Origin of the sequence: Paenibacillus sp. D9 (genome assembly GCF_001188365.1) — a bacterium.
GTDB lineage: Bacteria > Bacillota > Bacilli > Paenibacillales > Paenibacillaceae > Paenibacillus_O > Paenibacillus_O humicus.
Genome location: NZ_JZEJ01000001.1, coordinates 5,440,367 through 5,539,054, shown reverse-complemented (window position 1 = coordinate 5,539,054; position 98,688 = coordinate 5,440,367). Strand labels below are relative to the sequence as shown.

Here is a 98,688-nt window from a genome sequence, read left to right as displayed (position 1 = left end):
CATCAGCCCACATCATAGCATATGCCGGCGGTTTGGAAAATCGGAGGAAGGCGAAAAAGCGCGGCCCGTCTCCTTCTTCCGGAATGTATTCCGGCTGATGCGCCCATTTCCGCAATCAGCCGCACCCTGCAGGGCGGTTGTTCATAAGATAAGTTGACTGTATCCCTTAACCTTGTTGTATCCCACAAAAACCCGAGCAAGGAGGGGTGGCATTTTGAAGGGCACCGATCACAAAAACAAATTTCTGCTGACTCACCGGGAACGCGAAGTATTCGAACTACTGGTCCAGGACAAGACGACAAGGGATATCGCGCAGCTGCTGTTCATCAGCGAAAAGACTGTGAGGAACCATATCTCCAACGTGATGCAGAAGCTGAACGTGAAAGGCCGTTCGCAAGCGGTTGTCGAGTTGATCAAGCTTGGGGAACTTACGATCTGACCTTCGTCAGGCCGGAGAGTTCTCTTGCCGAACCTTCCATGCCGAATGCGTTTTCGCATTCGGCGGGAAGGTTTTTTAAGTGCAGGAGAACCCCCGTCGCTTCGAGTTTGTCGGCAAGCCCTTCAAGTCTCCTGGGATGTCGGCAGCAAAAAAAGGCGGCAGCTCCGCAGGAATGCGGAAGCGGCCGCAAGAAGACCTTTCGGTCGGGGGCAACTAGGATGTGGCTGGGATGCCGGAATGAAACCGGGCGGGAGGAACGAGGCTGGCGTCCTTCATGATCGTCTTGGCCGCTTCCGGCGGACTTCCGTCCGAAGGATGCAAATAAACGATTTTTCCATTCAACAGTCCCATGTCCATCGGTGTAGGAAAATCGGGATGGTTGAATCGGCGAATCAACAGATCCAGCATAAGGAACCCTCCCATTGGTTATGTAAACTTACCTCACACGATATAGTTGATTATACTCCCTCCTTTCTTTGGTGTCAATTAATCTATCATATAAACCGGCTGTGAAAACCGGCCAAAAAAACGACCTTGAACCCTCCGCCCCGGCGCTTCGCCGACTGCGGCATGATTCAAGGTCTTTCCGTTCTTTAAAGTCTTATCGTCCTTCACCTTCTTTAATGAAGCTATTTCACCGCGCCAGCCACAAGGCCCGAGACGATATGGCGCTGCGCCATGATATACACGACCAGGACGGGCACGATCGTGAACAGCAGCCCCGCGAACAAAGGTCCCCATTCGGTTTTGTACTGCATTTCGACCTGCATGGCGGCGAGGCCGATCGGCAGCGTGTACTTCGTCGGATCGATGACGAGAATCGTGCCGACGATATACTCGTTCCAGATTTCAAGCACATTGATGATGCCGACGCTGATGATGCCCGATCGCGACAGCGGCAGCATGATGCGGAAGAACGTTCCGAAATAGCCGGCTCCGTCGATGGCTCCCGCCTCCTCCAGCTCCTTGGGGAGCGTCCGGAAGAAGCCGATCAGGACGAAGATGCCGAAGGCGAGCGTATTCGACGCATAGACGAGAATCAGTCCGAAACGGTTGTTGGCAAGGCCCAGATCGTTCACCAGGAAAAACAGCGGAATCAAGGCAAGCGCAAACGGCACCATCATGGAGGAGATATAGACGGTATACAGCACCTTGCTGCCGAAAAACTTGTAGCGGGCAAGCGTGTAAGCGGTCATGGCCGCAAGGACGAGTCCGAGCACGGTCGCCCCGGCGGTGACGGCAATGGAATTGATGAAGTATTTGCCGAAGTTGTAATTGGTCCATACATACTCGAAGTTCGACCACAGCAGCGGGAACTTCGGCAGCGACCATGGCATGTTGAAGTAGAACTGCTGGTTGTTCTTGAGGGAGTCGGTGAAGGTCCAGAACAGCGGATAGATGACCGATATTCCCCACAGGACGAGGAAAGCATAAAAGATTGATTTGAACACCGGATGAACGGTTCTTTGCAGCATGTAGTCCCTCTCCTTCCATATGATCGGATGTTAGCTGACTTCCACCTGTTCCTTGCGCAGAAGCCATTGCAGGAGAAGGGTCGTGATGAGCGATGTGATGAGGATGACCGTGCCGATCGCGGCTCCGTATCCGAAATGGGCCTGCTTGAAAGCCTGCTGATACAGGTAGGAGCCCATGACCTGGGTCGAGTTGTCGGGACCGCCGGCCGTCATGATCGTCACGATGACGAAGGAGCCGTTGAGCGTCGTCATCATGATGTTGATGACGGAGATTTTCATCTGCTCCCAGATGAGGGGAAGCGTAATATGCCGGAACTGATGCCACTGCCCGGCACCTTCTATATCAGCAGCCTCGTACAGAGAAGCCGGAATGCTCGTGATCGCGGCAATCAGCAGGATCATGTAGAACCCGATGCCCGCCCATACGGCAGGCGGCAGCAGCATCCAGATCGTGTGGCTTTCGAAGCCGAGCCAGTTGATCTCCACCTTGCTGCTGGTGAACAGGGACAGGAAGCCGTTCAAAAAGCCGATTTGAGGATTGTAGATGAAGTTCCACAAAATGCCGACGACGACGGCGGACAACACGTTCGGAATGAAGAAGATGGAGCGGAAAAAGGCGGTTCCCTTCAGGCGCAGGCGGGTCAGCGCCACGGCGAAGAAGGTTGCGATCGCCATGATGCCGATGATTTTGCCGATGACGAGGAAATAGTCGTTGCCGATCGCCGTAAGCATGATGGGATCGTCGAAAATGTCTTTGAAATTTTGCAGTCCGACGTAATCCTTGTGCTGCGACATTCCGGACCAGTCAAAGAAAGAATTGTAGAGCGCCTGGATCAGCGGATAAATCGTAAACACGCAGAAGAACAGAAATGTCGGGATGATGAACGCCGCGATAAAGAGGTTTCTCTGCAGCTTGGCTTTTCCGATATTCATCTCAAACTCACCGCCCCTTAAATCGGAGCATCCCCGAGACAGCTGTCCCGAGGATGGTCCTCAATCTGACTTGCCTTGACCTCGCAAATGATGGACGTGGAATGTCGCCTCTGCCGGCGGATAATCGTTCCGATCGCTGTTGAAGCCGGGTTTCCCTGAACTGGACTCATCGGAAGGAAACCCGTCTTCAAAGGCGAACACTATCGTTTCTTCACGATTATTCCGCAAGCTTGGGCAAGTGCGTCCTTGTTTTGCTCGGTTATTTTTTTACTTTTTCCACGACTTTCACAACGCGGTCGACCCAGCCTTGAGGATCGATCTTGCCGATCGTGAGGGCGTCGGTCGCATCCTGCATCGCCTTGTCGACGTCGGCGTTGAACGTGACCGTCGGCACGACGACCGTGTTGTCGCTCGTCAGGTAAGCCGCCGCTTGCTTGACGAAGTCAGGAGCGTTGGAAGCGCTGATGTCGCCCTTGATGTTGGAAGGAGCGCCGCTCAGCTCGGCGAACTTGGATGCTTGGGATTGCGAGAAGATGAACTGCAGGAACGCTTTTGCCGCTTCCTTGTTTTTGCCGTTTTTGGAGATGGCGACGGTGGACGTGGACGTGTTGGCCACGACTTTTCCGCCGGCTTTTTGCGTTACGGAAGGAATGAAGCCGAATTTGAAGTCGGCCGGAACGTCCTTGGACATTTCGTTAGGCAGCCAGAGGCCGTTCGGAATGAAGGCGTCCTTGTTTTGCAGGAACAGCATTTGCGAATCCGTATGGTTGATGGAGATGGACGTTTTGTCGATGAAGCCCTTGTCGCGCAGCTCGACGATTTTGTTCAGAGCTTCCAGGACGGCCGGGCTCTTGAACGCTTCGACCTTGCTGTCGCCCATATCCTGGAGCAGCTTGTAGTCGTCGTTGTTCGCCGATACGATGGCCGGGTACAGGATGGCGCCGTTGATGTAGTAAGGGTATTTGCCCGTATGGATAAACGGCGTCGTGCCGGCAGCCTTGATCTTCTCGGAAGTGGCGATGAAGGAATCCCAGTCCGTAGGCTCCGTCCAGCTGTTCTTCTCGAACAGGGCTTTGTTGTAGAACACGCCCCATGAGTTCAGGACGAGCGGAATGTTGTACGTCTTGCCGTCGTAGGAAGGAGGCTGCTGCGCGAGCAGGTCGAGGATTTTGACGCCGTCGACGTTTTTGGCGTCCTTGATCCAGTCGGTGAGATCCTCGAGCTGCCCGTCTTCCGCCAGCTGGCGGTCGTTGAGCTCAGGTCCGTCGATGTAGACGAAGTCCGGAGGCGTGCCCGCGATCCACTTCGGCTTGTTCTGCGTATTGATTTGCGGGCCTGCGTCTTCGACGATTTTCAGGTCCGGGTTCGCTTTCTGGAAATCGGCGATGACTTGCTTCCACCACTTGTCGCCGTAACCGCCGACGAAGTACTGAATCTCGAACGTGCCCTTCAGACCGGTCGTCGCGGGGGCGTCGCCGCCTGTGTTGCCCGCTGCATTGGCGGCCGAATTGTCGGCCGGCGCGCTTGCCGTCGGCTCAGGAGAAGCGCTTGACGCCGTGTTGCCGTTGTTGTTGTTGCTGCCGCAGCCGGCCAGTACGGCCAGGGACATCGCGACTGCCATTGCGGTTGCCGCCGTTTTCTTTACCGTGAAAGTCATCTAGCATAACCCCTCCCAAATTGGAACGTTCCCCGCACCCGGATCTCGGTGCCATCTTCCTTTGCTTCAGGTGCTTATCTGTATACTAACGGGAACAGGGCTTCCTCTCCATTGAATATCTTCCGTAAATCCATTAGTATTTTATGATTTTTTCATTCAAAATTTTGATGGAAAAATGAATATTGATTCTGAAAACGAAAAAAAGCCCCTTTTGAGGGGCTTGATTCCAGGTATGGTTGGAGCTTGATCCAGCTAACATTGAAATTATCGGCCGAATCGCTATCCGGTTTCCCGATCCGCTTCCAGCGCGACTCTCTGCAGCTCGTCGAGAGCGGCTTTGGGCGTATAACGGCCCGACAGGACGGCGCTGCCGAGCTTGCGCGCCGTATCCATCACCCTCGCCCAAGCCGGCTTTTCGATCGGGATGAACTGCGCGCTGGCCAGAGCATGCAGATCCGCTCTCATGGCGGCATCGGCTGCCGACATCGCATCGCCGGCCGAGCGTGTGACCGGAACGAAGCCCTCCTGCTCCACCATGCTGACGTACTGCTCGTCGCCGTAGAGGAATTGGATGAATTGAGAGAGCGCCTGCTTGTCCGTATGGGCGGTCTTGAAGGAGATCAGCACGTCGTGGACGCCGAAGGTCATCGGAGGCTGTCCCTCCTTGACCGGAATCGGACCCGATCCCCACTGCAGTCCGGGGAACTCCTTGGGCACGACGGAGCTGAAGTAGTTGCCCGATATCATCATGGCGAGTCCGTCGTCCCCGAGAATGCGCTGCTTCTCGTCGCGGGTCGTCACCGTCGGCTCCTCGTCCGTCAAGCCTTCGTCATAGATCTTCTTGAGGAATTCCAGCCCCTCCACGTTGGCCGGCTGATTGATCGCCCACTTGCCGTCCTTCAGCCAGCCGCCTCCCGCGCCTATGAAAAAATAGGACAGATTGGCATGGATCTCGTTGTCGGTCATGTCGATCCCGAATCCTCGGGCCGGAGTATATTGGCGGATCTTCCGGGCGTCATCCGCAAGCTGCTCCCACGTATGCGGCGGCCCCGAAATGCCGGCCTGCGAGAACAAAGCCTTGTTGTAATATAGGCTTCTCACGGAAGCGACATAAGGAATCGCGTATTGAACGCCGTTGTAGCGGTCCTTCTCCAGCAGGAAGGGATACAGATTCGACCGGAAGGATTCCGGCAGAATATCGGCCATGTCATTGAGCAAGCCCCGCTTGGCGAAGTGCGAGTAGAAATTCGTATTCAGCAGGTCCGGAGGCTCGTTCTGGGCCAGCATATTTGTGTAGACCCCGTCCAGGATGTCCCAATTGACGACCTGGAGCTCGACGTCGATATCGGGATGCTCCGATTCGAACCGGCTGACGATGCCGTCGAGAATCGGCTTGGTCGACGTGCTGTATTCGGAGGTGACGAATTTGATCAAAGCCCGCTTCTCTTCAGGCTCCTTCACCTCGGACGCATTCTGCTTTCCGGAGCAGCCGGAAGCGAGAAGCAGCGCGGAGGCCGCGCAGGCCGCGGCTGCCCGGAAGCAGCTGCGGCGCCATTGGGGCGTCTTCATCTCGGTTCAACTCGTTTCGGACTATTCTTAATAGACGAAAGGAAACAACAGCTTCTGGTTTTCCGGCGCATACATGTTGGCCCGGGTAATCGTGGCGGAAGGAATGTCGACTGTCGCGCTTCCGCCGGAAGAATCAAGCGCCGCCTGCACGCCGAGAAATCCCATGTTGAATGGGTTTTGTACGATCAGGGCATGCATGGCTCCCTGCTCGAGCAGCTGGATCTCGGGAACGGAGCTGTCGAACCCGATAAGCTTGACGCTGCCGCTGAGACCGGTTTCCTTCAATGCCTTGGCCGCGCCGGCCACGCCGATGTCGGTAAGCGCGATAATGCCGTTCATCCCCGGATAGGCGACCGTCAGCGACTTCACGGTCCGGTACGCCTGTTCCTCGGATTTGCCGACATTGATCATGCCGAGGTTGTAGGCCGAGCCGGCCGGAAGTGCTTCCAGAACCCCGTTCCTGCGCTGCATGGCTACCGGGGACTTCTCGTCGCTGGTCAAAAAGGCGTAGACCGGCCTTGTTTTGCGTCCGGGAGCGAGGATGCCCGCCGCTTCCCTGCCCTCCTCGACATGGTCGCTGGATACATAGCTGTCCGCCCGGTGATGCAGGAGAGGCGTATCCATGATGATGAGCCTGATGCCCAGACGGGAGATCTCCTCCAGCTGAGGCGCCAGCGCATCCTCGTCGATCGGAGCGAGCACAATGGCCCGCGGCCGCTGCTCAATCGCTTTTTCCAGCAGCCGCGCCTGCTCGTCGGAGTCGATGCTGCGCAGCGGTCCGGACAGCTCCAGCGCAACCTCCAGCTCCTTGGCTGCGGCCAAAGCTCCCGAGCGCACCGTCTGCCAATAATGGGAGTTGGCGTCGGTCGTCTTCATAATGATTGCAATCCGGTTGTCCTGCGGAGACGCCTCGCCCCGGCCCAGCCCCGTCCAGACGACCAGGACGACGAATCCGAGCAGCAGAAGCGGCAGCCACAGCCGTTTGGTTCTCATGATTGCCTCCTCCTCAGCGCACTTGCGGAATCTTGATCGCGACGGTCGTGCCTTCGCCCGGCTCGCTTTCGATGGAGACGCCGTAGTCGGAGCCGAAGGCGAGCTCGATCCGTTCGTTGACGTTGCTCACCCCGATATGATCCCGGTCCGAATCCCTGCGGACGGCGCCCATGATCAGCTTGATCGTTTCCTCGGACATGCCCTGGCCGTTGTCGGACACCCGGAATTCGATGCCGTTGTCCGCCTGCCGGGCGGAGATGGCGATCATGCCTCCCTCCGGCAAATTTTTGATTCCATGATAAATCGCGTTCTCCACGAACGGCTGCAGCAGGATTCTCGGCGTTTTGAAGGCATGGAGCTCCCTCGGAACGTCGATGGCATAATCGAGCTTGTCGCGGTAGCGCATCTTCTGGATCTGGAGATAGCTGTCGATATGCTCCACCTCCACCCGGATCGGGACCAGCTCGTCGTCCTTGGCGATGCTGGCCCGGAACAGCTTGGCCAGAGCCGATGTCATCAACACCACTTCCTCGTTCTTCCGCTGCTCGGCCATCCATATGATCGAGTCCAGCGTGTTGTACAGGAAATGCGGATTGATCTGGGACTGAAGAAGCCTGAGCTCCGTCCGCCGTTTGATCTTCTCGGTCTGGACCCTCTCGTCCAGCAGCCTGCGGGTCTGGCCGACCATCATGTTGAAGGCGCGGCCGAGCTGGCCGACCTCGCCCGCCTGCCCGACCTCCGCCCGCACGTCGAAGTCTCCCCGCTCCACCTGCCTCATGACGGCTTGCAGCCGCCGGATCGGGCGGGTGATCCGATGCGAGATGATGAAGGAAATGATGAGGGTGACGGCCAGGCCGGCAGCCGCCCACAGCAGGAATGAATTCCGCATCGCGGACGGATTGGAAATCAGCTCGTCCTGATAGGCCACGCCGACGATCTTCCAGCCGAAGCTCGTATCGTGGATCGTATAGATGCGGCCGCTGTCCTTGTCCACGAAGCTTCCTTGCTCGGAGGCCATGACGCGGCCGATCTGCTCCGTGCGGAGCTTGCTGTAGATGAGCTGCTGCTGCGGATGATAGACGATGTTCCCGCTGCTGTCGACGATGAAGACGTAGCCGCGCTGGCCGAGCTTCACGTTGCGGCAGATGTCGTTGATGACGTTCAGCTTGAGATCGACCAACGCGACGCCCTGGCCGGTCATGCCGTTGATGCTTTTGAGCTCCCGGCTCAAGGAGACGACCCAGCTGTATTCCCCTTGCAGGACATTCTGGACATGGGGCGGAGAAATGACGGACCTTCCGCCTTCCTTCACCGCCTGCTTGTACCAGTCCTGGTCCTGGGGCGGCACGTTCGGATTGAGCTGGGTCAGCCTCCGGTCGGACACCACCCTGCCGTTGTACCCGAATACCATGATCGAGGCGATATCCTTGCGGGTGTACAGCAAGGACTGGAACAGGTCCGAAATGTTCTTCTGATAGGAGCGCACCTCTTCGCGGCTGATGAACGGATTGCTCGAAATATAATACTTGACGTCCTTGTTGGTGAAAATAATGAGGGAGATGTTCTCCATATTGTCGATATAGGACTGGATGTTGTTGTTGACCTGGGTAATGATCTCTCCCATGTAGGCTTCCGAATTGCTGATGACCGCATCCTCCGAGACGTTGTAGCTGATCAGGCTGGTGACGGCGATGGCCGCCAGGATAAGCAGGGAGAATGCCGTCGAGATGGCGGCATGGATCGTCTTGGGATAATAATCCAGAAAGCGCCTGCCTCTCATGGCTGCTCCCTTGATTTCTCCCGGTATTCGCGCGGCGTAAGGCCGGTATGCTTCTTGAAGGAGATGCTGAAGTAGTTCGGATCGGCGTAACCGACCTTGGCAGCGATTTCATACAGCTTGAGAGGAGTGTTGCATACAAGCTCCTTGGCCTTGCCGATGCGGATCCGGGTCAGGTATTCCACGAATGTTTCGCCCGTCTGCTGCTTGAACACCGTGCTGAAATAACTCGTGCTCATCAAGACATGCCGGCATATGTCCTGCAGCGTGATGCGCTCGTCGGCGTAATGCTCCTCGATATACGCGATCGCCTGTCCGATCTGATTGCGCATCGTCTGGCTCCGGTTGTCGGATACGGTCTCGATCGCTCCGACCGCGATTTCCTCGAGCCATTGGCCGACCTCGTCCAAGGTGCCGAGCCTGTACAGCTCCGAGAACAGCATCCGGTGCCTGCTGACGATGCGCGTCTCGTCGATGCCCATCTCCTGCATCGTGTTCATGAGCAGGACGATGACCTTCTGGATCTGCAGGTAGCATACGTCCAGCGGCGCATGGGATTGCTTCAGTCCCGCGATGAACGGCCCGATGAGGCTGCGGATCTCGGCCGCGGAACCGGTGCGGATCGTCCCGGCAAGCAGGCGGCTCCACTCGAGGCTGACCGATGCGGGCGCCGTTTCCTTGCCTTCCAGGTCAAGAATGCTGAGCACCCGGTTTTTGCCGTATTGAAACCGGTAATCAAGCGCGGCCGAGGCGCTTTTGTACGAATCGGGAAGATCTTGCGGTCCTGCGGCGGCTCGCCCGATGGCAGCCGTGACCGTATAGCCCAGATACCGCTCGATATGATGGCGCGCCTCCTCGGCGGTCCGCAGCGCCAGCTCATGCAGCAGGCTTTCCGGCTGGCCTCCGATCAGGGCGGCGATCCGGTCCTCGCGAGTCCGGAAGACGACTCCGCCCTCCCTGGAGATGATTTCTTCGATGATGTTGAAGCCGGCGAAATGAAGCAGCTCCACATCCTGCTCGGAAGCATCGGAATGCCTCGAGGCTCCATCGTAGTCGTACAAGGTGATCAGATAGGGAGGCTGGAGAGCCGGTATGCCGAAGTAGGCCAGGCGCTCGGCCATGTTCCGCGCTCCCGCCCCCGTGGCGGCCAGCCGCTCCAGAAACCGCTCCCGCAGCAGCGGCAGGCTCTGGTTGAGCTGGCTGTACAGCCTGCCGACATCCTCGCCCCTGCGCTTCTCCTCCTCCATCTCCGCATGGACCTTGTCCAGCAGCGCTCTCGTCTCGCTGGCCGTGATCGGCTTGAGGATGAAGTCGTGGACCTTGAGGCGGAGAGCCTGCTGCGCATATTCGAACTGATCGTATCCGGTAAGGATAATGATCTTGATATAGGGATAACGCTGCAGAATGTTCTCGCTCAGCTCGAGGCCGTTCATGAACGGCATGTTGATATCCGTCAAAACCAGGTCGGGCCTCAGGGTCTCGATGGCTTCAAGCGCATCCCGTCCGTTGGTGAAATCGCCCGCCAGCTCGAACCCGTGGCGGGGCCAATCGATGATGTTCCTTAAGCCTTCCCGGACGACGGCTTCGTCATCCACCAGCATGACTTTGTACATGGACGCCTCCTGCAGGACTGCTAGAAAAATGGGTAGTATGTACCTCCATACTGATCACCGCAGCGAAATTTGTCAATTGCTAGGACTGGCGCCCGGTCCGTTCAGCCAAGTCAAAAGGCCGCCTTGCGGCGGCCTTCGGACGTTATTGGAACAGATGCTCGTTTTTGCTTCCGCGCGTTCCATTATTCATGTTGGTGTTCGTGCTCATGCCCTTGTAGGAGGAGTTGCTGGCCGATTCGGCCGGGAACACCCGCTCCACCATGGCATTGAACTCGGCCACGAAGCCCTTGATCGGATGGCCTTGCTTCACGTCGTTGGCGTAGCCTTGCATCCGGCTGAAGAAGTCCGGATTCGCAGATACGTATACATTCTGGATGCCCGGATGGTTCTTGTGCACGATATCGGCGACCTTCGCCTTGAACTCGCTCGTCAGCTCCCGGTCCATGTACCGGTTGTTGTTGTCGGACAGGCCGTTCATCATATGGCCGCGGTTGTTCGTGGATGCTCCCGTGCCGTAGGCGTTGAAGCCGTTCGTATACGAGCTGTACCCGTTGGATCCGGGGCGGTCCATGAATGTGCCGTAATTGGACTGGCCGATGACGCCTCCGGTCAAATCCCGGGCGCCGCGCTTGACGTCGTTCGTCAGCGTACGGGCTCCCATGCCGACGTCGTTCGTCAGCGCACGGGCTCCCATGCCGACGTCGTTCGCGAGGCTGCGGACGCCGCTTCCGATATCGGCTCCCATCCGTTCCATCCCGCCGACGATGCCTTTGCCGTCGCTGTAGCCTTGGGCCGTACGGCCCGTCGAGGTCAAGCCGGTCACGCTGTGCCCGTCAAGCCCGATGGCGACATAAGCGTTCTTGTCCGTCGTGAAGACGTGGGCCGTCCGCACGCCCGGCAATTTATTCAGCTCATCCGACAGCTTCTTGTTCGTGGACAAATGATAATTTTGATGATTGCCGACGATGTTGTTCCCGTTTTGCTGGTAGCCCTTCACGCGGTTCATTTCGTTCATGCCGTCATCGGCAAAGCGCTTGCTGAGCAGATTGTAGTTGCCGGCCGCATTGTTGCGGATGTTTTTGTTGCCGAGCTCACCATGGTGCGTTCCGCATCCGGCCAAAGCCGTACTGATTACGATACCGGCAGCAAGCACTTTCCAGGGCTTTTTCATTCGGTTTCCTCCAGTATAGTCCAATGGTGTCCGCAGCCTTGTTCAGGTACGGCCCGATTAGTTTCTCCCGACAAGGAGAGGCTATCCCGCTCAATGGTTCCCATCCAGGGCGGATGCCGGGTCCCGCTCCTGTAAAGCCCCGGCATGCGGAAAAGCCGCAAGCTCCCGACTTAGGGCGGCTTGCGGCTTCCAGAATCTCTATATTCAAGGCTTGGCGGCTTCGACCCCGTTCAGCACAAGCTTGTAGCTGATGTCGGCCTTGAGCGAGTCGGACACCGCGCAATACTTCTTGCTGCCCATCTCGATCGCTTTCCACACCCGGACGGCCGATATGTCTCCGTCCACGCGGAAGGTAAGCTCGATTGCGGTGAAGCCGGTCGGAGCTTCCTCCTTGCGGGCTCCATCGGCCTCGATCTCCATTCGCTGGATGGAATCGAGGTAATGGTTGAGGATCATCGTGACGTCGATGCCGATGCATCCGGCGAGGCCGGCCAGCAGCAGCTCCATCGGCGTAGCGCCCTTGCCCTCGCCGCCATACAGCGGCGTCGCGTCCATTCCGACCGGATAACCGGAATCTCCGACGGAAGTAAACGCCCGCCGGCCGTTCCAAGTGGTCATGACTTTCATTTCACATACCCGCTTTCTCGTGAAAGTAGTGGTGTTGCCCCTTAATGCTCGCTGAGCTGATTCAGGAATTTACGAGCCCGATCGGACTCTGGACTGCGGAAGAACGACTCCGGCTCCTGTTCCTCGACAATGATGCCTCCGTCCATGAATACAACCCGGTTGGCCACCTGCCGGGCGAACTTCATCTCGTGGGTGACGACGACCATCGTCATCCCCTCCTGAGCCAGCTGCCGCATCACTTCCAGCACTTCGCCGACCAGCTCCGGATCGAGCGCCGATGTCGGCTCGTCGAACAGCATGACGGACGGCTCCATCGCAAGCGCGCGGGCGATGGCGACGCGCTGCTGCTGTCCGCCCGACAGCCGGGAAGGGTATTCGTCTTTTTTGGCCGCCAGGCCTACCCGCTCCAGCAGCCGATAGCCGATGCGCTCGGCTTCCGCCCGCGGCAGCTTCTTGACGGTAAGCAGCGACTCGATGACATTGCCCAAAGCCGTCTTATGGGGATACAGATTGAACTGCTGAAAAACCATTCCTGCGTTGCGCCGGATCTCCCGGAAGCCCGCGCTCTTCTTCCTCGCCGGCATATCCGAAGCCACGCGGACGCCGTTCACTTCCACCGAACCGCCGCTGAGCTCCTCGAGCCCGTTGAGACAGCGCAGCAGCGTGCTTTTGCCGGAGCCGCTCGGTCCGAGAAGGACGACGATTTCCTTCGCCGCAACCTGAAGATCGATGGTTTTCAACACTTCCGTTCCGCCAAAGGATTTCGACAGCCCGTTCGTCTGAATCATCATTCGGTTCGCTCCTCCTCTCTCAATAGACTTTGGACAGCCGCTTCTCGATCGCTTCGAGAATGGCCGAGAACAGAGTGCTCATCACCCAGTACATCGCCGCTACGCCCAGGTAAAACGGCATGTACACATAATACTGGGCGACCAGCAGTTGAGCGGAACGCAGCAGCTCGGTTACGGTAATGACGGAGACGAGCGACGTTTCCTTGAGCATGCCGATGAACGTGTTGCCCATCGGGGCGATCGCCACCCGGGCCGCTTGCGGAAATATGATTCTTCTCAAAGCTTGCCAGGGGGTCATGCCCGTCGCATAGGCTGCTTCGGTCTGCCCCTTCGGTATGGCCAGAATCGCCCCCCGGAACGTCTCCGACAAATAGGCGCCGACATTGATGCTTAACGCCACATAGGCGGCTGTCAGCGGTCCAAGCGTAATGCCGTAATCAACAAGCCCATAATAAACGATAAGAATTTGAACGAATGCGGGCGTGCCGCGAACGACGGAGACGTATGCTCGCGCCAGCCAGCGGACCGGCAAATTCCCCTTCAGCCGGGCAAGCGCAACGACGATGCCGATCAGCAGGCCGAAAAACATCGCTACGACGGTAATCAGCAGCGTATAATAGGCGCCCTTCAACAAGAAGAGGCCGTTATCCCATAGCAGATTCATGAACGCTCGAAGCTCCTTTTGATCCGTTGGATATCGCATAGGGCCATGACGCTCATGCGCCACAGCCCTCAGCAACCCTGCTTCTTATTTGGAGGCAGGCTCCTCGCCGAACCATTTCTTGAAGATGGTCGTGTACGTTCCGTCGGACTTCATATCCGTCAGAGCTTGATCCAGCGCCGCCAGAAATTCCGGATTGTTCTTGCGTACGGCGATCCCGGCGGAATCGGATTTGATCGCTTCTCCGACCGCCTTCACCTTGTACCCGTTCTTGTCCACGATCGGCTTCAAGGCGTACAGATTGTTGATCGTGGCGTCGATCCGGCCGGCATTGAGGTCCTGGAGGGAGGTGATGACATCGTCGTAGGTTTTGATATTGAACTTGCCTACTTGGGGCAGCACTTCATTGCGCAGGTAGGCTTCATCGTTCGTACCGAGGCCGACGCCGATATTTTTGCCTTTGAAATCCTCCAGCTTCGTAATGGAGTCGTTGCTTTCGCGGACGATGATCTTCACTTGGTTCGTAATGTAAGGCTGAGTGAAGTCGATCTGCTGCTTGCGCTCGTCGGTTATGGTCACCTGGCTGATGATGACATCGATCTTGCTTGCCTGCAGGCTCGGAATCAGGCCGGAGAAGTCTTGAGGCGCGAATTCCGCCTTCACTCCAAGGCGCTTGGCGACATCCTTGGCGATGTCTGCGTCGAAGCCGTCGATTTCCTTGTTCTCGTTCAGGAAATTATAAGGCGCGTAGGTGCCCATGAGCCCTACTTTCAGCACGCCGGCCGCCTTCACTTGAGCGAGGAGGTTGTCGTCTCCTTCCGCTGGCGCGTTGCTTCCGGATTCGCCGGCAGGAGCCGGGCTTGCGGTATTCTGGGCTTTGTCGTTCGTTTTCGCTCCGCATCCGGCCAGCGCAAAGGCGAGCAGCATGAGGATGGATACAGCGAGGTAAAGCGATTTCTTCCGCATTGGATTTCTCTCCCTATCCTTTTTTTATTATGGTGTCCGGCTCTGACCGGATCATTCCGCTGCCGGCCCGTTAAATGCCGAGCAGCCCGAAAAATTCGAATCTGGCCGTCTCGGACGCCAGCTGCTCCGCTGTCCTGGAGCCGATCCCGCTCCCCGGCGCGTTCAAGCCGAACAGCCAGCGCGCAATGACGCCTTCGATCAAGCTCATGATGAGGGCGGCCCGCACTTCGGCATCGATTGCGGCAGGCAGCATTCCAAGCTCGATCGCCCGGCGGATATTTTGCAGGAAGGCCCTCTCCATCGCAGCCCGCGTCTCCGCGATCTCTTGACGGATCGGTTCAATGGCGCCGCTGCCGCCGAGCAGCATCTCCATAAGGTCCCGGTTGGATTCCGCAAACAGGAACAGCCTGGCAAGCAGAGCTTCCGATACTTGCACCATGTCCTGCACCGTGCCCGCCTCCCGGCGGTAGCCTTGCGCGATGACTTCCAGCAGCTGGCGGCGTCCGTCTTGCACGATCTCCAGCGCAATCGCTTCCTTGCTCTTGAAATGCCAGTAGAAGGTTCCTTGCGCCACGCCGGCTTCGGCAACGATATCGGAAATTTTCGTGACATGGTAACCGTCCTTCGCGAACCGTCTCAAGGCGATTTCCATGAAGCGCCTGCGCCGCTCGCTGCCGGCCTGCGAATCCTTGTCTTCGTTCAAGATGTTTCTTCACCTCACCCGATTGACTAGTCAGTCAGTTATGTTTTAAATCCTATTGGATTGCTGAGGTATTGTCAAGCGATTCCACGATCCAGATTGAAATCGCATCAAAGCAAACCTCCCGTCCACTTTCGGACAGGAGGCTTGCTGAGAAAGCTTGGCGGGTATATAGGCATGGGGCGGAATCATTGAGACAACCGGGCGGCATCCTATTCTGGCTCCGGCAACCGTTTCCGCCTCTGTTTAGAAAAGGGTCATTCCAGTTCCTTTTTGATGACATTCCATATTCCGCTGTCCATGAACGAGCGGCTCCAGGTAGCAACGCCTGCCAGCCCGTATTCTTTCGCTATCGCAACTCTTGCTTTGATGGAAGTGCTGTCTTCCAGCCAAATCCGTTTCAATTGCCCGTCCTCCCGATACTCCACGTAATTCTGCCCGGTTTTCCGGTCATACGCGGGAGTCAGCTTGCGGGCGGCCACCAGCTCGGCCGCCTTTTTCATTCCAAGCGCTTTGGAAGTGACCTTGCTCCCTCCCGAGCTCTTCGGCGTCTCCGTCCAGATTCGAGTATATAGAGGCATGCTGAGAACGATTTTAGACGGCGGAATCCCATCTTCGTCCAGCAGCCCTTCGACCGACCTCCTCACCCAGGGGAGGGAAGACACCGAACCGGATTTCGGGCTGGAAGCCCAATGCTCGTCATAGGCCATCAGCATCATGAAATCCACATAGGGAACCAAGGCCGGCCGGTCGAGGAACAAGGACCAGTATTCGCTGTCCGACTTCGGGGTGACGTCGACAGATACGACGAGGTTCCGTTCGTGAAGAAGCGGCGCCGCTTCCTTGATGAACTGAACGAAGTTTTTCCCATCCTCCGTTTTCACGTTTTCAAAATCAAAGTTGATTCCTTGCAGGTCATACGATTCCGCGTATTGAAGCAGCTGCTTGATCATATGTTCCCGCGACTTTTTCGTCGACAACGCCTTTGACGTCCGGATCGGCTCGAATCCGTTGCTGAACATCGCCCAGATCTGGAGGCTGCGCTCCTTCGCCCACCGGACATAGTCCAGATCCGCTTTGCTGCTTATATCCCCGGCTCCGTTGGCGAGCTCGAACCAGGTCGGACTCACCACATTGACCCCGTCCAGCTCCGGAAGCCGCTCCGGATCGGGAGATTTGCCGTAGACGGCTTCCCAGGTCATATTGACTTTGACATTCCCGGAGCTGAGCGCTTGTCTGTTGGGGACCATGTCGTCCACATGATCGATCGCGCCTCCGGCAAGCGGGCCGACAGGAAAGATATCGTCGCCTTCCGAAGCGGAAGCTTGCGCAGGCGACCGGGATGGAAGCTCTCTTCCGCCGCCAGTTGCCGCAAGGCTTGTCCGATTGCCGGCAAGAGCCTGTTCGGACGCCGTGCGCTTCCCAAGCAAGGCCGGCATTTGCTTGAACGGCATGACCGGCAGGGCAAGAAGATGGAACAAGATGATGGTGCATGTGGAAGAAAAGATGAAATACACGAGAAATAGACGGCCCAGCCTGCGCTTGGCCACATGGTGATGGTCCATCCAGCATCCCTCTCTAACTCTCTGATCCTTTCTTCCATTCTATGAACCTATCCCGGTTCTCATGACGCTAGAGGCGCAGGAAGAATCCTCAGCATACAAAAAAAGACTTTTCCCTTTCGATGCAAGAAAGGGAAAGTCTTTACGTTCGCCGGCATGGCCTGACAGGCAGCTTCAGCCGGCTGCTTGTTCGTCTGCTTCCTTACCGCGTCTCCCGGTGAAGCGTCACCTTCTTCAGACGCGGACAGTATTTGCGGAGCTCGATCCGTTCCGGGTTGTTCCTTTTGTTTTTGGTCGTCGTATAATTGCGGTCCCCGGATTCCGTGCAGGCAAGCGTAACTGTGACTCTCATTTCCCTTTTCCTCCTTGTGCTTTACGATCACTGAAAGTGTTCCATGCTCGCTTAGAATACAAGTAATATTTACTATTTGAAGCCGTTCCAAAGAGACTCATTCACCCCAAAACAATCCATGCCGGTCGAGCTCCACCTGTTCGAGCTGATGCTCGAAATCGCCGTGCAGAGGAATCATCGGGACTTCGCTCCAAGCTCCTTTTCTTTTCATGCATACCGCCCATTTGCCGTTGTTCAGCCGAAAATGGACGATATCCTTGCTATGCCATCCCGATTCAGGGAGGGCGGGCCTCAGCTCGCTGAGCGTTAGACCGTTCTCTTCCCAGCAGTAGGCCAGCCGGATGTCTCGGCGCATGCTGCCGGGAACTTTGAGCTGGATGTATCCGTCCAGCAGCCTGCCGATCCGATACCGGCTGAATTCATCCCGTTCAATGGCCACCATGGCGCGGAATTACCAGCTGGCCTTTTTGACGCCTGGAATATGCCCCTTGTAAGCCAGCTCCCTGAAGGCGATCCGGGATACTTTGAACTTCCTCAGATAGGCATGCGGCCTGCCGGTCATGGCACAGCGGTTATGCAGCCGGGTTGGGGAAGAATCGCGCGGCAGCTTGGCCAGAGCTTCGTAATTGCCCTCTTCTTTCAGCTTTTTCCGAAGCTCGGCATATTTTGCAACCAAAGCCTGTCGCTTTAGCTCTTTTAAGACCTTGGATTTCTTCGCCATGATCATTCTCCTTTAATCGTAATTTTTACTTTTTAAGTATATCAGACGATCATCTCGAAGAAAAGACGATCATCCTGCCCTGCGAAAGCGGGCTGGTCTCCCCTCAAGCCGTGTGATGCCTTTCATCTCCATCCCCCCGCGCGAAGCGAACGCTCCTGTCCGGCTTCAAGCCGCTCAAGCAGCCTCGGCTTATATTCCGAATAGGAATCCTCAAGCATCGGCAGGGAGATCGATGCCTCCTCAATGATCGCCTTGCGCTTGGCTTTGAGCACGATCTGCTCCATATCGGCAAAGCTGCATCCTTCCAGCATCTGCGAGGCTGGCTCCAGAAGCTCTTCCCCTCCGGGGAAATCGCCCAGCAGCTGGCTCAAATACGCCTCCCGCGAAGCTCGGTTCGGGCTGTCGTACCTCATCTTCGTATCGAAGCGGCGCCAGATGGCGCGGTCCAGATCCTTCTCCAGATTGGTTGCCGCCATGAATACGCTGCTTCCGTCGAACTCATCCAGACACTGGAGGAGAGTGTTGACGACACGGGTCATCTCTTTCACTTCATCATTGTTTTCCCGGGTCCGGGCTATGGCATCGAACTCATCTAGAAACAGCACACATGGGCTGGACCGCGCATGATCGAATATTTTACGGAGATTCGTCGCCGTCTCGCCCAGATGGCTGTGGATGACGGAATCCAGCCGGACCAGAAGCAGGGGAACGTTCAGCCTTTGCGCCATATAGAAGGCGGTCAGCGTCTTGCCCGTTCCCGGCGGGCCGAACATGACGATCTTGTTGGGAATAGGCACGTCATGCTCCTCGAATTTCTCCTTCATGTCCAGAATCCGGATGAATTCCTCGACAATGCGGTTGTTTTCGGGCTGTAGCACGATGCGCCTCACTTTGCGGCCGCAATCCTTCGGTGAATAATAGGAAGCGATGTCTGTCCCTTTGGAGCGGGGGAGCCTGCTCGCTGCTGCTGACTTGCTCATGAGATGAACTCCTCTGACTGTAGGATTAGGCTCTGCTTCATACGGCCTGGAATGCCGGCAATGGGTCTTTGAAATGACGCCATACGCTTTTCATTTCTTCTCCCGTGAGAAGCGCCCGGTCCAAGGAGCCGCTGATCCGCTCTTTGTCGAGGCCGATGCCGATGAATACGAGCTTGGTTACCCGATCTCCCCATTGCTCGTCCCAATCCGGCGATTTGGGGAAATCGCTGCCGAAATAGGCGAACCTCTCTTCCTCCGACAACGCGGCTACCCACAGCCCCGCAGGGGACAGCTGCCGGGATACGCCGGCCTGGCTGAAGGATACAGCGGTATGGTTGCGAGTGGCGATCCACATGACGCCTTTAGAGCGGATTACTTCCTGAGGCCAGCTGGCGAGCTGCTGAAGCAGCCGCTCCGGATGGAAGGGGATTTTCCGGGTGTAGACGAACGAGCCGATTCCATACTCCTCCGTCTCCGGCTTATGCTCCTCCTTCAACAGCTCCTGAATCCAGCCCGCGGATTGGCTCGCTTTGTCAAAATCGAATAGATGCGTATTCAGGATGGCCTTCGGATCTACGTTTCCATAGCTCGTCCGAATGATTTTCGCCGCAGGCTGCAGGCCTCGCAGCGCCTTCTCCAGCTTGTCGAGCTCCTCCGCGCCGACCATATCGCATTTGTTCAAAATCAGGACATCGCAAAATTCGATCTGGTCGGTCAGCAGGTGGACCACTCCCCGAGTATCGTCGTCGCCCGCTTCCTGGCTGCGGTCCTTCAGCGATTCCCGGGTATTGAAATCCTGCCAGAAATGATAGGCGTCCACGACCGTCACCATGCAGTCCAGACGGGTAAGCTTGGACAAGTCGATATTCTGGTCCTCATCGACATACGTAAAGGTTTGGGCGACCGGAAGCGGCTCCCCGATCCCCGTCGACTCAATCAAGATATAATCAAATCTCTGCTCCTTGGCAAGGCGCTCGACCTCCTGCAGCAGATCGTCGCGCAGCGTGCAGCAGATGCAGCCGTTGGACATCTCCACGAGCTTTTCTTCCGTGCGGCTCAGCCCTGCGCCGTCCCGGACCAGCTCCGCGTCGATGTTCACCTCGCTCAAATCGTTGACGATCACGGCGACCCTAAGGCCCTCCCGGTTGTTGAGCACATGATTCAATACGGTCGTTTTTCCTGCGCCCAGATAACCGCTGAGCACGGTCACCGGAATTTTCTCCGCCATCTCCTGTATCATTCCTTCAACTCCTTTATGGCTCCTCCATGGGTTCATAGGTTCATAATTTCATTCGAATACCTGCGAGTCTGATCTTACCCGCATAATATAATAGTAATTATTACGATTAAAACCATCTTACCTTCCGCTCACAAACCTGTCAAGTCAATCATGGCACTCATCCGATCAATAATCTGCGTACGGACTGTGAAAGACAGCGCGCCTCGATCGAAACCGTCCATGGAATGAAAGGAGGAAAGAAAGCCTCCTGTCCGGCGGATGTCAGCCAGGTTATGCCTGTTCAAGGAATTCAGAGGAGCCGCAAAGCGCCCATGCAAAAAAGCCGGAATCATCCGGCTTTCCGTTTAAGCGATTCACGTTTTATAGTCGTACAAGCGGCTGAAGGCACGCTCAGGCTCAATTTATTCAAGACAGCCTCACGACAGTTCATATTCCTTTCGCATTTACATGATCCTATTGTTGCAGCGCTAGAGGACGGTCGTACGGTTTCTCCCGCCGGCTTTGGATTGATACAGCGCCATATCCGCCCTATGAATGAATTCCTTTGCCGAACCCCATTCCGGGCTGCAATGAGCGACCCCGACGGACACCGTCAGACGGCCTACAGGGTCAAACGCCGCTGCGGCAATCTCTTCGCGGATCCGCTCGGCCAGCAGCTCGGCCAGATGGACATCCGCGGTTCTGACAAGCACGCCGTATTCTTCGCCGCCATATCGGAAGGCAACATCGCGAACACCGGCAAGCGCGCGAATCTGGGATGCCAGCTCGATAAGCACCCGATCGCCCATGACATGTCCGTATGTATCGTTGATCCGCTTGAAATGATCGACATCAAGCAGAATCAACGAGAATTGAGTCCCCTCGTCGATCCATTCCGCGATCGTAAGATCGAACATTTTACGGTTCCAGAGCCGCGTCAGTCCGTCCAGGTGGGCTTCGTCGGATAAGACCTTGACATAATTGTCAAAGCTTTGAGCAAGCTGCTGAACCTCGTAGATGTACGTTCCGCGCAGCCTGGTGTTCACGGAAAGGACATGCCGCGAGGAGACGGCCGCTTCCTCCGAAATTCTGGCGAGCTTATAGAGCGGAGATGAAATTTGTCTGGAAATCCACAACGCCGCGATCAGGATAAGAATGAACAACGGCAGCGCTTGGAGGATCATGGATTTTTCAAGCGTTCGAATAGGCTCGTCCAATATGGTCTTTGGAGTTTGGGAAACAATTCCCCAACCGCTGTCGGGCTCATAGGCATACCCGGCAAAATAGCTTTGGCCATCGGAATTTTCGATCGTTTTGTAGCCGCTGTTTCCTGACTTGACCCGTTCGATGACTTCATTGCCTTTCACGAATTCATTGATCCGAATGGGATTCGGGTGGAAAATCAATCTGCCGTGCTTGTCCACGACGTATACGTACGAGCCGTTGCCGTAGTAGTGCTCGCTCAGCTGCCGGCTGAGCACATTATCCTCTTGAAGATAGATGGTGCCTCCGATAAACCCTTCATACTCCCCGTCCTTGTCGAATACAGGCGTCGAGATCAGCACAAGAAGACGGCCGGAGGCGCCTACATACGGATCGGAGATGAACGCCGTCCGCTCCGAAGCAGCCTGTCCGGAGGCGCTCGACGTCAGCTTCGTGCCGGCTCCGATGCCCACATTCGTCGGGCTGATGGCTTGGATCGTCCGGTTGGCGTCGGCAAAAAACACGGAGTTGAAGTAGCGCTGATTGGTTTGGAACCAAGTATCCAGCTCATTTTGATTGATCTTGTTCCGCCAGGATACCGCTGCCAGCGACACCAGGTTGCTGTGCATCAGATCAAGCAGCTCCTCGGTATTGGAAGCAAGCTTCTTGGCATATTGAGCGTTGTTTTGCAGGTAGCTCGAAGAAAGGGAGGCGCTGCTCGCGCGCACAGCCGCATAAACGCCGACGGACGCGGTAAGGAACATCGCACTGATTACCAGAAGGCTGAGTATGTGGCGGAGCTTGATTTTTTTGTAGGATCGCATAACCTTCACTCTAAGCCTCTTTGCTGTCTGATTTAGATGGCGCAAAACCATACGGATAAGCTCTGCAATTATACCACGATCTCGGAAATTACAACTAAGGCAACCACGGATGGACATTCCTTGGCGACAGCCTGCACAGGTTCAACGGATTCAGGCGGAGATTTGCGCAAAAGCCATCTTTAGAAAGAATGCCTTCCATCAACTCCTATGTTATCGGCAATTTCACATTTATGTTTACATGTAGCTTTCCCCAAGATTGACATAGAGCATTTCCGTTAGGGCTTTTTTTCGTCCCTCTATTCCAATGAAAATAAAAGCCGCCCAACTACCCATCAGGTAGTTAGGCGGCCTATTGAACGATAGCTGCATTAATTGCGGATAAGATAGTCAAACGCGCCTAATGCGGCATTTGCGCCCGATCCCATCGAAATGATGATCTGCTTGAAAGGACTGTTCGTGCAGTCGCCGGCAGCGTATACACCCGGCAAGCTCGTCGCGCCGTGGTTGTTGACGACAATCTCGCCCATGCGTGTGCGCTCGACGGCATCGCCAAGCCAGTCCGTGTTCGGTACGAGTCCGATCTGGACGAATACGCCCTGCAGCTCAATATGCTTGACTTCGCCTGTTTCGCGTTCGATATACGAAACGCCGTTCAGCTTGTCCGTTCCGGTGAACTCTTTGGTCTGAACGTTCTTCAGCACCGTAACGTTAGGCAGGCTGTACAGGCGGTCCTGCAGCACGGCGTCCGCCTTCAGCTCCGAATTGTATTCGAGAACCGTCACATGGCTGACGATGCCGGCAAGGTCGATCGCCGCTTCGATGCCGGAGTTGCCTCCTCCGATGACCGCTACATGCTTGCCTGCGAAGAGAGGACCGTCGCAGTGAGGGCAGTAGGCTACGCCTTTGTTCTTGAACTCTTCCTCGCCCGGCACGCCGACATTGCGCCAGCGGGCGCCCGTCGACAGGATGACGGTCTTGCTCTTCAGAACGGCGCCGTTTTCGAGCTCAAGCTCGATGTAGTCGCGCTTCTCCAGACGTTTGGCCCGTTGAAGCTTCATCACATCGACCTGGTACTCTTTGACATGTTCTTCAAGGCTTGCGGCGAGCTTCGGACCTTCGGTATATTTCACGCTGATGAAGTTCTCGATGCCTACCGTGTCCATCACTTGGCCGCCGAAGCGCTCCGCGACAATGCCGGTACGGATGCCCTTGCGCGCCGCATAGATGGCGGCGCTGGCGCCGGCAGGACCGCCGCCGACGACAAGCACGTCGAACGGCTCCTTGTTGTCGAATTCAGAGGCGTCCGGAGCTTCGACAACCTTGGAGAGGATCTCCTCGATCGTCATCCGTCCGCTTCCGAAAAATTCTCCATTCAAGAATACGGAAGGAACAGCCATGACATCTCTGCTTTCCGCTTCTTCCTTGAAGGCGGAGCCGTCGATCATCGTATGCGAAATGCCCGGATTAAGGATGCTCATCAGGTTCAGCGCCTGAACGACGTCAGGGCAATTGTGGCAGCTGAGGCTGATGAACGACTCGAATCGGTAGTCGCCTTTGATGCCTTTGATTTGGTCGATCACGCTTTGATCGACTTTCGGGGCTCGTCCGCTCACTTGCAGCAAAGCCAATACGAAGGAGGTGAATTCGTGGCCCAAAGGAATGCCGGCAAACGTAACGCCGGTTTCCTCGCCGATGCGGTTGACGCTGAAGCTCGGCGTTCTGGGCAATTCGGCTTTTTCCACCGTAATTCTGGACGTCATGCCGACGATTTCATCCATAAGCTCCAGCATCTCTTTTGAGACGGGATCGGATGCCGCGCTGACCTTGATCAGCACATCGCCTTCCATAAGCTGAAGGTATTGGTTCAATTGTGACTTGATATCTTCGGATAATACCATTGGAACAGCTCCTTAGATTTTGCCGACCAGATCAAGGCTAGGCTTGAGCGTCGCGCCGCCTTCTTGCCATTTTGCCGGGCATACTTCGCCTGGATTGTTGCGCACATATTGAGCGGCTTTGATCTTGTTGATCAGGGTGCTCGCATCGCGGCCAATGCCGCCGGCGTTGATTTCAACCGTCTGAATGACGCCGTCCGGATCGATGATGAACGTGCCGCGGTCAGCAAGGCCGTCCGCTTCGATCAATACGTCGAAGTTGCGGGAGATCGTATGGGAAGGATCGCCGATCATGATGTACTCGATCTTGCCGATCGTATCGGTCGTATCATGCCATGCTTTATGGGTGAAGTGAGTGTCCGTGGATACCGAGTATACTTCAACGCCAAGCGATTTCAGCGTCTCGTATTGGTCCTGCAGATCGCCGAGCTCAGTCGGGCATACGAACGTGAAGTCGGCAGGGTAGAAGCATACGACGCTCCATTTGCCTTTGAAGTCGGCATCGGAAACCTCGATGAACTTTCCTTTTTGAAAAGCGGATGCATTGAACGGCTTTACTACGGTTCCAATTAGAGACATGAATGGTTCCTCCTGAGGATGATTATTTATTTGTAATAACTCTAAACTAATACTAATTAACCGGAAATGACATGTCAAGTGTTTTGATGACTTTGTTCGACATATTCTTCATTGTCGTGGCTGTCCCTCTATGATTGAATGCAATATGAAGGCTATATTTACGGCAAATCCAAATAATTTCCGGTCAAATCCAACCTGCAGCCGCCTGCCTTCCGGCCCCACCCTACCGTCTTCGATCCTTGCCGACCCCCATTTGCGACGGAACCAACCTTGCCGTCAGGCTTGCTCTATCCGTTTCTTCTAACGGAGGTCAGAATGGCTGGATATGTCGGAATGGCTGGACGCGGCCAGGCTGCTATAAGTCTATCGAGTCGCAGAAGCTCATGGTTACGCCGGAGTAACTATCCCACTTCAAAGTGCCTACTTACAAAAAGTGCGTTAAAATCCTAGAATGAAGGACATGCGGGAGCGGGCAGCCTGATTCGGCTTATCGCCTAAAACCGACATTTCATTCCGAAGGAGTGTTGAAATAGATGGAACTTCAACTTGCACTGGATCTCGTCGATATTCCTGAAGCGATAAAAGTCGTCGCCGAGGTGGCGGACTCGATCGATATTGTCGAAATAGGTACTCCGATCGTCATCAATGAAGGCCTTCATGCCGTCAAAGCGATGAAGGAAGCCTTTCCGCAGCTGCGGGTGCTTGCCGATCTGAAGGTCATGGATGCAGGCGGCTACGAGGTCATGAAGGCTTCCGAGGCGGGAGCGGACATCGTGACGATTCTAGGCGTATCCGACGACGCCACGATTCGAGGCGCTGTCGAGGAAGGCCGCAAGCAAGGCAGGCAGATCATGGTCGACATGATCAACGTAAAGAATCTGGAGGAGCGGGCTCGCGAAGTGGATGCCATGGGCGTCGACTACATCTGCGTGCACGCAGGCTACGACCATCAGGCCGAGGGCAAAAACTCCTTCGAGCAGCTGCGCACGATCAAGAGCGTCGTGAAAAACGCGCGCACGGCCGTAGCCGGCGGAATCAAGCTGGCCACTCTGCCGGAGGTCGTGGCTGCCGGTCCTGACCTGCTCATCGTCGGCGGCGGCATTACGGGCCAGGACGACAAAAAAGCGGCGGCGGCGCAAATGCGCGAGCTCATCGCTGCCGGAGCCTAAAGCCGCCATGAACACGACGGCTTATGCGAACACTGTCGCCGCCGAGCTGGCCATGTCGGCGGCCGGCATCGACGAAGCCGCTGCGGCGGCCTTCGCCGATGCGGTGCTGCGCGCCGGTCGCGAGGGCGGCGTGTTCGTCGCCGGGGCCGGACGCTCCGGGCTGATGGGCCGCGCCTTCGCCATGCGGCTGGTGCATCTCGGGCTGACCGCCTATGTGGTCGGCGAGACGGTCACTCCGGGCATCGGGCCCGGCGGGCTGCTCGTCATCGGCTCGGGCTCCGGCTCTACCGCAAGCTTGCTGGCCATGGCCGCCCGCGCCGGCGAGCTTGGCGCCTCCGTTGCGCTTGTGACGACCAAGCCCGAATCTCCGATCGGAGCCTCCGCCGATCTGCTCGTCCGGCTGCCCGGAGCCGCCAAGGACGAGCAAGGGGCATCCACCATTCAGCCGATGGGAGCCCTTTTCGAGCAAGGACTGCTGCTGTTCTACGACTCCGTCGTGCTCCGGCTGATGGAGCTTCAAGAGCAGGACGGACGTCAGCTGTACGGCCGCCATGCGAACCTCGAATAGCCCATTTGCAGCTGCCCGCGCGGCGCCCCAGGCGCTGTGCGGGCTTTTTGGCATGCGGAGGCCGCGATTAGGCCCGAAGGGACAGTTGTAGTATGATTGGGGCATAGAGACGAACAGACTGGAGGCCGGTGCAATGGCCCATGAAGTGAAGGATCGCATCAACCTGAAGGAAATCAACTGCGAGAAGGAACTGACGCTCGCCGTCATCGGCGGCAAGTGGAAGCTGATCATTCTCTGGCATCTCGGCACGGACGGGACGAAGCGCTTCAGCGAGCTGAAAAAGCTGATCCCCGCCATAACGCAGAAAATGCTGACCAATCAGCTCCGCGAGCTGGAAGAGGACCGTCTGGTCGCCCGCAAAATCTATCCCGAGGTGCCGCCGCGGGTGGAATACTCCCTGACCGGCTACGGAGAAAGCCTCATGCCGGTGCTGCGCCTCATGTACGACTGGGGCCGAAAGTACGGCGACGAAGTCATCGGGAACGGCCGGGGCTGGCCGGTCGAGGCTGCCGCATCGCAGCCGGCTTCGAGCCTGGACTAGACTCTGCGGGCAGGAGCGGCGGCCTGCCGCCGAGGCTGCAATGCAACCCCGGTTCGCATGATCGATGGCCAATAAGGGGACTCTATTCAACGCCAATCCTTTGAAACGTCCCGCTTGCGAACAGAGCTGCTTGTCATCCGCCCATTCAAAGGTTTCTCCAAAGAATAGGCTTTGCATGAGCTGCTTGGCCTATTGGCCATATGATGTGCCCGTAAATTCGACACCTTTTACTGGAAATTTTCTTTTTCAAAAAGGCTATGTCAACTTCTATTGTTGATTTGTGACCATAAGAAAACCGCCTTTGTGAAAAGGCGGTTAATTGGACTATCGTCTCTCGATGGCTTAATCACCTTAAGCGGCAAGGTCATCTTGCCGTCTGATATACGAGACCTATTGCTCCAGAATCGAAGGTCTTGTTTTCAATTAGCCTAAGATTGATCTTTTCCTTGAGACCTTGGAATAACGGCAATCCCTTGCCGATCAGGACAGGAGAAACCGTAATTTTATACTCATCAATCAAATCAAGCTGCATCAGGTGGTGTGCGAGCCTAGGACTGCCGAGGATGACCATATCCTTGCCTGGCTGCTGCTTGAGGGTTTTGATTTCTTCCTCGACATCTTCGTTCACGAGTCTGGAATTATTCCATTCGACCTTCTCCAGCGTCGTGGAAAAAACAATTTTAGCTGTCTTTTCAATCCACTCGGCATGATCCCGTTCATGCTGCGAAGCTGATGGGTTGGAAGGCACAGATGGCCAATAATTGTGCATCATCTCGTAAGTCCCGCGCCCCCAAACGACCGTATCGGCAGTACTCAGAATTTCTTTCGCGTGTTTCTCCAAATCAGCATCGTAGGAAATCCAGCCAATGTCCATTTCGCCATTGGGCCCTTCTACAAAACCGTCCAGCGATGCGTGAAGAAAAAGAACAAGTTTTCTCATTTTCAGTTCTCCTTTGTCCAAGAGGGATATCTACAATGACTAAATTTTAACATATCCAACTTGGGTTGTTTCTTATGGATTGCCAACCTCCCATTCGTAAAGATCCACGATCAGAATTAAGGTTTAACAAAGCCTGCAGAAAACCTTTCCATTGCCAGGTGAAGTTAATTCTAAAAGGGTACAGCATTAGAATACGCAGAAATTGCGGACCAATCAGCTCCGCGAGCTGGAATGTCTCGACAGCCTGACAGGCCCATATCCAACATTCCTACACCAATTAATTTGCCTTGTCCGTATGCCAGAGCAAAAATAGATCTGCCACTAGGAATCATTCTTCGATTTCAATGACGGCCATCGACAGAAGAAATGATCGAGTTTGTTCCAATGAAATAGAACTTATGATTTAAAACATAACCCTTTCTAAAAGAGTCTTTCCCCCTTAAAGCATCGTGAAGGCGCACACAAGACTACAATGTGGAATAGGCTAGAGCAAATGCGAGGAGGTTCTGGCAACTATGCATCCAACCTATCCCTATCCAATGTATGATCCCTACTGGGGACAGCGATATCTTCATCATCAGCCTTATGCGCACAGGCACGTCTATGGCCGCGACGGCTATTATCAAAGTCAAGGTCCGCACCATTACGAGAGCCAGGGCGCCCAAAGCTACAACGAACAGGGACCGCACAGCTACCAAGGCCATGTAGGCGCCTATACAGGAGGCTACGGCATCGGCGGCCATGCGGGCGGCTTTTTTGGCGGACCCGAGCACTTCGGCCTCAAGACAGGCGTTGATGTCGGCGGTCCCGCAGCCGGATTCAATTTAGGCAGCCATCTGGGCGGGCACGGGGCAGGCGTGCAGGCGTACGGTCATCTGGGCCCTTACAAATCCGGCCTGCAGTCTGGCCTCCAATGGGGACCGCACGGCGCCTACCATCAGGCGAGCGGCCATATCGGCTCCTATGAAGCTGGTCTAAACACCGGCCTGGACTGGCAGAAATATGGACTGAACGCTCATACGACCGGGCATGTCGGTCCCTATGAGGCAGGCCTGCAGGCCGGAGCCTCTGCAGGTGGAAACGGCCATCTCGGCTACGGCATGAATGTGAACGCCGGCGGCCATGTCGGCAACCTGCAGGTTGGACTCGGCGGCGGCGCTCATGTCGATTCGCAGAGCATCGGCATCGATGCCGAGTCCAGCTTGGGCAAGCACAAGCTCCACACGGGTTTCGGCTTCAATTGGGATTGACCGAGCTTGAGGCCCTTGCCATCGGCGACAAGGGCCGTTTATTTTCGTAGACAGCGGCTTCCGAGGAAGCCGGTTTGTTCTCCTTGGCAGCGGACAGCTGGCTGACCAGCCAGCCCAGATTCCCGCTGCCGGACAACGCGATCATCATCGAGAACGACGTCCCAAATCGCGAACGAGCCCGCACCATGATGAACGGAAAAAATAGGGCCAGCCCGATAGCAAGCAACATGCCGCCAGGCCGGCTCTTAGTTTGGCTGCAGGGCCTGCTACGACTGCCTGGCGCCGTCATTCTCGGGAATGTATCTAAGTTCTTTGTCAACCATAGGGATAAAACAAATAGCCTCTTAATGTTGCTATGTTCTTATCTCCTTACCATCCAATCTTGTGCCAGCCGATCTTCGCGATCCGCTCCTTCTGACAGGCTATGGCTTGATCCGCATCCGGTCCGCTTGCCGCTCCCGTCAGAAGCGCCTGGGCTTCGCCTTCAAGATCGGCTCCAAGCACAATCGTCCAGGCCGCATCGTCTCCATTTGCCAATCCATTTTAATCGGAAAGACTCCGCCGTCGGAATTTCCAATCGACGAACCCCGCATGAAGTAAGCTGCGCGAGCAAAACTTATCGACTTGTCTCCCGGTTCGGCTCTGGCGACGTCGATGAACGAAACGACTGTGTCCTCCAGTTGGACAGCGATATCTGAAACGATTCAGGGGTATTCCATTCGTTCATCACCGTTGCTAAAGAAATTAAGTATAGGGCGTTGTACTTAGAATGAATTTCGTCGTCATTGGTGAAGCGATGCCCGTCAAGATGACTATTTCGATTTGCAAACGCCTCAACCGCATCTCCCGTAGCTGGGGGTAAGGGCAGTCAGCGCTACCGTAAAAGCAGAGCCAGCAAGTATCGACCCATCATCCACCAGCCCTCCGAGCAGGAAGCGATCATCAACGCCTAATGCTATCCTAATTCCCATCAGACCGGCCAGTGCGCTTGAGAAGGAATTGATTCGGATCAGCGCCTTGAGGGTCGTTACCCGGCGATAAAAGAGAAAATGCAAGCGCCCGCCATGAACTCGAAGGAGGAATCCGATTGAGCCGTTGGCTCTTCTCGATAGTCACGTAGATAAAATCCTTCATGACCTTCTGGATGACATTGGGCCGCTGCTCCTTGACGGTAAACAGGGCTGCGAGCTTTTGTTAAATCCGTAACTATGGTATCATCATTATTAGTACCTGATACTAATACTTGATACCATACCGGGAGGTTGATTGCTTATGTCTAGCAAGGCCCCGATTACGACCGGCTACCGTACATCCGCCCGCATCACCGCAGTAGGCTCCTATTTGCCGAAGCGAGTGTTGAGCAATGACGATCTGGAAAAAATGGTCGACACCAACGATGAATGGATCGTTCAGAGGACGGGAATCCGGGAACGCCGTATCGCAGCTGACGACGAATATACGAGCGGCCTGTGCTTCCATGCCGTGCGCGACCTGATCGAGCGCTACCCGGAAAAGAGCCTCGAGGATGTAGACTACATTCTTGTCGCAACGGCAACGCCTGATACTTTCTTCCCCCAGACGGCAGCTCGCGTACAAGCCGAGTTCGGCATCAAGGCAGCCGGAGCTGCGGACGTCGCGGCCGCCTGCGCAGGCTTCGTCTCCGCGTTGCAGCTCGCCGGCGGCCTTATCGCCTCCGGACTGCATCGCAAGATCCTTGTCATCGGCGCGGAAACGCTGTCGCGAATTACCGATTACACCGACCGCACGACCTGCATCCTGTTCGGAGACGGCGCGGGAGCCGTGCTTGTCGAAGCCGGAGCTTCGGACAGCAAGCCCTCCTGGCTGCACTCCTTTGCCCGCACGGATGGAGAGGACGGCCATCACTTGTACCGGTCCAGCCTGTCCCCGTCTATTGGCGAGCATTCGCTCCAGCAGTCGGGCAAAATCGTCCAGAACGGACGTGCCGTGTTCCGCTGGGCGATCAGCCGTGTTCCGGAAAGCATTCTCGAAATGCTGAATGAAGCCGGAACGGCTCCGGAAGATGTCGACTGGTTCGTGCCGCATAATCCCAATATGCGGATTCTCGATGTCGTGAGCGAGAAGACGGGCATTCCTCTCGATAAAACCATTACGACTCTGGAGCATACCGGCAATACGTCGGCTGCCTCCATCCCGCTCGCTTTAAGCGAAGGAGTCCGCAGCGGCCGCATCCGCGAAGGACAGTTGCTGCTTCTGTACGGCTTCGGCGGCGGTCTATCGCAGTCCGGCCTGCTCATCCGCTGGATGGCTTGAGCCGGAGCCAGTCCTAAAACAAGGCCACCCTTTGGGGATGGCCTTGTTTTAGTTGATCAGGATATCCCTGCAAGGGGCAGGGATATCCTTTTGTCACCCCTCGATTGGGCCGAGGATTTTAAGTAATGCAGGAGGAGCCAGACAACCTGCAAGCCTAAGTCTGCCGACCCGTTCCCTACGGTCACTTAAGGCTTTCGGGCTTGTGGGCACAACAACGACGGCTCAAGAACAAAGACAGATTGTGCGGCTGCCGCCGGGTACATGCCCTTCCCCCTCCTTATGCTTCGCCATACACTGCCTCAAAGAGCCAAATGAGGGAGTGAAAGGCCCGTGCTGCCTTCCGTTACGGTTGTGATTCCGTTTTACAATTGTCCTTATATCGGCCAGGCAGTTGCCAGCGTGCTGGGACAAAGCTACACCAACATCGAGGTCATTGTCGTTGATGACGGCTCCACGATGCATCAGCATCTGCTGGACCCCTACCGTTCCCGGATCGTCTACTTGCAGAAGAGCAACGGAGGAACCGCCAGCGCGCTGAATTACGGCATGCAGCGAGCGGCAGGACGCTACGTTGCATGGCTAAGCTCGGATGACGTGTTCGTCCGCGACAAGATCGTGAATCAGGTTTCCTTCATGGAAGAGAAACGAGCGCAATTCAGCTTCACCGACTACCACACCATCAACGCAGCCAACCAGATTACGCAATACTGCTCCACGATGAAGTTTCCCACGGAAAAGGCGTTCGTCTCCGCCCTGCTCGACTATTGCCCGATCAACGGCTGCACGGTCATGATGCTCCGAAACCTGGCCGAAGCGGTCGGCTGGTTCAATCCGGGCCTGCCCTACACGCATGACTACGACATGTGGGTCCGCATCGCGCTCAACGGCGTCGGCATGCACTTCCTGAACGAACCGCTCACCTTGTACCGGCGGCATTCAGCTATGGGAACCATCCAACGCGGCAGCCAGGTCGCAGCCGAATTCGAGTCCATGAGAGCCTATTACGCTCCCATGCTGAGACAGCGCCTTGCCGGCATGCCAGGTTAAGACTCGGCAGTTCAATTGGGAAATTGAAGCCTTATACAAACAAGAGCCTTACGCATCCCTTCAGGATTAGCGAAAGGCTTTTTTCTTCTTTAGGGATGGGAGTTCTGTTCTTTCGCCAAAAGAAAGAGCTCATCCAAAAATTGGTTGAAAATCCACGGCTCATTCCCCACTTCATGTTGACATGTTTACATCATTTGTTAATCTAAAGTTACTGGTAAAATCTGAGAAAAGATCGCTCATGTCAAAACGTTCAAAGGCAACCGCGGCATTTTTATTCATGGCTATTCTCCTAATGGCTTGCAGCGCCATTCAAACTCAGAACAATCGGAGGCGGAATCGCTGGCAAAGGATTTTGTCGGCAAGAGTATGAGAACACAATGTCGAATAAGAAAAAATGTTGGTTTCCTCATGCCTGTTTTCTGTGAAGGATACGAATTCGAAACTCCGGAGAATGGCTTATTATTGAGCTCGTTTGAACTATCATAGATGGGAGGTGATTATTTATTAATGGCACAGATGCTATTAGCTTCGAAAGGTTTTAACCAAGATATGAAAAAGACATTCCTGTCCTTGCTTGATGAAGATATTGAGAACTCCCGCGCCACAATAATAACTACTGCATCGCCTCACAAGGAAAACAACAAGCACGCTCAAGCAGCAAAAAAAGAGCTGAGTCAGATGGGTTTTCATGTTACTTTTACTGATGTAGAGTATAACAATCCTATCTGTTTGGAAGGCAATAAAGTCATCTATATAAATGGCGGAAACCCATTTACCTTGCTGTTTCATTTGAGAACAAGTGGCGCGGGGGAAATAATAAAAGCACTATCATCCGAAAAAGTTATATTTATAGGCGTAAGTGCAGGAGCACTGGTACTTGGACCTGACATTAAAATTGTTAGCCTCTTCACTCCTCAGTTAAATACTGTCGGCATAGAAGATTTAACTTCACTGAAACTTACCGAGCAGTACCTTTTCCCACATTATGATAGGGACGACTTGTTCCTTGAACAGCAAAACAGAACAATAGAAGACAGAATACGAGAATTTGAAATTATAAATAATTGCTCTGTGAGACGAATGACGGATGAACAATACGTGTTGCTTGAAAGCCGTTAGAACATAGAAACTGGATAAATCGACCGCATAATAATCGGTTTCTTATTCATCCAATATCAACATAAGAGATAACACAACCTTCAATTAAGAAAGAGCCGTTCTCATTGGAAGAGAACGGCTCTTTTTCACATCAGTTTGAAAACATCGAAGCTTGCGAGGCTGCCCTCCAAACTCAGACGCATCTCAGGCATCACGCTTGACCGGCCAGCTCCTCCAGACGCTTGAACGCCTGATCCAGCTTCTCCGCCGGGATGCGGGCGTAGCGGTCGCCGATATGAATCTCTCCGGCACAGGAGTCCGGAGAAGTCTCCTTCAGGTAGGGCAGGAAGCCGACTCCAGTATCCTTCGCCGTCTGCTCCAGCAGAGCCGATGCCCGCTCCACAGGAAGGTCCAGATGCAGATGGAACATATTGGACACCGGCTGCTCCGGCACTGTGCGCATGCGGCTGCAGCGGTTGAAGCGGGAGCTGAGATCGCGGGCGCCGTCCAGATACGACTCCATCAGCGGCAGACGCTTGTCCAGATAATGCTCCGAGCTGACAATGTACGGGTAGAGGCTGATCAGATCCCCGCCATGGCGTCTTTTCCACACCTTCGATTGCTGCGCCAGATCGGCATCCCCCGCCAGAATGGCGCCGGCGATGCCGCCGATTCCCTTGTAGAAGGATACATAGACGCTGTCGAAAAGGCTGCTGATCTCGGCTTCCGAGCGGCCGTAGTAAGGAACGATCTCGAACAGGCGCGCTCCGTCCAGATGGATCGGGATGCCCTGCTCCCTGCACCAGGCGGATATGGCTTCCAGCTCCTCATAAGCAGGCAGCTGGCCCCCGATCTCGCGTTGCGGCAGCTCCAGGAGCAAGCAGCCGATTGGCTCCCCGACCGCCTGGATGTCCTCCAGCGTAATCAGACGATCCTCGCCGCCCAGAAGGATGGACCGGATTCCATGCAGCTCGTGCAGTCCCCTCTCCTCGTGGATTTCGAGGTGGCATAGCGGATGATAGGCCGCCGTGCGGTAGCCGCGGCGGTCGCACCAGATCCGAAGGGCGATCTGCTGGGCCATCGTGCCGCTCGGGAAAAATACGGCCGCTTCCTTGCCCAGCAGCTTCGCCATCTTCGCCTCGAACGCTTCGATGATTTCTCCTTTTCCATACATATCGCTGAACTGCGATCCATCTGCCTGCTTGAAAGCATCGAGCAGCACCTGCATGGAGCGCGGACCATGCCCGATGATCGGATAGTCGGCATCCTGATAGCTTTGCGACAAAGCGGAATCTTTTTTCATCCTGCAGTCTCCCCTTCCGTGTACCTTCTATGCTTGTATATCAGAAAGGGGAGGTTCGGCGCAAGAGAAGAAACAGGTGTAGAAAATGTTGCCGCGCTGCTTCTATTGGCCTAGCAGCCCCGTTCCCGCCAGCAGACGGAACAGGGCTGTCGCCGTTTCGGCTCGGCTGGCCGCTTGGCCGGGAGCGAAGTGCCCGTCCGGCAAGCCGTTCATGACTCCGCTCGCCGCCGCTTGCCGAACGTAATCGGCCGCCCATCCCGAAATGGAGCCTTCGTCGGCAAATTCGGACGCTTGCCCTGCCGCATCCCCTTGTTGAAGATGAGCAAGCGCTCTAGCCAGCACCACGGCCAGTTCTTCCCTCGTCACCCTAGCCGTCGGATGGAACGATGAATCGGCGTAGCCCTGCATGAGTCCAGCCTCGGCTGCGGCCGCAACCGCTCCTGTGTACCAGCTTCCGGCGGACACATCCTTGAACGCCGCCTTCTGTTCCGGCAGGTTCAAATCCAATGCCCGGAGAAGCATCGCCGCGAGTTCTGCGCGTGTGACCGGCTTGTCCGGAGCGAAGCCGACTCCCGGAATACCGCTTACGATTCCTTTGGAAGCCAGGCTCCTAACCGCAAGCGCGCTCCAATGTCCGTCAAGGCCGGACAATCCGGAAGGACGGACGGCGAGCATGAAGATGCCGCTGCGGCTTGTTCTTGCCGTCAACTGCGTTTCCAGTTGATGGGATGCCGTGAGATTCGCAGGGACATAACCAGCGGAATTCAGACGTTCGTCATAACGGATGACGGCTGAATCGGTTATATTCACGATCCCTGCCTGCGAGAATGAATAGGCGAATCGGATCCAGCTGCTCGGCTCCGCTTCCTTGCGGCTGCTCGGAGTGGTCAGGAAAACCCCGAATTCGACCGGCGTTCCTTGCGGTTTCCAGCCCTTGGCCAGCGAGGCCTGCATCGCCAGCCGCGCCTGGGGTTCATCCGGCTTGCGCAGCAGGAATTCAAGCGCGGTTCCCGGCGCAAGCGTGCCCGGTTGGGCGTGCAGGAATTCCGCAGCCTCTCTCGCCTTGAGCGTGACGGAGACAGCTCCATTCACGAGGTGCAGCACGAGCTCCGGCTGTCTCATTGCTGCTTCCTCCAGCGCGCCGGCGCTGAACGAAACCTTGCCATCGCTTCCCGCAGGGACTTCCACGATGAAGAGCTTATCCGTCCATGCCTTTTGCAACGCTCCGTCTTGGCTGCCCGTGCCCGGAGAAGCGGATGGCGCTGCGGTCGGAGCCAATGAAGGCGATGGAGTCCCTATCGGGCCTGTTGATGGGTTTGATGTCGGTACCGGCGTTCCCGTCGGCGTCGGGGTCGGGACTACCGTCGGTGTCGGCGTTGGCGTCGGGCTTCCCGTCGGCGTCGGCGTCGGCTCTGTCGTCACGGAATCGACGACCTGCACCGTATACGCACGTCGAATATCGCCTACCCGGACTTCGAGATCGGCGCGGCCTGCGGCGACAGCGGCAAGCTTGCCCTCCTTGAACGAAGCTACGGCTTGCGGCGAGACGGCGATCTTGGCTTGGCCCGTCACATCCGCTCCGTCCTTGTCCAGCACCTGCAGAGTTATCGCCAAGCCCGACTCCAGGCGGAACGGACCGGTCTGTCCATCCGACAGCCGAACTTCAAACGGCTTCGGATCGGATGCGAAGCCGGCATTCACTTCACGGAACGTGAAGTTCGGCGCGGCCGGATTGCTCACCCGGTCGATCCGCTCGCCGCGGATGATGAGATTATCCACCAGCAAGGAGCCCTTCATGTCCGAGGTGATTTCCACTCCGCTCGTCCCGGCTCCGTCCAGGACGTTGTCCGTTAGCTCGACACCCTGCACGTTCTTGCCGCCATGGACGATCAAGCCGGAGTAGGTGCTGTCGTAAGCGTTGTTGCCGCGAACGACAATGCGGCTGTCTCCGCCGATATCGTTCTCGCCCGCATACAGCCACAGTGCGCCGAGATTGACTCCGTACCCGGAGTCGACGCTGCCCGTGCGGATCAGCGTGTTGCGCTCCACGACGGTCGTGCCTTGGAAAGGCTCCGCCGAGAAACGGGTCGAGACGGCGATGCCGGCTCCATTCGCGATCGTATCCTTGGCGATGTTGTCCTGAATCACGTTGTCCCGGCCGCCGAACACGACGATGTTGTCGGCCAGCCAAGGCAGCGCGACCGTATTGAAGCGGGCCGTGTTGTTCACGCTCGGCGTTCTCTCCGCTCCGTTGACATCCGCAAGCTTGGCGTCGGTGAACGACCACATCGCGATGCCGTCGTCTCCCGGATACCGGATATCGCTCTGCTCCATCATGCTGTGCGATGTTCCGACGGCGAAGTTGATGCCGTCCGCCATCAGGTTGCGGATGCGCAGTCCGGCCATGTACAGGCCGTCCGTGCGCTTCTTCTCGCCGATCGGCTGCGTCAGCCACAGCCCGGCCTTCGTATGCTCGATCCAGATGTTCTGCAGCACCGAGCCCGGCCCGAACGCCCCGTGGAAAGCATTGTCGAACGCTTCGTCATCCCGGACGCTGATGCCTCCGTCGATGAGAAGGTCGTACACCTTGACCTTGCCGCCGTGGCCGTAGAATCTCGCCCCGTCAAGCTCGGTATGCCATCTGCCGGCTCCGCGGATCACGGCATCCTGAAGGTCGATGACTTTATCCGAGAACGTGAATACTCCCGCCGGGAACCACACGCCCCTGCCCTGCTTGCCCGCTTCCGCAAGGGCTGCCGTCAATGCGGCCGTGTCGTCCAAGCCGTCGTTCGCGGCAGCGCCGAAGTCGGTGACGGCGAGGAAGCCTTCCGGCATGGAGTAGGCCGCATCGACTTTCTCCAGGTCGACCAGGTCGATCGTATAGGAAGCCGCTTCATCGCCCTCGGCTTTTTCCAGCCGAACCGTCGATCCGGCCGGAACGTCTCCGATCCGGGCATGGATGTCGTCGTAGAACCGGTGCGCGCTGCCCTGCCTCGGGTCGTTGGACCAAGGATAGCTGCCGTACTCCCACGCATACTTGCTGGTCAGCTCAAGCTTCTGGCGGAAGACGCCGTCGACATACAGCGAGAGCGTACGCTCGTCTCCGCTGCCGTCCTTGCTGTCCGGAATCGAATAACGGACAACGAGAGAATCGGCTTCCGCCGCCGTCTTGAATTCGATGTAATCGCCTTGCTTGTTCAGCTTGACGGCCTTTCGTCCCGAAGCTTCCGATGCCAGCTCCTTGTATTTGCGCGAAGGCCCGATGAGCTGTCCGTTCGTCTCCGCATCCTCGGCTTCGTAGCTGATGTAGTTCACCGTTGCTCCCCGGTAGGCGGGAGCCGCGCTGTCTTCAACCGTCAGGCTGTCGATCGAGGCGCCGCTTGGAAGCCCTTCGGCCGACACCGTATTGATGCCTGCGCGCAGCTTCAGCTCGAACGCGGCTTCCGCGCTGCCCGCCTGGCTCGTCAGTCGGAATGGCTGAACATCCAGTCCGTTGGCATCGATGCCGGCTGCGGCCGCTACGCTGCCGTTGTAACGGTAGCGGACCACGACCGTGTAGCTTCCGCCAGCAGGCGCGTTGACCGCGAAGCGGTAAGCTCCATCGCCATGGAAAGCATCGCTTCCCCTGTATTCGACGCTGCTCCGAACCGGCTCCAGCCGCCAGCCGGCTCCTGCCTCCGTGCCCAGCTTCAATTCCTGCTCCAGGTACATGCCCGTATCCGCGTTCCGGAGCTGCATGTAACCGAGCTTCTCATCCAGATGCCACTGCGCGCCCGGAAGGCGCATATCCGTCGCCAAAGTCAGGCTGCCGTCCGTTCCGGCGGCCAAGTACTTGCCCGCAGCCGCATTGCGGATGAGCTTGCGGCCGTTGAAATCCTGGACGAGCCAGCGGGTCGACGCTTGTCCGGCTCCGGCCGGAACATACGCTGCGGCTCCCTCGGCATCGGCCAGCAGCTTGGAGACGTCGCCGGCGGGAGAGATTTCAACCGGACCGCCGTTGTTCTGGACCGGCGTCGACGTGTTTTTGTTCACAGGAACATCAATGGATGGAATTTCGCCGGACTCTGGATATTCGAATATCCAGCGGGACGTGCCGAAGCTGTCCGCCACCAGCCCATGCTCCGCATAACCGGCGCCGCTGGCCGAGTTGACGAGCTCGTCGCTGTAGCTGCCGTACAGGTTGCGGATGAGCCAGGCTCCTCCATCCGCCGTCCGGGAGACATCCCAGCTTGACGCTTCAGGCGCTTCTGCGCTTCCCGCCGCCTTGCTCTCGAGGAAGCTGTAGTCGCCGTTCAGCGTAAGGAAATGACCGGTTGCGGCATTTCGGATTTTCACTCCGTCCTCTTCCTTGACGATGACCCATTGAGAGTAAGAGTTGGTTTCTTCCGGGCTGCCGTACAGCACGACGCCTCCGGCATTTTCGTACAAGTACCCTTTGCCGCCGGCAGACTTGATGCGCAGCAAGCGTCCCGCTGGAGCTTCTGCAGGCGGCAGGGCGACCGGCTCCGCCGTGAACAGCGCTTCCGGCCGCTCTCCGGCTCCAGCCGCCTTGCTCAGCCTAATAGCCGGACTTGCGCCGTCGGCGCTTTGCCCCGCAAGCAGGTAGTGGCCGGCCCAGCCGCTCTTGAACGCCGTATAGACCTGATCTCCTACCGTCACATCCTGCAGGCTCCATTTGACGCTGTCCCAAGACGCATTGATGTTCGCCCGGGTTTCCGGCGATTCGGCCGGATCATCCTCCGATTCATGCCCGGCGATGTTCTCCAGGGCGACATAACGTCCGCTTCCCTGGTTTTTCAGCAGCATCTTGCCGGGGGCGCCGGAATCCTCCACATACCAGACCGCCGAGTAATCGCCGGCGTCCGCTTCCCCGTACGTGACCATGCCAACGGTCGCGCCGTTCTCCTGCGTTTCCTTCAGATACAAGCCGTCCGATCCGTTCACCTTGTACCTGAACAGCCGCTGCCGGTCCTCGGTCACCGTCAGGAATTTCCATTTCGGGCTTCCCCAGCCCGGGTTGATGACGCCGTATTCCGCATATTTGGTCAGGTTCTGGAGAGAGACGAACTTCTCCGGCTGCTTGCCGGGCTCCTTGTCCGTCACGCTGCTGATGAGGTTGGAGTTGCCTCCCGTATCCCGCACCGTCCACACGAAGCTGCGGTCCGCGTTGCTCAGGTCCGAGAGAGGACTGACCTGAATATGGCCGTCCGGCATGTCCGAAATGTTGATATAATGGCCGGTCAGCCTGTTCTGGAACAGCTTGCGGCCCTCATGCTTGCGGATCAGCCACTGGTCGCTGGTGTCGTCCTTGGCGTTGCCGTATTTGAGCAGGCCGTCTGCCGTCTCATAGAGATAGAAGGGCTGCCAGCCGTTCTGGATGCGCACATAATGATCGGCTCCGTCGGCCGGCAAGGATGGATCGACGAGCTGCCACTGGGCGCCCAGAGAAGAAGCGTCGGCAGCGGCCTGGACCGTGCCGTCCGAGCGGCCCGTGACGAAGACGTCCCCGCCGCCTGCGGCTCCGATCGTCTGATAGTCGTCGTAGTCATCGGACAGCGTAAGCGTCCACTGGCTCTCCGGCGTGCCGAATCCGGCGTCCAGAGCAGACAGCGTGCCGCCGCTCCTCGTCAAATAGTGGCCGGTCGCCGAATTGCGGATCCGCTTCGTTCCGTCGAAATCCTCGACAAACCATAGATAATCGGCCGCCTTCGCGGGATCTGAAGCCAGCGCGCCGTGTTTCAGAGCGCCCGCTTCCTCATAGAGATAATCCGTCGGCGAGTTCGCGTCCGTGTACGAAGCGATGCGGACCGGCTGCAGGGCCGAAGGCGAAACGATGCGCCATTGGGCCGATGGATTGCTCTTCGATCCCGGCCAGCTGTTGGACCGCGCGTCCCGGTCGTCCGGAAACTGCGCATTGATCAGATACGAATCGAACTTGCCGTTGGCGAACGTCGCATAGCCGAGCCCGTCCGACGAGCTTTCCTGCAGCCAATCGGTGAGTCCGGGCTCGCTCGGGTCGGGATCTCCGGCTGGCATCGCCGCCCACTCCAGAGGCCCCTGCTTGATCAGATGCCCGGTCCCGCGATTTCGGATCTGGACTTTGCCCGGCACGCTGCCGGGCTCGATGTACCACTGGGCATTGAAGTCCTTGTCGCTTTTGACGCCGAAGCCGACGACGGAAGCGTCTTGGCCCGCAATCTGCCCTTCATATTCGTACAGCACCATGCCCGGGTGGAATCGCGACTCGATCTGGACCGCGTCGACAGGCACGAGCATCCATTTGGGGCTTTCGAATTCCAGGTTGATATCCGAGCTCAGCTCGGCGAAGCCCAGCTGATCCTCCTCGTGGATCGCCCGCTTGCCGCTCGAGTCCGCGGCGCTCACGATGTTCATGAACCCGCTCGTCGCGGTCGGGTTGATGTGCCACTGCTCGGATTCGGAAGGATTCGCCACTTGCCGGGCCTTCAAGGCATCCCTGCGCTGCGGCGTCTCCGAAGCCGTGATGTAGTGCCCCGTCTTGCTGTTCCGGATCAAATAGGAGCCTCCAGCCGCCTCCACCTCCCAATGAGAGGATTCATCTCCCGGACTGGTCATCCCGTACCGCACGGTGCCGTCGCTTGCCTCGTACAGATAGTTGTTCTGCCACATGTTCTTGATCCGCATCTTGCCGGCAGGAATATCACCCGCCCCATTGCCGCCTTGCGCCGCCGCTCCTGCCCCGTAAGCCGGCAGGCTGGCCAGCAGCAGCATCACTGCCATCAGCGCCGCGGCCGCAGCCCGGAATCGCTTCATTTCCGAAGACCTCCCCATCGTTTCGCTTTCTCTCTCATTGTAAGATGCAACCGTTTTCATAGACGATGTGCGTTATTAGGGGAACAAGGTGCGATTCTACGAAAAGAGGAATAAATGGCTATCTCCGCCATAGGAAGAGAAGCGGCATGGTATAATGGGGACTCTATCGGATTGCGCGATCCGTTCGTTTTCATTCGGCTTCAGGAAAGGATGGCGGCTTCAATGGTTGAGATTTCAGTCTGTCATTACGAGGCGTTCAGCACGATCCCGGGCAAGGGAAATCCGGCTGGTGTCGTGCTTGAAGGAGAGGGCTTGTCCGAGCATCAAATGCTGGCGGTCGCCTCCAGGGTCGGCTTCAACGAGACCGCGTTTGTGCTGCCGTCCGACCGGGCCGATATGCGGATCCGGTACTTCACGCCAGGACATGAGGTGAATCTGTGCGGGCACGCGACGATGGCGACGCTGTGCGCGCTGACGGAGCAGGGGCGGATCGCGCCCGGCCGTTCCTTCGCCGTGGAGACCAAGGCAGGCATTCTCCCCATCCGGATCGAGCGAAGGAGCGACGGGTTTCTGGACATGACGATGAGGCAGGCCGAGCCGCGCTTCGTCCCTTTTGCAGGCTCCAGGGCCGATCTGGCGAAATCGATCGGGCTTGAGGAGTCGGATCTGGACGACGAGCTGCCCGTCGTGTTCGGGAACACCGGAATCTGGACGCTCATCGTGCCGGTCAAGCAGCTGGACGCCTTTCCCCGCATGGTTCCGCGAAACGAATGGTTCCCGGACATCCTGAAGGAAATGCCCCGTGCTTCCGTGCATCCCATCTGCTTGCAGACGTTCGGCTCCGGTGCGGATCTGCATGCCCGCCATTTCTCCTCCCCTTACTCCGGCACGGTCGAGGATCCCGTCACCGGCACGGCCTCGGGAGTCATGGGGGCATACTATGACGCGTATATCCGGCCCGGCGGACCGCTTCCGCTGCAGCTGGTCGTCGAGCAGGGACAGGAGATCGGACGCGACGGACGCGTGAACGTCGAGATCGGGGAAGAGGGCGTCAGCCGTTCCGTCCGCATCACCGGCACAGCCGTATTCGTCAAGGAATGGACGTTGAGCATCTGACAGCAAAAACCACCCTGGGAGTGATTAGAAATGGATACAAGCCTGTTCGACCAGCTCGACTTCGTGCGGAATCAGACGCTGGGTCGGCTGCAAGGAATCGACGAACAGTCGGCGGATGCGATTCCTCAAGGCTTCCGCAATTCCATCCGGTGGAATTCGGGCCATCTGTATGTTGTGCTGGAGCGGCTCGCGTTCCAGGCGATCGGCCTGCCCCAGCAGCTGCCGGACGGGTTCGTGGAGCAATACGAATATGGGACTTCGCCGTCGTCGATGCCGGAGTCCGCACAGGCTGCCACGATGGAGGAGCTCATTCGGCTTCTGCAGGACCAGCCAGACCGAGTCCGTGCCGGCCTTTCCGGCCGACTGCAGGAAAACGCGGCTCCTTACACCACCTCGACGGGATTCACCTTGTCCACCCCCGAGCAGTTCATCCGGCTAGCGTTGTATCATGAAGGCATGCATTTCGGCATCATCAAATCGTACCGGACTCTTCTCGGCCTGACTTGATTACCGGTCCAGCGGGAGCAGAAATGAACAGGCTGCGGGCCCCATAACCCGTTATGCTGGAAATGAAGGAGAGATCGGTTTGGATTGGCTGACGAGAATGAATCGGGCGCTGGACATCATTGAGAATAACCTCGGCGGGGAGCTGGAGCTTGGCGGACTGGCCAAGGAGGCTTGCTCCTCCCCCTTTCATTTCCAGAGAATGTTCAGCGCTCTGACGGGCTTCACGCTGGCGGAGTACATCCGCAGGCGCCGGCTGACGCTTGCCGCGCAGGAGCTTGCCCTGACGGACATCAAGGTCGTCGATGCCGCCTTGAAATACGGCTACGGAACGCCCGAAGCGTTCGCCAAGGCTTTTCGCAAAACCCACGGCGTCACGCCTTCCATGGCAAGACTGCCGGGCTCGCCGCTCGTCGCCTTTCCCAAGCTGAGCTTTCATCTATCGCTGAAGGGAGATGTGAAAATGAATTATCGCATCGAAAAGAAAGAAGCGTTCCATATTGCAGGAGCATCCATCGAGGTCGGCTGCGTCGACGGGGAGAACTTCCGCCGCATTCCGCTGTTCTGGCAGGAAAGCGCCTCCAACGGCACGATCCGCAAGATCGCTTCGCTCCAGCCTGACCGTCCCATTATGGGCGCATGCGTCGACTTCCGTGCGGACACCGATCGGTTCCGCTACATGATCGCGGTCGAAGTTCCCGCAGGAACGCTGGAGGCCGACAAGACGATCGACGGCGTGGACTTTGTGGAAAGAGAAGTTCCCGCCTCCACCTGGGCCGTCTTCACCGCCGTCGGACAGCTGCCGGATTCGATCCAGTCCGTCACCAAGCGGATCTACTCCGACTGGTTCCCTTCCTCCGGTTATGAACATGCGGGCACGGCTGATCTGGAGATCTACCTGGAAGACGGCGCGCCGGGCAAGGATTCCGTCAGCGAGATATGGGTTCCGCTTAAAAAAGCGGCGGACTGAAAGGGAAAGAACCCTTTCTCCTGAAATCCGGGAGAGAGGGTTCTTTTGTCATGCATCCGCACAGCGCTTTCGAATCTATTCGTCTTCCGGCAACGAAACGATGCCATCCGGCTGCGAAGCCAGCAGCCTCGCTTTGGATGGCCGCAGCAAATAGAAGCCGAGCGACAAACCGAACACGCTCATGACGAGCACCCCGGCAATGACCGTTGCCTGTACGGTGTACCCGTCGGCAGCCAAGCCGAACCCCGCTGTCGCCAGCATGACAAGGATCGCCTCGAAAAACCCGTTGACGCTTCCGACCCTCCCCATCATCGCGACTGGAATATGGTTCTGGTAGAACGTCGCAAAGCCCGTATTGGCGAACGCGAGAAAAAATGCCAGGATGAAGAAACCCGCAGCAGCGCCGGCAAAACCCGCCGAAAAAGCGTAGACGAGGTAGCCGAAGCTGACGCCGATCGCGCCGAAGCCGATCTGGGCGGAAGCCGCCAGCCTCTTGACGACGACGGCGTTGACGGACGCCCCGGCGATGATTCCGGCTCCCGCAATGCTGACCAGCAGGCCGTACCCGCTGTCGGATAATCCGAGCACCTTCTGCGCGAAGGCGGCCTCCAGCGAATCGACGGCCGTCGCCATGACGACCATGACAGCGCTGAACAGCAGGCAGACAATCAGGATGGCGGTGCGGCTTCGGTAAAATCCGAGGACATCCGACCAATCCTGCCTGATCATGTTCCGGTTCATGCGTACAGGCTGATCCGCAAACAACCCCTTCTCCAGATCGGGCATCAGCATCGTGACGACTGCCGAGAACAGCAATGCGGCGGCGTTGATGTAGATGGCCGACGTCGGCGAACCGGCGAGGAACAGCAGGCCGGCTGCCGCCGGACCGATCAGGAAAGCCCCCGATCCGATCAATCCGTTCAGCGAATTGAAGCGGGGCCTCTGCTCCGGCGGGATCAGCTTGGCGATGTAAGTCCCGGAGGCCGGCCCGAACAGAGAGCCTGCCATATGGATGAGAAATACGAGCCCGTAAATGTACGCGATGGAGTCGAGCAACGGCAGCAGGAAAATGAGGAAAGCCCTGACCCCATCAAGGCCGATCATCAGGCTTCGCTTGTTCATCCGGTCTATCAGGCTGCCGGACCAGGAGCTTACCGCCATGGCGGCGAGAGGACGAAGCAGGTACAGGATCGATACCGCCATAGCGGACTTCGTTGCATTCAGTACGATTACATTGAGGGCAATGAAATAAATCCAGCCGCTGATGTTCGCCACGCCGATGCCAAGCAGCAGGATGGCGGGATACTTCCATGCTTCCATACCTTTCATGCGGTTCAAGGCCGCATCTCCTCCTCGTTGTTGAATGGTTCCTTCCTTTTCTATCGTGCGAAAGCAAACAAAAAAATCCCACCCCCAAGACCTAGGTCTTGGGGGCGAGACTTGTCGTCGCGGTGCCACCCCAGTTGTGCCTCCATGTCGCCATGCAGGCCTCGTCGAGTACGGCAATCCCGGTAGGAAGGCTTATACTCCAGCTCTGTAACAGGAGCTCCCGTCACACCATCGCCCGCCGGGCAGGTTCCGATGTGAAGCTCGGAGGCTTGTTTCGGCAAATCGCTATCTGCTCCTTCTCAGCTGCCGGAGCTCTCTGACCGGGCTGCGCCGCCTCTTCCTACCGGCTGCGCCTGCACGCGGGCCGCAAGGAAAGCAGCATGCTTTCTTGCGGAGATAACGGATCTGCTTACTCTTCTCTTCATCGCATTTGAGCCATTTTACCAGAAACAGGAGAGAATTGTAAACACCCTGTCACCGCGGCATGACCCGCTTGACGAATGGCAGGCCTATGTATGCTTCCGGCATGAAAATCGGTCTATTCTACAGCTGAAATACAGCTCAGCCCGAGCGGCGCTAAAGAGCGTTTCCCCAGAACTAGGCTCCCCCTGCCTGAATATATTAGCATGATCCGCTAAGGAAACGAACTATTGACCGCTGAGGGAGGTTTACGCCTGTGCCTATTAAAAATGGACTTCAATATAAAGAACGCCTGGATCGGAATCGGCCTGATATCCGGATCGCCGGACAGCAGGTACAAGGGAAAGTATCCGAGCATGCTGCGTTCAAAGGATTGATGGCGACCCAAGCCTCGATGTACGATATGCAGGCTGACGAATCGGCGAAGGCGAGAATGACGTTCGAGTCCCCCCTTTCGGGAGAACGCGTAGGACTTTCTTTCCTGCAGCCGAAAACAAAAAAAGACCTCGCCGCCCGAAGAGAAATGATGCAGGCTTGGGCTTATGCCCATAACGGCTTCCTCGGCAGAGCCCCCGATTATATGAACACCGCACTGATGGCCTACTCGTCCGCTGCCGGAATTTTGGAGAAGGATTATCCTCAGTTCGCAGCCAACCTTAGAAATTACTACGTATATTGCCGGGAAAACGATATTACCCTATCCCATGTCTTCATCCAGCCCAAAGCCGCCCGCCTGTCCAATTTCCTCCTTGCACTGGAAGATCCTCCGGCAGCCAGAGTCATGGAGAAAAACAAGGACGGCATCATCGTCAGGGGAGCTTTCATGCTGGATACCCAGGGAGCGACCTCGGATGAAATTCTTGTCTATCCGGCCCCTTTCCCTACCTTCCATGAAGGAGAAAGCCCTTATTCCTTTTTCTTTGCCGTGCCAAGTTGCCTGCCGGGCATCCGCTTCGTGTGCCGGGAGAGCTTCGTGGGAGGAGAATCCGCCTACGACTATCCCCTCAGTTCCAGATATGAAGAAATGGATACCCTTGTTCTTTTCGAGGATGTTCTCGTTCCGTGGGACCGCGTCTTTCTATGCGGCGACGTGAGCATGGCTAACCGCCTTTCTGAGGAAAGCCGTTTTCACACTCATGCCGCCACCCAGGTCATGTGCAAGAACATCGCCAAGACGGAGTTCTTTCTCGGGGTGGCGGAAACGATGGCGGAGACGTCGGGCATCGACCAGAACGCCCACGTGGTGGAAATGGTGAGCGAGCTCCTCGTGATTTTGGAGACGCTCAAGTCGCTTCAGCTTGCTGCCGAGAACGGTGCCAAGCGCGACAAGTGGGGAAGCATGGTGCCGGACCCCAAGCCGCTGCTTGCCGCGAATGTTTATTTTCCCAAGGTGTATCCCCGCATGATCGAGATCATCCACCTGATCGGCTCGAGCAGCGTCATCATGATTCCCTCGGAAAAGGATTTTGACGGCAAGCTGGGCGATCCATTGCAGCGTTACCTCAAAGGCGTCGGATTGGATGCCAAAAATAATGTGCAGCTGTCCAGACTGGCCTGGGAGCTGAGCGTCAGCGCATTCGGGGGCAGACAGAGCGTTTATGAGAAGTTTTTCTTCGGAAATGCCGCTACGGTGACAAACCGTCTTTACAACGGATATGAAGGAAGAGAGAAATACAAGCAGCGCATCCTAGATTTCCTGTCGGAAAAATAGCGCCATGGCTTGCCCGCAAAAAAGTCCCGCCTCAAGACGGCCGTCTTGAGGCGGGACTTTTGATTCGCGAAGCTTTACAGGCAAGGCTTCACTCCTTGATGCGGATTCAGCGCGCCATGGCTTGCCCGCTGCCGGGTGGCGGGCCGCTTAGAAGAACGTCCAGCTGCCGAACCACTTCAGGAAATGAACGGCATAATCCCGGCTGATCGTCTGTCCCGTCAGCACCGGATAGAACATCGCCATCAGCGCGGCGGCAGCGCCAAGGTAAGTCCATGTCGCGGCTTTGCCTTGCTTGGCGCCGATACGCTGCGGCAGCTGCAGCAGCACGTAGACGACACAGAGCAGCAGGAACGGCACGGTAGCGTAATAGTGATAGATGAAGGTCAGGCGCGGAATGCCGACCCACGGAAGATATTGGGACAGGAGCCCGATCGTGACGACCTGCATCGCCCGTTCTTTTCTTTTCCAGGCGGCGATGAAGGCGGCGACGGCACAAGGAATGCCGGCCCACCAGAGCAGCGGATTGCCGAGCGACACGATGCTCGCGATCTGGCCCGGTTCCAGTCCGGAACCGGAATAATACCAGATCGGCCGGCGGATGATCGGCCACTCCCACCAGGTCGAGGCGAACGGATGGGTCGCCACCAGCTTGGAATGGTAATCGTACATGAACTTCTGGAACTCAATGACGTTTTTCAGGCCATGGCCCGGCCCGGGAACCCTCATGAACGGAATATACGTGAGGATGTAGATGACCCCGGGAATTAGGACGAAGAACAGCAGCCCCGCTCCGATCATGCCGGCGATGAAGCTCTTCTCGCTTGCGCGGCTCGGCGCGGCGTCTTCGCCCTTGCCGCCTGCCTGCTTCGCTTTTTTCTCCCTGCCGGGAACAGCTGCGGCACGGGAAGCCGCGAGATACCTTCTAACGAGCGAATAGAAGAAGATGGCCGCAAGGCCCGCTCCCGAATAGACGCCGACCCATTTGACCGAGGCTCCCAGCCCGAAGAAGATGCCGGCCAGGGCAAACGGCAGGAGCAGGCGGCGGAGCGGCGTTCCCGGCTCATTGCGCTGGAAGAACCGGTTCATGAAGTGGTAGCTCATGATGATGAACAAGACCGCATACGTATCGACGGTGCCGATTCTCGACTGCACGAGCGGCATGAAATCAAGGAAGATGAGCGCCGCCGCCAGCAGGCCGCCCTTGCGGGAGCGGAACAAGCCGCGTCCGAAAACGTACATGGCCGGGATCAGGAGCAGGCCGGCGATGCCGCCCATGACCCTCCAGCCGAACGGATTCATGCCGAACAGCGCGATGCCCGCGGAAATGATGACTTTGCCGAGCGGCGGATGAGTCGTCTCGTACGGCTCGATCCGGTGCAGATGCTCATAGGCGGTACGCGAGTGATAGATTTCATCGAAGTACATGCTGTTGCGGTAGGAAGGCTTGTCCGGCACGAGCGCCTGCTCGTCGAACAGCGGCGAGCCGCCATCCGCAGCGAGAGCCAGCCTGGCGCCGTCCGGTCCGAACAATCCCGCCTCATAGACGACGGCGGTTCCGGTTCCGGTGATTCGTACGGCCTGAGCCGTTTGCCCCGCCAGCGGCACCGACTTCCACTGGAATACGGTGCCTCCGTCGAGCTTCTGCTCCACGGGAGCGTTCCAGGTCATGCCGTCGGGGGATACCGATACCTGAACGGTGCCGTCCCCGATGCCCGCATAGAGCAGCAGATGATCGACGGCCTGCGGGCCGCCCTGCACTTGCGCCGTGACATCGGATGCCGGCTGCCACGCCGTTTTGGGAGCTTTGGCATCGCCAAGCTGCCAGAACATCATGACCGCGTATACGGCGACGATGGCGAGCACAGGCCACCATTCCTTGCGCCATGGCAGAGAGGTTCTGTCCTCATACGGCTGCGGCCTGCGCTCCGCGCCTGAGATGCCGCTGCCCGCATGCGCCGCTTCCGGAAGGACGAAGGAGCCGCTTCCGGAAGCCGCAACGAGCGAACCGAGTCTCTTGCCCTGCCATGCCTGGACCGTCAAATACAGGAGGTAAGCACCTGCTGCCGTCTGGACGAGCGACACGAGCACCATGACGCCGTTGCCGTTGGCGATATAATAGTTCTCCTGCAGCGCGTCCCGGAGCACGTAAGCGATATTGGCCAGTACCGCCACAGCAAGCGTGCCGTACAGCAGCAGCAGGCGGCGGCTTCCCGAGACGAGAAACGCGGCCAAGCCGAATGCCAGCGCCGGATAGAGATACCGCTCATGCATGCCGGTCTTCAGCAGGAACACGAGGAGCGATCCGGCAAAGGCGGCCAGATAAAGGCCGCTGCGGCCTTTTTTGAAGAAGATGGCCCCCATGACGACAAGCGCCAGCGCCGCTCCGGCGTTGCCCCAAACCGACAGCGGCAGCCCGAGCCAATGCTTGGCCGCATCGATTCCGTTCAGGCCGAGCAGACCATAGATGTTGAAGGCATTGAGCGTCGCGTACGGGTAGGAAGCGAACATCGCTTTGTAGTGATCCACAATCCAGAGCGGCTCCCTGCCGACGGCAAACGGAAGCAGCAGCAAGAGAGCGGCGGCGATGCCGGCTCCGGCAGCCTTCAGCCACTCCTTCCCGCTTCGGCTGGCAATCAGGGCGAACAGCAGCAGCGGCAGGAAAATGACCGCTTGCGGCTTGACGAGAACCGCCGCCGCAAGCCAAGCCGCTCCTGCGGCATGGCGGCTGCGGGACAGAGCCCGTACCGCGAGAAGGACAAGCAGCGTCATGACGGAATCCGCCTGCGCCCACAGCGCAGAGTCAAACCACACGGCCGGATTGAAGATGTATAGTCCGGCCGCCATCAGGCTGACGCGCTTGCCGAACCGCTCGCGGGCAATGCCGTAAAGCAGCCAGCCGGCAGCAAGATCGGCCAGGATAGCCGGCAGCTTGACCAGCAGGATGACGCCGCCGCCGGCTCCGCTCAAGCCGAACAGATGCTTGAGCATGCCCACTACGTAGAGGACGTAAATATAACCCGGCGGGTAGTCGGCGAACACGTCGTCGCTGAAAAATCCGTTCAGGCCGACCGAGTAGGCCCGGTCCGCCCAGATCGAAAAGTCGGGGAAGTCGATCGGATGTCCCTGCATCGTCGGCGCGAGCAGCAGGCGCAGCAGCAGGCCGCCTCCGAGCAGCAGCCACAGCGCCCTGCTTCCGGCAGTATCACGTCCTTCCTTGCGGAGCCAGTCGATGGATGCTGTCGCTTCCTTCCTGGAAAAGAGAGCCCGATAAGCGATTGAAAAGGCGTACAGAAACGCCGCTCCGCCCAGAAACGCAAGAGGGATCAAATAGCCGGGAGCTTTATGCGCGGCAGCGGCCGGTTCCGCGGGTGCCGGAGCCGGGGCCGAGGAAGGGTCCAGGGAAATAACCGTCGCGCCGGCGGGAGCTTCGGCCGCCTCGGTGACGGAGACAGCCGAGAAATCGGCGGTGCCGACATTCTCGCTTCCGTAGCCGCCGAGGCGGAGCAGCACGTCCATCGTGTCCTGGGACGGCCCGGTGCGCCCGTACACCTCCAGCGGCTGCCAGGCTCCCGCCGTATCGTAGAGGGAAACCGACGTATCCACGGGACCGAGCACGGATAGATTCGCCCCGGTCTTGCCGGCTTCGGCGCCGGCAGCTCTGACATTGGCGGAGATCCGGTACAGCGTATCCGGCTTCACCGTCACGCGCTGCAGCCAGCGCGCGTCGTTCGGCTGAAGGTTCTGCACCCTCAAATAACGGGCAGGCTCACCTCCCGTTCCCTGCTGCAGCGACCAGGAGGTGACCGAGTCATCGAGCTTGTAGCCATCCTTGCTCCAGCCTTGCGGCATGCTGTCCGCTCCCGCCTCGAAGCCGGGATTGGCCAGCAGCTCGTCCGCCGCATAGGCGGTCATGCGGCCTCCAAGCAGAATGGCCGCTGCAGCCAGCAGCAGAAGAATCGGCCTTATGTACGTAGGCTTCAATCGTCCAACCTTCCTCTCTCAAGCTCTGCATAAGTATGTTTTTAGAGTAGCATAGATAGGGTGCCGCTGGCACGCCAAAATAAGACAAGCCCAGCCCCCTTGGACCGCAGATTACCTCGCGATTATCAAGGAGCGCCGACGCCGCGAATCAACCAGAGCGGCCCGTATCTTTTCAACCGGTATCCGTTCAAGGGGTTTCCTGTCCCCAGATCGATGCCTTTGCTGATGGAGAAAAATCGATCGCCTCCCAGATTTCCTGCTGGCATGCCGGAGATAGAAGCGCTAAAGGCTGCAGCCGGCTGAAACTTGAACAACAGATCGCGTCTTATAGCCGTTTGCGGTGAAAGCGTTGTAAGAGCAAGCAAAAGCGGAATCATGGAAAGCGTGATCCAAATATTCCGGGTTGTCAGCTGAGGACGTTTCATTGAATGCCTACGCTCCTTTTCCAAGACATCCGACTAGCCGTAAGATCTCTCATCAAATCACGGAGACGATCCATCCGATCCACAAGGCGGCCGGAACGAGCAGCAGCTGAGCCAACACCGTTCCCATAAGGCGGGAGAGCATCAGAACGCCGAAAACCCGGCTCATCTCCCCGTTCGACCGGGCTCCACGCATGACCTGGTCGGTCAGCAAGCCGATCTTCGGATCGATCAGAAGGGCGAGCATGATCGTCGCCATGCCGTTGATCAGTCCCGAGGCCTGCGAAGCCGAGGTCGAATAGGCCGTTGCATAGGTGGATGCCAGCAGCGCCGCGAGCACCCCCGATCGTGTAAATGGCGGTGACGAGTCCGTTCAGCAGGACAAGCCGGTAAGGAACGCCCCCTTTTCGGATATGAGAAAACATAGAAAAACGAGGCAGCCTTAGATAATAACGGATGTTCCGCATCTTAGTCGGACTTAAAAGAACCGGCAGCAGGCGGGGAATGGAGCCTGCCTGCTCCATATGGGCGATCAGGCGAGCGGACAGCCTTACCGCGGTGGGGAACAGCACGATGGCCAGCAGCGTTCCGGCCGTCGCCGCCGCCAGAATGAATCTCATCTGGCCGGCCAGATGGAAGTCAGGATGAAGCCGCGCCCCGTCAATGATCTTGCCGGTCATCGGCGCCTGAATCATGTTGGAGGTGCGGGAAATCAGCAGCACGATACCGGAGAGGGACATGGCGACAGCGAGCTTGCGCAGCCTCACTCCAGCGAGCCTCAGCGAATAGGTCAGCGTTTCTGCCAAATGGATCAGCATCGTGAAGAAGGATACGGCGGCCACTTGGGCAATCAATAGAAGCACCTCCGGCAGATCATCTCTATCCTTTACTTGACGATATCCGGAAGCAATCTGTTGCTGCATGGACGACAAAAAGAAAGAGGAGACTACCCATCTCCTCCTTCTCAGATGCTGACGGTTGGGCGTCTTGTCAAGGATGATTGAAGCCTGTTTTCCGCTTAACGGTCTCCACGACAAGCCTCCCTATCCCTGCTTCTCTGCCTCATAAACCAGATGGAACCGGTAGCCCTCCAGAATGAAGCTTCCGCCGCCGTTTCCGTCCTCCTTGTAAGGAATGCCGGAGGCGTACAGCCTGGAAGTGATCTCGCTCCAGTCGGCGGCGCGGTTGAAGCCGAGCGTCACGCCCACACGCGGTGGAAGCGCGATCATGCCGATCGGAATCCAGCGGCGCTTCTTCGAGACGACGACCGCGTAGGCGGTCCCGCCGACCGCGAAGGTGAACGTGTCGGTAGGCTCCCCTCGCAGCTCGAAGCCCAGGAGATGCACCAGCTTCTGCCTGAACTCCGGGACGGATTCGACCGGAAATCCGACCTCCCGGATGAAAAGAACCGGAAAATCCGCCGAAAAAGGGCTCGCAGAGCCTGCATCCCCTTCCCTGTCGGTGATGATTTCCAGCAGATGGCCGTCGCCGTCGCGGAAGTAGATGTTCTTGCCCGTCTCGTAATCATCGATGGCGCGGCCATCCTCCCATTTCAAAAAGGTCAGCTGCCGGGATTCGGCCCATTCGACTACCCGTTCGAACCGGGAATAGGGAATCGCGAAAGCAAGATGGGCGGGTGAGATCGGCTCGAACGTCTCCACAAAGGAAAGGATGCTTCGATCGGCGACCCGGAAACGGATCTCGCTGTCCGACCGGTAGACGACCGGAAGCTGCAGAAGCTCCCCGTAGAACTGCCTGACGCCCTCCAGAGACACCGTATGAAGCTGCACATTCGCATAATGAGTAATCATGGCAAAACCCTCTTCCTTTGTCGTCTTTTTCTAAAGATTTTTATTTAGTATATGGTTATCTTTAGAAAGTCGCAAATGAAGATTTCATGTTCATGTCCCTTTGATCTCAAAGAGCGCTGCAGGCTGCTGCGGCCGGCCCGGCCCGACAGGAAAAAGCCGGATCTGCGCTTGGCAGATCCGGCTTCTTTCTACATTAAAGTGGAAAGCATTATTGGACTTTGATCGCGTCGTAGTACTTGGATTGCATCGTCTTGGCAGCCGCATCCAGCTTGGCTTTGAAGTCGACATCCTTCTTGGAGAATACTTCCTGGATGATGTTGGTCATCTCGGCGTAGTATTCCTGCGTGTTGTACTGGGCTTCCGGGTTGCCGTCGAGCAGCTTGTTGGATTCGGGATCGTACTTGTACACGTTGGTGTACTTGTCGTAGATCGCTTGAAGCTTCTTGCCGTATTCCGAATCCTCTTTGTAGTAGCTCATTTGCGGCGGGATATAGTACTTTTTGTCCGCTTGGCGGGCCTGGATATCCTTTTCGACCGCGCTCAGGTAGCTGTCGGAGAAGTAGTCGAACGTGATGTAGCGGAACGCCATCTCCTGCTCATCCTTCGAGGCGTTCGGGTTGATGACGAGATAGTCGCCGCCCAGAATGCCGGAATGCTTGCCGCCGGCTTCAGCCGCAGGCATCGGGTAGGTGGCGACGTCCTCAGGCTTCATGCCGCCTTGGTTGAGCGCTTGATCCAGCACGCCTTCCGCACCGGCGATGACCATGGCCGTACGCCCTTGAGCGAACGCGCCGACCGCGTCTCCCCAGCCGAGCGCCCAGTCCTTCGGAATGGCGTTGGCTTCCCAGCGCAGCTTCTGGTAGAACTGCAGCGCTTTGACGGCTGCGTCGGAGTTGAAGGCAGCCGTTACCTTGCCGCCGTCCGTCGTCTGGATCTGGCCGCCTGCTTCGAACAGGAAGTTGGTCCAGTTCCAGCCCGACTCGTTGCCTTTGCCCATTGGAGCGATGCCGGCGACGCCTTTTTTCGGATCGGCGACCGCTTTGGCCGTATTCAGCATGTCGTCCCAAGTCCAGTCGTAGGACGGGACCGCTACGCTTTTGGCCTCAAGCAGCTTTTTGTTGACGACGGTCGAGGTCGAGTACCCGTTCTGGACGATGCCGAATACTTTGCCGTCCTTGACGAACTGGTTCTGCAGCGTCGGATTGATGTCGTCCTTGAACGGGTATTTGTTCCACAGATCCGTGATGTCCGCCGCCCAGCCGCGCTGCACGAGGAAGCCGGCTTCCGTCGCGAACGTGTTGAAGAACGTCGGAGCTTCGTTGGCCGCCATCTTCACGCCGATTTCGTCGACATTGTAATGCCAGTCCGATTTGACGATCGTGACGTTCGGGTATTCCTTCTGGAAGCGGGCGATCTTGTCGTCCTCGGATTTGCGCTTCTCCGTCTGGTCAGGAAGCGGATAATAGATGCTGATCGTGATTTTCTTGTTCTTGATGTCTTCCTCGGCCGGAGCGGCCGCTCCGTCATTGGAGGCGGTGTTGTTGGCCGGCTCGCTCACTGCCGGCGACGGGCTCGAAGCTCCCCCGGTATTCGCGTTGCCGCTGCCGCTGTTGCCGTTGTTGCCGTTGCCGCAGGCTCCCAGCAGAACGCTGGTCGCCACCAGGCAGCTCAGGATCGCTGTCGATTTGCGCACGTGTAACTCCCCTTTTCTTGAACATGGATAAAATGGCGTTCATCTGGAATAGCTTGCAAAACCATCATAATGGATGCGTATTCATTGTACGATGTGCGATTCTATGGTCATTATGTGTGTCGTTACGATGAAGTCAGCCTTTCACTCCGCCCAGATGCAGGCCGCGGATGATGAACCTCTGGAAGACGAGGAAGACGGCGATCGGAGGCAGCATGACGAGCGTCAGAATGGCGAATTTGATGTTGAGGTTGAGCATTTTCGCCTGGATGACGTATTTGTAGATCGCCGTCGACAGCGGATAATGGCTGTCCTTGTGCATGATGAGCGACGGCCAGAACCAGTCGTTCCATGCGGTCGAGAAGACGAAGATGGCCAGCGTCGCGAAGATCGGCAGCGACAGCGGCACGGCGATGCGGATGAAGCAGCTGAGCTCGGAAGCTCCGTCGATTCTTGCCGCCTCGAAGATTTCCATGCTGATTCCGTCGAAGAAATTTTTGAGCAGCAGCAGGAAGAACGCGTTGGCGCCGGCCGGCAGCCAGAAGGCGAAGAACGAATCCAGAAGCCCGAGATCCTTCAGGTTGAGGAAGTTCGGGATCAGATAGGTCGTCGGCGGAATGAAAAGCGTGATCATGAAGAACATCTCGATGCTGCGGCGCTTCGGCACATGGAGGCGCGAGAGGCTGAAGGAAGCCGTTCCGAGCACCAGCACCGATATGATCATGTTGCCGCCGAATATGAGCAGCGTATTGCGAAGGAAGGTCGGAAGCGCGATGTAATTCCACGCCTCGTCGAAGTTGCCCCATTCCCATGTCTGCGGCAGGAAATGCGGCGGGAACGAATTGACCTCCGCGTTGTCCTTGAGTCCGTTGAAAGCCGTTGTAAGAACCGGATACACCATGGATGCCGCCATCAGGAAAATGATGACGAGCATGATGATATACCCCGCGCGGGTTCCTTTGCGCTTGAGATCGAATTCCGAAAGAATGCCTCTGTCCATGCTGCTCATGTTATCGGTCCCCTTTCCGGTCCAGGCGGTATTGAACGATCGCCAGAGCGCCAAGAACGATGAACATGAGCACGCCCATCGCGGAAGCGACGCCCATATCGAGACGAGTGGTCGCATACTTGACGATAAGCAGCGCGTAGGTCAGCGTAGCCTTGACCGGACCGCCGTCCAGAATCGCCAGCTGCGACTGGTAAGCCTGCGAGGTGCCGATGATCTGCAGCACGAGCATGAGCAGGATCAGGCTGCGCAGGGAAGGCAGCGTAATATGCCAGATCCTCTGCCAGATGCCCGCTCCGTCGATCTCCGCCGCCTCGTACCAGTCCCGCGGGATGCTGAGCACGGCCGCCAGATACAGGAGCATGGCGGAGCCGAATTGCTGCCACGTCTCCATGAAGACGAGGGAGATCATCGACCACTTCGTATCGGTCAGGAAGCTGACGCCCTCTCCTCCGAACAGGCTCGTGATGCCGGCGTTGATCGGTCCGACAGGATCGTACATCCATCTCCAGAGCCCGTACAGGACGACGACCGGGATGACGTTCGGCAGGTAGGCCGCGACGCGGAACACGCCCTGGAGCCGCTTGATCTCGGAAATTCCGATGGCGAATACGATCGGGACCCAGAAGCCCATGACGAGGCATAGCGCCATATAATAGAGCGTATTTTTGACGGCGGTCCAGACGTCGGGATCGCTGAAGACCGTCCGATAATTGTCCAATCCGACGAATTCGTCGCCGTTGACGAAGTCGATATGGTAGAAGCTGTAGAAGAATCCCTTGATGATCGGCAGCCACAAAAAGAGGATGAAGATGGCGGCCGCAGGCAATAGGAACGCCAGGCCCCACCCGTATTTGCGAAGCAGGGTCCGGGCTTTGCCCCTGCCCGCCTGCGCCTGCGGCCCGGTGGCCGCAACGATGTCTTGACTCATGTTTTTCTGCTGAAGCTGCTCGTCGCGCCGCCGGCTGGACCACAGCTCCTCGTCGCTGGCCTCGCGCAGAGCAATCTGATCGTGGAGCGCTCCAAGCGGCCTTGGGTGCAGACGATCGTCGTCTCCGCCCATGAGACGTTCCAATATGCGCAGATGGCGATCCGCCTGGGAGCGAGAGACTACCTGATCAAGCCGCTGAACAGCACGCTGGCTCGGGGAGACGGACAGCTCGCCGGCGATCGGCTACGGAATCCGCAACATCGACCAGAGGATCCGTCTGCGGTACGGCTATCCGTATGGACTGGCGATCGGGCCGAGGCCTGGCGGAGGCACGAAGGTAAGCATCCTGCTGCCGGATCAGCAGGATCAATCAAGCGAGGCAGGCATCGAATCAGACGGGGAGGACAATTGACATGCACCGAATATTGATCGTGGACGACGAACCGCTTATCTGCAAAGGGCTGGCCAGCCTTCTGGCGGGAGCGGGACTTGGCATCACCGACATCCATACGGCGAGCAACGGTTATGAGGCGCTGGATTATTTGCGCATGGAGGAAGTCGACCTCATGATCACCGACATCCAGATGCCGGGAATGAACGGCATCGACCTCATGTTCCCTTTCTCCTGGAATCTAAAATGAATAGATAAAGATAAGAAACAGGAGCCCGTCTCCGGGGATCAGGATTATCTGGCGAAGGCCAGCTCGCGGGTGATTCATAACCGACGCGCTCCGCGACCTCGTATCGCCTCGGCGATGCCGGCCTGCTCCATTCGCGGCGTAATCAACGGCCTTGTAGCCGTTGTCCTCTACCGTCACCCGGATTCTCCCCTCTTCGTCCCGGACGGCAGCGACCCGGATGAGCCCGTCCTCTCCCATATGCTTGATTCCGTGGATGATCGCGTTCTCGATCAGCGGCTGCAAGGTGATCTTGGGGATGCCGATGCCTCCAAGCTCCTCCGGTACGTCCCACTCCATCTTGAAATCGGCTTCATATCTCCGCTGCTGAAGAGCGACATAGGCGGCGGCATGCTCGCGCTCCTCCCCCAGCGAGATGATCTCGCGGCCCCGGCTGAGACTGATCTTCATCAGCTTCGACAAGTCCTTGATCATCTCCGCCGATTCGGAATTGCCCTCGAGCGAGCTTTTCCAATAGATGCTCTCCAGCGTGTTGTAGAGCAGATGCGGATTGATCTGATGGTACAGAATCTGAAGCTGCGCCTCCTTCTGCCGGATCTCCATCTGATAGCGGTCATGGATGAGGCTGTTGAGCCTCCTCGCCATCCCGTAGACGGCGGAGATGAGGACGCCGACCTCGTCGCTGCGCGATTGCCCCGGCGTCTCCGGCACCCGCTTGCCGGGCTCGTAGCGGCGCACGAACGTCGAGAGTCGCTGCAGCGGCGTCATGAGCGAGCGCCAGAAGTAGATCATGACGATGCAGCCGAGCAGCGTATAAGCGATCGAGATGAACAGAATGACATTCTTGAGCTCCTTTTGCTGCTGGAGCAGCGATTGAACCGGGATCTCGTAGACGAGGCGCAGGTTCAGCGCATTGGCCGCGCTGACGACATAGATGTCGTCGCTGTTCACCGCATGGTAAGGCATGTCGCTTCTGGCGGATCGGGCCGCGCGGACGACCTCTTCGGGCAGCTCGACCTTGGTGCCGAGCTTGCCCTGGACGGTGGAGGACATGATCGTGCCCTGGCTGTCCGTCAGGAACATCTCGCCGTCGGGCAGATTGACCGAGCGCAGCGAGTCGACGATCTTGCTGTCCATCTTGTACGCGACCAGGACGCCGATGACGTTCCCTTCGCCGATGTTGTTGACCGCGCGGATATAGGCGAGCGTCTTCTCCTTGCTGAAGGCGGTGTTGTTGTCGATGACCTGCATGAAGCCGAGTCCCTTGTTCTCGACCGCCTTGTCGTACCAGGCCGGCTTGTTGTCGGAATTGAGGAAGTAGACGCCGTTCTGCGTCATTTGGATGGAGGGGGCGAAATAGAACTCGCTCGAGGGATCGTACACATAAAGGGAATAGTAGATCGGATTTTCTCCATCCGTTCCGGTCGAATAAACCCGCAGCAGCTTGTCCATCGCCGCGTATTTCTTGACCCGGTCCAGCACCGGTTCCAGGCTGCCCGGCACGATGGCCTGCGTCGCGGGATTCTGGATGATCGTCGTCGTGATCCGGTTGATATTGTCCATATCCTTGTCGATGATGACCAGATTCTGCTTGTTCAGCTCGGCATAGGCGTTCGTAATGTTGCGCTTCAAAATGCTTTCCGCTTTCATATTGCCGTAGACGAACAGCCCCAGAATCGGAATGGCCATCATCAAAAACAGCAGGATCATCTGCATTTTCACGCTGAGCCTGGTAAGGGGATTGTTCATGGTCCATGCCTCCGGAATAAGTCGGTATTCCCGATTATGGGACGAACGGCAGGGGAATTCAATGTTTTTTTGGCCTGGACTAAGGAAAATAAAAGCAGTGCATACTAGTCCTGTTATTCATGCACGCCTCAACGAAAGAGCTCAAAGGAGTGATGAAGCCTGACAACCTCGGTCCTTTTGGAATACGCCTGGGTGCTTCTGGTGCTGATCGGCCTGGAAGGAATTCTGGCTGCGGACAACGCGCTGGTCATCTCCATCATGGTCAAGCATCTCCCGGAAAAGGAAAGGAAAAAAGCTCTGTTCTACGGGCTCGGAGGAGCTTTCGTCTTCCGGTTCGCTTCCCTGTTCATCATCTCCTTCCTCGCTCATGTCTGGTACGTGCAGGCGCTTGGAGCCGCTTACCTGCTGTACATTGCGATCAGCCATATGGTCAAGCGGCTGTTCGTCAAGCAGGACAAGCTTAAGAAGGAGGCCGAGAAGAAGCCCGAAAACTTCTGGGTGACGGTGCTCAAGGTCGAGCTGGCCGACATCGCCTTCGCGGTCGACGCCATTCTCGCGGCTGTCGCACTGGCGATCACGCTGCCGGCGACAACGCTGCCCCGGATCGGCGGCCTCGACGGCGCCCAATTCATCCTCATCCTGACGGGCGGCATCGTCGGGCTGGTCATCATGAGGTTTGCCGCTACTTATTTCGGCAAGCTGCTGGTGGAGCGGCCCGGGCTGGAGACGGCCGCCTTCGCCATCGTCGGCTGGGTCGGCATCAAGCTAGCGGTCTACACGATCGGCCACTCCGATGTCGCCCTCATCAGCTCGAGCTTCCCGAAAAGCGGGTTGTGGAAGGGCATCTTCTGGACAGTGCTCATCCTGATCGCCGTCGTCGGCTGGTTCGCTTCCAAGCCGAAGGCAGGCAGCAGCGGCGGCAGCGACGATCGCGGCGGGCGCAGCGGCGGGCAAGGCGGCGCCAGGCAGCCGGCTTAAATCCAGAGGCTCGACTCGAATGACAGATGATTGGCGGCTGTGAATGCGGCATCCATTTTAAACCATGAAGGGGCTGTCCCTGAAAGCCGAATGGCTTTCAGGGACAGCCCCTTTCTCATGGAACGCAGGAATCATCTGTCCAGCCACGTGCGCATCATGGTCAGCAATTGCGCGCTGTTGACCGGTTTTGTGATGTAATCCGAGCACCCGGCCTCAAGGCATAGCTCCCGATCCCCCTTCATGGCCTTCGCTGTCAGCGCAAGAACGGGAAGATCCTTGAACTCCGCCTTCTGCCGGATTGCACGGGTGGTTTCGTATCCGTCCATTCCCGGCATCATGATATCCATCAGCACGATTTCAATATCCGGCGTATGTTCCAGGATGTGCAGAGCCGTCTGTCCGTTCTCCGCCGGAATGACTTTCATGTGATGGCGCTCCAGAATGGACGTGAGAGCAAAAATGTTCCGGATATCGTCATCGACCACAAGCACTTTCTTGTACTCGATCATTTCATTGGAATGATGCAGCTTGACCAGCTTGTCCCTGGAGCCGGCAGGCAGGTTCTCTTCCTTGCGGTGCAGGAAGAGAGTCGTCTCATCGATCAGCTGGGCATTCGATTTGACCTCTTTGAGAACCGCCATCTTGACCAGCTCATCCCATTCGTTCTCTTCCGCCGGCGCGAGCTTCCTGCTCAGACGGGCCAGGATGGGAATCCTTTTGTTCCGGGCATCCTTGTGCATCTCGCGGACGAACCGGATGAGATTCATATCCTTCAAGCCGCTGTCCAGAACCACACCGTCAAAAGCTTTGGCATTGAGCTGGTTCAATCCTTTGCGTCCCGTGTCCACGGCCGTGATCTTGAGATCCTGGCTGCCCAGCAGCTCGACGATTCCCTTGCGCTCCTGCTCGTCTTGAACGACCACCAGCAGGCTGCGGGCCTTATTGTCCGCAAACTGGCTCAAGCGATCCAGCGCGTTCTCCAGCTCTTCGTTCGTCACCGGTTTGCGGAAGTAATCGAACACTCCCTTCTGCAGCAGGAGCACCTCGTCCTCGTCGACGGTCATGACGCAGATCGGAATATGCCGCACCTTGATATCGTTCTTCAGCTGCTCAAGCACCAGCCAGCCGTCGGTGTCCCTCAGATGCAGATCCAGCGTGATCGCGATCGGCTTGTACTTGTGAACGAGTTCCAGGGCGTCCAGGCCGCCGGAACTAATGACCGCCTTGATTCCTTTCTTTCGGAGGAGATCGAGAATGATCTCATTGAACTTCTGGTCATCCTCCACGATCAGGAACACGCGGTCTCCAGGCTCGATGCGGTCCCTGTCGTCCATCAAGGAGTCATCCGCCGGCCGGGACAGGCTGCTTCTGCGTTTGGGCGGAGTGATGTCGATCACCTCGGGAGCATGCGGCTTGCGGGGCTCCGGCTCCGTGTATTCCGCTTCCGTAGGAAGGTAAAGATTAAATACGCTTCCCTGGTTCACTTCGCTAAACAGGGTGATCTCTCCGCCCAGCATCTCGGCTATCTCCCTGGAGATGGCAAGCCCCAGTCCCGTTCCTCCGTATTCCCGGTTCGTGCTGCCGTCCGCCTGCTGGAAGGCTTCGAAGATGATCTGCTGCTTTTCGGGCGGAATTCCGATTCCGGTATCGCTGACGGTGAAGCAGAGGACCGTCTTGGCATGGTTCAGCGAGTCGTTTTCCAGGTTCCAGCCCCCGCTCGCTTTTTTGACCTGGAGCATGATCTGTCCCTGCTCCGTGAATTTGAAGGCGTTGGAAAGCAAATTCTTCAAAATCTGCTGAAGCCGCTTGAAGTCCGTGAGGATGCTCGCCGGCACGCCGGATTCGACCTTGATCCGGTAGTCCAGCTTCTTGGCGTCCACCATGTGGCGGAAGGTCCGGTCAAGCCCGTCTGTCAGCTCCGCCAGCGAGACTTCGCTGTAATCCGGCGTAACGGTGCCCGATTCGATCTTCGACAGATCCAGAATGTCGTTGATCAGATTGAGCAGCTCGAGTCCGGAGTCCTGGATCGTCTTCGCGAACTTCACCTGGATCTCGTGAAGGTTCTCATCCGGATTCTCGGCCAGCTGCTCGGCCAGCAGCAGCAGGGAGTTGAGAGGGGTGCGGAGCTCATGCGACATGTTGGCCAGGAATTCGGATTTGTACTTGGATGTGAGGGCCAGCTGCTCCGCCTTCTCCTCCAGATACCGTTTGGCCACTTCGACCTCATGGTTCTTGCTCTCCACTTCCGCCTTCTGCAGCACGAGCAGCTTCGCCTTGTCCTCGAGCTCGTCGTTCGTGTTGCGCAGCTCCATCTGCTGCTTCTGAAGCTCTTCGGTGAGGGACTGCGACTGAATCAGCAGCTCCTCCGTACGCTGGTTCGCCTGCATCGTGTTGATCACGATGCCGATGGATTCCGTCAGCTGGTCCAGGAAGGCAATGTCGATATCGCTGTAGAGACGGAAGGAAGCGAGCTCCAGAATCGCCAGCACCTGGTCCTCGAAGATGATCGGCAGCAAGACGATGTTGAGAGGCGTCGCTTCTCCCAGAGCGGACGAAATCACGACATAGTCGCCCGGCACGTTGGTCAGCAGGATCCGCTGCTTCTCGATCAGGCACTGGCCGACCAGCCCCTGTCCGGCCCGGAATTCGTTCGCCAGATGCTTGCGGGTCTGGTAGGCATAGCTCGCGAACAGCTTCAGCACCGGCTCGCCGCCGACCGGTTCGTTGATGTAGAAGACGCCATGCTGCATCGATACGAGCGGAGCCAGCTCCGACAGGATCATGCGGCTGACGGCATACAGATCCCTTTGCCCCTGCAGCAGCCGCGAAAACTTGGCGAGGTTGGTCTTGAGCCAGTCCTGCTCCGTATTGATCCGGGTCGTCTCCTTCAGGTTCCGGATCATTTCATTGATGTTGTCCTTCAGCGTCGCGACTTCTCCGGATGCGGACACGTCGATGGCGCGCGACAGATCGCCGTTGGTCACCGCGGTCGCGACGTTGGTGATGGCGCGCACCTGGGTGGTCAGCGTGCTCGCCATGTAGTTGACGTTGTCGGTGAGATCGCGCCAGGTGCCGGCTGCGCCCGGCACGCTCGCTTGGCCGCCCAGCTTGCCTTCGGCGCCTACCTCCCGCGCCACGGTGGTCACCTGGTCGGCGAAGGTGGCCAGCGTCTCGATCATATTGTTGATCGTATCCGTCAGCTCGGCGATTTCGCCCTTGGCTTCCACGGTAAGCTTCTGCTTCAGGTTGCCGTTCGCCACCGCAGTGACGACCTTGGCGATCCCGCGCACCTGATCCGTCAGGTTCGTCGCCATGATATTGACGTTGTCGGTGAGGTCCTTCCAGATTCCGCCGACGCCGCGCACCTGGGCTTGTCCGCCCAGCTTGCCGTCCGTGCCGACCTCCCGCGCCACCCGCGTAACCTCGGAGGCGAACGAATTGAGCTGGTCCACCATCGTGTTGATCGTGTTCTTCAGCTCCAGCAGCTCGCCTTTGACGTCGACCGTGATTTTCTTGGACAGGTCGCCGTTCGCGACGGCCGTCGTCACGCCGGCAATGTTGCGCATCTGGACCGTCAGGTTGCTGGCCATGTAGTTGACCGTATCGGTCAGATCCTTCCAGGTGCCGGACACATCCTTCACTTCAGCCTGCGCGCCGAGCTTGCCGTCCGTGCCGACCTCGCGAGCTACGCGCGTAACCTCGGAGGCGAAGGTCGAGAGCTGGTCCACCATCGTATTGATGGTGTTTTTCAGCTCCAGGATCTCGCCTTTGACATCGACGGTGATCTTCTTGGACAGATCGCCCTTCGCGACCGCCGTCGTGACGTCCGCGATGTTGCGCACCTGGTCCGTCAGATTCCGGGCCATGTTATTGACGCTTTCGGTCAAGTCCTTCCAGGTGCCGCCGACCCCTTTGACCTGCGCTTGCCCGCCCAGCTTTCCGTCCGTCCCGACCTCGCGCGCCACCCGCGTCACCTCGGAGGAGAACATCGAGAGCTGGTCTACCATTGTGTTGATCGTGATCTTGAGCTCCAGGATCTCGCCCTGCACATCCGCCGTAATTTTCTTGGACAGATCGCCGTTCGCGACAGCCGTCGTCACGACCGCGATGTTGCGCACCTGGTTGGTCAAGTTCGAAGCCATGTAATTGACGCTCTCGGTCAAATCGCGCCAGGTGCCTGCAACGCCCTTGACCTGGGCTTGTCCGCCCAGCATGCCCTCGGTGCCGACCTCCCGTGCGACCCGCGTCACCTCGGAGGCGAAGGTAGAGAGCTGCTCCACCATCGTGTTGATCGTATTCTTGAGCTCCAGGATCTCGCCTTTCGCGTTGACAGTGATTTGCTTGGACAGATCGCCTTTGGCGACAGCTGTCGTCACCTCGGCGATATTGCGAACTTGATCGGTCAGCGTGCCGGCCATGAAGTTGACGCTGTCGGTAAGATCCTTCCAGGTGCCGGATACCCCTTTGACATCCGCCTGCCCGCCGAGGATTCCTTCCGTCGACACCTCGCGCGCAACCCGCGTCACCTCCGAGGCGAAGTTGCTGAGCTGATCCACCATGATATTGATCGTGCTCTTCAGCTGGAGGATCTCGCCTTTGGCGTCGACGGTTATCGTCTTCGACAAGTCGCCCTTCGCGACCGCGGTCGTCACCTCTGCGATGTTGCGCACCTGGTTGGTCAGGTTGGAAGCCATGTAGTTGACGCTTTCAGTCAGATCCCGCCAGGTGCCGGAGACGCCTTTGACATCCGCCTGTCCGCCGAGAATCCCTTCCGTGCCGACCTCGCGCGCCATCCGGGTCACCTCGGAAGCAAACGTCGACAACTGATCCACCATCGTGTTGATCGTGTTCTTCAATTCCAGAATCTCGCCCTGCACATCCGCGGTGATCTTCTTCGACAGGTCGCCGTTTGCGACCGCCGTGGTGACGACCGCGATGTTGCGCACCTGGTTGGTCAGATTGGAAGCCATGTAGTTGACGCTCTCGGTCAAATCCCGCCAGGTGCCGGATACGCCCTTGACATCCGCCTGCCCGCCGAGCTTGCCCTCCGTGCCGACCTCGCGAGCCACGCGGGTCACCTCGGAGGAGAACATGGAGAGCTGGTCCACCATCGTATTGATCGTATTCTTGAGCTCCTGAATCTCTCCACGCGCACTGACCGTGATCTGCTTCGACAGATCTCCGTTTGCGACGGCAGTGGTGACCGCCGCGATATTGCGCACTTGATCCGTCAGGTTGGTCGCCATGTAATTCACGCTGTCGGTCAGATCTTTCCAAGTGCCCGATACGCCTTTGACGTCCGCCTGGCCGCCCAGAATTCCTTCCGTGCCGACCTCGCGCGCCACGCGGGTCACCTCGGAGGCGAAGGTGCTGAGCTGATTCACCATCATATTGATGTTGCTCGCCGTTCTCTGGAATTCGCCGGTAAGCGGCCGTCCCTCGATTTCCAGCTCCACCTTCTGGGACAGGTCGCCTTTGGCAACGGCGTTGATGACCCGAACCATCTCGCTCGTCGGCTGGATCAAGTCGATGACGAGGCCGTTCAGCGAGTCGGTGATCGTTTCCCAGGAACCGCCCAGATTTTTCTGCACGAACCTTTTCGAGAGATTCCCTTCCTTTCCGACCACCTTGGCTACAGTCTGGACTTCAGACACCAGGCCCTCATGAATATCCATGATTTCATTGAACGTATCCGCCACCTTGCCGGCCACGCCCGTGCGGTCATACGGCATCCGGTAGGAGAAGTTGCCCTTCTTCATCGCCATCAAGGCGTTGAGCAGCTCGCCGCCGTCGATTCGGCCGTCGCTGGATCCGTTGTTCACGTTTTGCTCGCTCATGTCCTCAACCCTGCCCCTTTATCCAGTCATAGTTTTGAATGGCCGGTTTCCCGACGTCCAATCGGTCCGGCTTGACGATGAGATCATCCATGCCCTTGTCGTGTGGCATCGTTTCTTTGGAAGCGTATTCCGAATCCTCCTGAGGATGAACGTCGTCATGCCGGAACGGCTTGACGGCTGTCGTAAAAATAATGGTCGTGCCGGGTTCATGCGACGGTTCTACCCGGATCGTGCCGCCCATGAGCTCGACCAGGGATTTGCTGATCGATAATCCGAGGCCCGTGCCGTCGAACATCCGGGTTGTCGAGGCATCCAGCTGGGAGAACGGCTGAAACAGCTCGTCAACCTTGTCCGGAGGGATTCCGATTCCGGTATCCATGATCCTGAATTCAAGCAAAAGGGAATCAGCCGTCTCCTCCAGCTTGTCCACCCTTATGCATACGCCGCCTTCATGGGTGAACTTGACGGCATTGCCGACCAGATTGTTCAGCACCTGCCGGAGACGGTTGACATCTCCCTTCAAATAAGAAGGCAGAGACGGATCCATGAAGACTTTTATTTCCAGGTCCCGTTCCCTGGTTTTGGCCGTGAACAGGTCCATCGTCTCCATCAAGCAGTGCTGGAGGGAAAAAGCCTCTTCTTCCAGTTCCATCTTTCCGGATTCGATTCTGGAGAATTCGAGAATATGGTTGATGACAGAGAGCAGGGCATGACCGCTAGTGTGGATGATGCCGGCCATCTCGGTGAATTCCTCCGGCAAATCGGAGGCGAGAAGCAGATCGGACATGCCGATGATTCCATTTAGCGGAGTCCGCATCTCATGGCTCATCATGGCCAGGAATTCCGACTTCACGCGGGAGGCGAGCTCCGCCGTCTCCTTCGCCTGACTGAGCGCCAGATTGGCTTTCTCCAGCTGCCTCGTCTGGTTCTTCAACGTTTCGCTTTGAATCTGGAGGGTCTTGTTCGCTTCATACATGCTGACGTAGCCCTCGATTTTGGATTTGAAGATCTGCGGAACGAAGGGCTTCGTCATATAATCCATCGCGCCTACGGAATAGCCGGCGAAGATGTGCTCCATCTTATTGCTCGTGGCCGTCATGAAGATGATCGGCACGAATTTGGTCTTCTCCCGGGTCCGGATGAGGCTGGCCGTCTCGATCCCGTCCATCCCCGGCATCTGCACAGCCATGACAATGACGGCAAACTCCTCTTCCAGCAAACATCGCAAAGCTTCCATACCGGAATAGGCCCGGACCAGACGATAGGGTTCTCCGACGAGAACCGCCTCAATGGCCACCAGGTTTTCCGGATGATCGTCTACGAGCAGGATATTGATGGGAAAATCCATGAGGCCCCTCGCTTTCCGACTTGTGGAGTAACGGGCTTTTATTTCGACAAAATAGGATAAGATAACTCCGATTATATCGGATAAACTCTCATTTAGGAAAATGGTTTCCCGCTAGTTTCGATTTTTTTATTTCTCGCTCCAACGGGACGAAGTAGCAACGAAAAAAAACGGGATGTAGCCGATTTCCGCTCGGTTTCATCCCGTTTGATTTTTTCGGCTTCTCCAGCATGAGAAGGAGAATCTCCATCCGATGTTCATCTCTTCAGCGCGCGGCGCGCCTCCTCCAGCGTGTCCGAGCAGGACTGCTCCAAAGAGATGCCCGCGCTCCAGCCGAGAGCCGCCAAGGCCGAGGCATCCGCAGGCGGAGGAGACGCCGCCTCGCTGTCTCCAGCCTGAATCTCCAGCGGGCAAGCCGCTAGGCTGAGGTACAGATCGGCCAGCTCCCCGAGAGATCGCATCCGGCCGGACCCCATGGCGTAGGTCGCCCCGGAGAGGCCGCCCCGCAGGATGGCTTCATACCCCCGCACCGCATCGCGGACATCGAGGAAATCCCGCTTCTCGGTCCGAGAGGAGAGCTGGAACGGGAGCGGAGGCTCCTCTCCCTCCGCCGCAGCCTTCTCGCAAGCAGCCGCGTACCGGGCGAGCAGAGCGTTAAGGCCGCCGGAGGGCCCGGGCCCGATAAGATTGCAAGGTTCCGCGGCGATGATGTCCATGCCGTACATGGAATGCCAGCTGAGGGCGGCGGCTCTTTGGAACGTCTTGCTCAGGCTGTAGGGATGAGGCGGCCGGGGCGGTCCGTCCTCCGGCAGCCTGTAGCCGAGCATGGAGCCGGCGACGATGATCCTGCAGGAGGGAGCGGACAGCCGGACGGCTTCCAGCAGATGCACCGTGCCCATCAGATTGGCTTCCAGATAGCCTGCGGGATCCTTCCAGGAGGCGCCGGCATGATTGGCTCCCGCCAGATGCAGCACCGCGTCGGGCGAAATCTTGGCGATGGACTTCGCTACGGCCTGGCGGTCGGCCAAATCGCAGCCGACGACCGTGCAGCCGGCCGCCGCCTCCGGCGGCGCGGAGCCCGGCCGGATCATGGCGGCCACCGCATATCCCTCTGCTTCTGTAAAATGCTTTACCGCATGGCGGCCGCAGTACCCGCCTGCACCGGTCACCAGAAGGCGCAGCGGACGCCTCTGCCGGACCATCTCCTCCATGCCGCTTCCCCCCTTCGTTCAAGCGGTCCATCGCTTTCCTCGAGCCGAGACGCGACCGCCGGGCCCGGCGGTCAGAGCCGCCGTTTCTCCCACTCCGCCATCTCTGCCACCATGTCCGCTATGCTTGGGGCCTTGTAGTCCCAGTCGGTGCGTACAGCGGTGAGGGTGCGGTCGATGAACGGCTCGGCAGACGCCGTAATTTCAATGTCCGTGCGGCCGTAGGCCTGCTTGAACATTTCCAGCATTTCCAGCTTGCTCGCCGGAGCCGCAGCCAGCAGATGCACGAGGCCGCCGATCTCCGGCCGGGAAGCCGCATACTCGACCGCCTTCGCGAGCTCCAGCGTCGTCACTCCGTTCCAGTATACGCGGCTGTATCCCGATACCGAACCTTTCTGATCCAGAAACCACTTCAGCAGGCCGATTCCGGCAGGATTGGCATCCGGGCCGATGATGGACGTGCGGATCGTCAGATGCCCGGAGCCGCGCAGCTCCCCGAGAGCCTTCGAGCGGGCGTACACGCTTTTGCCGTCCGGAATATCGTGCTCGCTGTACCCGCCCCGGTCTCCCTCGAAGACGCAGTCGGAGCTGATGTGGATCAGCCGCGCCCCGATCTCCGAGGCGGCGAAAGCAAGCCAGTGGGGAAGCAGCCCGTTCACGATATAAGCCTCGAGCGGATGATCCTCTGCGTCGCGGTTGAGCTTGCCTACGCAGTTGACGACGAGATCCGGGCGCTGGAATTCCATCACGCTCCGGACGGCCTCCAGATCGGAGGCCTCCAGCTGGAGCGAGCCGCCGCGGCCGTCGCGGGTCGTCCAGACGACTTCAAACCCTGGGCGGCGGCGGAAATAGTCGACCATCATCGAGCCTGCCATTCCGCCGCCTCCGATGATGAGCAGCTTCATGAGAGGAAGCCGCCCCGCTTCAGCATATCCTGGATTTCCTGCTTGTTCATGAGATTCTCGCTCGAGCAGAAGCTGTCGAAGGCGACCGCTTCATAAGAGGCGTAATGCTCTTGCAGGCCGGGAATATCGAGCGGAGGCAGGATGACGAGGTATTCCTTGTCGTAGATGACGGTGCTCTTGCTTTCGAATTCGGTGAGCAGGATTTCATGCAGCTTTTCTCCGGGACGGATGCCGGTCTCGATAACGTCGGCTTTGACGCCGATATCCTCCATCAGCACCTCGGCCAGCTCCTCGATGCGGCAGGTCGGCATCGTCATGACGAAGATTTCGCCTCCGAGGCTTTCCTCCGATGCCTTGAACAAGAGCGAGATCGCATCCTGGAGCGTCAGGAAAAAGCGCGTCATGCGGCGGTCTGTCAGGCGGACCTGGCCTTTGCTGCGGATCTGGTTCGTGAACAGGTGGATGACGCTTCCGTTCGTGCCCAGCACATTGCCGCCGCGCACGCAGACGAACTTCGTATCGGTGTGAAGCAGGTTCGCGTACACGATCAGCTTCTCTCCGATCGCCTTGGTCATGCCGTAGAAATTCGACGGATTGGCCGCCTTGTCGGTCGAAATATAGATGACGCGCTTCACTTTGTTCGCGGTTGCCGCCTCGATGACGTTCTGCGTGCCGAGCACGTTGGTCTTGAGCGCTTCATAGGGCTGCTCCTCGCAGACCGGCACATGCTTGAGCGCGGCCAGGTGGAAGACGTAGTCTACGCCCATCGTCGCCTTCGTCAGCGCATCCAGGTCGCGGATGTCGCCGATCCGGAACGTCAGACGGGAATCCTCGAACGTGCGGCTCATCGTCACCTGGGCGGATTCGCTGCGGGAGAACACGACGATTTCCTTCGGATTTTGCGGCAGCAGCTGGCGAATCAGCTCATACCCCCAGGAACCGGTGCCTCCGGTAACGAGAATACGCGAGTTTTCAAACATTCCATTTCCCTCCAAGCAAATATTTCACTACGATGTCGGATACGTCGGGGGACTGATAGCCTGCCGGAATGGTCCAGCTTGGCGGAAGAGAAGTCATGACCTCGACGGCATCCGCGATATTGCCGGCACGCAGGCCGCTGACGGCGTTGCTGCCGCAGTCCACCGTCTCGGGCCGCTCCGTCGTATTGCGGATCGTGACGGTCGGGACGCCGAGCAGGCAGCATTCCTCCTGCACGGTGCCGCTGTCCGATACGGCGCACCAGGCGCTCTGCTCCAGCCGGACGAAGTCGAAGAAGCCGAACGGCTCATGGAATTCCACGAGCGGATGGGGAGAGACCGCCGTACCGCCGGATTCGATGCGGGATCGGGTGCGGGGATGGATGCTGCAGACGAGCCGCTTGCCGCTGCGGTCCGCGATCAGATTCAAGCCTTCGAGGATGCCGTCGAGATGGGCGGGCACGTCCACGTTCTCGGCGCGGTGGGTCGTGACGAGGACATACTCCTTCTCCAGCAGTCCGAGCCGCTCCAGAATGCGGCTTGCGGCGATCCGGTCCTTGTAATGCTCCATCACTTCATGAATCGGATTGCCGGTCCGGACGATCCGGTTCGCCGGGAAGCCCTCGCGCAGCAGATTGCTCTTGCTGTACTCCGTATACGGCATGTTGATGGTCGACACGGAATCGATGATCCGCCTGTTCTTCTCTTCCGGCACGGTCAGGTCGTAACACCGGTTACCCGCTTCCATATGCACGACCGGGATGCCCATCCGCTCTGCGACGATCGCGCACAGCGCGCTGTTGGTGTCGCCGAGCAGCAGCACGACATCGGGCTTCTCCAGCCGGAGCAGCCGCTCCATCTCGCCGAACATGAGCGACAGCTGTCCACCGAGGGAATGGCTGCCTCCCGACATGATATGGTCGGGCTTGCGGATTCCCATCTCTTCAAAAAAGACATCATTCAGCGAAGCCGTATAATTCTGGCCCGTATGGACCAATACATGGCTTGCCGCCAGCCGGTCCAGCTTGCCGATAATGAGGCTCAGCCGGATGATCTCCGGCCGCGTGCCGAGTACGGTCATTACGCGCACGTCATAGTTCCGCCTTTCTGCCATTCGTAATTTGCCGGACAGCATCCAGTCGGGCTGCCGGCATGCTCAATCGCTCAGCGCCGCTTTTTGCCTGCGGAACGCCGGCGCTTGCCGCCGCCCGCCCGGCGGCCCGCTTTCCTGCGGGATGATCGGCCTGCGGAGAGCGCCCTTCCCTTGCGCGGCCTCATCCCGCCTTTGCGTCCGCCCCGCCTTTTTCTGCGGCGGCTCGCGCGGCGGCTTCCCGAGGAAGCGCGCCGGGAAGCTGCCGGGGAATGCCCGGCATGCGGCGGATCCGAGCCGATCGGCTCGCCTGCGCCAAGCAAGGCCAGCACTGCATCGGGCATCTCCTGCCGCGCTTGGTGCGCATAGCCGGCTTCCGCCAACGCTTCCGGGCTGCGGAACGGGCGCAGCTGCCAATCCCTCAGCTCGTATACCTGTGCGCCGCTTCCATGAACGATCCGAGGCGAAGTCCGGCCGGACAGATGCAGCTGCCGGATCCGCTCGGTCAGCCGGCTGCGGTAGGCCGGCATGCCGAATACCTCCAGGGCGGCCGCGCCGCTCCTTGCGGCGACAGCCAGCCGCAGCGGCATGTTCGCGGTCAGCTGCGAGACGAGCGCAGCCAGCTCGTATGGATGGCCCGCAGCGGCCAGACGCTCTGCGTTTCCCGTCGCGCGCATGATTTCGGCGAGTCCTCCCGATGCGTACGCGACGACAGGCTTGCCGAACAGCATCCCTTCCAGCGCCGTCATCCCGAAGCCTTCCTCCACAATGCTGGGTACGACCAGAATATCGAGCGCAGGATAGGCGTTGCGGATGTCGGTCTCGAAGGGCAGCCAGCGGAACCGGTCCGCCATGCCGGAGGAAGCCGCCATGCGGATGCATCGCTCCAGATAAGGCGGATCGACCGGATTGCCGGTGACCGCGAATACCGCTTCGGGATGGCTGGCTCCGACATGCAGAGCCATCGCCATGAAGTGGTCGAGGCCTTTGTTCTCATAGAGATGGGAAGCGATGAAGCCGATCAGGCATTGATTTTCGGCCACATTCAGCTGGGCCCTTCGCTTCGCCCGTCTGGAAGTCCAGGTCCATGGCTCGAAATTCGACCCGTCGACCGCCGGATAGAGGACGGCGGACTTTGCGAGCAGGCTAGGGGAATGAATCGGCGACAGGGTCGAGGCGGATATTCCGACCAGCAGGTCGGTATGGGCTTCCATCAGCTCCTGAACGCTGCCGGTCCCTGCCGACGTCCGCATCGTCTCCGTCAAGCACCAGATGACCGGCACTCCCAGCCTCGTCGCCGCGATGGCAGGCAGGGGATGAACGCAGGTGTTGACCCATACCGCATGCGGCTTTACGGCGATGAGAAGACGGTACAGCGCCTCCATGCCGGAGCTGTGGACGCCTCCGGAAACCTCCTCCAGAATGGCCGGGTGGGCTTGATACATGGAATAGTAGATCGGGACAGCGCCTGTGACATGCACCCTGATTCCGGCCGCTCTCGCCCTTGCCGACAGGATGCCTTCCTCGGGCACGGCCAGAATGCATGAAGCCTCTCCGGCCAGCTCTGTCATCGTGAGCAGCAGCAGCTTCTCGGCTCCTGTTATCGCGTCAGGACTGCATATATGGGAGAAGAACAGGATGGTCGGGTTCGAAATCAATTTCTTCACCCCCTTCGGTCGGAAGCCGGCGCATCAGGACGGAAACATCGCCGTCAGCATGTAGTTCAGCCGATGCGCGTAGGTATGCTCCTTCATCGTCCGGTGCATGGAGCGCAGCGCGATGTCCTGCCTCTCTTGCTCGTGCTGGAGGTAATAATCGATCTTCTCGACCAATTCCTGAGGCGAGGAATAGGTCGCGATTTCCACTCCCGGCGTGTAGAAGCTGGCCAGGTCTTCCCGTACGTCCGTCAGCTGCAGGGTGCCGCAGGCGGATATTTCGAACGTGCGGGGATTGGGAGAAACCGCCGTGATCATCTCGCTGTTGCTGTTGAACGTTTCGTCGTCATGGGCACGGTGCATGTTGATGACGATCTTCGCTCCGTTGTACGTCGCCGCCGTCTCCAGCGGTCCCATCCAGTGGCCCGCCCGGATGCGGGAGGAGAGGAGCTGATAATCGCGCAGCCGCTCCCACCAGAGACCGGAGATGATAATATCGCGAGTGGCGAGGTACGGAGTGATCTGGTCGAAGAAGTCGACGCGCTTGTGATAAGCGGAACCGACGAAGCTGATTTCCCTGCGGAGGGACAGATCGGGATTGCGGGGGCGGAATTCATCGGGATTGACGCCGAGCGGAAGGTAATGGACGTTGGGGCATCCGAGCCTGCGGTAGAATTCGACGCAGTTTTTCTCCAGCGTAAAGACGAAGTCGTAATGCGGAGCGAGCTTGCGGGTGATGTCGGAATAGTAGGGATCATCCGTGAACCAGACGGCTGTCCGGATGCCGAGCGCCCGGATGGCGTCGACGTTCTCGACCGGAGCCTGCAGGCCGTCCAGGAAGATGACCGCGTCGGGCCGGAGCGTTTCGGCCTGCTGAACGTAATTTTGCAGCGTATCGCTCACGCTGAGCCTCAACGTCATGGAACGGAGCGAGTCGGCGATGGAGGCGTCCAGGGGAGAATACGGATATCCTTTTGCGGTAGCGATAAACATGATATGAAGCGGGAATATGGGAGGCGAATAGCTTACCAGGGAAAGGCCGGCCTCGCATTTGCCGAACCAGCGGCCGTGCTCATGTCCCGTCGCGAAGCCTGCTGCCCTGCCCCTTTCCAGCTCCGGATCCGGAAGCATCGGGGCGACGGGTTGCAGGAAGCGCTTCTTGCTTGCGCGGGAAGGCGCATGCTTGGCTGCGCGCCTGCCCTTGCGCAGGGATTTAACTGCCAACTTTAGTCCTCCTCTTTTGATAGCAGCACTCACGCCGTCAGCCCAGGGGGAGCAGATCCAGAAGATCTCCGACGCGGCGGGCGAAGGTGTGTTCCTGAAGCGTGCGCAGCATCCCTTTCACGGAGACGGCTCTGCGCAGGTCTTCATGAAGAAGATAATGCCTTATTTTGCCGACCAGCTCTCCTGCGTCGGCAAAGGTGTCCAGCTCCTGTCCCGGCACGTAATAACGGCCGAGGTCATCGCGGATATCGGTCATCTGCAGCGTTCCGCAGGCGGAAATTTCATACGTCCTTGGATTGATGGAGGCGCCGCGGAGACCGTGGTCGTTGTGGTTGTCGACTCCCGGTTCCGTCGTCCGGTGGATGTTCAGGACGATCCGGGCGCCGTTGTAATAGTTCACCGTCTCCTCGATCGGCATCCAGCCGGGAAGCAGCTGGCAGCTCTTGCGCGCCCTTGGACTCAGACGCTCCCATTCCCCCCCGGCGATGACGACCCTGAGGCCTTGCAGCTGCGGCAGCACCTGATCCAGCAGCCCGATCCGGTTCCAGAAGCCCTGGCCGATGAAGCAAACGTCGCTGCGGTATTTGCGGGGAACCGGCTTGGCATGGTAGACCCCCGTATTGACGCCGAGCGGCGCGTAATGAACTTGCGGATGTCCCAGCCGACGATAGAAATCGACCGCCTCGAGGTCGTGGGTGAAGACGTAATCGTAGCAGAACGCCAGGCTGCTCGTTTCCCTCGTAAAATAGGGATCGTCCGCGAACCAGATGGCGGCCGGTATGCCCAAATTCCGGATCGCTGCGATCTGTGAAGGCTGATCGGCCGGAAACACGTGATGCAAGCCGTTCATGACGAGCACCAGATCCGGCCTGAGCCTCTCCGCGTCAACGAACATGGTGCCGGGACTGCTTACAGCAACCGAGCTGGCGTGCATCGCCAGCGCTTCCTGCACGCCTTGGTCGATCGCCGGAAACCCTTGCGGGACGTACATGACGCTCATGGCTCTTCGCGCTTCGGGCGTCCATACCCGCGCGGCGGATGCCGCAGCCTGGCAGGCGCCGTCCCGGCGGCCTTCCTCCAATCCGATCCGATGCCCCTCCTGCCTTCCCGCTTCAACCGTCCGCGGTACGTGGCTTGGCATGCCGAATGCCTCCCTTCTTGACCTTGCTCTGCTCCTACTATATGTCCGGAGGCCGCTGTCTACTTGGTCTCTTGTCCTCGCGCCGCCAAAAATGGCGGATGACTAGATTAGCAGAATGAACGCCTGCGGCGACGACGCGGGCTGCGTCCCCTGCATCCGGCTGCCGCAACGGATGAATGCCCGTATTGCCGGACAGGAGCCGCCTGGAGCGTTTCGGTCGCCTAAAAAAAAGCCGCCGGACGGCGGCCTGAAAGCTTTGAAATCAGCCGGGCTGGGTTTCATAGGCGAATTGCAGTCCCTCTTCATAGCCCATGCCGAAGCCAGCCTGATACCCCTCTGTGTACGTCTGCTGGAATCCGGCCTGGAAAGCGGGGCTTCCCTGCATGATCGCCGGCTCCACGAACCCATGGACGGCTCGGCGCCGCGCTGCCGCCTGCCGGCGGCGCGGCCGTTTTGCCGCCGCCGATCGTCTGACGGAACGAGTCTTCTTCTTTGCGGCCGACTTTCCTTTTTTCGCTCCGGCTGCTTTTTTTCGCCGCCCGAGCGCTGCGGAAGGCAGCCGTTTTCTCACGGCACTTCTTTTTGTCTTCATGAAATATCCTCCTTGGAATCCTTGTAAGCCCTTGTCCCGCCGCATGATTTCATAGACGCTGGTACAGCAGAGGGGGAGCAATAACAGGCAGCCCGGCCGGTAGCAGCGCCGCAGCGGCATCCGCCTCAGGCATCAGGGGCTTAAGATGAAGCCCCCAGCGCTCCGCGGCCGCCGGGTTGAGAACGGTCCTGCGCCGCCCCTCTTCCACATAAGCAAGGGAGCCGTTCAGCCATGCCGCATAGGGCGGTGGAAAATCGCCGGTTGAGCTCTCCCCGTCCAGCGGCAGGGACGGGGCGGACTTCTCGCTTCTCCAGCGGGAAGCCGCGATGCTGGAAGCGATCGTTGCCGCAGCCGGGCGGTAGCTGCTCAGCACGGGCCTTCCCAAGCGGACGGAAGGAAGCTCCCAGCCTCCCTCGATTTTCCAGCGGACTCCCCTCTCCAGCCACCAGACCGTTCCGTCGGCCCCTTCCGCAGCGACCCCGCCTGGATAGAAGGACGCCTCGCCAGCCGGCTTCGCCAGTTCCGGATCCTTCGCCGACGGCGCCCGAAGAACGCCCGCCGGATCCTCCCATTTGGCCTTGTAAAAGAGCCGGTTGCTCTCGGTGATGGCCGTCATGCGGGCTTCCTCCCGCACCGTGACGCTGCCGAAATGATGAATGAAGCAGTCTCCCGCAATGTACAGCCGCAGGCTCAGCAGCCTCGCGCGCAGGCAGAAATCGTCATCCTCGTAGTTTCCTACCTGATAACCCTCGTCGAAGTACCCGATCGCCTCCCACAAGGAGCGGCGCATCAGCATGCAGAAGCCGGTCAGTCTCGCCGTCTCTTTCCAGCGCCGCGAATCCGGCTTGTTGCGGCCCCGAGCCCAGACATCCATCCCCTTGATCGAACGATAGGGAACCTTCACGAGCTGGCTGCCGCTGATGAAGTTGGTGACGGGACCGACGATGCCGGCGAAGGGACTTCGTTCCAGGCAGGCCGTCAGGTTATCCAGCCAGCGCTCCGTCACCAGCGTGTCGTTGTTGAGCAGCAGCAGCCTGTCGCCTCTGGCCATCATGAGGCCGCGGTTGACCGCTCCCGCAAAACCGAGATTGCGGTCCATGACCCGGAAGCGGAGCTTGCCCGGGCCAAGCAGCAGCGAATAGGTTTCCAGCATGGCAGCCGTCCCGTCCGCCGAGGCATTGTCCACGACGATGATTTCGTATGGCTCTGGAGTATGCCTCCGAATGCTGTCCAGGCAGCGGACCAGGTAGTCCCGCTTGTTGTAGGTCGGAATGATGATGCTCGTGCCCGGCCATCGCTGCCCCAAGGCTGCCTTCCCGGCTTCGAAGCCGTGATCGAAGCCTTCCTGCCATCCGGGAGCGTGCGTCTGCGGCGCCTCCTCTGGCGCATCCGCCGCATTTGCCGCTAGGGACGGCATTGCCGGAACTGCTTTCATCGCATTTGATGCGGCTGCTGGAACGGTTCTGGAAGCGCCTCGCCGCCCGCTCACGGAGCTGCGGCCTCCTTGGCCCCGTTCCGGCAGCCGCTCCTGGAGCAGGCTCTCATTTCTGTCCCTCTCCATCCTTCTTGTGCCGGGCTGCTTCAAGAAGAGAATCGAACGTCCCTGCATCCGCCCACCAGCCCTGCAGCATCGCATGCGCCAGCTTGCCTGCGGCCGCGTAGACATTGTTGACGTCCGTGATTTCAAGCTCCCCTCTTCCTGAAGGAGCAATCGCGGAGACGACGTCGAAGACGCTGCCGTCGTAGAGATAGATGCCGGTCACGCTGTAGCTGCAAGCGGGAGCAGCCGGCTTCTCCTCGATTCGGAGTATCTTTCCGCCTTCATCGAACACCGGCACCCCGTACCTTTCCGGATCGGGAACTTCCTTGAGCAGAACCATCGCGCTTCCGGCAGGCTCCTTCTCGTATGCCTTCACATAGGGCTCGAGGGAGTCGTCGACCAGATTGTCGCCAAGCAGCATCAGGAACTTCTCTTCCTTGCCGACATAGGGCTTCGCCAGCTCAAGAGCCTGGGCGATGCCTCCGGCCTCCTCCTGGATGAGATAGGTTATCGATGCCCCGTGCCCGCGGCCGCTGCCGAAATACTCGATGAACATTCCCGCCGAGCGGCGGCCCGTAATGAAGAGAATTTCATCCGCTCCCGCCGCCGCGAGCGTATTCACGGCGTAGTGGATCATCGGATAGTTGTACACCGGGAGCAAGTGTTTGTTCATCAGTCCCGTCAGCGGCATCAGCCGGGTACCGGTTCCTCCTGCAAGCAGAATGGCTTTCAACAGACGTTCACTCCTTCTCTTCTTTAAGCAAATGCGCTAATCAGACTCTTTTCCTGCGACATCGCGGCGGCGGTCGTAATCCGGGAAGGCGGATCTCGGCCCGCCTTTCCTTTCTAGAATCCGTACAACGGCTTGGGCGCAGCGGACGCCCTCCTCCGGAAGCGGCTTCCCTGCGCGCGCGCTTCCCGCAGCGGCTGCCGGCGCCGTTACCGTGACCGCCTTCCCCCCTGCCGCCAGCAGCGTCGCCAATGCTTCGGCCGGATCGGCAAGGGCATCCCCTTGAAGCAGCTCCGCGGCTTTGCGGTTCAAAGCGAAAACGGCCCGTTCCATCGACGCGAAGCTGCGCGTCTCTTCTCCGAGCGACCAGTGCATGAAGGCGCTCAGAACCATGGACTTGCTCCAGCTCGAGAACGGGACCGCGCGGCTTGTGCTTGACGGAACCGCGGCACATGGCCGGTGGGAGGAAACGGCTTTGGCAATGAGAGCCTGCGCCGGCAGCCGGGCAAGCGCATCGGCTCCGAGCCCGGCATCCGCATACAGGACGGCATCCTTCTCCGAGGCGGCTGCAAGAACGGAACCAGCCGCCAGCGCTTCATGGACATGAATGGCATCGAGATCGGGATGGCGCACGTCGGCTTCGGACCGGTTCGAAGCTGCTTCAGTCTCCCCGGCTCCGCCAAGCCGGCTGCCTGCACGGTAGAGCATTTCGATGACCGGGCTGAACCCTTTCCGCCGCATGATCTCCGCAGCTTCGGCCAGCTGTCCGGCGTCGCTCCCGGCCACGACAGCGGCGGAGAGAGGCTTCCAGCCGGGATAGACCGCGCTATTGCCCCCGCTGCTGCGATCGCGGGTTGGATTGGTTTTGCTGCTGCGATAGCGGGTTCGGCCGGCTTTGCCGCTTCGAAATCGGGTTGGACCGGCTTTGCTGCCGGCATTGCCTTTTTCGTTCGGGCTTGTCGTTCTGCCGTTGCCGGCTGCCTTTGCCCTGCCGGTCCTTCCATATCCGGACCCTCTGCCGTCCTGTCTCCCTGTCCCCGGACGGACCGTCCTGCCGCCCTGCATCATTCCGTCCCTCCCCCATGTCCGGTTTCCGCGCCGTCGGACTCGGGAAGGACAGGAGTTTCTTTATCGGACGCAGCTTGCCTCGACAGCCAAGCGATCGCTTCGAGATGATCCCCGATTATGAGCCGGTGAAGCGGCCTTGACCGCTCGCGCTCGCGGCGCGGCCGGTTGCAGCGGCCGACATCGACCCGGATCGGCAGGACGATCCTCAGTCCCGCCGCTGCCGCCTTGGCGTGGGCAAGAGGCGGAACGAGCAGCGATTCCGATCCGATGACCGACAATGCGCCCCTCGACATCGCGTGGGGGACGGCGGTGAGCGAGGTTCCTTTGAGATCGGGCCGGCCGAGCATCTCATTGAGGGCATGCTTCGCCAGCACGACGGGATGAACCCGGGATGTATGGACAGGACCGGAGTAATTGTTCAAGGCGACATCCGCTCGCCCGCGGGCAATGACATCGACGAACGGCCTCAGCTTGACGGCGGACAGCACCATATCTCCGTCCAGGAAAAGAAGGATCTCTCCTTGGGCGGCACGGGCGCCTATGGCGCGTCCGACATCGTGTCCGAGAGGACTCAGGTATCGGATCACCTTGGCGCCGCAGCGTTCGGCTGCTTCCGCAGATCCGTCGGTGGAACCGTTGGCGACGACAATCAGCTCCGTGTGCGGATGGATTCTCGCAGCCTGCTTCAACACGGCGGCAATCGTCCGCCGTTCATTCATGACCGGAATAATGACCGACAAGAAGGGCGGTGCGCCGTCTGAATCGCGGGCTTCCGCTCCGAATGCGGAAGTCGGGCCGGAGGCTGGAAGCTTGCCAGGCGACCGGCGTCCATTCCCGCCCTTTCCCATACCGGCAGGCCGGACCTTAGCCGCGAAGCCGCCTGGCCTCCCGGCGCCATCGTTCCTTCGCGGGGCTCCTGCCCCTTCCCGACGTCCGCCTTGGCTTCTCGAGCGTGCGTCTCTCATCATTTCACCTCACTACTTGCCAGCTTATGAGAGAGCGGGAACGATGGCACGGCATTTGTACAGGCGGGATAACCGGGGAGTATAGGAATCAAAAAGAGCTGCGCCGCGTCATCCCGAGATGACGTCCGCACAGCTCTTTCAGCAGCCCATTTTATTCGTTTGTCGATTTGTCTTCGAACGAACCATTGAATTCGGCCGTCATCCATTCACCGACTCATCGATCCATTGATCCATCGATTCATCGATCCATCGATCTATCGATTCATCCATCGGCATCGATTTTTGGATTCATTCTTCAATTCATCCATCCCCTGATTTAGGGGGTCATTTATTCATTGAATCCCCTTCACCTCTTGTTCTCTTGTTTCCCCGATCCGCCTCCGGCTCTCCACCCATTACCGGGAAACGGAGACGGCTGCCCGACCGCGTTCAGATCCCTTCCTGCAGCCTGCCGGCGGCGATCCAATCGATTCGGCCCCGGGCATTGCCCTCCTCCTGCGTGCGGATGAGGGTGACTACCGCCTCTGCCGTCAGCTTGGCGCGCACGACAGCGTGGCAATGGGGAACGTCGAGGGAGCAGACGAACGAATATTCGCTGTCCATGAACGGAGTCTGGAGCGGAATGATCAGGTCGATTCTGGCGCGGTCGCGAAAAGCGAACGGAATCGTTCCGTGCTGCACGCCGGCTCCTTTTGGGGACTGCCCTGCTTCGTCATCGGGCGAGGCTGGCCCGTCGTCTGCGGCCAACGCCTGCCGTGGCAGCAGCCGCGCTGTGCCCGGCGCTCGGACGGACAACGCCGAGCTGTAACGGATCTCGCTCACGTCATATCCGGGCTGCTCTTTTTCCGCCGGAAGCTCCTCCGGCTGATCCCCGATCCTGGACAGAGCGGCGTCTGCATCTGATGGCGCAGACGGCTTGAATTCAGCTTCCGGCTCCGTTCCGGCCCAGGGCAGCGTGTCCGAAACGCTCTCCAAGGCAACGCCGTGAAGCCTGACTTTGGGGACTCGGCTTTCCTTGGCCGCCAACGGGACGCGAATAGAAGCGGGAATGTCGTCCAGCCAGTCGATTTCCGATATGTTCGGATTGTCATAGTGGTATAAAGGCTTTGAAGATTGCCTGCCTCTGCCTCCCTGCTGGCTCCTGGCTTTCGGCGCGAGCGGCGCTCCGCCGGGTACATAAGGTTTGCTGCCCTTTGCGGGCCTTCCGTTCGTCTTCATCGTCAAGCTCCTCCACCAATGCATAGTACTGTTATCCTATGCGGCTGCCCGGCAGGCGGATACCATGACGTTGCAAGCAGCCCGGAAATTCAGCTGTCCTCGCTGCGCCAGGCGGCATGCCAGAGCGCGCCCGTGCCCGCTCCTAGCGGCCCGCCCGATGCGATCGCCGCAAGCGTGAACGCCTTGGCCCCCCTTGCCGCCTCCTCCATGTCCAGGCCTCTTGCAAGCAGTGCGGCAAGCGCGGAGGCAATCGTGCAGCCCGTCCCATGGGTATGGACAGTCGGAATGCGCGAAGCTGTCAGCACGACGGGGTCATTCGGATAAGAGGCGGACAGGAGAACGTCGGCGGCCGCTTCCGTTCCGGCCAGATGGCCGCCTTTAAGAAAGACATGCCTGCACCCGAATCCCAGCATTTCCTTGGAAGCGTCCTTCATCGCCTCAAGGCTTCCAATCTCCCTTTCTTTCAGACCGAGCAAGGCGCAAGCCTCCGGAATATTAGGCGTAACGACTTCCGCCAGAGGCAGAAGCCGCAGGCGAAGCGCTTCAGCCGCATCCTCCCGCAGCAGCGGAGATCCGTGCTTGGAGATCATGACGGGATCGACCACGAGCTTGATGGCCGCGGCCTTCTCCAGCCTGGAAGCTGCCGCATGGATGATCTCCGGCGAGAACAGCATGCCCGTCTTGACGGCATCGACTCCGATATCGCCCAAGACGGCGTCGAGCTGAGCCTCTACCGCTTCAACCGGAAGGGGGTAGACTCCGTGCACGCCGACCGTATTTTGCGCCGTCACCGCAGTGATGACGCTCATGCCGAATGTGCCGAGCTCCTGGAACGTCTTCAGATCCGCTTGAATGCCCGCGCCTCCACCGGAATCCGAGCCTGCGATCGTCAGCACTTTCCGGATGCCGCCTCCCCGCAGCCCGTCGCCTTGCCCGACAGCAGTCTCTAGCAAAGGAATTCCTCCCTCATCGGAAGGTTTCGGCCAGTCTCCGCGCCGCCTCTGGCCGCTGCCGCGAATCGTTCCGGGGAGAAGGAGGCGATCCATTCCGGCTTCGTTCCATCCAGCAGCTCCCCTACGGCCGCAGCGGTCGCAGGTGCAAGCAGTATGCCGTTTCGGTAATGGCCGGCCGCCACGATGACCTGGGGATGATCGCTCAAGGCGCCGATCATTGGACGCCCGTCGCGTGTGGCCGGCCTCAGCCCGGCCCAGCGCAGCTTTGGTCGCGCGCCTTCCAGGAAAGGGAATATCCGGCTGCTCCACCGCTCCAGCCGCCCGATTCCCTTCTCCGTGACCGAGGCGTCGAATCCGGCAACATCTTCGGAAGCTCCGCATACGAGGGCGTTCCCCGATTTGCCGACCCAATAGGCCTGACTCGAAAACACCATATGCCTGACCGCTCCGTCGGGCACGTCGAAAGCGCAGATCTGACCGCGAATCGGATGAATGGACTCCGGCAAGCCGAACATCACCTCGAATTCCCCGGACCAGGCTCCGGTACAGATCAACAGCCTGTCCGCCTCGTGCTCTCCGGAATAATCGGTCGAGAGAGCGACGGACCGCTCCCCGGAACCGGATGTCCGCAAAGCAAGCTCCCGCAGGCTGCCGGCTCCGCCTATCATCCTGATCCCGGCCAGCCTGCAAGCCTCGGCCAGCGCTGCAGCGAGGCGGGGAGCCTCGACATGGGCTTCGGACGGCGTGTAGATGCCGCCCGCCGCTCCCCGCGCGAGAAGCGGCTCCATACGGGCGAGCTCGGCGGCGCTCAGCAGCTCGGCTCCGCTGCCGGCCGCCCGCTGCCAGTCCAGTCTCGAGCGCAGCGGGAGCAGATCCGCTTCATGATAAGCGACGCCGACGCTGCCGGTGCGCTTGAGCCCGGCCTTCATGCCGCTGGCTTCCTCGATTGCTGCCGTCCAATCCGGGTAACGGAGCAGGCTGCCGGCGCAAAGATGGAAGAAAGCGTCCGGCTGGTCGGCATTTTCCGAGAACGGTGCCAGCATGCCCGCCGCCGCTCCCGTTGCCTGGCCGCCGAAGCCGCCCTTTTCAATGATGGTCACCTCGCGGCCTCCGCCTCTGGCCGCCTCGTAAGCGCAGCTCAGCCCGATGATGCCGCCTCCGAGGATAAGCACCCTTTCCTTCACAGCCTCCACGCTCCCGAGCGATCGGCTTGGCGCGTGTACAGAGCGCCGGCTTCCGTACTGCTCGCAGAAGCATAGGGAAGCGCGGGGATGCGGCCGGCCAGCCTGGCCAGCCGGCCGGCGCGGATCGCGAGCGCCATCGCTTCGGCCATCGCCACCGGATCAGCCGCCCGCGCCACCGGCGTATTGGCCAGCACGGCCGATGCCCCCAGCTCCATCGCCTGAGCGGCGTCCTTCGCCGAGCCGATTCCGGCGTCCACGATGACGGGGACCGGCGATTCCTCCGCGATCAGTCCGAGGTTGTACGGGTTCAGGATGCCGAGCCCGGTTCCGATCGGTGCGCCGCCCGGCATGACGGCCGCCGCTCCGGCTTCGGCCAGTCTCCGGCAGAGGATGGGGTCGTCGGAGGTGTAAGGCAGCACCGTAAAGCCTTCGGCGACAAGCCTTTCCGTCGCTCGCAGAGTCTCCAGCGGGTCGGGCAGCAGCGTGCGGGAATCGGCGCTGATCTCCACCTTGATCCAGCTGCCGAGCCCTGCCGCTCTGGCCAGGCGCGCGATCCTCACCGCCTCGTCCGCATTGCCTGCGCCCGACGTATTGGGGAGGTAGATCCGCTTTTCTTCGGGCAGATGCTGCAGGATCGAATCGTCTTCAAGCTGCTCCAGGTTGACGCGGCGGACGGCGAACGTAATGACCTCCGCACCGCTTGCCCGGAGCGCCTGCTGCATGACGGCCGGGCTCGGGAAACGGCCCGTTCCGAGGAAGAATCGCGAAGAGAGCCTTGTCCCGCCCACTGTCCAGACATCCCGGCCCAGCTCCAGCTCAGGCTGAAGCTTCGAATCGACAGCGGTTGGACAACCCGTTCGAGGCTCTGTTTGAACTACGACCAAAGCATCTGTCTGAGCCTCTGTTCGAGCCACTGTTTGAGTCTCTGATTGAGCCTCTGTCTGAGCCTCTGTCTGAGCCTCTGTCTGAGCCTCTGTTCGAGCCTCTGTTCGCGGCTCAGCTTGAACCCCCATTTGATCTTCCATCACTCAGCCTCCCCCTACAAAGTGGACCAGCTCGATCTGCATTCCATCCGCCAGCCGATGGCGGCTCCAATTTCCGCGCGCCAGGATGATTCCATCCGCTTCGGCGACAATTCTCTGGCCGGACAGGCCGTGAAATTCGACCAGCTCCTGCAGAGTCGATGAATGCGTAAAGATTTCCTTGCCGTTCAATGTGAGGCGAAGCGGATGGCCCGGTCGGGAACCAGCCTCGGATGAGTCGGTCCGACCGGTTGCAGCCTCGCTTGCGGCAGCGATCAGGCTCCGCAGCTCCCGGCAGACAGCTGCGGGATCGGAGCTGCCGACAACCGCGGAGACGGCGCACAATCTCCTCGCCCCTGCGGCGAGCACCTCGCCTGCATTGCCGGGATGGATGCCGCCGATTGCCGTCCATGGAATGCGAACATGCCGCGCAGCCTGGCGGACGTATTCCAACGTGACCGCCGCCCGGCCCGGCTTGGTTGCCGTCGGATACACCGGCCCGACTCCGATATAGTCGGCGCCGGCCGTCTCGGCCTTCAAGGCCTGCTCCAGGCTGTGGGTGCTGATTCCGACGATCCGTTCCGGACCGAGCAGCTCCCTCGCATCCGCGATGGACAGATCGTCCTGGCCGAGATGGACGCCGTCGGCATCGGATTCAAGCGCGAGCAGGGGATGGTCGTTCACGATGAACGGCACTCCGTACTCCCTCGTAAGCCTGCGCAGCAGGCCCGCTTTCTCTCCCAGCTCCCGCAGCGAAGCTTTTTTGTCCCGCAGCTGCAGGATATCGGCTCCCCCCTCAAGCGTCTCCCGCATGACATCCTCCAGCCTTCTTCCGGGATGGCAGCCCTCGCCCGTAATGACGTACAGGCTGAACTCAAGCTTCTTCATCCTTGGCCTCTCTCTCCGGCGCATCCGCGCCCAAATAATGCCGACACCATTCCCAAGCCGTGTCAGGGTCCGCCGCGCCTTGCGCAAGCACTCTGCCGTCCGGAAACACGACAAGCTTCCCGTTGTCCGGGAGCGCTGCCCGCAGCAGATAAGGATTTAGCGTCAGCCGGCAGCCCAGCCTCTCCAGCCTTTTCTCATACGTTCCGGGTTCGGCAGGCTCCAGCTGCAGCTGGAACGAATCGCGGCCGCACAGAACGGCTATGTTCTGGCGGCGGGTGCTTCCGGCTGCTTCCGAGGCTGCTTCCGAGGCTGCTTTCGGAAGGAGCTCTCGACCTGTTCCCCATAGAGACTCCGCTTCTTCATCCTCCCGCCAAGCATCCTGCGTTCCCGGACGTGTCCCTCCCCCCCTCCGTTCCTGCACCGCTCTTGCGTTGCCGCAGATCGAACAGAGCCTTGACGGTCCGGGCAGCTTCGTTTCGCGCATCGCGTATGGCCACACAGAGGCGGAGACGAGCGTCCGGCGCATACCTTCCCTATCGCCTGCCAGCCATTTGAGCGCTTCAGCCGCCTGCAGCGCCGCGACCATCTCCACGGCCGGCGAGATCATGCCCGCCGTCTCGCAGGTCTGCCCGCTGTCCTGCTCCTCCTCGCCGCCGATCAGGCAGCGCAGGCAGCAGGTCGCGCCGGGAATGAGCGGAGCGCTCATTCCGGCCGCCCCGGCGACGCCGCCGTACAGGAAAGGAATGCCGGCACGGAAGCCGTATTCGCTCAGCACAAGCCTGGCCGCGGCATTGTCCGTACCGTCCAGCACCAGATCGCAGCCGCACGCGATCTTCTCCAGCACGCCGGGGGCCGTGAAATCGGCGGCAAACGCCTTGACTTCCACCATGCCGTTGATCCGTCTCAGCTTCCGCGCGGCGGCCTCCGCCTTGGGAAGCGCCAGCCGGGCATCCTCTTCGTCGAACAGCATCTGGCGCTGCAGATTGCTGAATTCCACGTAGTCGCGGTCGGCAAGCCGCAGCTCGCCTACCCCGGCCCGGGCCATATGCTGCGCCAGCGAAGCTCCGAGCGAGCCGGTACCGGCGACAAGCACGACGGCCTGGCCGATCCGCCGCTGTCCTTTCCAACCGATGGGAGCAAAGCGGATTTGCCTGGAATACCGTTCCTGAATGGCTTCTTGCGCCTCGGATCGGCTTGTTGCCGCCTGCTCAAGCATAGATGCTGCCGCCTCCGGCCTTGAACGCCTCCGCCTGCTCCTTCATGCCCGCCTCGATCGCCTCCGCCGTGTCCAGCCCTTCCCTCTCCGCGTAATCCCGAATGTCCTGCGTGATCCTCATGCTGCAGAACTTCGGCCCGCACATGGAGCAGAAATGAGCGCTCTTGGCGCCTTCCGCAGGGAGCGTCTCGTCGTGGTAGCTCATAGCCCGCTCGGGATCGAGCGACAGATGGAACTGGTCGCGCCAGCGGAATTCGAATCTGGCCTTGGACAGAGCGTCGTCGCGCTTTCGCGCCTGCGGATGGCCCTTGGCGAGATCGGCGGCGTGGGCGGCGATCTTGTAGGTGATGACGCCTTCCTTCACATCCTCCCGGTTCGGCAGCCCCAGATGCTCCTTGGGCGTCACATAACAAAGCATCGCCGTACCGAACCAGCCGATCATCGCCGCCCCGATCGCGCTTGTGATATGGTCGTAGCCCGGCGCGATGTCCGTCGTGAGCGGACCGAGCGTGTAGAAGGGAGCCTCGTCGCAGACCGCGAGCTGGCGGTCCATATTTTCCTTGATCAGATGCATCGGAACATGGCCCGGACCTTCGATCATGACCTGCACATCATGCTTCCAGGCAATCTTGGTCAGCTCGCCGAGCGTGTCCAGCTCCGCGAACTGCGCCTCGTCGTTGGCGTCCGCGATCGATCCCGGCCTCAGCCCGTCGCCCAGCGAGAAGGTCACGTCGTAAGCTTTCATGATTTCGCAGATATCCTCGAAATGCGTGTACAGGAAGTTCTCCCTATGGTGGACGAGGCACCAGGCGGCCATGATGGAGCCTCCCCGGCTGACGATGCCCGTAACGCGCTTCGCGGTCAGCGGCACATATCGGAGCAGCACGCCGGCATGGATGGTGAAATAATCGACTCCCTGCTCCGCCTGCTCGATCAGCGTATCGCGGAACACCTCCCAGTTGAGGTCCTCCGCCTTGCCGTTCACCTTCTCCAGCGCCTGATAGATCGGCACGGTCCCGACCGGAACCGGGGAGTTGCGGATGATCCATTCCCTCGTTGTATGGATGTTCTTGCCGGTGGACAAATCCATGATCGTATCGGCCCCCCAGCGGGTCGCCCACGTCATCTTCTCCACCTCCTCCTCGATCGAGGAGGTCACGGCGGAGTTGCCGATGTTGGCGTTGATCTTCACGTGGAAATGCCGCCCGATGATCATCGGCTCGCTCTCGGGATGGTTGACGTTGGCCGGAATGACCGCTCTTCCCGCCGCGACCTCGGAGCGTACGAATTCAGCTTCCATCCCTTCCCTCAAGGCGATGAACTCCATCTCGGGAGTCACGATGCCCTGCCTTGCGTAATGCAATTGGGTGACATTTTTCCCAGTCAGGGCTCTCCGCGGCAGCCTGCCGGATGGCGGGAAAATATCCGCTCCCCTTGCGGCCGCCTTGACTGCGTCGGAGAAGCCGTTGTCCTCGGGAAGGACGATTCGGCCCTCGTATTCCTCCGTATCCGCCCGTTCTGCGATCCAGCTCCTTCGCATGAGCGGCAAGCCTCTCGCGACATCTGCCTCGTAATCGGTGTCCGTGTAAGGACCGCTTGCGTCATAGATTCGCAGAGGCTCATTCGGGATGGAAACTCCCCGCACCTCGCTGTCCGACAGCGCGATTTCCCTCATCGGAACCATGATATCCTCCCGGCTTCCCTGCATGTAGACTTTGCGGCTGCCCGGCAGCGGCTCGGTATGTATGGCCATGGATAATCAAAAGCCCCCTTAACGGATGATGATATCCGCCAGGGGGCTGCACGCTTGGAAATGCCGGTCATGCCTTTAGTTCCCGATGGTCTGCACGAAAAACGCAGGCTGTCCGGGACACTCTACTGGCCGCTTCCGCCTTCATCGGCAGATTGCGGCAAGCAGATTGGTTGCGCCTATTTCTCCGCCGCCTCCCGCCGAAGGACGGCAAAAAGCCGCCTCCGGTCTGGAAGCGGCGAAAAGAGGCACAGGCCAAATAAAAGGCATGTTCGACCACTTTCCTACGCTGGCATGACCCAGATCAGGTTCGAAGGGACCAAAGCTTACGCTTTATCTCAGCCCGTGCGGGCGCCCCTAGTGGATATCTTGGTATGACTATAAGTCGGGTGGGGGAAGTTGTCAACTAGTGACCAACAGGTCTGTAAAGAATTTTGTGTAAACTCACCAAAGGTGAATGTATCGTCATAGCGCTATTTAGGGTGCAAAAGTAAAGCATTGACGCACGCACAACAGACTCATGAAATTTATATACATGCATGAACATAGATTAGATGTATTATTGGCTGAATGATGCCTTTATTCGACACACTGGGTAGCCCCACCAAAAAATAAAGCGGTTAGCTTAGAAACAGCCTCATAAAGCTCTATAATTTTGAAGCCTTCGGTTCGTATGCGGCAATTACATCCACAATAGAATCAACCGCTAAAAAAGAAAAGTGAAAGAAAGTTTCTGATTCAGCAATCCCATATGACTGTAGTGATAGCCAATGAATGTATTCCGAATTAGTCACCTTGAAGAAGGTATTGTCACTAAAGAACTCTGTGCCGTATCGCCCATCAAGATTATTTATCGTACTAAAACTTTCATCTGTACTTCTGTACGCACGTACTGAATCCTCGAATAGTACCTCTACTCTTTTAGATTCATCATTTGCATCGGAAAGCAGTATACGAAATCCATTGATACTGTCAGAGATTGATTCAACATAATACTTAGATGACAAGTCACTGCCAACTTCAACTTCCCATCTTTGCCAGTTCTTCTCCAAAAGTAACTTCCCTACCTTACCTCCCGGAATATCTTTCACATCAGTTACACCCATATTATTAAAATTACATCCTGACAGTATAATTGTCGTGTTATTCCTCCGATTAGTTGCGATGACTTTTCAATGGATTGCCCTCTCAGTGTCTATATCGAGAAAGGGTATTGTTCAGTTGCGAAAAATTATGAAAAAAACCGCAGAAAACGAAGATAACAAAAAACAGGTCAATCATGGTGGCATCTGACAATAGCTGCCAATAACTTGGCTAATATAGACCTATTAAATGTATCGGCATTTCGATATTTAGGTATAAAAATTAAAGCATTGATGTGCGTACAATTTACTTCAAGAAATCCTTACACGGGTATCACATGGGTTAGATGTATTATTGGTTGAATGATGGGTTCATTCAGCACTGGGTAGCCCCTGCCTAAGAAAAAACCTTGAAAGGCACGAAGCCAATCAAGGTGAATTCTGTGATTTAAGAATAAATATAGAGATCAATATCGACCTCAGCACCTATTTGATGAATAAAACTAATTGCTTCTTTATTGAAATTCATTGCTGGCTTTTGGTTTTCTTCAATGTTTATTACAATTGAAACGAGTATCTCAAGATTATGTGCCTTTTTTAATTCGATCAACTTTTCAGATTCCCCTTGAAATCGTTCAATAATTTCGCTCAATTGATCATTGATGTCGAGCGATTCTTGATATCCCGTACTAAAACTCCAGCATGATTTTTTTCTTACTATAGGTTTTCCCTCGACGCTATCCCCTTTTCTCCAAGAAGTATGAGGTTGAATATTAAGCTGATCTGTGATGATTTGAGGATTGAAATCATCACCATAAATATCGAACTCAATCATGACTTTTGTTTTTTCCATACCCATCCACCTTAATTAATATATTCTCCCGTCGGAATGCCTTCTCCTTTTCCACCTTTTGCATATAACCAAAGCTGTCCCGTATCCTTATCGACATAGATGTCATATTTAGATATACTGCCGCCGACTACATCCTTTTTAATTTGATGCGCATCCAATCCATTTTGCTTTAGCAGTTTATCACTAGCCAGTTTAATATCTTTGGGAACATACTTTTCTGCTGCACCAACGGTATTAGGACCAAAAGTACCATTTTTCGTAGTATTACCCGCACCCTGAGTTGTAATCTTAAACTAAGGTACAAAAAAGGTGACAACCGTTTTACCAATTGTCACCATTATATCAGCTTGCTTGACGCTCTGTTAGAGGACTTGCCGCCCGATACTCGGTCTTGTTCTTCATCATGCTGTAGATGATGTTCACAAGCCTTCTCATGACGCATATGAGGGCTTGCTTCTTCGTCTTGCCTTCTACTAGCTTCCGTTGGTAGAACTCGTACATGAGCGGATTACGCTGCTTCTTATTGCTTCCCTTAGCAACTTGGATTTGCTGAACTGCTAGGTTGTGGAAGATACAGTTCAACACTCGGTTGCCTTGTCCGCTTGCTTCATGCTTGCCCTTGCCGCCCGAACCAAAGAACTTCGGAGCAATTCCTGCGAAACAAGCTAGCTTGTCGGCATGGGCAAAACGGTTAATGTCTCCGATTTCTGCCATGAGTTGCGCTGCGGTAACGGTGCTAATGCCATCCATAGACTCTAGCTTGTAGTCGGTCATGGCTAACAAGTGCCTAAGCTGTTCCTCAATCTCCTTGATTAGTTCCCGACTTCTCCGCATATCGTGAACCATATTGACGACTAGGAAGTCTCGCTGCTCTTGGAGATTACGCTTGGTTGCTCCGTCTTCCTTCACCAGTTCTAGGATTGCCGCTGCCTTGCGGGTAGAACAAGTATTATGGCTTGCTTTGCGAAGGGATTCGGCTAGTTCCTCCGCCCCCACCGATTCAAGATGATGCGGAGCGGGGTACTTCTCCCAAAAGGCTAGTGCCGCCTTCCCGTCGATGTCGCAGAAGAACTTCTTGTACGAAGGATAATGATAGCTTAACTGCTGATGAAGCTGATTCTTGAGCATAGCGGCATGTTTGACGATAGAATTTCGTCTTGCTACCACTTGTCCGAGCGTCCAGTAAATGTCCTGCGGGTTCGCATCGGGCAGCTCATTCAGTCTTGCAAGCAACACCTTAGCGATGCAGTAAGCATCCCAACTATCGCTCTTTTGCGTAGTCGCATTGCTCATTCGTTCACTGTAGGATAATGCGGAGTTGACTTCCTTGACGATTTGCTTGTTCTCAACAAGATGAACAGCTATTGACCTGCCGTTCCCGCCCGTATCCTCCAAGCCATAGACAGGGGTCAAGCCTCTTGGCGTATGCTTCTTGACGAACTTCATCAGTTCATCGAACGCAGACGGTTTATTCTCGATTTGGATTTCACCAAGATGCTCGTTCCAACAGTTAATGATGACTGCGGTATGCTGAGCCTTATGTAAATCCATTCCGACATAGATGTACGTTTGCTTGTAGTGCTGTGACAAAAGGATTCACCTCTGTTTACGGATTTGTAGGTCAGTTTGACGGTAGGGTAAAGAATGGGTGCAACCTCAGTTCGAGCGTTAACCTTACGGTTCGCAATGGTGCGCAAGCATCTCCATTCAGTTCTCCGTCAAAGGATGGCTTGGTGTACACCCTCCGCTGATATATCTCCATAGCGGTATGTACCGCTATAAAAATCACGTCTGTCCAAGATTCGTTTGACTTGCACTTTTGTAAACATGTTGCCTTGCTGTGTCGTAAAGCCTTCTTTGTTCAATTCCTCTGCGATTAAAGACAGTGTCCATAATGGGTACTGTTCCTTTAGCTGAAATACTCTGCGGACGGTCTTGGCTTGCTTCTCGTCCACTTGAATACATTTCTGACCTTTCTTAGCCTTGTAACCGAAGGTGGCTCTTCCTCCTGCATAGCCGCCCTGCTGTGCCTTCTTGCTTCGCCCTCGACCTAGCTTAAGAGCGATTTCGAGCCGTTGGTATTGGTCTAGCAGTTCCATAAGCCCGTTGATTAGAAAGTCATTCGGGTCTTTCTTGTGGATGCTGTAGGTCGGCTGTTCGATGCTCCGAACGTCCACTCCATGCTTCTTGAACTCTCGATGTACCAGTACCTTCACGATGTCAGATCGCCATAAGCGGCTTGTGTTGAGCACAACAACCTCATCAATGGATTGAGTAGACAGAGCAGCCAATATGCTCTGAAAGCCGATTCTGGCGTGAATTGGCTAGGCTTACAGGCTTACGCCCCAATACGATTAGCCATCTATGCTCCAATGAGGTGGATAGAGTGCATCTAAGCACCTTCGACATCATTAGCAAAACATTAAACGTCAGTCTGAATGAACTGATTGTTCAGGTTGATGAATAATTTTTCCTGCCAAAACGGCACAAGGGAGCGTTATTGCTTCTTGCCATTGCTCTGCCACTAGTAGATTCAGGTCAATCATACCCTGCGTGTTCATCTGTTCCTGAATCTTCTGACGGTAGTAGAATGTCATCTCCTGTGGTAGCAACATTCCTTGTTGAATCTCCTGAACAAACCGCCCGACCTTAGGAGCAAACTTGGACAAGTCTGTCAGAACCGCACATAGATACTTGCTGTTAAACTGTGGCGGGTGCTGAACCAACGTAGCAAGCTGCAACTTCTCCTTCGGTGCGTATACAATCTCCATCCTCGTTCGCTCCCCCTTGATGGTCTGTCGTCTTCTCTCCAATAACTCCCGCTTCTTGTCGTATACCCGACAATAGCCATCCTCCTGTCGCTGATGCTTCCCATTGTAATAACGAGTGCCTTTGAATAGTCGCAGCTTTCGACCCGTCTTAGACATCGTGAACACGTCTTGGACATGGGCAGGAATGTCATAAGCAACATCGCACCGCACGAACAATACCTGCTTTGCGAAGTCTCGGATTTGTTCGAGCCATTGACGGAAGTAGACTAGCGATTTCGGGTAGGCTTCAATCCTCAGCGTGTTCTTCTGTGTTCTTGGAGTATAAATCAACTTGTAGGAGAGGTGCAGGAAGTGTTCTCCTGTATTGATTCTAATGCGGTATTGAAATCCTCTTTCCCCCACCATAATTCCGACCCCGTAATAGTCACAGATTCGCTTGTAGAACTCGTTGAAGAAATCCCAATGCACGCCTGTAAAGTCGATAACAATGAGGTCTATGGATACAGTGACCCCTTTCATGTGCCGCCCCCTCCCGAATTTTTTGATGAATTTCGGGCTTAATTAGAGGGCAGGTGGCTAGCCATTAACACATGACCTTCCCGTTGTAGAATGTTCAGTTACGTCCTGACACTATAAAAGTCGGTCTATCCCTCCGATTAGTTGCGATGACTTTTTTTGCAGGTCGCCTTCTCAGTGTCTATATCGAGACAGGGTATTGTACAGTTGCGATGGATTTTGAAGAAAACCGTAGAAAACGAAGCTAACAAAAAACAGGTCAATCATGGTAGTAACTGACCATAATCGACCTGTTTGATGTATCGGTATAGCGCTTTTTAGGTTACAAATTCAAGCATTAACGTACGTACAAACAACTTCGAGAAACCTTTATACGGGTATTACATGGGTTAGACGTGTTATTGGTTGAATGATGGGTTCATTCGCCACCCACCCCCTTCCCAAAAAAGAAACCTTGAGAGGTAATGAAGCCAATCAAGGTTTCAAATGCGCCTAATATAGACCCATGTCTTTTAACATTTCAATTAATGAATCATAGAAATATTGACATGCTTCTTCTTCATTTTGGAATACTCTTAAGCCAGATTTACCGCCTCGTTCACTGTAATAAACTTCCCACGTTCCATTTGACTCTGAAATACAGTAAGCCTCGTTTGGTAAACCTCCTTTCAGTGAATATACATCACGCTGAATATTTTCTGAAGTTAGCCTTGACTCTAATTCCTTGATATTCATTTATCGTTCCACCCTTCTAAGATAACCACCATCAATAAGTTCTTTTATAGACTTATCGAATTTGTATTGAGTACCCCCGCCCACTTCATCAAACCAAGGAGCAATTTTACCTCCCTGTGCATCAAAAGGTTTAACGACCTCATAAACATTATACGGCTTAGACTCTGTTCCTGGTGCTAATGCACGTCGTCCGTACGGAGTACCTTCAGGAGATACAAATTTACCGTTTTCATATCCATACCTATCAATTCTTGTGCCAGTCAGAAGCGTCACTGGTTTTGGGTCTCCTGCAAATCCATCATTTTTGGGCCACTTAATATTACCTGCTTCATCGACCCATTTGCTAGCTTGACCCGCACCCTTAGTCTCATTACCCTTTCCCAAAATTCTTGATGGAATGTTCTTAATACTTTTAAAAATTTTCCCAAATAAAGCACTAGCTTTCGCGTCTAGATCTAGACCTCTACCGCTACCTGCGCCAGCACCGCCGCCGCCCCCGCCTCCTGATCCTTTTTCGTGCTCGTGTCCCGTTGGGTCAACGTATTTTAGTGGATTATTAATTACATAAGTATAGAGATTTAAACTCAGAGGATTATCAATCTGCCCTTCATACGTATCCTCACTTATGAACCGTCCCATACTCGCCTTAAATATTGCAGCTCCGTTGTTGAATCCCAATATTCTCCCGAGTATCGAAATGGATTGGCAACTTGCTCAGACACCGTCAATGGATTGCCCCACATATCATAGCTGTAACGGTTTACCAGCGCACCTGTATTGTTTCTTAGTTCTGTTACATCGCCGTGGCCGTTATAGTAATAATAATGCTTGGTCGTTCCGCTTAATCGGGCAATAAGTTGTTCCCCACGAATGTACTGAGCAACCGGTGAGATGGTTGATCCGCTAACCGTCGCTTCCGCCATAATTTGATCGCCGTCATAATAATACCGACGAGTCGATCCGTTCTCGGTTCGCTCAACCATCAGACCATCGCCATTGTACTTGTAGGCAACGGGAGACTTTCCAACTACCGACGCTCCGGTCAGTTGATTCCATCCGTCGTAATTGTAACTGGCTTCCTGAAGTTTGGGCGTCTGGTCGCTCACAAGCGTTTGGCGGTTTCCACGCGAATCGTAGACAAAGAGCTCATTGAACTCCGTAGACGTTTCAATCCGATTGAGCGAGTCATATCCATAGTGGACAGATTTAGATTGACCAGCCACCAGATCCGTTTTAGAAAGTTGATTTCCATCAGGACTCCATGTATAGGAATGACGGTTTATAACCGTAGACGCCCCTTGCAGCTGCGTCAAGTCGCTTAAATCGTACCCATTGTAATTCATCGTGCTGGATGTTCCATTTTCCAACCTGATGTCCTTTAACAATCCATTTAAATGATAGCTATATTCAGCCATTGCGCTTGTTTCGGTTTGTCCGACTTTTTTAAGCCGGTTGAGTTCGTCGTAACCGTAATACAGCTTCAGACCAAATGGATCTGTCATTGTGCTTCGGAGTCCTTGTTTGTTATACGTAAACTGTATTTGTTTACCGTCTGGGTACGTAATCTTTTCTAGTTCACCGACCCCAGGTGTAAAGTAATATCCTGTGGTACCGCTCCATCTGTCATGCTGGTTCTTCTACCGGCGTTGTCGTACTGATAGCCGACCGAGCTTCCACCAGCTATTTTACGTGTTAGCCAATTCCGGTTGTTATCCTCCTAAGTTGTTGTCTGGCACAGCCTTTATCAATATTATTGGAGCCACCTTCAACCGTTCCAGAATATTAAGCATGTAAGCGATTAATTTAATCTACAGCAGGTGGGAACAGGAGATTCGGCTAAAAAGTATCCATTCCGGAAATGTCCTGCGCTTGTTTATTGAATTTGACCATTCACATTCCTCCCTGGACAAGAAAAGTCACCGACATTAAATGACCCTCTCTGTCCTCTTGCCATTTGGGCATCACCACTCCAAAAGCCGCTAGAGAAGACCGTCTTCCCAAGCGGCTTTTTACGTTCAGTCAACGACTGACCTTCCCCGAAGTCTCTCGCCATCGAATTAGATAAAAATTGCTGTTAATATAAATCTATCCAAAGGAGGAATTCCATTGAACCCATCCGCTTTTAAGACTTTTGGCTGGCTGAATGAAAGCAGCATACGATTCGACTCGGACCGGATCATCCTGCATGCCCCGGAAAAAACCGACTTCTTTTGTCCCCATGGTACGGAATCCGAAGAAGGGACGCTGCCCGAGAGCCTTCTCAACGCGCCCTTCTACTACACCGAGGCGGCCGGAGATTTCGTTATGCGCGTCAAGGTCGAGCATGCGTTCACGAGTATGTACGATTCGGCCTCGATCATGGTCATGAAGGATTTAGACGTCTGGGCGAAAGCCTGCTTCGAGCTGACGGACTTCGGAACGCATGCCGTCGTCAGCGTCGTCACGAACTCGGTGTCGGACGATGCGAATGGCTGCGACATCGAGGGGAACTCCGTCTGGCTGCAGGTTGCCCGCACCGGCCCTTCCTTCGCTTTTCATTATTCGCTCGACGGCATCCATTTCTTCATGATGCGGTATTTCACCCTGCCCGTGGAAGAGACGGTGAAGGTCGGACTGTTGCCTCAATGCCCGACCGGATCCGGCGGCGATCGGATCTATTCCGGCTTCGTCCTCGAGAAGAAAACGCTGAAGAACATCCGGTCAGGGAAATGACGCCGGCACGATAAAAAGCGGAATGCAATGACCGCATCCCCCGTGAGAAGGGGATACGGTCATTTTTCGCGTTGCCGGCGGTATGCTTTAACGGCACAACCCGTTCCGTCCTGTTCGGCGGCCTCGCCGCAGCCGTCCTGGCCGCCTCGCACACGCTCACGGATGCTCCTCGGCTTCCGCCAGCACCTCCAGCCAGCGCTGTGCCGTCGCCTCCCAGGTGTAGCGCTGCTCCACCCGCTCGCGGCCGGCGCGGCCCATCCGCTCCCGCAAGGCCGCATCGCGCAGCAGTGTCAGCAGCCGGTCGCAGAGCTCCTGCTCGAGCCGGGCGGGATCGGCCAGATACCCGGTTTCCCCGTCAACGATGATCTCGCGCATGCCCCCGGCGCGGGAGGCGACGACCGGGATGCCGCTCGCCATCGCCTCGACGTTGACGAGGCCGAACGCCTCGCGCGCTCCCGAGGGCACGACGGCGGCATCCGCCGCCAGGAACCAGCTCGGCACTTCCGGATAAGGAACATAGGGAATGAACCGGATATGGCGGGGGGAAA

82 protein-coding genes, 2 pseudogenes and 1 riboswitch are annotated in these 98,688 nt (G+C 57.5%); of the genes and pseudogenes, 16 read left to right on the top strand and 68 right to left on the bottom strand.

Annotated features, from left to right (window positions below):
* The first annotated feature begins 214 nt into the window (after positions 1–214).
* A complete protein-coding gene (locus VE23_RS24715) occupies positions 215–439 on the top strand; it encodes a helix-turn-helix domain-containing protein (protein ID WP_049869505.1) in 225 nt (74 codons plus the stop codon).
* A 213-nt stretch (positions 440–652) separates the two neighbouring features.
* Here VE23_RS24715 and VE23_RS24710 read toward each other — a convergent pair whose 3' ends face one another.
* From VE23_RS24710 to ahpC, 23 genes are all read right to left on the bottom strand, one after another.
* The gene (locus VE23_RS24710) at positions 653–847 is read right to left on the bottom strand and encodes a hypothetical protein (protein ID WP_049869503.1); all 195 of its coding nucleotides are present in this window, start codon (positions 845–847) and stop codon (positions 653–655) included.
* Positions 848–1,068: 221 nt separating this feature from the next.
* On the bottom strand, positions 1,069–1,914 hold the full coding sequence (locus VE23_RS24705; protein WP_048744188.1) for a carbohydrate ABC transporter permease: 846 nt from the start codon (positions 1,912–1,914) through the stop codon (positions 1,069–1,071).
* 30 nt (positions 1,915–1,944) lie between these two features.
* Entirely contained in the window at positions 1,945–2,847 is a 903-nt protein-coding gene (locus VE23_RS24700; protein WP_048744186.1) for a carbohydrate ABC transporter permease, read from the bottom strand.
* Between the two features lie 259 nt (positions 2,848–3,106).
* Positions 3,107–4,504: an ABC transporter substrate-binding protein gene (locus VE23_RS24695; protein ID WP_084781660.1), complete on the bottom strand. Its 1,398-nt coding sequence runs from the start codon at positions 4,502–4,504 to the stop codon at positions 3,107–3,109.
* Positions 4,505–4,783: 279 nt separating this feature from the next.
* A complete protein-coding gene (locus VE23_RS24690; RefSeq protein ID WP_021877572.1) occupies positions 4,784–6,073 on the bottom strand; it encodes an extracellular solute-binding protein in 1,290 nt (429 codons plus the stop codon).
* A 27-nt stretch (positions 6,074–6,100) separates the two neighbouring features.
* The gene (locus VE23_RS24685) at positions 6,101–7,066 is read right to left on the bottom strand and encodes a substrate-binding domain-containing protein (protein WP_049869501.1); all 966 of its coding nucleotides are present in this window, start codon (positions 7,064–7,066) and stop codon (positions 6,101–6,103) included.
* 13 nt (positions 7,067–7,079) lie between these two features.
* Positions 7,080–8,846: a cache domain-containing sensor histidine kinase gene (locus VE23_RS24680; RefSeq protein ID WP_048743858.1), complete on the bottom strand. Its 1,767-nt coding sequence runs from the start codon at positions 8,844–8,846 to the stop codon at positions 7,080–7,082.
* Positions 8,843–10,456, bottom strand: a complete 1,614-nt coding sequence (locus VE23_RS24675) for a response regulator transcription factor (protein ID WP_049869499.1) — start codon at positions 10,454–10,456, stop codon at positions 8,843–8,845. Before VE23_RS24675 ends, VE23_RS24680 begins: the two co-directional genes overlap by 4 nt.
* Before the next feature lie 142 nt (positions 10,457–10,598).
* On the bottom strand, positions 10,599–11,627 hold the full coding sequence (locus VE23_RS24670) for a YhcN/YlaJ family sporulation lipoprotein (RefSeq protein ID WP_048743861.1): 1,029 nt from the start codon (positions 11,625–11,627) through the stop codon (positions 10,599–10,601).
* A 204-nt stretch (positions 11,628–11,831) separates the two neighbouring features.
* Positions 11,832–12,254: an OsmC family protein gene (locus VE23_RS24665; RefSeq protein WP_049869498.1), complete on the bottom strand. Its 423-nt coding sequence runs from the start codon at positions 12,252–12,254 to the stop codon at positions 11,832–11,834.
* 41 nt (positions 12,255–12,295) lie between these two features.
* The gene (locus tag VE23_RS24660; protein WP_373864517.1) at positions 12,296–13,045 is read right to left on the bottom strand and encodes an amino acid ABC transporter ATP-binding protein; all 750 of its coding nucleotides are present in this window, start codon (positions 13,043–13,045) and stop codon (positions 12,296–12,298) included.
* Positions 13,046–13,064: 19 nt separating this feature from the next.
* Positions 13,065–13,709, bottom strand: coding sequence for an amino acid ABC transporter permease (locus tag VE23_RS24655; protein WP_048743864.1), 645 nt, complete (start codon positions 13,707–13,709; stop codon positions 13,065–13,067).
* A gap of 84 nt (positions 13,710–13,793) precedes the next feature.
* The gene (locus VE23_RS24650; protein WP_049869496.1) at positions 13,794–14,672 is read right to left on the bottom strand and encodes a transporter substrate-binding domain-containing protein; all 879 of its coding nucleotides are present in this window, start codon (positions 14,670–14,672) and stop codon (positions 13,794–13,796) included.
* Positions 14,673–14,742: 70 nt separating this feature from the next.
* Entirely contained in the window at positions 14,743–15,324 is a 582-nt protein-coding gene (locus tag VE23_RS24645; protein ID WP_084781749.1) for a TetR/AcrR family transcriptional regulator, read from the bottom strand.
* Positions 15,325–15,629: 305 nt separating this feature from the next.
* A complete protein-coding gene (locus VE23_RS24640; protein WP_049869492.1) occupies positions 15,630–16,937 on the bottom strand; it encodes a glycosyl hydrolase family 18 protein in 1,308 nt (435 codons plus the stop codon).
* A 199-nt stretch (positions 16,938–17,136) separates the two neighbouring features.
* The gene (gene rpmG, locus VE23_RS24635; RefSeq protein ID WP_021879594.1) at positions 17,137–17,286 is read right to left on the bottom strand and encodes a 50S ribosomal protein L33; all 150 of its coding nucleotides are present in this window, start codon (positions 17,284–17,286) and stop codon (positions 17,137–17,139) included.
* 97 nt (positions 17,287–17,383) lie between these two features.
* Positions 17,384–17,728: a DUF3024 domain-containing protein gene (locus tag VE23_RS24630; RefSeq protein WP_049869490.1), complete on the bottom strand. Its 345-nt coding sequence runs from the start codon at positions 17,726–17,728 to the stop codon at positions 17,384–17,386.
* A 9-nt stretch (positions 17,729–17,737) separates the two neighbouring features.
* Positions 17,738–18,007: a 30S ribosomal protein S14 gene (rpsN, locus tag VE23_RS24625; RefSeq protein WP_049869488.1), complete on the bottom strand. Its 270-nt coding sequence runs from the start codon at positions 18,005–18,007 to the stop codon at positions 17,738–17,740.
* A gap of 122 nt (positions 18,008–18,129) precedes the next feature.
* Positions 18,130–18,987 carry an AAA family ATPase gene (locus VE23_RS24620; RefSeq protein ID WP_049869487.1) on the bottom strand — a complete coding sequence of 286 codons (858 nt, stop codon included), beginning with the start codon at positions 18,985–18,987 and terminating at the stop codon, positions 18,130–18,132.
* A 37-nt stretch (positions 18,988–19,024) separates the two neighbouring features.
* Entirely contained in the window at positions 19,025–20,227 is a 1,203-nt protein-coding gene (locus VE23_RS24615; protein ID WP_049869485.1) for a GTP-binding protein, read from the bottom strand.
* A 467-nt stretch (positions 20,228–20,694) separates the two neighbouring features.
* Positions 20,695–22,233 carry a sensor domain-containing diguanylate cyclase gene (locus tag VE23_RS24610; RefSeq protein ID WP_048743872.1) on the bottom strand — a complete coding sequence of 513 codons (1,539 nt, stop codon included), beginning with the start codon at positions 22,231–22,233 and terminating at the stop codon, positions 20,695–20,697.
* A gap of 368 nt (positions 22,234–22,601) precedes the next feature.
* Positions 22,602–24,131, bottom strand: a complete 1,530-nt coding sequence (ahpF, locus tag VE23_RS24605; RefSeq protein ID WP_049869483.1) for an alkyl hydroperoxide reductase subunit F — start codon at positions 24,129–24,131, stop codon at positions 22,602–22,604.
* Between the two features lie 12 nt (positions 24,132–24,143).
* Complete coding sequence (ahpC, locus tag VE23_RS24600) at positions 24,144–24,707, bottom strand: alkyl hydroperoxide reductase subunit C (RefSeq protein WP_048743873.1); 564 nt, start codon at positions 24,705–24,707, stop codon at positions 24,144–24,146.
* A gap of 533 nt (positions 24,708–25,240) precedes the next feature.
* On the opposite strand from ahpC, the gene hxlA reads away from it, so the two are divergent.
* From hxlA to VE23_RS24585, 3 genes are all read left to right on the top strand, one after another.
* Positions 25,241–25,876, top strand: a complete 636-nt coding sequence (gene hxlA, locus VE23_RS24595; protein WP_049869482.1) for a 3-hexulose-6-phosphate synthase — start codon at positions 25,241–25,243, stop codon at positions 25,874–25,876.
* A 7-nt stretch (positions 25,877–25,883) separates the two neighbouring features.
* On the top strand, positions 25,884–26,444 hold the full coding sequence (gene hxlB / locus VE23_RS24590) for a 6-phospho-3-hexuloisomerase (protein WP_049869480.1): 561 nt from the start codon (positions 25,884–25,886) through the stop codon (positions 26,442–26,444).
* A gap of 133 nt (positions 26,445–26,577) precedes the next feature.
* Complete coding sequence (locus VE23_RS24585) at positions 26,578–26,985, top strand: winged helix-turn-helix transcriptional regulator (RefSeq protein ID WP_048745201.1); 408 nt, start codon at positions 26,578–26,580, stop codon at positions 26,983–26,985.
* A gap of 364 nt (positions 26,986–27,349) precedes the next feature.
* Here the strand turns inward: VE23_RS24585 and VE23_RS24580 are convergent, their stop codons facing one another.
* A complete protein-coding gene (locus tag VE23_RS24580; protein ID WP_049869478.1) occupies positions 27,350–27,925 on the bottom strand; it encodes a dihydrofolate reductase family protein in 576 nt (191 codons plus the stop codon).
* A gap of 515 nt (positions 27,926–28,440) precedes the next feature.
* On the opposite strand from VE23_RS24580, the gene VE23_RS24575 reads away from it, so the two are divergent.
* Entirely contained in the window at positions 28,441–29,175 is a 735-nt protein-coding gene (locus VE23_RS24575; RefSeq protein ID WP_049869476.1) for a hypothetical protein, read from the top strand.
* Here the strand turns inward: VE23_RS24575 and VE23_RS24570 are convergent.
* Positions 29,162–29,404 (bottom strand): hypothetical protein, encoded by a 243-nt coding sequence (locus tag VE23_RS24570; protein WP_049869474.1) that lies wholly within the window; start codon positions 29,402–29,404, stop codon positions 29,162–29,164. The genes VE23_RS24575 and VE23_RS24570 overlap by 14 nt on opposite strands.
* Positions 29,405–29,544: 140 nt before the next feature.
* On the bottom strand, positions 29,545–29,712 hold the full coding sequence (locus tag VE23_RS26790) for a hypothetical protein (RefSeq protein ID WP_021877909.1): 168 nt from the start codon (positions 29,710–29,712) through the stop codon (positions 29,545–29,547).
* 735 nt (positions 29,713–30,447) lie between these two features.
* On the opposite strand from VE23_RS26790, the gene VE23_RS24565 reads away from it, so the two are divergent.
* From VE23_RS24565 to VE23_RS24555, 3 genes are all read left to right on the top strand, one after another.
* Complete coding sequence (locus tag VE23_RS24565) at positions 30,448–31,467, top strand: ketoacyl-ACP synthase III (RefSeq protein ID WP_049869472.1); 1,020 nt, start codon at positions 30,448–30,450, stop codon at positions 31,465–31,467.
* A gap of 330 nt (positions 31,468–31,797) precedes the next feature.
* Positions 31,798–32,514 (top strand): glycosyltransferase family 2 protein, encoded by a 717-nt coding sequence (locus tag VE23_RS24560; protein WP_021877903.1) that lies wholly within the window; start codon positions 31,798–31,800, stop codon positions 32,512–32,514.
* Positions 32,515–33,021: 507 nt separating this feature from the next.
* Positions 33,022–33,633, top strand: coding sequence for a Type 1 glutamine amidotransferase-like domain-containing protein (locus VE23_RS24555; RefSeq protein WP_049869470.1), 612 nt, complete (start codon positions 33,022–33,024; stop codon positions 33,631–33,633).
* 190 nt (positions 33,634–33,823) lie between these two features.
* Here VE23_RS24555 and VE23_RS24550 read toward each other — a convergent pair whose 3' ends face one another.
* The gene (locus tag VE23_RS24550) at positions 33,824–34,915 is read right to left on the bottom strand and encodes a threonine aldolase family protein (RefSeq protein ID WP_049869469.1); all 1,092 of its coding nucleotides are present in this window, start codon (positions 34,913–34,915) and stop codon (positions 33,824–33,826) included.
* Positions 34,916–35,017: 102 nt separating this feature from the next.
* Positions 35,018–41,707: an S-layer homology domain-containing protein gene (locus VE23_RS24545; RefSeq protein ID WP_049869468.1), complete on the bottom strand. Its 6,690-nt coding sequence runs from the start codon at positions 41,705–41,707 to the stop codon at positions 35,018–35,020.
* Positions 41,708–41,929: 222 nt separating this feature from the next.
* Here VE23_RS24545 and VE23_RS24540 point away from each other — a divergent pair, with 222 nt between their 5' ends.
* The 3 genes from VE23_RS24540 (at position 41,930) to VE23_RS24530 (ending at position 44,297) form a co-directional block, all read left to right on the top strand.
* Positions 41,930–42,823 (top strand): PhzF family phenazine biosynthesis isomerase, encoded by an 894-nt coding sequence (locus VE23_RS24540; RefSeq protein ID WP_049869466.1) that lies wholly within the window; start codon positions 41,930–41,932, stop codon positions 42,821–42,823.
* A gap of 30 nt (positions 42,824–42,853) precedes the next feature.
* Positions 42,854–43,330, top strand: a complete 477-nt coding sequence (locus VE23_RS24535) for a DinB family protein (RefSeq protein WP_021877895.1) — start codon at positions 42,854–42,856, stop codon at positions 43,328–43,330.
* Between the two features lie 79 nt (positions 43,331–43,409).
* Positions 43,410–44,297: an AraC family transcriptional regulator gene (locus VE23_RS24530; protein ID WP_069202527.1), complete on the top strand. Its 888-nt coding sequence runs from the start codon at positions 43,410–43,412 to the stop codon at positions 44,295–44,297.
* 75 nt (positions 44,298–44,372) lie between these two features.
* Here VE23_RS24530 and VE23_RS24525 read toward each other — a convergent pair whose 3' ends face one another.
* Positions 44,373–45,626: an MFS transporter gene (locus VE23_RS24525; protein ID WP_048747165.1), complete on the bottom strand. Its 1,254-nt coding sequence runs from the start codon at positions 45,624–45,626 to the stop codon at positions 44,373–44,375.
* Between the two features lie 676 nt (positions 45,627–46,302).
* Here VE23_RS24525 and hpaB point away from each other — a divergent pair.
* The gene (gene hpaB / locus VE23_RS24520) at positions 46,303–47,757 is read left to right on the top strand and encodes a 4-hydroxyphenylacetate 3-monooxygenase, oxygenase component (protein ID WP_049869463.1); all 1,455 of its coding nucleotides are present in this window, start codon (positions 46,303–46,305) and stop codon (positions 47,755–47,757) included.
* Between the two features lie 147 nt (positions 47,758–47,904).
* Here hpaB and VE23_RS26200 read toward each other — a convergent pair whose 3' ends face one another.
* From VE23_RS26200 to VE23_RS24485, 7 genes are all read right to left on the bottom strand, one after another.
* On the bottom strand, positions 47,905–51,738 hold the full coding sequence (locus VE23_RS26200) for a glycosyltransferase family 39 protein (RefSeq protein WP_049869462.1): 3,834 nt from the start codon (positions 51,736–51,738) through the stop codon (positions 47,905–47,907).
* 125 nt (positions 51,739–51,863) lie between these two features.
* Positions 51,864–52,163, bottom strand: coding sequence for a hypothetical protein (locus VE23_RS24510; protein WP_049869460.1), 300 nt, complete (start codon positions 52,161–52,163; stop codon positions 51,864–51,866).
* Positions 52,160–53,014 (bottom strand): lipid II flippase family protein, encoded by an 855-nt coding sequence (locus VE23_RS27900; protein ID WP_442950542.1) that lies wholly within the window; start codon positions 53,012–53,014, stop codon positions 52,160–52,162. The genes VE23_RS24510 and VE23_RS27900 overlap by 4 nt, the downstream gene beginning before the upstream one ends.
* Positions 53,015–53,203: 189 nt before the next feature.
* Positions 53,204–53,971: a VOC family protein gene (locus tag VE23_RS24500; RefSeq protein WP_049869458.1), complete on the bottom strand. Its 768-nt coding sequence runs from the start codon at positions 53,969–53,971 to the stop codon at positions 53,204–53,206.
* A 208-nt stretch (positions 53,972–54,179) separates the two neighbouring features.
* A complete protein-coding gene (locus VE23_RS24495) occupies positions 54,180–55,664 on the bottom strand; it encodes an ABC transporter substrate-binding protein (protein WP_021877886.1) in 1,485 nt (494 codons plus the stop codon).
* A 133-nt stretch (positions 55,665–55,797) separates the two neighbouring features.
* Positions 55,798–56,670, bottom strand: a complete 873-nt coding sequence (locus VE23_RS24490) for a carbohydrate ABC transporter permease (protein ID WP_049869456.1) — start codon at positions 56,668–56,670, stop codon at positions 55,798–55,800.
* A 1-nt stretch (position 56,671) separates the two neighbouring features.
* Entirely contained in the window at positions 56,672–57,598 is a 927-nt protein-coding gene (locus tag VE23_RS24485) for a carbohydrate ABC transporter permease (RefSeq protein WP_048748780.1), read from the bottom strand.
* A gap of 413 nt (positions 57,599–58,011) precedes the next feature.
* Here VE23_RS24485 and VE23_RS24480 point away from each other — a divergent pair.
* Positions 58,012–58,212 (top strand): annotated as a pseudogene (locus VE23_RS24480) (response regulator); the annotation flags it as partial.
* An 18-nt stretch (positions 58,213–58,230) separates the two neighbouring features.
* Here the strand turns inward: VE23_RS24480 and VE23_RS24475 are convergent.
* Entirely contained in the window at positions 58,231–59,985 is a 1,755-nt protein-coding gene (locus VE23_RS24475) for a cache domain-containing sensor histidine kinase (protein WP_049869453.1), read from the bottom strand.
* Positions 59,986–60,144: 159 nt separating this feature from the next.
* Here VE23_RS24475 and VE23_RS24470 point away from each other — a divergent pair, with 159 nt between their 5' ends.
* Positions 60,145–60,963, top strand: a complete 819-nt coding sequence (locus VE23_RS24470; RefSeq protein ID WP_049869451.1) for a TerC family protein — start codon at positions 60,145–60,147, stop codon at positions 60,961–60,963.
* A gap of 131 nt (positions 60,964–61,094) precedes the next feature.
* Here the strand turns inward: VE23_RS24470 and VE23_RS24465 are convergent, their stop codons facing one another.
* The 26 genes and pseudogenes from VE23_RS24465 to VE23_RS24345 form a co-directional block, all read right to left on the bottom strand.
* The gene (locus VE23_RS24465) at positions 61,095–66,800 is read right to left on the bottom strand and encodes a HAMP domain-containing protein (RefSeq protein ID WP_048749147.1); all 5,706 of its coding nucleotides are present in this window, start codon (positions 66,798–66,800) and stop codon (positions 61,095–61,097) included.
* A 4-nt stretch (positions 66,801–66,804) separates the two neighbouring features.
* On the bottom strand, positions 66,805–68,148 hold the full coding sequence (locus VE23_RS24460) for an ATP-binding response regulator (protein ID WP_069202526.1): 1,344 nt from the start codon (positions 68,146–68,148) through the stop codon (positions 66,805–66,807).
* Positions 68,149–68,402: 254 nt separating this feature from the next.
* Positions 68,403–69,356: an NAD-dependent epimerase/dehydratase family protein gene (locus VE23_RS24455; protein ID WP_069202525.1), complete on the bottom strand. Its 954-nt coding sequence runs from the start codon at positions 69,354–69,356 to the stop codon at positions 68,403–68,405.
* A 71-nt stretch (positions 69,357–69,427) separates the two neighbouring features.
* Complete coding sequence (locus VE23_RS24450) at positions 69,428–70,258, bottom strand: dTDP-4-dehydrorhamnose reductase family protein (RefSeq protein WP_049869449.1); 831 nt, start codon at positions 70,256–70,258, stop codon at positions 69,428–69,430.
* Entirely contained in the window at positions 70,255–71,238 is a 984-nt protein-coding gene (locus tag VE23_RS24445) for a polysaccharide biosynthesis protein (RefSeq protein ID WP_048750108.1), read from the bottom strand. The genes VE23_RS24450 and VE23_RS24445 overlap by 4 nt, the downstream gene beginning before the upstream one ends.
* Positions 71,231–72,325 carry a non-hydrolyzing UDP-N-acetylglucosamine 2-epimerase gene (gene wecB / locus VE23_RS24440; protein WP_049869447.1) on the bottom strand — a complete coding sequence of 365 codons (1,095 nt, stop codon included), beginning with the start codon at positions 72,323–72,325 and terminating at the stop codon, positions 71,231–71,233. The genes VE23_RS24445 and wecB overlap by 8 nt, the downstream gene beginning before the upstream one ends.
* 74 nt (positions 72,326–72,399) lie before the next feature.
* Complete coding sequence (locus VE23_RS24435; protein WP_049869445.1) at positions 72,400–73,983, bottom strand: glycosyltransferase family 4 protein; 1,584 nt, start codon at positions 73,981–73,983, stop codon at positions 72,400–72,402.
* 33 nt (positions 73,984–74,016) lie between these two features.
* Positions 74,017–75,204 (bottom strand): CgeB family protein, encoded by a 1,188-nt coding sequence (locus VE23_RS24430; protein WP_232317037.1) that lies wholly within the window; start codon positions 75,202–75,204, stop codon positions 74,017–74,019.
* A gap of 37 nt (positions 75,205–75,241) precedes the next feature.
* Complete coding sequence (locus tag VE23_RS24425; RefSeq protein ID WP_048745374.1) at positions 75,242–76,345, bottom strand: CgeB family protein; 1,104 nt, start codon at positions 76,343–76,345, stop codon at positions 75,242–75,244.
* Between the two features lie 262 nt (positions 76,346–76,607).
* Positions 76,608–76,937 (bottom strand): hypothetical protein, encoded by a 330-nt coding sequence (locus VE23_RS24420; protein WP_021881604.1) that lies wholly within the window; start codon positions 76,935–76,937, stop codon positions 76,608–76,610.
* A gap of 49 nt (positions 76,938–76,986) precedes the next feature.
* Positions 76,987–78,426: a glycosyltransferase family 2 protein gene (locus tag VE23_RS24415; RefSeq protein ID WP_198156212.1), complete on the bottom strand. Its 1,440-nt coding sequence runs from the start codon at positions 78,424–78,426 to the stop codon at positions 76,987–76,989.
* A 52-nt stretch (positions 78,427–78,478) separates the two neighbouring features.
* Positions 78,479–79,210 carry a sugar phosphate nucleotidyltransferase gene (locus tag VE23_RS24410; protein WP_049869442.1) on the bottom strand — a complete coding sequence of 244 codons (732 nt, stop codon included), beginning with the start codon at positions 79,208–79,210 and terminating at the stop codon, positions 78,479–78,481.
* 36 nt (positions 79,211–79,246) lie between these two features.
* Positions 79,247–80,275 carry a hypothetical protein gene (locus tag VE23_RS24405; protein WP_157054047.1) on the bottom strand — a complete coding sequence of 343 codons (1,029 nt, stop codon included), beginning with the start codon at positions 80,273–80,275 and terminating at the stop codon, positions 79,247–79,249.
* Positions 80,272–81,015 carry a glycosyltransferase family 2 protein gene (locus VE23_RS24400; RefSeq protein ID WP_269746005.1) on the bottom strand — a complete coding sequence of 248 codons (744 nt, stop codon included), beginning with the start codon at positions 81,013–81,015 and terminating at the stop codon, positions 80,272–80,274. The genes VE23_RS24405 and VE23_RS24400 overlap by 4 nt, the downstream gene beginning before the upstream one ends.
* Positions 81,016–81,669: 654 nt before the next feature.
* Positions 81,670–82,458: a WIAG-tail domain gene (locus tag VE23_RS24395; RefSeq protein ID WP_048745379.1), complete on the bottom strand. Its 789-nt coding sequence runs from the start codon at positions 82,456–82,458 to the stop codon at positions 81,670–81,672.
* Between the two features lie 89 nt (positions 82,459–82,547).
* Complete coding sequence (gene thiD / locus VE23_RS24390; protein ID WP_232317036.1) at positions 82,548–83,411, bottom strand: bifunctional hydroxymethylpyrimidine kinase/phosphomethylpyrimidine kinase; 864 nt, start codon at positions 83,409–83,411, stop codon at positions 82,548–82,550.
* Positions 83,405–84,595 carry a glycine oxidase ThiO gene (gene thiO, locus VE23_RS24385; protein ID WP_049869438.1) on the bottom strand — a complete coding sequence of 397 codons (1,191 nt, stop codon included), beginning with the start codon at positions 84,593–84,595 and terminating at the stop codon, positions 83,405–83,407. Before thiO ends, thiD begins: the two co-directional genes overlap by 7 nt.
* Positions 84,592–85,383, bottom strand: coding sequence for a thiazole synthase (locus tag VE23_RS24380; protein ID WP_332310184.1), 792 nt, complete (start codon positions 85,381–85,383; stop codon positions 84,592–84,594). The genes thiO and VE23_RS24380 overlap by 4 nt, the downstream gene beginning before the upstream one ends.
* Before the next feature lie 240 nt (positions 85,384–85,623).
* On the bottom strand, positions 85,624–86,505 hold the full coding sequence (thiE, locus tag VE23_RS24375) for a thiamine phosphate synthase (RefSeq protein ID WP_049869436.1): 882 nt from the start codon (positions 86,503–86,505) through the stop codon (positions 85,624–85,626).
* Positions 86,492–87,721: a ThiF family adenylyltransferase gene (locus VE23_RS24370; RefSeq protein WP_049869435.1), complete on the bottom strand. Its 1,230-nt coding sequence runs from the start codon at positions 87,719–87,721 to the stop codon at positions 86,492–86,494. Before VE23_RS24370 ends, thiE begins: the two co-directional genes overlap by 14 nt.
* Complete coding sequence (thiC, locus tag VE23_RS24365) at positions 87,714–89,474, bottom strand: phosphomethylpyrimidine synthase ThiC (protein WP_049869433.1); 1,761 nt, start codon at positions 89,472–89,474, stop codon at positions 87,714–87,716. The genes VE23_RS24370 and thiC overlap by 8 nt, the downstream gene beginning before the upstream one ends.
* A gap of 261 nt (positions 89,475–89,735) precedes the next feature.
* A riboswitch (TPP riboswitch) is annotated at positions 89,736–89,840 on the bottom strand.
* A 278-nt stretch (positions 89,841–90,118) separates the two neighbouring features.
* Complete coding sequence (locus tag VE23_RS24360) at positions 90,119–90,577, bottom strand: hypothetical protein (RefSeq protein WP_232317035.1); 459 nt, start codon at positions 90,575–90,577, stop codon at positions 90,119–90,121.
* A 424-nt stretch (positions 90,578–91,001) separates the two neighbouring features.
* Complete coding sequence (locus VE23_RS24355) at positions 91,002–91,406, bottom strand: DUF4279 domain-containing protein (protein ID WP_049869431.1); 405 nt, start codon at positions 91,404–91,406, stop codon at positions 91,002–91,004.
* Between the two features lie 11 nt (positions 91,407–91,417).
* Positions 91,418–91,693 carry a polymorphic toxin type 33 domain-containing protein gene (locus VE23_RS27690; protein WP_084781654.1) on the bottom strand — a complete coding sequence of 92 codons (276 nt, stop codon included), beginning with the start codon at positions 91,691–91,693 and terminating at the stop codon, positions 91,418–91,420.
* Positions 91,694–91,748: 55 nt separating this feature from the next.
* Positions 91,749–92,957: an IS110 family transposase gene (locus VE23_RS24350; protein WP_049869847.1), complete on the bottom strand. Its 1,209-nt coding sequence runs from the start codon at positions 92,955–92,957 to the stop codon at positions 91,749–91,751.
* Between the two features lie 167 nt (positions 92,958–93,124).
* Positions 93,125–93,718, bottom strand: a pseudogene (locus tag VE23_RS24345) (recombinase family protein); the annotation flags it as partial.
* Here VE23_RS24345 and VE23_RS26185 point away from each other — a divergent pair.
* Positions 93,697–93,873: a helix-turn-helix domain-containing protein gene (locus VE23_RS26185; protein ID WP_084781652.1), complete on the top strand. Its 177-nt coding sequence runs from the start codon at positions 93,697–93,699 to the stop codon at positions 93,871–93,873. The pseudogene VE23_RS24345 and the gene VE23_RS26185 overlap by 22 nt on opposite strands.
* Here the strand turns inward: VE23_RS26185 and VE23_RS24340 are convergent.
* From VE23_RS24340 to VE23_RS26780, 4 genes are all read right to left on the bottom strand, one after another.
* Positions 93,836–94,696 (bottom strand): hypothetical protein, encoded by an 861-nt coding sequence (locus tag VE23_RS24340; protein WP_049869429.1) that lies wholly within the window; start codon positions 94,694–94,696, stop codon positions 93,836–93,838. The genes VE23_RS26185 and VE23_RS24340 overlap by 38 nt on opposite strands.
* 489 nt (positions 94,697–95,185) lie before the next feature.
* Positions 95,186–95,428 carry a hypothetical protein gene (locus VE23_RS26180; RefSeq protein WP_084781651.1) on the bottom strand — a complete coding sequence of 81 codons (243 nt, stop codon included), beginning with the start codon at positions 95,426–95,428 and terminating at the stop codon, positions 95,186–95,188.
* Positions 95,429–96,106 (bottom strand): glycohydrolase toxin TNT-related protein, encoded by a 678-nt coding sequence (locus VE23_RS26175; protein WP_084781650.1) that lies wholly within the window; start codon positions 96,104–96,106, stop codon positions 95,429–95,431. It lies immediately after the preceding gene.
* Positions 96,052–96,930 (bottom strand): RHS repeat domain-containing protein, encoded by an 879-nt coding sequence (locus tag VE23_RS26780; protein ID WP_049869428.1) that lies wholly within the window; start codon positions 96,928–96,930, stop codon positions 96,052–96,054. The genes VE23_RS26175 and VE23_RS26780 overlap by 55 nt, the downstream gene beginning before the upstream one ends.
* Positions 96,931–97,534: 604 nt before the next feature.
* On the opposite strand from VE23_RS26780, the gene VE23_RS24330 reads away from it, so the two are divergent.
* Positions 97,535–98,140, top strand: a complete 606-nt coding sequence (locus VE23_RS24330; protein WP_049869427.1) for a DUF1349 domain-containing protein — start codon at positions 97,535–97,537, stop codon at positions 98,138–98,140.
* A gap of 156 nt (positions 98,141–98,296) precedes the next feature.
* Here VE23_RS24330 and VE23_RS27560 read toward each other — a convergent pair.
* The coding region (locus tag VE23_RS27560) for a glycosyltransferase family 4 protein (RefSeq protein ID WP_232317033.1) at positions 98,297–98,688 on the bottom strand (392 nt) is incomplete at its 5' end.

Coding starts and splice junctions, on each gene's coding strand:
- VE23_RS24710 (WP_049869503.1), bottom strand. CDS start 847: ATGCTGGATCTGTTGATTCGCCGATTCAACCATCCCGATTTTCCTACA.
- VE23_RS24705 (WP_048744188.1), bottom strand. CDS start 1,914: ATGCTGCAAAGAACCGTTCATCCGGTGTTCAAATCAATCTTTTATGCT.
- VE23_RS24700 (WP_048744186.1), bottom strand. CDS start 2,847: ATGAATATCGGAAAAGCCAAGCTGCAGAGAAACCTCTTTATCGCGGCG.
- VE23_RS24695 (WP_084781660.1), bottom strand. CDS start 4,504: ATGACTTTCACGGTAAAGAAAACGGCGGCAACCGCAATGGCAGTCGCG.
- VE23_RS24690 (WP_021877572.1), bottom strand. CDS start 6,073: ATGAAGACGCCCCAATGGCGCCGCAGCTGCTTCCGGGCAGCCGCGGCC.
- VE23_RS24685 (WP_049869501.1), bottom strand. CDS start 7,066: ATGAGAACCAAACGGCTGTGGCTGCCGCTTCTGCTGCTCGGATTCGTC.
- VE23_RS24680 (WP_048743858.1), bottom strand. CDS start 8,846: ATGAGAGGCAGGCGCTTTCTGGATTATTATCCCAAGACGATCCATGCC.
- VE23_RS24675 (WP_049869499.1), bottom strand. CDS start 10,456: ATGTACAAAGTCATGCTGGTGGATGACGAAGCCGTCGTCCGGGAAGGC.
- VE23_RS24670 (WP_048743861.1), bottom strand. CDS start 11,627: ATGAAAAAGCCCTGGAAAGTGCTTGCTGCCGGTATCGTAATCAGTACG.
- VE23_RS24665 (WP_049869498.1), bottom strand. CDS start 12,254: ATGAAAGTCATGACCACTTGGAACGGCCGGCGGGCGTTTACTTCCGTC.
- VE23_RS24660 (WP_373864517.1), bottom strand. CDS start 13,045: ATGATGATTCAGACGAACGGGCTGTCGAAATCCTTTGGCGGAACGGAA.
- VE23_RS24655 (WP_048743864.1), bottom strand. CDS start 13,709: ATGAATCTGCTATGGGATAACGGCCTCTTCTTGTTGAAGGGCGCCTAT.
- VE23_RS24650 (WP_049869496.1), bottom strand. CDS start 14,672: ATGCGGAAGAAATCGCTTTACCTCGCTGTATCCATCCTCATGCTGCTC.
- VE23_RS24645 (WP_084781749.1), bottom strand. CDS start 15,324: ATGGAAATCGCCTTGAGACGGTTCGCGAAGGACGGTTACCATGTCACG.
- VE23_RS24640 (WP_049869492.1), bottom strand. CDS start 16,937: ATGGACCATCACCATGTGGCCAAGCGCAGGCTGGGCCGTCTATTTCTC.
- rpmG (WP_021879594.1), bottom strand. CDS start 17,286: ATGAGAGTCACAGTTACGCTTGCCTGCACGGAATCCGGGGACCGCAAT.
- VE23_RS24630 (WP_049869490.1), bottom strand. CDS start 17,728: ATGGTGGCCATTGAACGGGATGAATTCAGCCGGTATCGGATCGGCAGG.
- rpsN (WP_049869488.1), bottom strand. CDS start 18,007: ATGGCGAAGAAATCCAAGGTCTTAAAAGAGCTAAAGCGACAGGCTTTG.
- VE23_RS24620 (WP_049869487.1), bottom strand. CDS start 18,987: ATGAGCAAGTCAGCAGCAGCGAGCAGGCTCCCCCGCTCCAAAGGGACA.
- VE23_RS24615 (WP_049869485.1), bottom strand. CDS start 20,227: ATGATACAGGAGATGGCGGAGAAAATTCCGGTGACCGTGCTCAGCGGT.
- VE23_RS24610 (WP_048743872.1), bottom strand. CDS start 22,233: ATGCGATCCTACAAAAAAATCAAGCTCCGCCACATACTCAGCCTTCTG.
- ahpF (WP_049869483.1), bottom strand. CDS start 24,131: ATGGTATTATCCGAAGATATCAAGTCACAATTGAACCAATACCTTCAG.
- ahpC (WP_048743873.1), bottom strand. CDS start 24,707: ATGTCTCTAATTGGAACCGTAGTAAAGCCGTTCAATGCATCCGCTTTT.
- hxlA (WP_049869482.1), top strand. CDS start 25,241: ATGGAACTTCAACTTGCACTGGATCTCGTCGATATTCCTGAAGCGATA.
- hxlB (WP_049869480.1), top strand. CDS start 25,884: ATGAACACGACGGCTTATGCGAACACTGTCGCCGCCGAGCTGGCCATG.
- VE23_RS24585 (WP_048745201.1), top strand. CDS start 26,578: ATGGCCCATGAAGTGAAGGATCGCATCAACCTGAAGGAAATCAACTGC.
- VE23_RS24580 (WP_049869478.1), bottom strand. CDS start 27,925: ATGAGAAAACTTGTTCTTTTTCTTCACGCATCGCTGGACGGTTTTGTA.
- VE23_RS24575 (WP_049869476.1), top strand. CDS start 28,441: ATGCATCCAACCTATCCCTATCCAATGTATGATCCCTACTGGGGACAG.
- VE23_RS24570 (WP_049869474.1), bottom strand. CDS start 29,404: ATGTTGCTTGCTATCGGGCTGGCCCTATTTTTTCCGTTCATCATGGTG.
- VE23_RS24565 (WP_049869472.1), top strand. CDS start 30,448: ATGTCTAGCAAGGCCCCGATTACGACCGGCTACCGTACATCCGCCCGC.
- VE23_RS24555 (WP_049869470.1), top strand. CDS start 33,022: ATGGCACAGATGCTATTAGCTTCGAAAGGTTTTAACCAAGATATGAAA.
- VE23_RS24550 (WP_049869469.1), bottom strand. CDS start 34,915: ATGAAAAAAGATTCCGCTTTGTCGCAAAGCTATCAGGATGCCGACTAT.
- VE23_RS24545 (WP_049869468.1), bottom strand. CDS start 41,707: ATGAAGCGATTCCGGGCTGCGGCCGCGGCGCTGATGGCAGTGATGCTG.
- VE23_RS24540 (WP_049869466.1), top strand. CDS start 41,930: ATGGTTGAGATTTCAGTCTGTCATTACGAGGCGTTCAGCACGATCCCG.
- VE23_RS24535 (WP_021877895.1), top strand. CDS start 42,854: ATGGATACAAGCCTGTTCGACCAGCTCGACTTCGTGCGGAATCAGACG.
- VE23_RS24525 (WP_048747165.1), bottom strand. CDS start 45,626: ATGAAAGGTATGGAAGCATGGAAGTATCCCGCCATCCTGCTGCTTGGC.
- VE23_RS24510 (WP_049869460.1), bottom strand. CDS start 52,163: ATGAAACGTCCTCAGCTGACAACCCGGAATATTTGGATCACGCTTTCC.
- VE23_RS24500 (WP_049869458.1), bottom strand. CDS start 53,971: ATGATTACTCATTATGCGAATGTGCAGCTTCATACGGTGTCTCTGGAG.
- VE23_RS24490 (WP_049869456.1), bottom strand. CDS start 56,670: ATGAGCAGCATGGACAGAGGCATTCTTTCGGAATTCGATCTCAAGCGC.
- VE23_RS24485 (WP_048748780.1), bottom strand. CDS start 57,598: ATGAGTCAAGACATCGTTGCGGCCACCGGGCCGCAGGCGCAGGCGGGC.
- VE23_RS24475 (WP_049869453.1), bottom strand. CDS start 59,985: ATGAACAATCCCCTTACCAGGCTCAGCGTGAAAATGCAGATGATCCTG.
- VE23_RS24465 (WP_048749147.1), bottom strand. CDS start 66,800: ATGAGCGAGCAAAACGTGAACAACGGATCCAGCGACGGCCGAATCGAC.
- VE23_RS24460 (WP_069202526.1), bottom strand. CDS start 68,148: ATGGATTTTCCCATCAATATCCTGCTCGTAGACGATCATCCGGAAAAC.
- VE23_RS24455 (WP_069202525.1), bottom strand. CDS start 69,356: ATGGAGGAGATGGTCCGGCAGAGGCGTCCGCTGCGCCTTCTGGTGACC.
- VE23_RS24450 (WP_049869449.1), bottom strand. CDS start 70,258: ATGAAGCTGCTCATCATCGGAGGCGGCGGAATGGCAGGCTCGATGATG.
- VE23_RS24445 (WP_048750108.1), bottom strand. CDS start 71,238: ATGTTTGAAAACTCGCGTATTCTCGTTACCGGAGGCACCGGTTCCTGG.
- VE23_RS24425 (WP_048745374.1), bottom strand. CDS start 76,345: ATGCCAAGCCACGTACCGCGGACGGTTGAAGCGGGAAGGCAGGAGGGG.
- VE23_RS24420 (WP_021881604.1), bottom strand. CDS start 76,937: ATGAAGACAAAAAGAAGTGCCGTGAGAAAACGGCTGCCTTCCGCAGCG.
- VE23_RS24405 (WP_157054047.1), bottom strand. CDS start 80,275: ATGATGCAGGGCGGCAGGACGGTCCGTCCGGGGACAGGGAGACAGGAC.
- VE23_RS24395 (WP_048745379.1), bottom strand. CDS start 82,458: ATGAAGACGAACGGAAGGCCCGCAAAGGGCAGCAAACCTTATGTACCC.
- thiE (WP_049869436.1), bottom strand. CDS start 86,505: ATGAAGAAGCTTGAGTTCAGCCTGTACGTCATTACGGGCGAGGGCTGC.
- VE23_RS24370 (WP_049869435.1), bottom strand. CDS start 87,721: ATGCTTGAGCAGGCGGCAACAAGCCGATCCGAGGCGCAAGAAGCCATT.
- thiC (WP_049869433.1), bottom strand. CDS start 89,474: ATGGCCATACATACCGAGCCGCTGCCGGGCAGCCGCAAAGTCTACATG.
- VE23_RS24360 (WP_232317035.1), bottom strand. CDS start 90,577: ATGGGTGTAACTGATGTGAAAGATATTCCGGGAGGTAAGGTAGGGAAG.
- VE23_RS24355 (WP_049869431.1), bottom strand. CDS start 91,406: ATGGAAAAAACAAAAGTCATGATTGAGTTCGATATTTATGGTGATGAT.
- VE23_RS24350 (WP_049869847.1), bottom strand. CDS start 92,957: ATGGATTTACATAAGGCTCAGCATACCGCAGTCATCATTAACTGTTGG.
- VE23_RS24340 (WP_049869429.1), bottom strand. CDS start 94,696: ATGAAAGGGGTCACTGTATCCATAGACCTCATTGTTATCGACTTTACA.
- VE23_RS26180 (WP_084781651.1), bottom strand. CDS start 95,428: ATGAATATCAAGGAATTAGAGTCAAGGCTAACTTCAGAAAATATTCAG.
- VE23_RS26780 (WP_049869428.1), bottom strand. CDS start 96,930: ATGACAGATCCATTTGGTCTGAAGCTGTATTACGGTTACGACGAACTC.